Source organism: Frigoribacterium salinisoli, assembly GCF_054781095.1.
Genome location: NZ_BAAGVB010000003.1, coordinates 156358 through 271700, shown reverse-complemented (window position 1 = coordinate 271700; position 115343 = coordinate 156358). Strand labels below are relative to the sequence as shown.

101 protein-coding genes (2 of these 101 only partly in view) are annotated in these 115343 nt (G+C 73.6%); 73 read left to right on the top strand and 28 right to left on the bottom strand.

Annotated features, from left to right (window positions below):
- The 10 genes from rplE to map all read left to right on the top strand — a co-directional run.
- Positions 1-352: the 3' portion of a 50S ribosomal protein L5 gene (rplE, locus tag ACYVHQ_RS09260; RefSeq protein WP_460512314.1), read on the top strand. The gene continues 242 nt to the left of window position 1, outside the view; the window shows 352 of its 594 coding nt (coding positions 243-594); its start codon lies beyond the left edge, outside the window; its stop codon occupies positions 350-352.
- 151 nt (positions 353-503) lie between these two features.
- Positions 504-902: a 30S ribosomal protein S8 gene (rpsH, locus tag ACYVHQ_RS09255; RefSeq protein ID WP_460512312.1), complete on the top strand. Its 399-nt coding sequence runs from the start codon at positions 504-506 to the stop codon at positions 900-902.
- A gap of 6 nt (positions 903-908) precedes the next feature.
- The gene (rplF, locus tag ACYVHQ_RS09250) at positions 909-1445 is read left to right on the top strand and encodes a 50S ribosomal protein L6 (protein WP_460512310.1); all 537 of its coding nucleotides are present in this window, start codon (positions 909-911) and stop codon (positions 1443-1445) included.
- 2 nt (positions 1446-1447) lie between these two features.
- Positions 1448-1819, top strand: coding sequence for a 50S ribosomal protein L18 (gene rplR / locus ACYVHQ_RS09245; RefSeq protein ID WP_460512588.1), 372 nt, complete (start codon positions 1448-1450; stop codon positions 1817-1819).
- Complete coding sequence (gene rpsE / locus ACYVHQ_RS09240; RefSeq protein ID WP_460512308.1) at positions 1816-2568, top strand: 30S ribosomal protein S5; 753 nt, start codon at positions 1816-1818, stop codon at positions 2566-2568. Before rplR ends, rpsE begins: the two co-directional genes overlap by 4 nt.
- On the top strand, positions 2568-2753 hold the full coding sequence (gene rpmD / locus ACYVHQ_RS09235; protein ID WP_460512306.1) for a 50S ribosomal protein L30: 186 nt from the start codon (positions 2568-2570) through the stop codon (positions 2751-2753). Before rpsE ends, rpmD begins: the two co-directional genes overlap by 1 nt.
- Positions 2753-3304, top strand: coding sequence for a 50S ribosomal protein L15 (gene rplO, locus ACYVHQ_RS09230; RefSeq protein ID WP_460512304.1), 552 nt, complete (start codon positions 2753-2755; stop codon positions 3302-3304). The genes rpmD and rplO overlap by 1 nt, the downstream gene beginning before the upstream one ends.
- Positions 3305-3372: 68 nt before the next feature.
- Complete coding sequence (gene secY, locus ACYVHQ_RS09225; RefSeq protein WP_460512302.1) at positions 3373-4695, top strand: preprotein translocase subunit SecY; 1323 nt, start codon at positions 3373-3375, stop codon at positions 4693-4695.
- Positions 4692-5315, top strand: a complete 624-nt coding sequence (locus ACYVHQ_RS09220; protein ID WP_460512300.1) for an adenylate kinase — start codon at positions 4692-4694, stop codon at positions 5313-5315. Before secY ends, ACYVHQ_RS09220 begins: the two co-directional genes overlap by 4 nt.
- Positions 5316-5317: 2 nt before the next feature.
- The gene (gene map / locus ACYVHQ_RS09215) at positions 5318-6151 is read left to right on the top strand and encodes a type I methionyl aminopeptidase (RefSeq protein ID WP_460512298.1); all 834 of its coding nucleotides are present in this window, start codon (positions 5318-5320) and stop codon (positions 6149-6151) included.
- Between the two features lie 100 nt (positions 6152-6251).
- On the opposite strand, the gene ACYVHQ_RS09210 is transcribed toward map, so the two are convergent.
- Entirely contained in the window at positions 6252-7544 is a 1293-nt protein-coding gene (locus ACYVHQ_RS09210; protein WP_460512296.1) for an LCP family protein, read from the bottom strand.
- Positions 7545-7755: 211 nt separating this feature from the next.
- Here ACYVHQ_RS09210 and infA point away from each other — a divergent pair, with 211 nt between their 5' ends.
- The 11 genes from infA to glmM all read left to right on the top strand — a co-directional run bounded on the left by infA (position 7756) and on the right by glmM (position 17476).
- Entirely contained in the window at positions 7756-7977 is a 222-nt protein-coding gene (gene infA, locus ACYVHQ_RS09205) for a translation initiation factor IF-1 (protein ID WP_055857193.1), read from the top strand.
- Between the two features lie 66 nt (positions 7978-8043).
- Entirely contained in the window at positions 8044-8160 is a 117-nt protein-coding gene (gene rpmJ / locus ACYVHQ_RS09200) for a 50S ribosomal protein L36 (RefSeq protein WP_043593327.1), read from the top strand.
- A gap of 165 nt (positions 8161-8325) precedes the next feature.
- Positions 8326-8700 carry a 30S ribosomal protein S13 gene (gene rpsM / locus ACYVHQ_RS09195; protein ID WP_460512293.1) on the top strand — a complete coding sequence of 125 codons (375 nt, stop codon included), beginning with the start codon at positions 8326-8328 and terminating at the stop codon, positions 8698-8700.
- Positions 8701-8743: 43 nt separating this feature from the next.
- The gene (gene rpsK, locus ACYVHQ_RS09190) at positions 8744-9142 is read left to right on the top strand and encodes a 30S ribosomal protein S11 (RefSeq protein WP_055799944.1); all 399 of its coding nucleotides are present in this window, start codon (positions 8744-8746) and stop codon (positions 9140-9142) included.
- Positions 9143-9350: 208 nt separating this feature from the next.
- Positions 9351-10343, top strand: coding sequence for a DNA-directed RNA polymerase subunit alpha (locus tag ACYVHQ_RS09185; RefSeq protein WP_460512291.1), 993 nt, complete (start codon positions 9351-9353; stop codon positions 10341-10343).
- 48 nt (positions 10344-10391) lie between these two features.
- A complete protein-coding gene (gene rplQ, locus ACYVHQ_RS09180; RefSeq protein WP_460512289.1) occupies positions 10392-10946 on the top strand; it encodes a 50S ribosomal protein L17 in 555 nt (184 codons plus the stop codon).
- A gap of 218 nt (positions 10947-11164) precedes the next feature.
- Positions 11165-13972 carry an ExeM/NucH family extracellular endonuclease gene (locus tag ACYVHQ_RS09175; protein WP_460512287.1) on the top strand — a complete coding sequence of 936 codons (2808 nt, stop codon included), beginning with the start codon at positions 11165-11167 and terminating at the stop codon, positions 13970-13972.
- Positions 13973-14053: 81 nt separating this feature from the next.
- Entirely contained in the window at positions 14054-14959 is a 906-nt protein-coding gene (locus tag ACYVHQ_RS09170) for a tRNA pseudouridine synthase A (protein ID WP_460512285.1), read from the top strand.
- 162 nt (positions 14960-15121) lie between these two features.
- Positions 15122-15568: a 50S ribosomal protein L13 gene (gene rplM / locus ACYVHQ_RS09165; protein ID WP_460512283.1), complete on the top strand. Its 447-nt coding sequence runs from the start codon at positions 15122-15124 to the stop codon at positions 15566-15568.
- A 32-nt stretch (positions 15569-15600) separates the two neighbouring features.
- Positions 15601-16083, top strand: a complete 483-nt coding sequence (gene rpsI / locus ACYVHQ_RS09160; RefSeq protein WP_460512281.1) for a 30S ribosomal protein S9 — start codon at positions 15601-15603, stop codon at positions 16081-16083.
- A 22-nt stretch (positions 16084-16105) separates the two neighbouring features.
- The gene (gene glmM, locus ACYVHQ_RS09155) at positions 16106-17476 is read left to right on the top strand and encodes a phosphoglucosamine mutase (RefSeq protein ID WP_460512279.1); all 1371 of its coding nucleotides are present in this window, start codon (positions 16106-16108) and stop codon (positions 17474-17476) included.
- 100 nt (positions 17477-17576) lie between these two features.
- On the opposite strand, the gene coaA is transcribed toward glmM, so the two are convergent.
- The gene (gene coaA / locus ACYVHQ_RS09150) at positions 17577-18515 is read right to left on the bottom strand and encodes a type I pantothenate kinase (RefSeq protein ID WP_460512277.1); all 939 of its coding nucleotides are present in this window, start codon (positions 18513-18515) and stop codon (positions 17577-17579) included.
- Positions 18516-18591: 76 nt separating this feature from the next.
- On the opposite strand from coaA, the gene glmS reads away from it, so the two are divergent.
- The 9 genes from glmS to ACYVHQ_RS09105 all read left to right on the top strand — a co-directional run bounded on the left by glmS (position 18592) and on the right by ACYVHQ_RS09105 (position 28696).
- Positions 18592-20451, top strand: coding sequence for a glutamine--fructose-6-phosphate transaminase (isomerizing) (gene glmS, locus ACYVHQ_RS09145; protein WP_460512275.1), 1860 nt, complete (start codon positions 18592-18594; stop codon positions 20449-20451).
- A 9-nt stretch (positions 20452-20460) separates the two neighbouring features.
- Positions 20461-20847 (top strand): holo-ACP synthase, encoded by a 387-nt coding sequence (locus ACYVHQ_RS09140; protein ID WP_460512273.1) that lies wholly within the window; start codon positions 20461-20463, stop codon positions 20845-20847.
- Positions 20844-21932, top strand: coding sequence for an alanine racemase (gene alr / locus ACYVHQ_RS09135; RefSeq protein WP_460512271.1), 1089 nt, complete (start codon positions 20844-20846; stop codon positions 21930-21932). Before ACYVHQ_RS09140 ends, alr (ACYVHQ_RS09135) begins: the two co-directional genes overlap by 4 nt.
- The gene (gene alr / locus ACYVHQ_RS09130; protein WP_460512269.1) at positions 21929-23062 is read left to right on the top strand and encodes an alanine racemase; all 1134 of its coding nucleotides are present in this window, start codon (positions 21929-21931) and stop codon (positions 23060-23062) included. Before alr (ACYVHQ_RS09135) ends, alr (ACYVHQ_RS09130) begins: the two co-directional genes overlap by 4 nt.
- Before the next feature lie 47 nt (positions 23063-23109).
- Positions 23110-23616, top strand: a complete 507-nt coding sequence (gene tsaE, locus ACYVHQ_RS09125) for a tRNA (adenosine(37)-N6)-threonylcarbamoyltransferase complex ATPase subunit type 1 TsaE (RefSeq protein WP_460512586.1) — start codon at positions 23110-23112, stop codon at positions 23614-23616.
- A gap of 127 nt (positions 23617-23743) precedes the next feature.
- Positions 23744-25162 carry a hypothetical protein gene (locus ACYVHQ_RS09120; protein WP_460512267.1) on the top strand — a complete coding sequence of 473 codons (1419 nt, stop codon included), beginning with the start codon at positions 23744-23746 and terminating at the stop codon, positions 25160-25162.
- A complete protein-coding gene (locus ACYVHQ_RS09115; protein ID WP_460512265.1) occupies positions 25159-26274 on the top strand; it encodes a glycosyltransferase family 4 protein in 1116 nt (371 codons plus the stop codon). Before ACYVHQ_RS09120 ends, ACYVHQ_RS09115 begins: the two co-directional genes overlap by 4 nt.
- Before the next feature lie 95 nt (positions 26275-26369).
- Positions 26370-27683 (top strand): MATE family efflux transporter, encoded by a 1314-nt coding sequence (locus tag ACYVHQ_RS09110; RefSeq protein WP_460512263.1) that lies wholly within the window; start codon positions 26370-26372, stop codon positions 27681-27683.
- Positions 27680-28696: a glycosyltransferase family 4 protein gene (locus tag ACYVHQ_RS09105; RefSeq protein WP_460512261.1), complete on the top strand. Its 1017-nt coding sequence runs from the start codon at positions 27680-27682 to the stop codon at positions 28694-28696. Before ACYVHQ_RS09110 ends, ACYVHQ_RS09105 begins: the two co-directional genes overlap by 4 nt.
- Before the next feature lie 90 nt (positions 28697-28786).
- On the opposite strand, the gene ACYVHQ_RS09100 is transcribed toward ACYVHQ_RS09105, so the two are convergent.
- On the bottom strand, positions 28787-29749 hold the full coding sequence (locus tag ACYVHQ_RS09100) for a glycosyltransferase (RefSeq protein WP_460512259.1): 963 nt from the start codon (positions 29747-29749) through the stop codon (positions 28787-28789).
- A 44-nt stretch (positions 29750-29793) separates the two neighbouring features.
- Here ACYVHQ_RS09100 and ACYVHQ_RS09095 point away from each other — a divergent pair, with 44 nt between their 5' ends.
- The gene (locus ACYVHQ_RS09095; protein ID WP_460512257.1) at positions 29794-30798 is read left to right on the top strand and encodes a glycosyltransferase; all 1005 of its coding nucleotides are present in this window, start codon (positions 29794-29796) and stop codon (positions 30796-30798) included.
- A 91-nt stretch (positions 30799-30889) separates the two neighbouring features.
- On the opposite strand, the gene ACYVHQ_RS09090 is transcribed toward ACYVHQ_RS09095, so the two are convergent.
- The 4 genes from ACYVHQ_RS09090 to ACYVHQ_RS09075 form a co-directional block, all read right to left on the bottom strand.
- Positions 30890-31918 carry a glycosyltransferase gene (locus ACYVHQ_RS09090; protein WP_460512255.1) on the bottom strand — a complete coding sequence of 343 codons (1029 nt, stop codon included), beginning with the start codon at positions 31916-31918 and terminating at the stop codon, positions 30890-30892.
- 74 nt (positions 31919-31992) lie between these two features.
- Positions 31993-36456, bottom strand: coding sequence for a PKD domain-containing protein (locus ACYVHQ_RS09085; protein ID WP_460512253.1), 4464 nt, complete (start codon positions 36454-36456; stop codon positions 31993-31995).
- A gap of 165 nt (positions 36457-36621) precedes the next feature.
- A complete protein-coding gene (locus tag ACYVHQ_RS09080; protein WP_460512251.1) occupies positions 36622-37311 on the bottom strand; it encodes a hypothetical protein in 690 nt (229 codons plus the stop codon).
- Complete coding sequence (locus ACYVHQ_RS09075) at positions 37308-38630, bottom strand: hypothetical protein (RefSeq protein ID WP_460512249.1); 1323 nt, start codon at positions 38628-38630, stop codon at positions 37308-37310. The genes ACYVHQ_RS09080 and ACYVHQ_RS09075 overlap by 4 nt, the downstream gene beginning before the upstream one ends.
- Before the next feature lie 264 nt (positions 38631-38894).
- Here ACYVHQ_RS09075 and ACYVHQ_RS09070 point away from each other — a divergent pair, with 264 nt between their 5' ends.
- From ACYVHQ_RS09070 to ACYVHQ_RS09045, 6 genes are all read left to right on the top strand, one after another.
- Positions 38895-41360: a right-handed parallel beta-helix repeat-containing protein gene (locus ACYVHQ_RS09070; protein ID WP_460512247.1), complete on the top strand. Its 2466-nt coding sequence runs from the start codon at positions 38895-38897 to the stop codon at positions 41358-41360.
- A gap of 52 nt (positions 41361-41412) precedes the next feature.
- The gene (gene tsaB / locus ACYVHQ_RS09065) at positions 41413-42087 is read left to right on the top strand and encodes a tRNA (adenosine(37)-N6)-threonylcarbamoyltransferase complex dimerization subunit type 1 TsaB (RefSeq protein WP_460512245.1); all 675 of its coding nucleotides are present in this window, start codon (positions 41413-41415) and stop codon (positions 42085-42087) included.
- The gene (rimI, locus tag ACYVHQ_RS09060) at positions 42084-42629 is read left to right on the top strand and encodes a ribosomal protein S18-alanine N-acetyltransferase (protein WP_460512243.1); all 546 of its coding nucleotides are present in this window, start codon (positions 42084-42086) and stop codon (positions 42627-42629) included. Before tsaB ends, rimI begins: the two co-directional genes overlap by 4 nt.
- Positions 42626-43678 carry a tRNA (adenosine(37)-N6)-threonylcarbamoyltransferase complex transferase subunit TsaD gene (tsaD, locus tag ACYVHQ_RS09055; RefSeq protein WP_460512241.1) on the top strand — a complete coding sequence of 351 codons (1053 nt, stop codon included), beginning with the start codon at positions 42626-42628 and terminating at the stop codon, positions 43676-43678. Before rimI ends, tsaD begins: the two co-directional genes overlap by 4 nt.
- Before the next feature lie 76 nt (positions 43679-43754).
- The gene (locus ACYVHQ_RS09050; RefSeq protein ID WP_460512240.1) at positions 43755-44306 is read left to right on the top strand and encodes a DUF4190 domain-containing protein; all 552 of its coding nucleotides are present in this window, start codon (positions 43755-43757) and stop codon (positions 44304-44306) included.
- A gap of 161 nt (positions 44307-44467) precedes the next feature.
- Positions 44468-45085, top strand: a complete 618-nt coding sequence (locus ACYVHQ_RS09045) for a DUF4190 domain-containing protein (RefSeq protein ID WP_460512239.1) — start codon at positions 44468-44470, stop codon at positions 45083-45085.
- Between the two features lie 47 nt (positions 45086-45132).
- Here the strand turns inward: ACYVHQ_RS09045 and ACYVHQ_RS09040 are convergent, their stop codons facing one another.
- A complete protein-coding gene (locus tag ACYVHQ_RS09040; RefSeq protein WP_460512237.1) occupies positions 45133-46320 on the bottom strand; it encodes a THUMP-like domain-containing protein in 1188 nt (395 codons plus the stop codon).
- Between the two features lie 210 nt (positions 46321-46530).
- Between ACYVHQ_RS09040 and groES the strand changes: the two genes are divergently transcribed.
- The 3 genes from groES (at position 46531) to ACYVHQ_RS09025 (ending at position 49370) form a co-directional block, all read left to right on the top strand.
- A complete protein-coding gene (gene groES / locus ACYVHQ_RS09035) occupies positions 46531-46827 on the top strand; it encodes a co-chaperone GroES (protein ID WP_460512236.1) in 297 nt (98 codons plus the stop codon).
- A 202-nt stretch (positions 46828-47029) separates the two neighbouring features.
- Positions 47030-47926, top strand: a complete 897-nt coding sequence (rarD, locus tag ACYVHQ_RS09030; RefSeq protein ID WP_460512584.1) for an EamA family transporter RarD — start codon at positions 47030-47032, stop codon at positions 47924-47926.
- Positions 47927-48035: 109 nt separating this feature from the next.
- Positions 48036-49370, top strand: a complete 1335-nt coding sequence (locus ACYVHQ_RS09025; RefSeq protein ID WP_460512234.1) for an ABC transporter substrate-binding protein — start codon at positions 48036-48038, stop codon at positions 49368-49370.
- Between the two features lie 738 nt (positions 49371-50108).
- On the opposite strand, the gene ACYVHQ_RS09020 is transcribed toward ACYVHQ_RS09025, so the two are convergent.
- The 4 genes from ACYVHQ_RS09020 to ACYVHQ_RS09005 all read right to left on the bottom strand — a co-directional run bounded on the left by ACYVHQ_RS09020 (position 50109) and on the right by ACYVHQ_RS09005 (position 54412).
- Complete coding sequence (locus ACYVHQ_RS09020; protein WP_460512582.1) at positions 50109-50831, bottom strand: ABC transporter ATP-binding protein; 723 nt, start codon at positions 50829-50831, stop codon at positions 50109-50111.
- Between the two features lie 62 nt (positions 50832-50893).
- Positions 50894-51970 carry an ABC transporter ATP-binding protein gene (locus ACYVHQ_RS09015; RefSeq protein ID WP_460512580.1) on the bottom strand — a complete coding sequence of 359 codons (1077 nt, stop codon included), beginning with the start codon at positions 51968-51970 and terminating at the stop codon, positions 50894-50896.
- Positions 51971-52058: 88 nt separating this feature from the next.
- A complete protein-coding gene (locus tag ACYVHQ_RS09010) occupies positions 52059-53045 on the bottom strand; it encodes a branched-chain amino acid ABC transporter permease (RefSeq protein ID WP_460512232.1) in 987 nt (328 codons plus the stop codon).
- An 11-nt stretch (positions 53046-53056) separates the two neighbouring features.
- Entirely contained in the window at positions 53057-54412 is a 1356-nt protein-coding gene (locus ACYVHQ_RS09005; RefSeq protein WP_460512230.1) for a branched-chain amino acid ABC transporter permease, read from the bottom strand.
- A 341-nt stretch (positions 54413-54753) separates the two neighbouring features.
- Here ACYVHQ_RS09005 and guaB point away from each other — a divergent pair, with 341 nt between their 5' ends.
- The 9 genes from guaB to guaA all read left to right on the top strand — a co-directional run bounded on the left by guaB (position 54754) and on the right by guaA (position 65611).
- Positions 54754-56256: an IMP dehydrogenase gene (guaB, locus tag ACYVHQ_RS09000; RefSeq protein WP_460512228.1), complete on the top strand. Its 1503-nt coding sequence runs from the start codon at positions 54754-54756 to the stop codon at positions 56254-56256.
- A gap of 140 nt (positions 56257-56396) precedes the next feature.
- Positions 56397-57197, top strand: coding sequence for a hypothetical protein (locus ACYVHQ_RS08995; RefSeq protein ID WP_460512226.1), 801 nt, complete (start codon positions 56397-56399; stop codon positions 57195-57197).
- 63 nt (positions 57198-57260) lie between these two features.
- Positions 57261-58382 (top strand): GuaB3 family IMP dehydrogenase-related protein, encoded by a 1122-nt coding sequence (locus ACYVHQ_RS08990; RefSeq protein WP_460512224.1) that lies wholly within the window; start codon positions 57261-57263, stop codon positions 58380-58382.
- A gap of 80 nt (positions 58383-58462) precedes the next feature.
- Positions 58463-60307: a glycerol-3-phosphate dehydrogenase/oxidase gene (locus tag ACYVHQ_RS08985; RefSeq protein WP_460512222.1), complete on the top strand. Its 1845-nt coding sequence runs from the start codon at positions 58463-58465 to the stop codon at positions 60305-60307.
- A 204-nt stretch (positions 60308-60511) separates the two neighbouring features.
- A complete protein-coding gene (locus tag ACYVHQ_RS08980; protein WP_460512220.1) occupies positions 60512-61039 on the top strand; it encodes a cation:proton antiporter regulatory subunit in 528 nt (175 codons plus the stop codon).
- 3 nt (positions 61040-61042) lie between these two features.
- Entirely contained in the window at positions 61043-62428 is a 1386-nt protein-coding gene (locus ACYVHQ_RS08975) for a cation:proton antiporter (RefSeq protein ID WP_460512218.1), read from the top strand.
- A 147-nt stretch (positions 62429-62575) separates the two neighbouring features.
- A complete protein-coding gene (locus ACYVHQ_RS08970) occupies positions 62576-63478 on the top strand; it encodes an SURF1 family protein (protein ID WP_460512216.1) in 903 nt (300 codons plus the stop codon).
- A 43-nt stretch (positions 63479-63521) separates the two neighbouring features.
- On the top strand, positions 63522-63962 hold the full coding sequence (locus tag ACYVHQ_RS08965; RefSeq protein ID WP_460512214.1) for a DUF3817 domain-containing protein: 441 nt from the start codon (positions 63522-63524) through the stop codon (positions 63960-63962).
- Positions 63963-64057: 95 nt separating this feature from the next.
- Positions 64058-65611 carry a glutamine-hydrolyzing GMP synthase gene (guaA, locus tag ACYVHQ_RS08960; protein ID WP_460512578.1) on the top strand — a complete coding sequence of 518 codons (1554 nt, stop codon included), beginning with the start codon at positions 64058-64060 and terminating at the stop codon, positions 65609-65611.
- A gap of 462 nt (positions 65612-66073) precedes the next feature.
- Here the strand turns inward: guaA and ACYVHQ_RS08955 are convergent, their stop codons facing one another.
- Entirely contained in the window at positions 66074-66901 is an 828-nt protein-coding gene (locus ACYVHQ_RS08955) for a Bax inhibitor-1/YccA family protein (RefSeq protein WP_460512212.1), read from the bottom strand.
- A gap of 244 nt (positions 66902-67145) precedes the next feature.
- Between ACYVHQ_RS08955 and ACYVHQ_RS08950 the strand changes: the two genes are divergently transcribed.
- Entirely contained in the window at positions 67146-68132 is a 987-nt protein-coding gene (locus ACYVHQ_RS08950; protein ID WP_460512210.1) for a glycerophosphodiester phosphodiesterase family protein, read from the top strand.
- Between the two features lie 91 nt (positions 68133-68223).
- On the top strand, positions 68224-70644 hold the full coding sequence (locus ACYVHQ_RS08945) for an ATP-dependent helicase (RefSeq protein WP_460512207.1): 2421 nt from the start codon (positions 68224-68226) through the stop codon (positions 70642-70644).
- Between the two features lie 229 nt (positions 70645-70873).
- On the opposite strand, the gene ACYVHQ_RS08940 is transcribed toward ACYVHQ_RS08945, so the two are convergent.
- Positions 70874-71329 (bottom strand): FHA domain-containing protein, encoded by a 456-nt coding sequence (locus tag ACYVHQ_RS08940; RefSeq protein WP_460512205.1) that lies wholly within the window; start codon positions 71327-71329, stop codon positions 70874-70876.
- A 196-nt stretch (positions 71330-71525) separates the two neighbouring features.
- Between ACYVHQ_RS08940 and ACYVHQ_RS08935 the strand changes: the two genes are divergently transcribed.
- The 6 genes from ACYVHQ_RS08935 to ACYVHQ_RS08910 all read left to right on the top strand — a co-directional run bounded on the left by ACYVHQ_RS08935 (position 71526) and on the right by ACYVHQ_RS08910 (position 78900).
- Entirely contained in the window at positions 71526-71819 is a 294-nt protein-coding gene (locus ACYVHQ_RS08935; protein WP_460512203.1) for a WXG100 family type VII secretion target, read from the top strand.
- 95 nt (positions 71820-71914) lie between these two features.
- The gene (locus ACYVHQ_RS08930) at positions 71915-72208 is read left to right on the top strand and encodes a hypothetical protein (RefSeq protein ID WP_460512201.1); all 294 of its coding nucleotides are present in this window, start codon (positions 71915-71917) and stop codon (positions 72206-72208) included.
- On the top strand, positions 72205-73401 hold the full coding sequence (locus ACYVHQ_RS08925; RefSeq protein WP_460512199.1) for a hypothetical protein: 1197 nt from the start codon (positions 72205-72207) through the stop codon (positions 73399-73401). Before ACYVHQ_RS08930 ends, ACYVHQ_RS08925 begins: the two co-directional genes overlap by 4 nt.
- 56 nt (positions 73402-73457) lie before the next feature.
- Positions 73458-73895: a hypothetical protein gene (locus tag ACYVHQ_RS08920; protein WP_460512197.1), complete on the top strand. Its 438-nt coding sequence runs from the start codon at positions 73458-73460 to the stop codon at positions 73893-73895.
- A complete protein-coding gene (locus ACYVHQ_RS08915; protein WP_460512195.1) occupies positions 73892-74554 on the top strand; it encodes a hypothetical protein in 663 nt (220 codons plus the stop codon). Before ACYVHQ_RS08920 ends, ACYVHQ_RS08915 begins: the two co-directional genes overlap by 4 nt.
- The gene (locus ACYVHQ_RS08910) at positions 74551-78900 is read left to right on the top strand and encodes an FtsK/SpoIIIE domain-containing protein (RefSeq protein WP_460512193.1); all 4350 of its coding nucleotides are present in this window, start codon (positions 74551-74553) and stop codon (positions 78898-78900) included. The genes ACYVHQ_RS08915 and ACYVHQ_RS08910 overlap by 4 nt, the downstream gene beginning before the upstream one ends.
- 59 nt (positions 78901-78959) lie before the next feature.
- Here ACYVHQ_RS08910 and ACYVHQ_RS08905 read toward each other — a convergent pair whose 3' ends face one another.
- The gene (locus ACYVHQ_RS08905) at positions 78960-80897 is read right to left on the bottom strand and encodes a thioester domain-containing protein (RefSeq protein ID WP_460512192.1); all 1938 of its coding nucleotides are present in this window, start codon (positions 80895-80897) and stop codon (positions 78960-78962) included.
- 208 nt (positions 80898-81105) lie between these two features.
- Between ACYVHQ_RS08905 and ACYVHQ_RS08900 the strand changes: the two genes are divergently transcribed.
- Genes ACYVHQ_RS08900 through ACYVHQ_RS08890 form a run of 3 tightly spaced genes read left to right on the top strand, consistent with a single transcriptional unit; the run spans position 81106 to position 84114 of the window.
- Positions 81106-81543, top strand: coding sequence for a lactococcin 972 family bacteriocin (locus tag ACYVHQ_RS08900; RefSeq protein ID WP_460512190.1), 438 nt, complete (start codon positions 81106-81108; stop codon positions 81541-81543).
- The gene (locus tag ACYVHQ_RS08895) at positions 81540-83462 is read left to right on the top strand and encodes a hypothetical protein (RefSeq protein ID WP_460512188.1); all 1923 of its coding nucleotides are present in this window, start codon (positions 81540-81542) and stop codon (positions 83460-83462) included. The genes ACYVHQ_RS08900 and ACYVHQ_RS08895 overlap by 4 nt, the downstream gene beginning before the upstream one ends.
- Positions 83446-84114 carry an ABC transporter ATP-binding protein gene (locus ACYVHQ_RS08890; protein ID WP_460512186.1) on the top strand — a complete coding sequence of 223 codons (669 nt, stop codon included), beginning with the start codon at positions 83446-83448 and terminating at the stop codon, positions 84112-84114. The genes ACYVHQ_RS08895 and ACYVHQ_RS08890 overlap by 17 nt, the downstream gene beginning before the upstream one ends.
- A gap of 87 nt (positions 84115-84201) precedes the next feature.
- Here the strand turns inward: ACYVHQ_RS08890 and ACYVHQ_RS08885 are convergent, their stop codons facing one another.
- From ACYVHQ_RS08885 to ACYVHQ_RS08875, 3 genes are all read right to left on the bottom strand, one after another.
- On the bottom strand, positions 84202-84435 hold the full coding sequence (locus tag ACYVHQ_RS08885; RefSeq protein ID WP_460512184.1) for a hypothetical protein: 234 nt from the start codon (positions 84433-84435) through the stop codon (positions 84202-84204).
- Positions 84436-84518: 83 nt separating this feature from the next.
- A complete protein-coding gene (locus tag ACYVHQ_RS08880; RefSeq protein WP_460512182.1) occupies positions 84519-84965 on the bottom strand; it encodes an ester cyclase in 447 nt (148 codons plus the stop codon).
- Between the two features lie 109 nt (positions 84966-85074).
- Positions 85075-86757: a RecQ family ATP-dependent DNA helicase gene (locus ACYVHQ_RS08875; protein ID WP_460512180.1), complete on the bottom strand. Its 1683-nt coding sequence runs from the start codon at positions 86755-86757 to the stop codon at positions 85075-85077.
- A 278-nt stretch (positions 86758-87035) separates the two neighbouring features.
- Here ACYVHQ_RS08875 and sucC point away from each other — a divergent pair, with 278 nt between their 5' ends.
- The 7 genes from sucC (at position 87036) to ACYVHQ_RS08840 (ending at position 97786) form a co-directional block, all read left to right on the top strand.
- Positions 87036-88199 (top strand): ADP-forming succinate--CoA ligase subunit beta, encoded by a 1164-nt coding sequence (sucC, locus tag ACYVHQ_RS08870; protein ID WP_460512178.1) that lies wholly within the window; start codon positions 87036-87038, stop codon positions 88197-88199.
- Between the two features lie 14 nt (positions 88200-88213).
- Entirely contained in the window at positions 88214-89104 is an 891-nt protein-coding gene (sucD, locus tag ACYVHQ_RS08865; protein ID WP_460512176.1) for a succinate--CoA ligase subunit alpha, read from the top strand.
- A 168-nt stretch (positions 89105-89272) separates the two neighbouring features.
- A complete protein-coding gene (locus ACYVHQ_RS08860; protein WP_460512175.1) occupies positions 89273-91006 on the top strand; it encodes a cell division protein PerM in 1734 nt (577 codons plus the stop codon).
- 67 nt (positions 91007-91073) lie between these two features.
- Positions 91074-91667, top strand: coding sequence for a phosphoribosylglycinamide formyltransferase (purN, locus tag ACYVHQ_RS08855; RefSeq protein ID WP_460512173.1), 594 nt, complete (start codon positions 91074-91076; stop codon positions 91665-91667).
- The gene (gene purH / locus ACYVHQ_RS08850) at positions 91664-93304 is read left to right on the top strand and encodes a bifunctional phosphoribosylaminoimidazolecarboxamide formyltransferase/IMP cyclohydrolase (RefSeq protein WP_460512171.1); all 1641 of its coding nucleotides are present in this window, start codon (positions 91664-91666) and stop codon (positions 93302-93304) included. The genes purN and purH overlap by 4 nt, the downstream gene beginning before the upstream one ends.
- A gap of 733 nt (positions 93305-94037) precedes the next feature.
- A complete protein-coding gene (locus ACYVHQ_RS08845) occupies positions 94038-95873 on the top strand; it encodes an ABC transporter ATP-binding protein (RefSeq protein ID WP_460512169.1) in 1836 nt (611 codons plus the stop codon).
- Complete coding sequence (locus tag ACYVHQ_RS08840) at positions 95870-97786, top strand: ABC transporter ATP-binding protein (RefSeq protein ID WP_460512167.1); 1917 nt, start codon at positions 95870-95872, stop codon at positions 97784-97786. The genes ACYVHQ_RS08845 and ACYVHQ_RS08840 overlap by 4 nt, the downstream gene beginning before the upstream one ends.
- Positions 97787-97897: 111 nt before the next feature.
- Here ACYVHQ_RS08840 and ACYVHQ_RS08835 read toward each other — a convergent pair whose 3' ends face one another.
- Together ACYVHQ_RS08835 and ACYVHQ_RS08830 are read right to left on the bottom strand one after the other, a co-directional pair.
- Positions 97898-98245, bottom strand: coding sequence for an MGMT family protein (locus ACYVHQ_RS08835; protein WP_460512165.1), 348 nt, complete (start codon positions 98243-98245; stop codon positions 97898-97900).
- Positions 98238-98711 carry a GNAT family N-acetyltransferase gene (locus ACYVHQ_RS08830; RefSeq protein WP_460512163.1) on the bottom strand — a complete coding sequence of 158 codons (474 nt, stop codon included), beginning with the start codon at positions 98709-98711 and terminating at the stop codon, positions 98238-98240. The genes ACYVHQ_RS08835 and ACYVHQ_RS08830 overlap by 8 nt, the downstream gene beginning before the upstream one ends.
- Before the next feature lie 251 nt (positions 98712-98962).
- On the opposite strand from ACYVHQ_RS08830, the gene ACYVHQ_RS08825 reads away from it, so the two are divergent.
- On the top strand, positions 98963-104386 hold the full coding sequence (locus ACYVHQ_RS08825; RefSeq protein WP_460512161.1) for an Ig-like domain-containing protein: 5424 nt from the start codon (positions 98963-98965) through the stop codon (positions 104384-104386).
- A 154-nt stretch (positions 104387-104540) separates the two neighbouring features.
- On the opposite strand, the gene ACYVHQ_RS08820 is transcribed toward ACYVHQ_RS08825, so the two are convergent.
- Positions 104541-105473 carry an acetamidase/formamidase family protein gene (locus ACYVHQ_RS08820; protein WP_460512160.1) on the bottom strand — a complete coding sequence of 311 codons (933 nt, stop codon included), beginning with the start codon at positions 105471-105473 and terminating at the stop codon, positions 104541-104543.
- A 135-nt stretch (positions 105474-105608) separates the two neighbouring features.
- On the opposite strand from ACYVHQ_RS08820, the gene ACYVHQ_RS08815 reads away from it, so the two are divergent.
- The gene (locus ACYVHQ_RS08815; protein WP_460512158.1) at positions 105609-105965 is read left to right on the top strand and encodes a PRC-barrel domain-containing protein; all 357 of its coding nucleotides are present in this window, start codon (positions 105609-105611) and stop codon (positions 105963-105965) included.
- 252 nt (positions 105966-106217) lie between these two features.
- Here ACYVHQ_RS08815 and ACYVHQ_RS08810 read toward each other — a convergent pair whose 3' ends face one another.
- Positions 106218-107207, bottom strand: a complete 990-nt coding sequence (locus ACYVHQ_RS08810; protein ID WP_460512156.1) for an NAD-dependent epimerase/dehydratase family protein — start codon at positions 107205-107207, stop codon at positions 106218-106220.
- 162 nt (positions 107208-107369) lie between these two features.
- On the opposite strand from ACYVHQ_RS08810, the gene ACYVHQ_RS08805 reads away from it, so the two are divergent.
- Positions 107370-109124, top strand: a complete 1755-nt coding sequence (locus ACYVHQ_RS08805; protein WP_460512154.1) for an AMP-binding protein — start codon at positions 107370-107372, stop codon at positions 109122-109124.
- A 48-nt stretch (positions 109125-109172) separates the two neighbouring features.
- On the opposite strand, the gene nagB is transcribed toward ACYVHQ_RS08805, so the two are convergent.
- A complete protein-coding gene (gene nagB / locus ACYVHQ_RS08800; protein ID WP_460512151.1) occupies positions 109173-109958 on the bottom strand; it encodes a glucosamine-6-phosphate deaminase in 786 nt (261 codons plus the stop codon).
- Between the two features lie 8 nt (positions 109959-109966).
- On the bottom strand, positions 109967-111226 hold the full coding sequence (locus tag ACYVHQ_RS08795) for a PTS transporter subunit EIIC (protein ID WP_460512150.1): 1260 nt from the start codon (positions 111224-111226) through the stop codon (positions 109967-109969).
- Positions 111227-111398: 172 nt separating this feature from the next.
- Here ACYVHQ_RS08795 and ACYVHQ_RS08790 point away from each other — a divergent pair, with 172 nt between their 5' ends.
- Both ACYVHQ_RS08790 and ACYVHQ_RS08785 read left to right on the top strand, forming a co-directional pair.
- Positions 111399-111632, top strand: coding sequence for a glucose PTS transporter subunit EIIB (locus ACYVHQ_RS08790; RefSeq protein WP_460512148.1), 234 nt, complete (start codon positions 111399-111401; stop codon positions 111630-111632).
- A complete protein-coding gene (locus ACYVHQ_RS08785; RefSeq protein WP_460512146.1) occupies positions 111629-112090 on the top strand; it encodes a PTS sugar transporter subunit IIA in 462 nt (153 codons plus the stop codon). The genes ACYVHQ_RS08790 and ACYVHQ_RS08785 overlap by 4 nt, the downstream gene beginning before the upstream one ends.
- Before the next feature lie 97 nt (positions 112091-112187).
- On the opposite strand, the gene ACYVHQ_RS08780 is transcribed toward ACYVHQ_RS08785, so the two are convergent.
- From ACYVHQ_RS08780 to ACYVHQ_RS08770, 3 genes are all read right to left on the bottom strand, one after another.
- Positions 112188-112943 (bottom strand): GntR family transcriptional regulator, encoded by a 756-nt coding sequence (locus ACYVHQ_RS08780; protein ID WP_460512144.1) that lies wholly within the window; start codon positions 112941-112943, stop codon positions 112188-112190.
- A 112-nt stretch (positions 112944-113055) separates the two neighbouring features.
- A complete protein-coding gene (purU, locus tag ACYVHQ_RS08775) occupies positions 113056-113931 on the bottom strand; it encodes a formyltetrahydrofolate deformylase (protein ID WP_460512142.1) in 876 nt (291 codons plus the stop codon).
- 93 nt (positions 113932-114024) lie between these two features.
- The gene (locus tag ACYVHQ_RS08770; RefSeq protein WP_460512141.1) at positions 114025-114714 is read right to left on the bottom strand and encodes an NADPH-dependent F420 reductase; all 690 of its coding nucleotides are present in this window, start codon (positions 114712-114714) and stop codon (positions 114025-114027) included.
- A gap of 330 nt (positions 114715-115044) precedes the next feature.
- Between ACYVHQ_RS08770 and ACYVHQ_RS08765 the strand changes: the two genes are divergently transcribed.
- Positions 115045-115239, top strand: coding sequence for a hypothetical protein (locus tag ACYVHQ_RS08765; protein WP_460512139.1), 195 nt, complete (start codon positions 115045-115047; stop codon positions 115237-115239).
- A 65-nt stretch (positions 115240-115304) separates the two neighbouring features.
- Here the strand turns inward: ACYVHQ_RS08765 and ACYVHQ_RS08760 are convergent, their stop codons facing one another.
- Positions 115305-115343, bottom strand: the 3' portion of a protein-coding gene (locus tag ACYVHQ_RS08760) for a DUF3253 domain-containing protein (protein ID WP_460512137.1). Its footprint extends 372 nt past the window's final position; only the last 39 of its 411 coding nucleotides appear in the window; its start codon lies off the right edge, out of view; the stop codon is at positions 115305-115307.

Sequence of the window (115343 nt, the reverse complement as noted above, 5' to 3'; positions counted from 1 at the left end):
GGCGCGCAAGTCCATCGCACAGTTCAAGCTGCGCGAGGGTCAGCCCATCGGCGCCCACGTCACCCTGCGTGGCGACCGCGCCTGGGAGTTCCTGGACCGCCTCCTGTCGCTCGCCCTGCCGCGCATCCGCGACTTCCGCGGGCTGAGCCCCAAGCAGTTCGACGGCAACGGCAACTACACCTTCGGTCTCAGCGAGCAGAGCATGTTCCACGAGATCGACCAGGACCGCATCGACCGCGTGCGTGGCTTCGACATCACCGTCGTGACCACCGCCAAGAACGACGACGAGGGTCGTGCGCTGCTCAAGGCGCTCGGCTTCCCGTTCCGTACGGACGACTCGGCCGGGCAGTAGCACCCAGTAAGATCGGACGGTCGGCAACGCCACGCGGCGTTGCCGGCCGTTCCCCTGAGGCTCGGAGAACCGCTCCGAGCCCACCCCTGATCGCGAAGGTCGGCCCCTGGTGTACCAGGTGCCGAAACCGGGCGAGGAAGAGATCAATCGCATGACGATGACAGATCCGGTCGCAGACCTGCTGACCAGACTGCGCAACGCGAACTCGGCTCACCACGAGTCCGTGTCGATGCCGAGCAGCAAGCTCAAGACCCACATCGCCGAGATCCTCAAGAAGGAGGGTTTCATCAGCGGCTGGAAGGTCGAGGAGGCCCGCGTCGGACAGACGCTCTCCATCGAGCTCAAGTACGGCTCCGCCCGTGAGCGCTCGTTCGTGGGCATCAAGCGCGTGTCCAAGCCCGGCCTCCGGGTCTACGCCAAGTCGACCGAGATCCCCCAGGTCCTCGGTGGCCTCGGTGTCGCCATCCTGTCGACGTCCTCCGGTCTCCTGACCGACCGTGAGGCCCAGAAGAAGGGCGTAGGCGGAGAAGTCCTCGCCTACGTGTGGTAACTCGTCATGTCTCGTATCGGACGCCTCCCCATCTCGATCCCCGCGGGGGTCGACGTGAAGATCGACGGCCAGGCCGTCACCGTCAAGGGCCCGAAGGGTGAGCTGTCGCTCACCGTCGCCAGCCCCATCGAAGCCAAGGTCGAAGAGGGCACGGTCGTCGTGACCCGTCCCGACGACGAGCGCGAGTCGCGCTCGCTCCACGGCCTCACGCGCACCCTCATCGCCAACCAGATCACCGGCGTGACCCAGGGCTACACCAAGGGCCTCGAGGTCGTCGGCACCGGTTACCGCGTGCAGGCGAAGGGCTCGAACGTCGAGTTCGCGCTCGGTTACTCGCACCCCATCACCGTCGAGCCGCCCGCGGGCATCAGCTTCACGGTCGAGGGCAACAACAAGCTCACCGTCGTCGGCATCGACAAGCAGGCCGTCGGCGAGGTGGCTGCCAACATCCGCAAGCTGCGCAAGCCCGAGCCCTACAAGGGCAAGGGCGTCCGCTACGCGGGCGAGGTCGTCCGCCGCAAGGCCGGAAAGTCAGGTAAGTGATCATGGGTCTCGGTACACGAGGAAAGAGCAAGACGGCCGCCACGAAGCGTCGTCACACCCGCCTGCGCAAGAAGGTCGTGGGCACCGCAGAGCGCCCGCGTCTGGTCGTCACCCGTTCGGCACGTCACGTGTTCGTCCAGGTCGTCGACGACAGCAAGGGCTTCACCGTCGCCAGCGCGTCGACCCTCGAGGCCGACCTCCGCGCGTTCGACGGTGACAAGACCGCGAAGGCCCGCAAGGTCGGCGAGCTCGTCGCCGAGCGCGCCAAGACCGCGGGCATCGAGGCCGTCGTGTTCGATCGCGGCGGCAACAAGTACGCCGGACGCGTCGCGGCCATCGCCGAAGGCGCCCGAGAGGCTGGTTTGAACCTGTGAGCGACGCTACGAACACCACTCCCCCCGCGGAGGCCACGACCACGACCGAGGCGACCAAGGCTCCGGCCGAGGCCGTCGTCGAGCGTCCCGTCGAGACGGCCGCGGGCTCCGAGTCCAACAACCGCGAGGGTGGTCGCACCGACCGCCGCGGCGGACAGGGCCGGGGCGACCGCGCCCAGGGCGGCCGAGGCCGCGGCGACCGCGACGACAAGAGCCAGTTCCTGGAGCGCGTCGTCACGATCAACCGCGTGTCGAAGGTCGTCAAGGGCGGTCGTCGCTTCAGCTTCACGGCGCTCGTCGTCGTGGGTGACGGCAACGGCCTGGTCGGCGTCGGTTACGGCAAGGCCCGCGAGGTCCCCACGGCGATCAGCAAGGGCGTCGAAGAGGCCAAGAAGAACTTCTTCCGCGTTCCCCGCGTCGCCGCGACCATCCCGCACCCCGTGCAGGGCGAGGCCGCTGCCGGCGTCGTGATGCTGCGTCCGGCCTCCGCCGGTACCGGTGTCATCGCGGGTGGTCCGGTCCGCGCCGTGCTCGAGTGCGCCGGCATCCACGACGTCCTGAGCAAGTCGCTCGGTTCGTCGAACACGATCAACATCGTCCACGCGACCGTCGAGGCCCTCAAGCAGCTCGAGGAGCCCCGTGCCGTCGCGGCCCGCCGTGGCCTGGACATCGACCAGGTCGTGCCCGCGCGTCTGCTCCGTGCAGAGGCCGAGGCGCGCACCGCCGCGACCGAGAAGGCAGGTGCGTGATGGCCGCCCAGCTCAAGGTGACCCAGATCAAGTCCGTAATCAGCGAGAAGCAGTACCAGCGTGACACGCTGCGGAGCCTCGGTCTCAAGCGCATCGGCCAGTCGGTCGTCCGCCCTGACGACCGTCAGAACCGCGGGTACGTGGCCACGGTGGCTCACCTCGTGAAGGTCGAGGAGATTGACTAATGGCTGACGACAACACGAAGGCGACGGCCGCTGCGGCGACCGCTCCCAAGGCGAAGAAGCGCACCAGCGCCGCCGCGGCCCCGGCCGAGACGACCGACACGGTCGCGCGGGCGCAGGTCCTGAAGGTCCACCACCTCCGCCCGGCTGCCGGTGCGAAGAAGGCCAAGACCCGCGTCGGCCGCGGTGAGGGCTCCAAGGGCAAGACCGCCGGCCGTGGCACCAAGGGCACGAAGGCCCGCTACAACGTCAAGGTCGGCTTCGAGGGCGGGCAGATGCCCCTCCACATGCGCACTCCGAAGCTGCGCGGGTTCAAGAACCCGTTCCGCGTCGAGTACCAGGTGGTCAACCTCGACAAGCTCTCCGAGCTGTACCCCCAGGGCGGAGAGGTCACCATCGGCGACCTCGTCGCGAAGGGTGCCGTCCGCAAGAACGAGAAGGTCAAGGTCCTCGGCCAGGGCGACGTCACCGTCGCGCTGACGGTGGCCGTCGACAAGGTCTCCGGCTCGGCCGAGGAGAAGATCCTCGCGGCCGGCGGTTCCGTCACCAAGTAAGTCCCTGAGGGGGTGGCCCACCCGGGCCGCCCCCTTCAGTCGTCCACCCCTCACGCCGGGAGGCCCCAGTGTTCAGAGCTGTCGCGCGCATCGTGCGCACCCCCGACCTCCGACGGAAGATCGGGTTCACGCTCGGCATCATCGCGCTCTTCCGGCTCGGTTCGTTCATCCCGGCTCCGTTCGTCGACTACGGCAACGTGCAGCTGTGCCTCGCGGGCAACCAGGGCACGAGCGGCCTGTACGAGCTCGTCAACCTCTTCAGCGGCGGTGCGCTGCTGCAGCTCTCCGTCTTCGCGCTGGGCATCATGCCCTACATCACGTCGTCGATCATCGTGCAGCTGCTGCGCGTGGTGATCCCGCACTTCGAGACCCTCTACAAGGAGGGCCAGACCGGTCAGGCGAAGCTGACGCAGTACACGCGCTACCTCACCATCGCGCTCGGCGTCCTGCAGTCCACGACGCTGATCACCGTCGCCCGCTCGGGCGCCCTCTTCGGTTCCTCCGGCGTGGCGGAGTGCTCGCAGCTCATCGCGAACGACGCCTGGTACGCGATCCTGCTCATGGTCATCACCATGACCGCCGGCACCGGCCTCATCATGTGGATGGGCGAGCTCATCACCGAGCGCGGCATCGGCAACGGCATGTCCCTGCTGATCTTCACGTCGATCGCGGCCCAGTTCCCGACCGCGCTCTGGAGCATCGCGGTGGCCCGCAGCTTCGAGATCTTCCTCATGGTCATCGCCGTCGGGCTGCTGATCATGGCGCTCGTGGTCTTCGTCGAGCAGTCCCAGCGACGCGTCCCCGTGCAGTACGCCAAGCGCATGGTCGGCCGGCGCACGTACGGCGGCAACAACACCTACATCCCCATCAAGGTCAACATGGCCGGCGTCGTGCCCGTCATCTTCGCGTCGTCGCTGCTGTACCTGCCCGCGCTCGTGGCGCAGTTCAACCAGCCCGCCGACGGCACGGCCCCGCCCGCCTGGGTGAGCTGGGTGCAGGCGAACCTCACGTCGGGCGACAACGCGCTCTACATGGTCCTGTACTTCGCTCTCATCGTCGGCTTCACGTACTTCTACGTCGCGATCACCTTCAACCCCGAGGAGGTCGCCGACAACATGAAGAAGTACGGCGGCTTCATCCCCGGCATCCGTGCGGGTCGCCCGACGGCGGAGTACCTCGACTACGTCCTGACGCGCGTGACCCTGCCGGGTTCGCTCTACCTGGGCATCATCGCCCTCATCCCCCTGATCGCCCTCGCGACCGTGGGCGCCAACCAGAACTTCCCGTTCGGCGGCGCCAGCATCCTCATCATCGTGGGCGTCGGTCTCGAGACCGTGAAGCAGATCGACTCGCAGCTCCAGCAGCGCCACTACGAGGGGCTCCTCCGATGACCGACGCCACGACGGACGTCCTCAGCCCGCGCCTCCTGATCGTCGGCCCGCCCGGCGCCGGCAAGGGCACCCAGGCCACGGCCATCGCCGAGGCCTATGCGGTGCCGGCGATCTCGACCGGCGACATCTTCCGCGCGAACGTGGCCGACGAGACCCCCCTCGGCGTGGAGGTCAAGGCGATCCTCGACGCGGGGGACTACGTGCCCGACAGCCTGACGAACGAGCTCGTCGCCGATCGTCTGGCCCAGCCCGACGCGGTCGACGGGTTCCTCCTCGACGGGTACCCGCGCACCGTGCAGCAGGTCGAGTTCCTCGACCAGCTGCTGGCCGGGCAGGGGCACGCCCTCGCCGCCGTCGTGCAGCTCGTGGCCGACCGCGACGCGATCGTGGAGCGGCTCCGCCGCCGAGCGCTCGAGCAGGGTCGCACGGACGACACGGAAGACGCGATCCGTCACCGCCAGGACGTCTACCTGCGCGAGACGGCCCCGCTCATCGACCACTACCGCGATCGCGGTCTCGTGGTCGAGGTCGACGGGCTCGGCACGATCGACGAGGTCGCGCGACGCATCGACGCCGCACTGACCGCCCGCGGCTTCGTCCCCGCCACCCAGGCCTCCTGACCGTGCCGTTCCGCCGGGCGGGCATCTACAAGACGCCCGACGAGCTGCGCCGCATGGTCGAGCCGGGGCGGGTGACCGCGGCGTCGCTGGACGCCGTCGCCGAGCTCGTCCGGCCCGGGGTGACGACCGGGGAGCTCGACGCCGCCGCCGAACGGGTCATCCGTGCGCGGGGCGGAGAGCCCAACTTCATGCTGGTGCCGGGGTACCGGCACACCGTCTGCACGTCCGTCAACGACGACGTGGTCCACGGGATCCCGGGGGAGCGCGTCCTGCTCCCGGGCGACATCGTGTCCGTCGACAGCGGCGCGCAGGTCGCGGGGTGGAACGGCGACAGCGCTCGCACGTTCGTCCTCGACGATCCCGCGCGACCCGAGCTGGTCGCCGCCCGCCGCCGGCTCAGCGACCTCACGGAGCAGTCCCTCTGGCGCGGCATCGCGGCACTGGCGACGGCGCGGCACCTCTTCGAGGTCGGCGCGGCCATCTCGGACTTCCTCGACGACGAGGGCGACTTCGGGATCCTCGAGGACTACGTCGGTCACGGCATCGGTCGGTCGATGCACGAGGAGCCCTCCGTGCCGCACTACCGCGTGCGCGCGAAGGGGCCGGCCGTCCGCCCGGGCCTGGTGGTCGCCATCGAGCCCATGGTCACCCTGGGCGGCATCGAGACCGTCACGCAGGACGACGGCTGGACGGTCACGACGGCCGACGGCTCCGACTCGGCGCACTGGGAGCACTCCGTCGCCGTGCACGAGGGCGGCCTCTGGGTGCTCACCGCCCCCGACGGTGGCGCGGCGGGCCTGGCCCCGCTGGGCGTCACGCCCGTCCCCGTCGCCTGACCGGCGACGGGACCGACGACGGGCGACCGTCGACCCCGGCGGGGCCAGCCGCGCGGGGCCGGCCGAGCTGGGCCAGCCGAGCGGGGTCGGCCGAGCGGGGTCAGCCGAGAGAGTTGCCCTGGGAGCAGGTCGACTCGGCGGCCGTCTGACCGGTGACGGTCGACGGCAGGGTGGTCACGGGCGCAGGCTCGCTCGTCGGGGCCGTCGGCTCCGTGCCGTCCCCGGGCGCGGCCGGGTCGGCGGGGGCCTCGGGCGCCGTGGTCTCGCTGGGGGCCGTCGCCGCGGGCGGGGCGGACTCGTCGACGGTGGCGCCCCGTCCCTCCGCCGCGTCGCCGAGGGTGAAGTCCGCGTCGGTCTGCAGGAGGCCGTTGAGGGTCGCGGCGTCGGCCTCGCTGGCGACGACGCGGCCGGCCTGGTACGGGTCGTCGACGACGGGGTACTGGACGAAGACGATGCCCTCGGGTCGCAGGTCGCGCATGGCGAGGCCGAGCTGCACGATGGAGTCCGGCGAGCTCAGGGACGAGGACAGGGTCATGTTGCTCAGGGCGGCCGAGGCCAGCTTGTAGAGCGTCCCCACGTTGCCGAGGGTGCCGCCCGAGATGACCTTGCGCATCATCGACGACAGGAACACCTGCTGCGAGCTGATGCGCGCGAGGTCGCTGCCGTCGCCGACGCCGTGCCGGGTGCGCAGGAAGGCGAGGGCGTCGCGTCCCTGGAGCGTGTGGTCCCCGGCGCCGAGGTCGAGCCCGGAGTCCGTGTCCCGGATGGGCTGGCTCACGCACACCTCGACGCCGCCCAGGGCGTTCGACATCTCGATGACGCCGTCGAAGGTGATCTTGCCCGCGTAGGGGATCGAGAGCCCGGTCATCTGCTCGACGGCGGTCACGGTGCAGTTCATGCCGCCCTCGCCGTAGAGGGTGTTGAACTGCTGGTAGGTGCGGGCCTCGTGGGGCTGGCCGTCGTCGCCCGTGCAGGCCGGCACGTCGATCATGAGGTCGCGGGGGAAGCTCACGGCGGTGACCCGGGTCTGGTCCTGCGACAGGTGCACGAGGATGTTGACGTCGTTGCGGACGCCCTCGACCACCCCGGAGTCGATCTGGCTGTCGGCCTCGCGCTCGTCGCTGCCGACGAGGAGGATGTTCGCGCCGCCCTGGATGGCGCCGATGCTGAGGTCGCGCACGTCGGCCTCGTTGCCCAGGGTGACGGTCTGCACGCCCGACGTCGCCGACCGGACCGCGATCGCGGCGACGCTGACGGTGCTCACGAGCACGACGGCCAGTGCGCCGGCCGTGACGGCGAGCAGCGTGCGCACCGGGCCGCGGCGGGGGAGCCGACCGTGGCGCGCGACGCCTCGAGGGCCGCGACGGGAGGTCGGGGTGCTGATCGGGGCCATCGTCTCTCCTGTGCTCTCGGCGACGTGCACGACGCTCGGCGCAGAGCGCCGCTCTGGTCGTCCAGGGCGCGGCGTGTCGGGTCGACGTCGCCGGGGTTGCTGAACTATAGCGCCATCACCTAGGATCGACCCTTGGTGTTCCGTGCGCACACGTGTGCCCGCGACATCCATCCCCGCAAGACCAACACCCCACTCCGAGCGTTAGTGAGACATGGCCAAAAAAGACGGTGTCATCGAGATCGAAGGTGCGGTGATCGAAGCTCTGCCCAACGCGATGTTCCGCGTCGAGCTGACCAACGGTCACAAGGTGCTCGCCCACATCTCCGGCAAGATGCGACAGCACTACATCCGCATCCTGCCCGAGGACCGTGTGATCGTCGAGCTCAGCCCCTACGACCTGACCCGCGGCCGGATCGTCTACCGCTACAAGTAGGTCGTTGAGAAGGAACGGCCCGACGCACCCGTCGGGCACGAAGCCAGCGAGACACGAGGAAACACGATGAAGGTCAACCCCAGCGTCAAGCCCATCTGCGAGCACTGCAAGGTGATCCGCCGCAAGGGCAACGTCATGGTGATCTGCAAGTCGAACCCGCGCCACAAGCAGCGCCAGGGCTAGTCCCGGCACCGCGGCGCGGTCGCACCAGCGATCAGCACCACCACAACTGAACAGACCCAGCGACACCAGAACCCGCCACGGAGACGCGGCGGGGGACACCCCGGGGCGGAGGCCCGGGCACCGGTGCCGTGACAGACCTCCACCACTCTCCGAGGAGAAGCCACCATGGCACGTCTAGCAGGCGTTGACATCCCGCGCGACAAGCGCGTGGAGGTCGCACTGACCTACATCTACGGCGTCGGACGCACCCGCGCGCTGAAGACCCTTGCCGACACCGAGATCGACGGCAACATCCGCGTCAAGGACCTCACGGACGACCAGCTCGTCCTGCTCCGCGACCACATCGAGGGCAACTACAAGGTTGAGGGCGACCTCCGCCGCGAGGTCGCCGCCGACATCCGCCGCAAGATCGAGATCGGCAGCTACGAGGGCATCCGCCACCGCCGCGGCCTGCCCGTGCGCGGCCAGCGCACCAAGACGAACGCTCGTACCCGCAAGGGCCCGAAGCGCACCGTCGCCGGCAAGAAGAAGGCTCGCTAGGCCCGGCTACCGCCGTCCGCCATCTAGGTTGTAGGAGAACACATTGGCAGCACCCAAGTCGGCCGCGCGCAAGCCCCGCCGCAAGGAGAAGAAGAACGTCGCCGTGGGCCAGGCCCACATCAAGAGCACGTTCAACAACACGATCGTCTCGATCACGGACCCGTCCGGTGCCGTCCTGAGCTGGGCGTCCTCGGGCGCCGTCGGCTTCAAGGGCTCGCGCAAGTCGACCCCGTTCGCGGCGCAGCTCGCGGCCGAGTCGGCGGCGCGCCAGGCGCAGGAGCACGGCGTCAAGAAGGTCGACGTCTTCGTCAAGGGCCCGGGTTCCGGTCGTGAGACGGCGATCCGTTCGCTCCAGGCCGCGGGCCTGGAGGTCGGTTCGATCAACGACGTCACGCCGCAGGCGCACAACGGTTGCCGCCCGCCCAAGCGTCGCCGCGTCTGATCTGAGTTCCGCGCCCGCCGCGCCCCGCCCGTCAGGGAGGGGCGCGGCGGGCATCCCAGCGACAGCACCGCCTCTCGCGTCGTCGACGGTCGTCCACCAGACGGGTCGACCATCGACAGGGGCACCTCAACTCGTCAGACCGACGGGCCAGCCACCCGTCGTATCGCCAAGGGTCATATAGCGGACCCTTCGCCGAAAGGAATCCACAGTGCTCATTGCACAGCGTCCCACCCTCACCGAGGAGAACATCTCGGAGTTCCGCTCGCGGTTCGTCATCGAGCCGCTCGAGCCCGGCTTCGGGTACACCCTCGGCAACTCGCTGCGCCGCACCCTGCTGTCGTCCATCCCCGGTGCCGCCGTCACGAGCATCCGCATCGACGGCGTCCTGCACGAGTTCACGACCGTGCCCGGGGTCAAGGAAGACGTCACCGAGGTCATCCTCAACATCAAGCAGCTCGTCGTGTCGAGCGAGCACGACGAGCCCATCACGGCGTACCTGCGCAAGCAGGGCGCCGGCCAGGTCACGGCGGCCGACATCTCGGCCCCCGCCGGCGTGGAGATCCACAACCCCGAGCTGGTCATCGCGACGCTGAACGACACCGCCAAGTTCGAGCTCGAGCTCACCATCGAGCGTGGCCGCGGCTACGTCTCGGCGGTGCAGAACCGCAGCGAGTTCAGCGAGGCCGGCCAGATCCCGATCGACTCGATCTACTCGCCCGTGCTCAAGGTGACCTACCGCGTCGAGGCGACCCGTGCCGGTGAGCGCACCGACTTCGACCGTCTGGTCGTCGACGTCGAGACGAAGCCGGCGATCTCGCCGCGCGACGCCATCGCGTCGGCCGGTCGCACGCTGACCGAGCTCTTCGGCCTGGCCCGCGAGCTCAACACGGCGGCCGAGGGCATCGAGATCGGCCCCGCGCCGGTCGACGCCGTGCTGTCGAGCGAGCTGCAGACGCCCATCGAGGACCTCGACCTCTCGGTGCGCAGCTACAACTGCCTCAAGCGCGAGGGCATCAACACGGTGTCCGAGCTCGTCGCCCTGTCCGAGACGCAGCTCATGAACATCCGCAACTTCGGCCAGAAGTCGGTCGACGAGGTGAAGGACAAGCTCGTCGAGCTCGGTCTCTCGCTCAAGGACACGGTCCCCGGGTTCGACGGAGCCCACTTCTACAGCGGCTACGACGAGGAGGAGACCAACTAAGGTCTCCGTCTCCTCCACTCGCCCACACCACACACTGAGGAAACGACAATGCCCAAGCCCACCAAGGGACCCCGCCTCGGAGGCGGACCGGCTCACGAGCGCCTCATGCTCGCCAACCTCGCCGGTTCGCTCATCGAGCACAAGAGCATCAAGACGACCGAGACGAAGGCCAAGCGCCTCCGCCCCGTCGTCGAGCGCCTGGTGACCTTCGCCAAGCGTGGCGACCTGCACTCGCGCCGTCGCGCGATGCAGACCCTCCGCAGCAACAAGGAGGCCGCGCACATCCTCTTCACCGAGGTCGCACCGCTGGTCGCCGAGCGCGAGGGCGGCTACACCCGCATCACGAAGCTCGGGTTCCGCAAGGGCGACAACGCGTCGATGGTCTCCATCGAGCTCGTCCTGGAGCCCGTGACGCCGAAGGTCAAGTCGTCGCGCACCACCACGGCTGCTGCTCCGGCCCCCGCCGAGGAGGCCCCCGTCGAGGAGGCTCCCGTCGAGGAGACCGAGACCGTCGAGGCCAGCGAGCCCGTCGCGGACGAGACCGAGACGGCTGCCGCCGCCGAGGTCGAGGCCGACGCGGCCGAGAAGGCCGACGACAAGTAGGTCGCACCACCGTCCGGAGGGCCCGTCACCGCGAGGTGACGGGCCCTCCGTCGTGCCCGGGGCGTCGCGGGGCAGGAGGCGCGCACCGGTGGGCAGGACGGGGGACCGGGGCGTCCCCCGGACGGGGGTCGTTCACCGAGACGTCACCCGCCGGAAACCCGGCGGGACGCCGGGCCTCCTAGTGTCGTCGGGTCCCCCTCTCGACGTCGAAGGAACCCATGTCCTCTCGCCCCAGACCCTCGGCCTGGAAGCCGGTGGCCCTCGCCACCGGTCTCGCGCTCTGCTTCGCTCCTCTCGCCCCGACGGCGGCCCTGGCCGCCCCTGACGGTTCCGGCGTGGTCATCGCCGAGGCCTACCTCAAGGGCGGCAGCAGGAACGCGCCCTTCACGCACAAGTTCGTGGAGCTGTACAACCCGACCACGGCGTCGATCTCGCTGGCGGGCTGGTCGATCCAGTACCGGTCGGCGGGCTCGACCGGCGCTCCGTCCGGCGGCAACGTGGCCCCGTTGAGCGGCAGCATCGCCGCTGGCGGCTCGTACCTGGTCCAGATGGGCAGCAACGGCACGAACGGCGAGGCGCTGCCGGAGCCCGATCTCGTGACGGGCGTCAACCCGGGCGGGGGCCAGGGCACGCTCGTGCTGGCGTCGCAGCCCAGCGGGCTCGACCTGCCCGTGGGCAGCGTGGGGACGACCACGCCGGGCGTCGTCGACGTGCTCGGCTACGGGGCCACGAACCGCTTCGAGACCGCTCCGGCGGTCGCGGGCGGCGCCAACGCGACCCCGAACTCGTACGTCCGCGTCGACGGCGTCGACACCGACGACAACGCGGCCGACTTCGTGCTGCAGGACGCCGTCACGCCCCAGAACTCCGGTGGCGAGTCGCCGACGCCGCCCGACACGACCCCGGTGGGGACCTTCCCGATCCGCGAGGTGCAGGGCACCGGAGCGACGAGCCCCTACGACGGTCGCTACCTCACGACGAGCGGCGTCGTGACGGCGGCGTACCCGACCGGCGGGTACGCCGGTTACGTGATCCAGACCCCGGGCACGGGAGGCGCGCTCGACCTCTCGACGCACGTCGCCTCCGACGCGCTGTTCGTCTACAGCGCGGAGACGGTGTCGGAGGTCGCCGTCGGCGACGTCGTCGAGGTGACCGGACAGGTGTCGGAGTTCGACGGTCTCACCCAGATCCGCGTGACGACGTCGGACGACCTGGTGCAGGTCGACGGCGCGGGCGTCGAGGCGCCGGTCCCGGCCGAGGTCGCGTTCCCCGCCGACGACGCCCAGCGCGAGTCGCTCGAGAGCATGCTCGTGGCGCCGCAGGGCGCGCACACGGTCACCGACGTCTACGCGACCGGGCAGTACGGGACGGTGCGCCTGGCGGTCGGGGACGGCCCTCTCGTGCAACCGACGGAGATCGCCCGACCGGGCACCGACGACTACCGCGCCGCGCTCGCCGACGTCGCGGCACGGGGCGTCACCCTCGACGACGGACGCAGCACGAACTTCTTCGGGGCGGCAGGCTCCGACGTGCCGATCTCGTACCTCACGAACGCGGCGCCCGTCACGGTCGGTGCTCCCGTGACCTTCACGCAGCCCGTGATCCTCGACTACCGCAACCGCGCCTGGAGCTTCCAGCCGACGGCGCCGGTCTCGGGGGCGACGCCCGCGGCGGACCTGCCCGTCACCTTCGGGGACGTGCGACCGCAGGCTCCGAGCGAGGTGGGCGGCGACGTCGCCCTCGCCAGCTTCAACGTGCTCAACTACTTCACGACGACGGGCGAGCAGCTCGCGGGGTGCGAGTACTACACCTCGCGCAGCGGGGAGCCGCTCACGGTGCGCGGCGGCTGCGACGCCCGCGGCGCGGCGACCGCGGCGAGCCTCGAGCGCCAGCAGGCCAAGATCGTCGCGGCCATCGACGGACTGGGCGCGGACGTGGTCTCGCTCGAGGAGATCGAGAACTCCGCCCGCTTCACCGACCCCGCCACGGGCGAGCCCAAGGACCGTGACGAGGCCCTGGCGACGCTCGTGGGCGCGCTCAACGAGGCGGCCGGCACGGACGAGTGGGACTACGTGCGCTCCCCGGAGGCCGTCCCGGCCAACGAGGACGTCATCCGCCTCGCCTTCATCTACAAGCCCGCCGTCGTCGAGACGGTGGGCGGGTCGACGATCCTGCTCGGGGCCCCTGCCTTCAGCAACGCGCGTCAGCCGCTCGCGCAGGCCTTCCGGCCGGCGGGGGCGGACGGCGACGCGTCGACCTTCGTCGCCGTCGCGAACCACTTCAAGTCGAAGGGCAGCGGCAGCGGCGTCGACGCCGACCAGGGCGACGGGCAGGGTGCCTCGAACCAGTCGCGCAGGAACCAGGCGGCGGCCCTCGCGGCCTTCGCCGACGAGCGCTCCGCCGAGGCGGGCACCGACCTGACCTTCCTCCTGGGCGACTTCAACGCCTACTCGCAGGAGGACCCGATCCAGGACCTCCGTGACGCGGGCTACGCGACGCTCGACTCGACGCAGGGCGACGAGCACAGCTACGTGTTCGACGGCCTCGTCGGCTCCCTCGACCACGTGCTCGCGTCGCCGGCCGCGGTCGAGGTGGTCACGGGGGTGGACATCTGGAACGTCAACTCGGTCGAGGCCATCGCCCTCGAGTACAGCCGCTTCGACCAGAACGTCAGCGCCCTCTACGCTCCGGACGCGTTCCGTGCGAGCGACCACGACCCGGTCCTCGTGGGGCTCGACCTCCTGGCCGACGCCGAGGTCCCGGTGGACCCGACGCCGGGCGACCCGGCCCCCGTCGAGCCGGCGCCCCCGGTCGTCGACCCCGGTGAGGGCGGCGCGCTGCCCGGTGCCCCCGGTGCCCCCGGTGCCGAGCCGGTGCCGGGCGCGACTCCCGGGGCCACGGCGCCCACGGCCTCCGGCGCGCTCGCCTTCACGGGTGCGGACCTGGCCGGCTGGGTGACGCTCGCGCTCGTGCTGCTCGCCACGGGCGGCACCGTGCTGGTGGTCAGGAGGCGCGTCGCGGCCTGATCCCGCCGCTCGCGTCCGCACCGGGCCCGGTCCCCTCCCCTGGGGGCCGGGCCCCGGTCGTGCGGCTCGTAGGATCGGAGCGTGACCAGCGTGCCCCCGACCGACGGACCGACCACGCGACTCCGGCTCGACGTGGCCTACGACGGCACCGGGTTCGCCGGGTGGAGCACGCAGCCGGGCCTGCGCACCGTGCAGGGCGAGCTGGAGGCGGCCCTCGCCACGGTCTTCGGCCGCGTGGGACCGGCGCCGCGCCTCACGGTGGCGGGTCGCACCGACGCCGGCGTGCACGCCAGCGGGCAGGTCGCGCACGTCGACCTCACGCCCGCGCAGCTCGCCCTGCTCGAGCGGCGCCGTGGGGGAGCGGTGGCGACCGACCCGGTCGCGGCGCTCGCGGTCCGGCTCGACGGGCTGGCCTCACGGACGCACGAGATCGTCGTGCGTCGCACGAGCCTCGCGCCGCCCGGCTTCGACGCGCGCTTCGGGGCCGTCTGGCGGCGCTACGAGTACCGCGTCGCGGACCCCGGGTCGGTCCGGGACCCCCGCCGCCGCCAGCACACGCTGTGGCACGGGCGGCCGCTCGACGTCGACCTCATGGCCGCCGTCGCCGAGGGGCTGCTCGGGCTGCACGACTGGGCGGCGTACTGCAAGGCCCGCGAGGGCGCGTCGACGATCCGCGAGCTGCAGGCCTTCACCTGGCGCCGCGACGACGAGGGGGTGCTGGTCGGGTCCCTCCAGGCGGACGCGTTCTGCCACAACCTGGTGCGCAACCTGGTCGGGGCGTGCGTCGCCGCCGGGCAGGGGGTGCTGCCGGCCGGGCGTCCCGCCGAGCTGCGCGACGAGGCACGTCGGGGCAGCGAGTTCACGGTCGTGCCCCCGGTCGGGCTCACCCTGACCGAGGTCGGCTACCCGCCGGACGACGAGCTCGGGGCGCGGGCGGAGCGCACCAGGGCCCGCCGCGACCTCGAGGGCACGAGCGGCCGTTCTTGACCGTCCGGGGCCAGTGGGCTACTCTCGACCCTTGGTGTCTGCGCAACTGCGCGCGGCACCCGAAGTTGAGCCCTCCACCTGACTCGTTGACGCGCATCGCGCGGCAACGGCAACGGAGCGGGATTCACGGACACCTCACCTCGACCAGGAAGCAGCACCACTGTGACGCGCACCTTCTCCCCCAAGCCGGCTGATGTCCAGCCGAAGTGGCTCGTGATCGACGCTGAAGACGTCGTCCTCGGCCGTCTCGCCAGCCACGCGGCCGCGCTCCTCCGCGGCAAGCACAAGCCGACGTTCGCCCCCCACATGGACATGGGCGACTTCGTCATCATCATCAACGCCGAGAAGGTGGCCCTCACCGGCTCCAAGCTCGCCGAGAAGCTCTACTACCGCCACTCGGGCTACCCGGGCGGGCTCACGGCCACCACGTACTCCGAGATGGTCGAGAAGCACCCGACGCGCGCCGTCGAGAAGGCGATCCGCGGCATGCTGCCGAAGAACTCGCTGGGCCGCGCCCAGATCAAGAAGCTGAAGGTGTACGCGGGTGCCGAGCACCCCCACGCTGCCCAGCAGCCCACGCCCTTCACCCTCGACCAGGTCGCCCAGTAGCGTCCGCCTGCCAGACAAAGGACTCCCACACCGTGGCTCAGATCGCAGATTCCATCGACCAGGCCCCCCAGGCCTTCTCCACCGAGAGCACCCCGGCCGAGACGACGACGCCCCGCGCCGTCCTCAACGTCTCCGGCTCGGCCGTCGGCCGCCGCAAGGAGGCCATCGCCCGTGCGCGCCTCACCCCCGGCTCCGGCTCGTTCGTCGTGAACGGCCGCTCGCTCGAGGAGTACTTCCCCAACAAGCTGCACCAGCAGCTGATCAACGACCCCTTCAAGGTCCTCGACCTCATCGGCGCGTACGACGTGGCCGTCAAGGTCACGGGTGGCGGCCCCTCGGGCCAGGCCGGGGCGCTCCGCCTCGCCATCGCCCGTGCGCTGAACGAGATCGACCGCGAGAACAACCGCGCGACCCTCAAGAAGGCCGGCTTCCTCACCCGCGACGCCCGCGTCATCGAGCGCAAGAAGGCCGGTCTCAAGAAGGCCCGCAAGGCCTCGCAGTTCTCGAAGCGCTGATCCCGCCCCGGCAGGTCCCGACATGCCTCGTCTCTTCGGCACGGACGGTGTCCGCGGACTCGCCAACCGTGAGCTGACCGCCGCGCTCGCCCTGGGCCTCGCCCAGGCGAGCGCGGTGGTCCTCACCAAGGGCCACCACGCCGAGTCCCGGCGCGCCGAGGGGCGCCGCCCGGTCGCCGTGGTCGCCCGCGACCCCCGCATCTCCGGCGAGTTCCTCACGGCCGCCGTCGCGGCGGGCCTCGCCAGCTCGGGCGTCGACGTGCTCGACGCCGGGACGATCCCGACCCCGGCGGCCGCGTTCCTCGTGGACGACGTCGGGGCCGACTTCGGCGTGATGATCTCCGCCTCGCACAACCCCGCGCCCGACAACGGCATCAAGTTCTTCGCCCACGGCGGCACGAAGCTCCCCGACGAGGTCGAGGACCGCATCGAGGCCGCGATGAGCGCCCCGCAGCTCATGCCCGTCGGGGGCGACGTGGGCCGCATCCGTCGCTTCGCCGACGCCGAGGACCGCTACGTCCTCCACCTGCTCGGCGCCCTGCCGAACCGCCTCGAGGGCCTGCACGTCGTGCTCGACTGCGCGCACGGCGCCGCCTCGGCGGTCTCCCCGGAGGTCTTCACCGACGCGGGTGCCCGGGTGACCCTGATCGGTGCCGACCCGGACGGCGTCAACATCAACGACGGCGTCGGCTCCACGCACCTCGACAACCTGGCGCGGGCCGTCCTCGAGGCGGGCGCCGACGTCGGCATCGCCCACGACGGCGACGCCGACCGCTGCCTCGCGGTCGACGCGCAGGGCCGCGTCGTCGACGGCGACCAGATCATGGCGATCCTCGCGGTCGCGCAGAAGGAGCGCGGGCTGCTCGCCGACGACACGCTCGTCGCGACGGTCATGAGCAACCTGGGCCTCCTGCGCGCCATGGAGGAGCACGGCATCACGGTGCGGCAGACGAAGGTCGGCGACCGGTACGTGCTCGAGGACATGGCGGCGCACGGCTTCTCGCTCGGCGGGGAGCAGTCGGGCCACATCATCTTCGGCGACCACGCCACCACGGGCGACGGGGTCCTCACCGGGCTCCACCTCGTGGCGCGCATGGCCGCCACCGGCAAGACGCTGGCCGAGCTGGCCGCGGTCATGACCGTGTTCCCGCAGACGCTCGTCAACGTCCGGGGCGTCGACCGCGGTGCGCTCGACGGCGACGAGGGCGTGCAGGAGGCCGTGCGTGCGGCGAGCGAGCGGCTGGGCGGCTCCGGCCGGGTCCTGCTGCGGCCCTCCGGCACCGAGCCCGTGGTCCGGGTCATGGTCGAGGCCGCCGACCAGGCGACCGCCGACGCGGTCGCGGCGGAGCTCGTCGAGGTGGTCCGCGAGCGCCTGGCGCTGCCCGCGGCCTGAGCCGCACGACGAGGGGCCGCGGCGTGCACCGGGCGACCGTCCGCGCCTCCTGCCCCCTGCCTCGGGCCGGGCCCGGGGCCGGGGCCGGGGCCCGGGCCGGTCAGATCTTGCGGAGCAGCACCGACGACACCTGGTGATCGGCGCCCTTGCGCAGCACGAGCGTCGCGCGCGACCGCGTGGGCAGGACGTTCTCGACCAGGTTCGGCTCGTTGACGTCGCGCCAGACGCCCGCCGCGAAGGCGCGGGCCTCGGCCTCGTCCATGCCCGCGAAGCGGTGGAAGAACGAGCGCTCCTGCGTGAAGGCGCCCTTCTGCAGGGCGAGGAACCTCTCGACGAACCACGACTCGATGTCGTGCGTGCGCGCGTCGACGTAGACCGTGAAGTCGAAGAGGTCGCTGAGCGCGAGCCGGCCGGCGACCGCGGGCTGCAGCACGTTGAGCCCCTCGACGATGAGCACGTCGGGGCGGCGCACGACGACCTCGGCGTCGGGGACGATGTCGTAGCTCGCGTGCGAGTAGAACGGCGCCCGCACCTCTTCGGCGCCGCTCTTCACCTGCGAGACGAAGCGCAGCAGGTGCCGGCGGTCGTACGACTCCGGGAAGCCCTTGCGGTGCATGATGCCGCGCCGTTCGAGCTCGGCGTTGGGGTAGAGGAACCCGTCGGTGGTCACCAGCTCGACGCGGGGGGTGTCGTCCCAGCGCGAGAGCAGGGTGCGCAGGAGGCGCGCGACGGTCGACTTGCCCACCGCGACGGACCCGGCCACGCCGATGACGAACGGCGTGCGCTGCGCGCGCTCGCCCAGGAACGCGCTGGTGGCGCGGTGCAGGTCGCGGGCGCCCGCGGCGTAGAGGTTGAGCAACCGGCTGAGGGGCAGGTACACCTCGGCCACCTCGGCGAGGTCGAGGCGGTCGCCCAGGCCGCGCAGCTGGACGAGCTCGGTCTCGGTGAGCGGCAGGCGCGTGGTCGGGGCGAGCTCGGCCCACGCGTCGCGGTCGATCTCGACGAACGGCGTGACGTGGGCGGTGGTCGCGTCGGGCATGGGGGAGAGGCTACCCGGGCGCGCGGTGGCGGCGGCCTCCAGGAGCGCCCCTCGGCGACCATCTAGGATCGTCCGCATGTGTGGCATCGTCGGGTACGTGGGCAGCTCCGCCGCGGGGAGCAAGAGCATCGAGGTCCTCCTGGGAGGCCTCAAGCGACTGGAGTACCGCGGGTACGACTCCGCGGGCGTCGCCGTCATCGACGACGAGGGCCACCTGGGCGACCGCAAGAAGGCGGGCAAGCTGCAGGCCCTCGTCGACGACCTCGAGGCCTCTCCGCTGGCCGACGGCAGGACCGGCATCGGCCACACGCGCTGGGCGACGCACGGCGGCCCGACCGACGCCAACGCGCACCCGCACCTGGCCGACGACGGTCGGCTGGCCCTGATCCACAACGGCATCATCGAGAACTTCGCCGAGCTGCGGGCCGAGCTCGTCGCCGAGGGCGTCGAGTTCCTCAGCGAGACCGACAGCGAGGTCGCCGCGCACCTCGTCGGTCGCGCGCACCGCACGACGGGCGACCTCACCGAGGCGATGCGCGCGGTCGTGGGCACGCTCGAGGGCGCGTTCACGCTCCTCGCCGTCCACGCCGACCAGCCCGGCGTCGTCGTCGGTGCTCGGCGCAACTCGCCGCTCGTCGTCGGCCTCGGCGAGGGCGAGAACTTCCTCGGCAGCGACGTCGCCGCCTTCGTCGAGCACACGCGCCGCGCGCTCTCGATCGGCCAGGACCAGATCGTCACGATCCGCCCCGACGCCGTCGACGTGATCGGCTTCGACGGCGTGCCCGTCGGCGCCGAGCCCTTCGAGGTCAGCTGGGACGCCAGCGCCGCCGAGAAGGGCGGCTGGTCCAGCTTCATGGCGAAGGAGATCTCCGAGGAGCCCGAGGCCGTCGCCAGGACCCTGCTCGGCCGCGTCGTCGACGGCGCCGTCGTGCTCAGCGACCTCGACCCGATCCGGGAGCGCCTCGCGGCCGTCGACCGCGTCATCGTCATCGCCTGCGGCACGGCCGCCTACGCCGGCCTGCTCGGCAAGTACGCCATCGAGCAGTGGGCCCGCGTGCCCGTCGAGGTCGAGCTCGCGCACGAGTTCCGCTACCGCGACCCCGTGCTCGACGAGCGCACGCTCGTCGTGTCGATCAGCCAGTCGGGCGAGACGATGGACACCCTCATGGCCGTCAAGTACGCCCGCGAGCAGGGCGCGCAGGTGCTCTCGATCTGCAACACGCAGGGGGCCACGATCCCGCGCGAGTCCGATGCGGTGATCTACACGCACGCCGGCCCCGAGGTCGCCGTCGCCTCGACCAAGGCGTTCGTCGCGCAGGGCACCGCCCTGTTCCTCCTCGGCCTGCACCTCGCCACGGTCCGCGGCACCCTCTCGGCCGAGCAGATCGCCGAGCAGGTCGCCGACCTCCAGGCGATCCCGGAGAAGATCGAGCAGGTCCTCGAGTCGTCGGAGCGCATCCGCACGCTCGCGGGCTGGATGGCCGACACGCGCTCGGTGCTGTTCCTCGGCCGGCACGTCGGGTACCCCATCGCCCTCGAGGGCGCGCTCAAGCTCAAGGAGCTGGCCTACATCCACGCGGAGGGCTTCGCGGCCGGCGAGCTGAAGCACGGTCCGATCGCGCTCATCGAGCCGGGCCAGATCGTCTTCGTCATCGTGCCCAGCCCCCGCGACCCGCGGTCGCTGCACCCCAAGGTCGTCTCCAACATCCAAGAGATCCGGGCGCGCGGCGCCCGCGTCATCGCGATCGCCGAGCAGGGCGACGCCGCGGTGCTGCCCTACGCCGACGAGGTCCTGCCTATCCCGCTCGCCTCGCCGATCTTCGAGTCGCTGCTCGCGGTCGTGCCGTTGCACGTCTTCGGCATGGAGCTGGCCAGCGCCAAGGGCCTCGACGTCGACCAGCCGCGCAACCTGGCCAAGTCGGTCACGGTCGAGTAGCCGGTCCGCGTGATCGTGGGGATCGGCGTCGACGTCGTCGACGTGGCCCGGTTCGGGCGCAGCCTGGAGCGCACCCCCGCGCTCCGGGAGCGCCTCTTCGCCCCCGCCGAGCTCGTGCTCGCCTCCGGGGGGCCCCGTCCCGTGCGCTCCCTGGCGGCGCGGTTCGCCGCGAAGGAGGCTCTCGTGAAGGCCCTCGGTGGCTCCACCGGCGTCCGGTGGCACGACATGGTCGTGCGCAGCGACGACGACGGCGCTCCCTCGCTCGCCCTGTCGGGCGGCGCGTCGGCCCTCGCGGCCTCGCGGCGCGCCGACCGCCTCCACCTGTCCCTGTCCCACGACGCCGGCGTGGCCGTCGCGTACGTCGTGGCCGAGTCCCGAGAGGAGGCGCGCCCGTGACCCAGGACGCCCTCGTCACCGTCGACACGTCGGCCCTCGAGCACAACGCGCGCACGCTCCGCGCCGCCGTCGGCGGCGTCGAGGTCATGGTCGTCGTCAAGGCCGACGCCTACGGGCACGGAGCCGTGGCCTCCGCCCTCGCGTTCGAGCGCGCGGGCGTCGACCGCTTCGGCGTCGCCGACCTGGACGAGGCCGTCGCGCTGCGGCGGGGCGGCGTCACGCTGCCGGTCCTCGCCTGGCTGCACGCGCCCGGCGAGACCTTCGAGCGGGCGGCGCAGCACGGGATCACGCCCGCCGTCTCCGACCTCGCGCAGCTCGAGGCCGCCGCCCGGGCCGGGGTCCGCGCCGTCCACCTCTGCGTCGACACGGGGCTGAGCCGCAACGGCGCGGTCGAGTCCGAGTGGTCGGCGCTCTTCGCCCGGGCCGCCCAGCTGCAGGCCGAGCTGCCGGTCGAGGGGCTCATGAGCCACCTCGCCAACGCGTCGCCCGCCGAGGACGGCCACCAGGCGGCGGCGTTCGCGCGCGCCGCCGGGGCCGCGCGCGAGGCCGGGCTGCAGCCGCGCCTCCTGCACCTCGCCGCCTCGGCCGGCGCGCTCGCGCAGGAGGGCGCCCGGCTCGACATGGTGCGCTTCGGCCTCGCCGCGTACGGCCTCAGCCCGTTCGCCGACCGCACGGCCGCGCAGCTCGGCCTGCGCCCCGCCCTCACCCTCACGGCGCCCGTCACGACCGTCAAGCGGGTGCCCGCGGGCGAGGGGGTCTCGTACGGCTACGTGTTCCGCCCCGAGCGCGACACCACCATCGCGATCGTGCCCCTGGGCTACGCCGACGGCATCGACCGCGCCGCCAGCGACCGGGCCGAGGTGACGATCGGCGGGCGCCGCCACCGCGTCCGCGGCCGCATCGCCATGAACGCGCTCGTCGTCGACGTGGGCGACGACCCGGTCGCCGTGGGCGACGAGGTCGTGCTCTTCGGCGACCCCGCCCGCGGGCACGTCGGTGCCGAGGAGTGGGCCGCCGCCGCGGGCGGCATCACGTACGAGGTCGTCGCCTGTCTCTCTCCCCACCTGCCGAGGAGGCACGCATGACCCCGGCCCCGCTCCGCCTCGCCACCGTCGACCTCGCCGCCTACCGCGCGAACCTCTCGTCGCTCGTGGAGCGCATGGCTCCCGCCCAGGTGCTCGCCATCGTCAAGAGCGAGGCCTACTCGCACGGCCTCGAGGTGATGGTGCCGGAGGCGGTGGCGGCCGGGGTGCGCTGGTTCGGCACGGTCGAGCTCGAGCCGGCCCTGCGGCTCCGGCGTGCGGGCCTCGGCGACGAGGCGTCGATGCTGGCCTGGCAGCTCGGCCCGGACGAGGACTACGCGGGCGCCGTCGAGCACCGCGTCGACCTGGGGGTCTCGACCCTCGAGCAGCTGGAGGCCTTCGCCGGGGCCGCGCGCGCCTCCGGCGGGGTGGCCCTCCTGCAGCTCGACCTCGACACGGGGCTGCACCGCGAGGGCTGCCTCCCCGGGGACTGGCCCGCGCTCGTGCGGCGCGCGGTGGAGCTGCGCGACGAGGGCGTCGTGCGCCTGCGCGGGGTCTTCTCGCACGTGTCCGAGACCAGCCCCGACGACGACCGCGACGCCCTGGAGCGGTTCACGGCGGCCGTCGCCGAGGCGGAGGCGCTCGGCGCGACGTTCGAGCTGCGCCACCTGTCGTCGAGCTCGGCGGGCATGGAGCACGCCGAGCGCCGCTTCGACCTGGTCCGCATGGGGTCGAACGGCTACGGGATCCCGGTCACCGAGGGGGTCACGGCGGCCGACCGCGGGCTGCGGCCGATCCTGACCCTGAGCGCCTCCGTCGTGCGGACCAAGCGCGTGGCGCCCGGCACCGGCGTCTCGTACGACTACACCTGGCGGGCGGAGCGCGAGACGACCCTGGCCCTCGTGCCCGTGGGCTACGCCGACGGCGTGAGCCGCCGGGCCCAGCACGGGGTCGAGGTGACGATCCACGGTCGACGGCACCCCGTCGTCGGCCGGGTGGCCATGGACCAGTTCCTCGTCGACGTGGGCGACGCGCCCGTCGAGGTGGGCGACGAGGTGCTCCTCTTCGGCCCCGGCGACCACGGTGAGCTGACCATCGGCGAGTGGGCCGACCGCACGGGCACGATCCCCGAGGAGGTCGCCTGCCGGATCGGGCCGCGCGTGCCGCGCCGCTACGTCGGGGGCGTGGCGTGACCGACCCCCGGGTGCTGCTCGACGGTGTCGTCGCCGACGCCGAGGGCATGGAGCGCCTGGGGCGAGCCCTCGGCGAGCAGCTCGGGGCCGGCGACCTGGTCGTCCTGACCGGCCCGCTGGGCGCCGGCAAGACAACGCTCACGCGCGGCATCGGGGCGGGCATGGGCGTGCGCGGCCAGGTGGCGAGCCCGACGTTCGTGCTGGCCCGGACGCACCCCCGGGAGGGTGCCGCCCCCCTCGTGCACGTGGACGCCTACCGGCTCTCGGGGCCCGACGAGCTCGACGACCTCGACCTGGACTTCGACGGGTCGGTGGTCGTCGTCGAGTGGGGCGCCGGGCTGCTCGACGGGGTGGCCGAGCAGTGGCTCGACGTCGTCGTCGAGCGGCGGCTCGGCGGCGGTGATCCGGAGGCCCCCGTCGCTCCGACCGACCAGGACGCCCTCGACGACGACGTCGCGGTGGGCGGCGGCGACGAGCCCCGGCACGTGACCGTGACCGGGCACGGGCCGCGCTGGGCGGGGCTGCGGCTGCCGGGCGGGCCCTCCGTCGGGTGAACGGCGGGTGACCCCGGGGTGAGCGCCCCTCCCGGGGCAGCGCTCACCCCCGGTCCGGGGGTCGGGGCCGGGGCGCCGGCGACGTTATGCTCACGGGACCTCAGCACCACTGACCCGGGAGTGGAAGTTGGATCCTCGTTCGTACTGGCGCGCCCTCGTGGCCAGTTGGCCGCTCGTCGTCGCGGCCGCCCTGCTCGGCGCGCTCCTCGCGTACGGCTGGTCGCAGACCCAGCCCGACGTCCACCGCGCGACGAGCAGCGTCTTCGTGTCGACGACCCCCGGTGAGGACACCAGCCAGCTCGTCCAGGGCTCGACGTACGCGCAGAGCCAGCTCCAGTCGTACACGCGGCTCGCGGTCACCCCGTCGGTGCTCGGCCCCGTCATCAGCGAGCTCGACCTCGACACCACGCCCTCGAGGCTGGCGCGGGTCGTCGAGGCGGAGAACCCCCTCGGCACGGTCATCATCGACGTCACGGCCTCCGACGCCGACGCGACGCGGGCGGCGGAGATCGCGAACGCGGTCTCCCGTTCGTTGCAGGAGCAGGCGAGGGAGCTGTCGCCCGAGTCGGTGGACGGCTCGTCGGCGCTGTCCCTCCGCGTCGTCGCGGTCGCCTCGCCCCCGGCCCAGCCCGCGTCCCCGAACCGCCGCCTCATCACGCTCACGGGCGCCGCGGCGGGCGGAGCGCTGGGCGTCGCGGCGGCGCTGCTGCGGTCCGTGCTGGACACCCGCCTCCGGACCCGCCGTGACCTCGAGGAGCTCGACGTCGCACCGCTGCTCGGCACGGTCGGCCGGCACGACGAGCCCGTCGTGCTCGAGGGGGCCCCGCGGTCGCAGGCCGCCGACGACCACCGTCGGGTGCGCGCGCGCGTGCTCGCCGTCGGCGACGGCGGGCGGGCCGCTCCGACCGTGCTCACCGTGACGGCGCCCCAGGAGCCGTCCTCGAGCGTCGGGACGGCCCTCGACCTCGCGCTCGCAGCGGCGGAGCGCGACGTGCGCGTGCTCGTCGTCGACGCCGACCCCTCGGGCGAGGGCGTCACCGCCGCCGTCGACATGGCCCTGCGCACCGGCCTCGCGGACGTCGTGGGCGGCCACGTCGCGCTCGACCAGGCCGCCACGGGCTGGCGCCCGGGCGTCGACGTGCTGCCCGCGGGCACCGACGCCCGGGCCACGGCTCCCGGGGCCGGGGTCGACGCGGTGCTGCGCGAGGCGCGCGGCATCTGGGACCTCGTCGTCGTCTCGGCGCCCCCCGTGCTCGTGAGCCCGGTGCCGCTCGACCTCGCCGTCGCGACGGACGGGGTCGTCCTCGTGGCCACCGCGCGCCGCACGACCCGGCAGCAGCTCGAGCGCAGCGTCGGCGCCTTCGACGGCGTGCACGCGACCGTGCTCGGCGTCGTGCTCGACGGCGTCCGGCCCGAGCGCGGCACCAGGAGGCGCGCCACGCGCACCACGTCCGGCGACGACCGTGCCGGGGGCGGCGCGCACGACGGGGGCAGCGCCTCCGGGGGGACGGCCTCGCGGCGGCGCACGATCGACCAGGCCCGATGACCGGGGGCGTGCCGCGCCTGCCCGTCGTGCGGCTCTACGAGTCCGTGCGCACGGCCCACCTCGAGCGGGCCCGGCAGCTCGCGCCCGCGAGCATCGTGCACCGTGAGGTGCGCTACGACTTCGACCCGGCGCTCGCGGAGGGGCTCGACCTGGTCCAGGCCGGTCGCGTCGCCGGCGCGGTCGCCGTGGCCCGCTCCGACGTGCGCGTGCTGGAGGTCAACGAGCCGCTCATGACGTCGAGCGTGCCGGCCACGGTGCTCGCGCTCGCGGCGCTCGCCGTGCGCGGCGCCGTCCGGCGCGGCCGCGTCGAGGTCGTGAGCTACGCGATCGGCAACGCCGACCCCTTCGCGGCGGCGACCGCCCCGACCTGGCGCACGCGCCTCCGGCGCCGGGGCGAGCGCGTCCTGGCGCGCGCGATCTGGCGGAGGCTCGACCGCGTCGTCTTCGGCACCGACGCTGCCCGCCGCACCTACGCCGAGGTGCTCGGCGCGCCCGCGGCCCGCACGACCGCGTCGACCGTGCACGCCCTGCCCGCTCCGCACCCCGGCGCCGGCGGCGGCGCCCGCCCGCCCGTGGTCGCCTTCGTCGGCGCGCTCGCCGAGCGCAAGGGCGTGCGCGTGCTGCTCGCCGCCTGGCCGCTCGTCGTCGCCCGCCGCCCGGAGGCCCGCCTCGTCGTGCTCGGCAAGGGTTCCCTCGAGGACGAGGTGCGGTCGGCGCTCGCCGGCGAGCCCTCGGCCACGCTCGAGGTCGATCCGCCGCGCGACCGCATCCACGAGGTGCTCGACGGCGCCCGCGTGCTCACGCTGCCGTCGCAGCCGAGCCCGACCTGGCGCGAGCAGGTGGGCCTGCCGATCGTGGAGGGCCTCTCGCACGGCTGCACGGTGGTCGCCACGACCGAGACCGGCCTCGCCGACTGGCTGGGCGGGCACGGCCACGTCGTCGTGGCGGAGCCCCGCTCCGCCGAGGTGCTCGCCGACGGCCTCGTCGCCGCGCTCGACCTCGCACGCACCGCCGACGACGTGCTCGCCGACCTGCCCGCGCGGGACGGCCGGCTCGCCGCCGACGACGTCCTCGTGAGCGGCGGCGCCCTCGTGGCGGGCGGCACCCGGTGACGGGCGGCGCCGCGGCAGACGACGCCCCTTCCCCGAGGAGGCCCCGCGGTCCCCTGGCCGCCGTCGGGTCCACCGCCGCGGTCAAGGTCCTCGTCATGGGGCTGTCGGGCGTGCTCGGCATCATCACGAGCCGGCTCATCATCGAGCACTTCGGGACGGCCGCCTACGCGCAGTACGGTCTCCTCTCGACGTTCCCGACCCTCCTGCCGTTCGCCGACCTGGGCATCGCCGCCGTCGTCATCAACGCGGTGGCCGGTTCGTCCAGCGTGCGCACCGACGACTTCGTGAAGCGGTCGATCGTCACCGCCCTGCGGGTGCTGCTCGTCTCGGGCGGCATCATGGTCGCCGTCTCGGCCGTGATCACCCTCTTCGGCTGGTGGCCCGTGCTGCTCGGCGAGGGGCTGCTGCCCGAGGGTGGGTCGCTCGCCGCCGGGCTGTGCCTCGCCGTGTTCGGGCTCGTGCTGCCGCTGACGGTGGGGCAGCGGATCCTCGTCGGCCTGCGCCGCACGAGCACGCAGGTCGCCAGCCAGTCCGTCGTGGCGCCGTTCATGCTGCTCGCCATCGGCTCGGCGGTCATGCTCAGCGTGCCCGCCGGCAGCTACCTCGCCGTGATCTCGTACGTGGCGAACGCGCTCGTGTCGGTCATCTGCCTCGTCGTCGCGGCCCGCGCCCTGTCACCGCAGCTCGGCGCGGCCGTGCGGCTCGTGCCCCGCGTGCGCAGCTACCGCGGCGTGCCCGCGATCGGCCTCGCCTGGCCGATGCTCGTGCAGATGATCGCCCTGCCCGTCGCGATGCAGACCGGGCGCCTGCTGCTGAGCCACCTGGCGGGGCCCGACGAGCTCGCCCAGTACAACCTGGCCTCGCAGCTCTTCGGCATCGTGCTCCAGACCGTGGCCGCCGCGGGCATCGCGCTCTGGCCCGTCTACGCCGCGGCCCGGACCGCGGGACGGGTCGAGTCGCCCGCGGTGCCGACGCTGTGGTTCCTGCTCGGCGGCCTCCTGCTCGGCGGGGCGCTCGCCGCCCTGAGCCCGTTCCTCGCCGACTTCGTCTCGGGCGGCCAGATCGTGCTCGACGGCTGGATGCTCGCCGCCTTCGTGCTCTTCGTCGGCCTCCAGGCGGCGAAGTACCCGATCGGCATGTACATGACCGACAAGACGGGCCTGGTGTTCCAGGTGCTGCCGATCGTGCTCATGGTGCCCCTCACGCTCGCGCTCTCCTGGTACTTCATCGGCGAGATCGGCGCGGCGGGCCCCGTGCTCGGCTCGGCGATCGCCGTCGCCGTCTGCCAGCTCGCGCCGAACCTCGGGTACGTGCAGCGCGACCTGGCCCGCCGGCGGGCCGAGGCCGACCGGGCGGCCGCGCCCGAGGCTCCCGGCCCCGCCGCCCCGACCCCCGAGGAGCCCTCGTGACCGACCTGCTGGTGCCCGTCGAGCGCGACGTCGACGGCTGGGCCCGCGACCACCGGGCGGGGCTGCGGCCCGGCCTCTGGCCCTACGGCCTCGAGGCCCTGCGCGACGTCGACCCCGCCGCCCGCATCGTGCCCCTCGGCGAGCCCGGCCGGCTCGACGTGCTGCGCGACCGCCTCCGGCCCCGACGGGCCTCGCGCGCGCCGCTCGCGGACCTCGCCGGTGCCGACCTCGGGCTCGCGTGGGACGAGAACGCCGCCCGCCGCGCCCTGCTCACCACCCGCCACGAGCACCTCGCCGCGGGCGTCATCTGGGTCACCGACCGCGTCGCCCGCGGCCAGGACGTGGGCAGGATGCGCGACGTGCTCCGGCGCACGTCGGCGCTCTGGGTGCTCAGCAGCGGGCAGATCGAGCCCCTGCGGGCCTTCGTGGGCGACGACGGCCCCCGCGTCGGCCTCGTGCCGTTCGGCGTCGACGAGGTGTTCTTCGCCCCGCGGCCGTGGCCCGAGCGGCCCCTCGTGCTCAGCATCGGCGGCGACCGCGACCGCGATCCGGCCACCCTCTTCGCGGCGCTCGCCCGCGTGCACGCGGCCCGGCCCGACGTCGAGCTGCTCGTGCAGACCACGTCGGACGCGCCCGCGCCCGAGGGCGTGCGCACCGTCCCGCACGTGCCGCACCGCGAGCTCGCCGAGCTCTACGCACGTGCGACGGTCGTCGCGGTCGCCACGCGCGAGAACCTGCACGCGTCGGGCATGACCGTGAGCCTCGAGGCGATGGCCACCGGCCGGCCCGTCGTCATGACCGCGACCCCCGGCATCGAGGACTACGTCACCGACGCCGTCACGGGCCTGCTCGCCCCCGTCGGCGACGCCGACGCCGTGGCGGCGCACGTGCTCGCCCTGCTCGACGACGAGGCGACCGCCAGGAGGCTCGGCGCGGCCGGGCGAGCGGACGTCGAGGCCCGGCTCACCACGCGGCACCTGGCGGCGGGGCTGGCGGCGTTCCTCCGCGCCTGACGGGGCGGGACCCGCCGGTGGGCGGGCCGATGCGCCCAACGGCCCACCGGCCGTGCCTGCCGGCCCCGACCGTCGCCCAGCCCCGACCGTTCAGCCCCGTCGCCGCCGCAGCTCGTCCCGGACGATCCGCCATGCCTCGAGCACCGCGCGCGCGCCCACGGCGAGCGTCCCCGGCGAGGTGAGGAACTGCCTCCTGCCGCCCTGCAGGAGGACCTCCCACGCCACCCGGGGCGTCGCCCGGTGCCAGCGCCGCAGGTCCGCGTCGCCCAGGTGCCGGACCGCGTAGACGGCACGGTTGCGGATGTTGTAGCGGTAGTACGTGGCGGACTTGGCCTCGCCGGCGCTCGCCGCGCCCGCGCCCCCTGACGCCCCCGTGCCCTGCGTGCCGCCCTCGGCGTGCACGGCCACGACGTCGTCGAGCAGGCCCAGCCGGCCCCCGGCGGCGACGACGCGCTGGGACAGGTCGACGTCCTCCCAGTACAGGAAGTACGCGTCGTCGAAGCCGCCGGAGCGCTGCCAGAGGTCGTCCGACAGGGCCAGGCAGGCGCCGGTCAACCACGGGCGCACGCGCGCGGGGTCCGTGCCGTCGGGGCGGCGGCGGCGCGAGCGGACGCGGCCGTCGTCGAGGTACAGGTCGCTGCCGGCCGACCAGGTCGAGCCGTCGGGCCGCTCGATGCGGGGCGCCGCCAGCAGGTCCGGGTCGTCGCGGACGGCGGCCACGAGGCTGGCGAGGGCCGTCGCGGTCATGGTCGCGTCGGGGTTCAGCAGCACGTGGCGTCGGGCGCCCAGCGACCGGGCGCGCTCGACCCCGAGGTCGCAGCCCGTGCCGAAGCCCTCGTTGCCCGGCGGCGTGACCACCGACCAGCCCTCGCGCTCGCCGAGGGCGAGCACGCGGGAGCGCTCGGCGTCGGTCGACCGGTTGTCGACGACGACGACCGCGAGGCCGTCGACGGCGCGGGCGAGGGGGGCGAGGTTCTCCTCGAGCAGGGCGCTTGAGCCGTAGTTGACGACGACGAGCGAGGCTCCCGCGAGGTCGGGCCGCAGGGCGGTCACGCGGCGACCGCCCGTCGGGCGCGGGGTCTGCCAAGCTGGACCCGATGGCAGCTCCCGACGGTCCCTCGACCCCCGGCACCCCGACCCCCGACGCCCCCGTGCGGCTCACGGTCGCCGTGCTCACCTTCCGGCGCCCCGGAGACCTCGACGCGGTCCTGCCGCTGCTCGTCGAGCAGGCCCACGCGGCGACCGCCCTCGGCGTCGTCGCGCGCGTCGTGGTCGTGGACAACGACCCCGACGGCTCGGCCCGCGACCGGGTCGAGCGGGGCGCGGCGGAGGCGCTGGCCGCCACCGACGGCCGCGTGCGGGTCGAGTACGCGCACGAGGCGACGCCCGGCATCGCCGCGGCGCGCAACCGCGCCCTCGACGTCGGTGGCGACGACGACCTGCTCGTCTTCCTCGACGACGACGAGCGCCCCTCCGAACGCTGGCTCGTCGAGCTGCTCGGCCTGCAGCGCACCACGGGCGCCGCCGCCGTCGTCGGCCCGGTGCGGTCCGAGTTCGCCGTGCCGCCCGAGCCCTACATCGTCGCCGGCGGGTTCTTCGAGCGCCGTCGCCCGGCGACCGGCACGCGCCTCGACGTCGCGGCGACGAACAACCTGCTGCTCGACCTCGCGGCCGTCCGGCGCTGGGGCCTGCGCTTCGACCTGGCCCTCGGCCAGCTCGGCGGCGAGGACACCCTCTTCACGCGCTCGATCGTGGCCCGCGGCGGCACCATGCTCTGGTGCGCCGAGGCGATGGTCACCGACGTCGTGCCCGCCGCGCGCGTGACGCGACGCTGGGTGCTGCAGCGCGCCTACAGCAGCGGCAACGGCTGGGGCCTCACCAGCGTCATGCTGGCCGGGAGCGGCCCCGCACGCCTCATGGTGCGCCTGCGGCTCACCGGCCAGGGCCTCGTGCGGCTCGCAGGAGGCGCGGCCCGCTGGGCGACGGGCGTCGCGACGGCCTCGCTCGGCCGCCGCGCCCGGGGCCTGCGCACGGTGCTGCGCGGCGCGGGGATGGTCTCCGGCGCCTGGGGCGCCGGCTACCGGGAGTACGGCCGGAGCTGAGGCCGACGCGTCGACGGGACGCGACCGGTCGGGGACGGGGCGGTCGTCGCGGTCGCGGTCGCGGCCGAGGTCGGGCAGCGCGGGCGCCACGTCAGCGGCCCCGCAGCGCGGCGACGGCCCGGCGGTAGGCGGCGACGTGCTGCTCGCCCGCCGGCGCCCAGTCCCGACCCGTGAGGTCGGGCACCGCGCCCTCGGGGAGGGCGGCCACGCGCTCGAGGGCGCGGTCGACGTCGTCGGCCGTGAGGTCGCCCGCGTAGCGGTGCAGCCAGGAGTGGCCCACCTCGTCGGCGAGGCGGCGGTTCACCTCGTTGTCGGGCACGAGCACGGGGCGCGCCAGCGACAGCGCCGTGAGCACGCCGCCGGAGTTGTGCATCTCGCGGTAGGGCAGCACGACGAGCTCGCTGCGGCGCACGGCGTCGACCAGGTCGTCGTCGTCGAGGAACCTCAGGTCGAGCGACACCCGGTCGTCGGCCGCGGCGAGGTCCTCGAGGCGCGCGGCGAGCTCGGGCGTCGAGGGGGCCCCGGCCACGTGCAGGCGACGGTCGTCGCCCGGGACGTCGCGGAACGTGCGCAGGAGGCCCTCGACGCCCTTGTAGCGGCGCACGAAGCCGACGAACGCCGCCCTGCCGGCCTCGCGGTCGGGGCGCGGGCCGTCGGCGTACCAGTCGACGTAGTGGCCGTGCGGGATCGTCACGCTGGGCGCCCCCCGGCGTGCCGGGGTGTCGTCGTTGAGCCGGATCCACAGGGTCGTCCGTCGCTCGATCCAGCGGAGCAGGGCGCGCTCGCGGCGGGAGATGCCCTCGGGCAGGGCGAGGTTGTGCTCGGTGCGGACGATCGGGGTGCGCGTCGCGCCCAGCTTGGCGACGAGGAGCACGGTGAGCGCCTGGCGGACGAGCGCCTTGGCCGGGGAGTGCCCCGAGACGAGGATCTCGGGCCAGTGCACGTGGAAGACGTCGGCCCGCCGCGTGAGGGCCGCCCGCCAGCTGAAGGTGCGCACGGTCACGCCGGGGACGGCGTCGACCGCGTCGCGGAGCATGACGAGGTAGGGGTTCGTGGTGGGGCGGGGCGTCGGGAACGACTGCTGCACGACGAACGGGGAAGGGGCGGTGCGGTGGGGCACGAGGGACTCCGGTGGTGGGGGGAGGGGCGACGGAGGGCGCCCCGGTCGGTACGGACCGGGGCGCCCTCGTGGTGTCAGGGTGCGGTGACGAGCAGGTCGTCGAACGTCACGACCTGAGGCACGTTGGTCGCCGAGCCCGAGGCGTAGGCGCCGAGCGCGACGCTGCCGGGCGCCTGCAGCGCCGCCGTGGAGTCGGTCGCGGTGAGCGTCCAGCGCTCCGGCTCGGCCGTGCCGGCGATCCACGTCTTCACGCGGACCGTCGTGGTGCCCGTCCCGGTGACCTGCAGCCGGACGTCCACCTTCGTGCCCGCCGTCACGGCGCCGGGGACGAGGACGTCCGAGCCGATCGTGACCGCGGACGACGTGCCGCGCAGGGCGTTGAGCGAGACCGCCGCGCGACCGTCGGCGCGGAAGCGCACGCTCGCCCGGTACTCGGCGTTCTGCGCGACCTTGCGGCCGGTCACGTAGGCGTACGTGCCGCCCCCGGTCGCCACCTTGTCGAGCGACACCGAGGTGCGCAGGTCGACGTCGGTGCCCTTCGCGTCGGCGAGCAGCATGCCCGTGGTCCAGCCGGCACCGCCGAGGCGCTGCTGGCCGGCCCCGCCCGAGACGGCGTACTGGTCCGCCGCACCGGTGCGCGTCCAGGCGCCGCCCGTGTCGGCCCGGCCCCAGCCGCCCGTGACCACGCGGTCGAAGGCGTCCGCCAGGAGCGGCCGGGGCCCCGTGGGCGCGGGGGCCACGGCGACGACGTCGCGCGTCGTGGTGCCGGTGGCGCCCTCGTCGTCGGTGACCGTCAGCGTCACCGTGTAGCTGCCGGCCGTGGCGTAGGCGTGCGACGCCGTCGCCCCGGTCGCGGTGCCGCCGTCGCCGAAGGTCCAGGCCCACGACGCGACGTCCCCGTCGGGGTCGCTCGAGCCCGAGCCGTCCACCGTGACGCCGAGCTGGTCCACGGCCGTCGTGAAGGCGGCGGTGGGCGCGACGTTGACGCGCGGTGCCGTCACCGTGACCTCGTGCACGACGGTGCCGGTGGCGCCCCGGTCGTCGGTGACGGTGAGCGTGACGGCGTACGTGCCGGCCGCCTGGTAGGCGTGCTCGGTCGTGATGCCCTCGCCGGTCGTGCCGTCGCCGAAGTCCCAGGCGGACGCCGTGACCGCACCGTCGGCGTCGGCCGAGCCCGAGGCGTCGAAGGACGCCCTCAGGTCGGCGACGGTCGACGTGAAGGCCGCCGTGGGCGCCGCGTTCACCGGCGGCGCCGTGACGGTGACGTCCTGCGTGGTCGTGCCGGTCGCCCCACGGTCGTCCGTGACGGTCACCGTGACCCGGTAGGTGCCGGCCTCGCGGTACTCGTGCTGCACGATCGCGCCCTGCAGGGTCGCGCCGTCGCCGAGGTCCCAGGTGGTCGAGACCACGGCACCGTCGTCGTCCGTGGAGCCGGAGGCGTCGAGCGACGCGGTGAGGCCGTTCACGGCAGAGGTGAAGGCCGCCCGCGGGGCGACGTTCGCGGCGGGCTGCGCCGTGCCCAGGCGGTGGTGCTCGGCGACCCTCGCGGCACTGAGCTGCGTGGCGTACACGGCGGCCTCGTCGAGGTCGCCGGCCAGGTACCCGGAACCGGACCAGCCGCTGTCTCCGCCGATGCGCCAGTGACCGGTGTACGGGTCGGAGCGGTTCGCGGGGTTCGTGCCGACGACCTCGCCGTCGACGTAGAGCCGCATGCCGTCCTGGCCCTGCGTGCCCACCACGTGGTGCCAGGCGCCGTCGTTGTAGGCCGCCGAGCTCGTGGCGAGGTTCATCTGCCCGGACCAGGTGCCGAACTGCAGGCGGCCGTCCGGTTCCAGGTACACGTGGCGGTCGTAGTTGCCGGACCAGCCGGTCTGCGAGCCGCCGAAGCCGATGAGCTTGCCGCCCGCGGTCGTCGTCGTGCGGAACCAGGTCTCGACCGAGTACGTGTCGGGCGAGTTCGTCCTCGTGCCGGTGGCCACGCCTCCTGACTGCCCGTCGAAGGTCGCCGCCCTGCCCGTGCCGCCCGCGAGGGCGCCGGACGCACCGGCCGTGACGCCGCCGCTGGCCAGGCCGTCGACGGCCTCGGGGCTCGAGTCGGCCGCGAGGCGGTCGCCCTCGCCGTCGAGCCGGAACCAGGCGATCGGGTCGTCGGCGAAGACCGCCGCACCGTAGGCGTCCGCCGGGGCCGTCGGCACCGTGCTGGGCCGGCCGGATGCCACCCACTCGGCGTCGACCTGGGCGCGCGTCAGCGCCGTCGGGTAGACCGCGACGTCGTCGATGTCGCCGGCGAAGAAGGGCGCGCCCGACCAGGAAGTGTCCCCGCCGATGCGCCAGACGCCCCGGTAGTCCTGGCCGCGGGTGGTGCCGGTGGTCCCGACGCGCCTGCCGTCGACGAACATCTGCATGCCGTCGGCGCCCATGGACGCCACGACCTGGTGCCACTGGCCGTCGTTGAGGGCCGTGGGCGAGGTGATGGTCGAGGCCTGACCGGTCCACACGCCGAAGGTCACGCGCCCCTGCTCGTCCATGTAGACGTGGCGGTCGTAGTTGTTCGACCGGCCGGTGGTCCTGTCGCCGTAACCGACGATCTTGCCGCCCTTGGTGGTCGTGGTGCGGAACCAGGCGCCGACGCTGAACGTGTCGGGGGCCTTGCGGGCCACCTGGCCCGCGGCCAGCGACGAGGCGTCGTCGGCACCGGAGAAGGTGCTGGCGCCGTCCTCGGCCACGTGCCCGACGGCGCCGCGCACGACGCCCGGACGGGCGACCATGTCGTCGAGGCCGAAGGAGTCGCGGACCGTGCTGCCGCTCGCCTCGCCGAGGCGCCAGAACGACGTCGCGCCGTTCGCCGCCACCGCGTCGCGGTAGGGGAGGTCGGTCGCCGTGGTCACGGTCACCGGGGCGGAGTCGCCGAGGACCGTGTTGCCGAGCGGGTCGGTGGCGCGCACGCGGTACGAGTGGGTGCTGCCGGGCTCGAGACCCTCGTCGACGAAGCCGAGCGCGGGGCGCTCCCAGTAGGTCGAGGTCGCCGTCGTCCGGTGGACCGGCTTCGTGAGGTCGCCGTCACGGTAGACCTCGTAGGCGAGGTCGCCGTTGTCGCGGTCCCAGTTGGCGGGCCAGGCGACGCGGACCGAACCCGGGGCGAGCGAAGCCGCGTCGGGCACGAAGAGGGCGCCCGAGAGCTCGGGACCCGTCGTGTTCGGGGCGAGCGCGCGGATCGCGAAGCGGGCGAGGCCGGCCTGCGGCTTGCCGTTGACGGTGGGGAACTCGCCGCCGTACAGGACGTACTGGTCGTTCGCGGCGACGCTCCACGCGGCCTGGTTGAGGCCGGTGATCCCGCCCACGCCGAACTCGGGCACCCAGGTGAGGATGCTCGGAGCGGGCGTGCCCTCCCAGTTGTGGTAGCCGTGGGGATCCCGCCCGATGGTCTGCGTCGCGGACTGGCTGAAGGCCATGGCGTGCTGGAACGACCACGGGTCGGTCTGCGGCTGCCCGCCGATGTTGCCGCAGTAGTGCGGGTGGCCGGCGACGTAGACCGCGTCGGTGTTCGCCGCCACGGAGTAGGTGTCGCCGTGGCAGTCCTCCACCCAGACGAGGTCGCCGTCCCAGTCCGCCTTGAAGGCGCCCTCGAGGTTGCCGTCGCCGTAGAAGTCGTAGCCCGACCCGAACACGCCGGCCTCGGTGGCGGCGAGGCTGTAGATCGCTGCTCCCTGGCCGCCGTTGCGCACGGCGTCGTTGGCGCGGAACGGCAGGTTCACGCCGGTCACGGGGTCCAGCATCGCGAGGCCGCGGCCGGGCTGGCCCGAGCCGTTGACGGTCGTGAACCCGCCGCCGAGGGCGACCTTCGACCCGTCGGGGCTCGTGACCACGCTGAGCACGTCGCCGCCGGCCACCTGCGGGGCCCAGGGCAGCACGGCCCCGGTGCGGGCGGAGACCGCTGCGGCCCGGGGCCGGGTGTCCTTGCCGATGCTGGTGAAGATGCCGCCGACGTAGACGGTCTCGCCCACGGCCGCGATCGAGTTCACGGTCGCGTTGGTACCGGGGTTCCAGCTCGTGACGAGGGCGCCCGTCGTGCGGTCCACGGCCGCGAGCCGGTACTTGGCCGTGCCGTTCACGCTCGTGAACGAGCCCGCCAGGTAGATCCGCTTTCCGTCGGGCGACGCGGCCAGGCCCTTGACCTGGGCGTTCACCGACGGTGCGAAGGTGGACGAGAGCTTCCCCGTCGCCAGGTCGTAGGCGAGGACGGAGGTGCGCGTCACCTCGTCCTTGCCGCCCGCGGGCGAGCCCGCGGGTCGCGCCTTCGCGAAGCGGCCGGCGACGTAGACGGTGTCGCCGGAGATGATCTGGGAGTAGACGACGCCGTCGACCTGCGGGGTCGGCAGGGCGTCGGCGGTGACCGTGGCTGGCGTCCGGGGGGACGTCGGGTCGGTCGGGAGCGAGTCGGCCGTCGCGGGGGCGACGGCGACGAGGGACGACAGGGCGACGGCAGCCGCGACGACGATCGCGGGCAGGCCGAGGCGCCCGGGAAGTGTTCTCCCCATGGGGTGGGCCTCATTCGGGTAAGGGGCGTGCCCACGACGGATTCGGGTCCGTCACGGATTCGGGTCCGTCACGGTGGGCGCGTCGCGATTTCGGGTCTCGCGGCGTCCCCACAGCGTAGGTCCCCCCGTCGACGGGGCAGGGGCCCCCGTTCGGGGGTGGGCGCGTCAGCTCGCCGGGCCCTCGAAGACGATCGTCGGCAGGTCGACGGCGGCGTCGACCGTGACGCGCACGGCGTCGCGCTCCTCGGCGGGCACCGTGAAGACGTACGTGCCCGTGGCGGTGCTGCCGGCCTCGACCCGGTCGGGGAGCCGAGAAGTCCCGGTCGAGACCGTTTCCCCGGGCGTGAGGTCCTCCCCGGAGTAGGCGTTGACGACCGTCGTCGACAGGTCCAGGGCCTCGTCGCCGGCGTTGTCGACGACGATCGTCACCGACACGCCCGGCCCCGCGACCTCGCCGGGCAGGGCGGCATCCGCGTCGACCGCGGTGAGGCTTTCCACCCGCAGGGTGATGCCGTCGACCAGGACGGGCGAGGCGTCGAGGGCGACGGGTGGCTGCTCGCGGTCGACGGGGGCGTCCCCGGTCGTCGCGGGAGGTTCCGTGCCTGCGGCGGGGTCGCCCTCGGTGCCGGGTCGTGGGGTCGGGCCGGGCGTCGAGGTCGAGGCTCGCGTCGAGGCCGGGCCGGGCGTCGGTCCCTCACTGCCGTCACCGCCGCCACGGACGACGAGGGCGACGACGACGGCCGCGACGACGAGCGAGGCGGCGACGGCGAGCAGGAGCCGACGGCGTCGGGAGGTCGTCCCGGTCGCGTCGTCCTCGGGGTGGGTCGGGTCGGTGGGCTCGGTCGGGTCGGTCACGGTGCGGCTCGTCTCGGTCTGGTCGGGTGCGGGGTCGAGGGGCGGGAGATCGGCCCGGGACCGTCCGCCGGGAGCGCGGAGAGCAGCCCCAGCGTGAGGACGAGCGTCGGGATGCTCGTGAGCACGGGGCTGAAGAAGAGGTTCCAGACCGCGTTCGCCGCCACGAAGAGCAGGAGGCCGCTCGCCCGTCGGTCGGCCACGCGCGTCACGACGCCCCAGGCGATGACGACCAGCAGGACGGCCGACAGGAGCAGGCCGGCGAGGCCCGACTGGGCCCAGAGGTCGCCCACGACCGAGTGGAGCTCGAAGCCGTCCCCGAACATGAAGCGCTCCACGTAGCCGTTGTCGGGGTCGTAGCCCGTCTCGGCCATGCCCTGCTTGGCGACGGCGACGTCGGCGGCCGTGGGCAGGGTCCCGGCGCCGTAGCCCCACGGGTGGTCCTCGAAGAGCGCCCGACTGGCCCCGAGCTCCGGGCGGCCGCCGACGATGAGCGAGCCCGAGGTGCGCAGCTGCTCGAGGGACCGCTGCTGCGTGGCGAGGCCCAGGTAGCCGTCGAGGATGAGCGCCTGTCCGAGCTGGTAGACGCCGGCGGCGAGCGCGGCCCCGGTGACGAGCACGACGGCCGGGGAGCGCCTCCTGGCCGTGCCCCGCAGGTCGAGCTGCGCGATGCACAGGCCGGCGGCCACGAGCAGGAGGCCGAAGGCCGAGCGCGAGTCGTTGAGGGCGGAGGCGACGGCGAGGGCCGACAGCACAGCGATCTCCCACCGGCGGCCCAGGCGCATCGCGAGTGCGAGGGCGACCACCGTCACCGGCAGGGCGAAGCCGAACTTCCAGGGGTTCGTCTCGAACAGCGTGCTCCCGCGGAAGAGCGCGAGGGCGAGCCCCGTGCCGTACCAGACCAGCGCCCGCCAGGTGGTCAGCACGCTGCGGCACCAGAGGAGCAGGCCCGCGGAGGCGAGGCCGCCGACGAGCAGCACCGTGGCCTGCACGGCACCGGTGCGGTCGACGTCGTGGTCGCCCGCGTTGGCGGCGGCGAGCCAGACGCCCGCCACGGCGGCGAGCACCGTGCTGGCCGCGACCGTCGCTCCGGCACGGTGCGCGGTGGCCGTGCGCCACCAGACCGGCAGGAGCGCGACGGCGACGACGAAGCCGAGCTGGAGCCCCTGCGGCAGCGGCACGCGGGCGCCGAGGGCGACGAGCGCGAGGGCGGCGATCGCGCGGACCCAGTCGCGTCCGTCGCGCTGCTCGAGGGGCGTCGACGGAGCCGCGAGGGTCGGGTCGGCGCGCGGCGGGGTCGGGCGCCCCACGATGGCCTGCATGGGATCACCCTAGGCGCACGCGTCCCGCCGTCGGGCCGACGAGCGGGTGAGGGCGGGCGGTGGTCCTCGGTCGTGGCACCCGATCAGGTGGCACCCGCTCGGGCGGCACCGCGCCTGGGGGTCTCGGCGGGGATTGCGCAGCCGGTAGACATGAGCAAAGATCGTCCAGTCGCCCGCCGATCCCCCCGTCGACGAGATCCACAAGCCCCCCTTGGGGGGCCATGCCGACGCTCCGCACCTCGATTCCCCTCCTGGAGGAACCCCATGCTCGGAACGAAGACATCCCGCCTGCGCCACGGACGTGCGTCGCTCGTCCCCGCGGCTGCCGTCGCGGTCGCCGCGCTGTTCGCCGCGGGCCTCCCCGCGACCGCGGCCGTCGCCGCCCCGGCCACTGCCGCCTCCGACGACTTCGCCCGTTCCGCCTCAGGAGGCTGGGGCACGGCCACGAAGGGCGGCGCCTGGTCGACGTGGTCGAGCGGACCGGCCCGGTTCGGCGTGCAGGGCGGTCGGGGCGTCGTCTCGGGCCTGTCGGCCGGGGCGAGCGTCACCGCCGTGCTGCGCAGCACGTCGACGCGGGACGCCGAGCTCGCCGAGACGATCACGTTGCCCGCCGGGGCCACGGTCTACCATGCGTGGGACCTGCGCCTGCAGGGCAACGGCTCGGCCTATCGGGGCCGTCTCGAGCAGACCGCGAAGGGCGCCGTCGTGCTCGTGCTCTCCAAGGTCGTCGGCAAGGTCGAGAAGCCCCTCACCCGGGTCGCCCTGCCCGCCGGCGTGCGCCCCGGCTCGACCGTGCGCGTGGCGTTCCGTGCCGTGGGCACGGCGCCCGTCCAGGTCGCGGGCAAGGCCTGGGTGGCGGGCACCGCCGATCCGGGCTGGCAGGCGACCGCGAAGGACGCGGCCGCCGACCGGATCCAGGGCGCCGGACGGATCGGCAAGTGGCAGTACGCGTCGGGCGGCAACGCCGTCGTCGCGACCACGACGTACGACGACCTCGCCGTCGTGGCGGCCACCGGGTCGGTCACCGTGACGCCGGCGCCGGCGCCGGCGCCGGCTCCCGCTCCGGCTCCGGCTCCGGCTCCCGCTCCCGCTCCCGCGCCGGCGCCGCTCGACGGAGCCGGCTCCGCACCCGTCGGCACCGCCCGCTACGCCGTGCCGTCCGGGGCCGTCGTCGTCGCCACCTCCGGGCGCGACGGTGCCGCGGGCACGACCCAGGCGCCCCTGGCGACGGTCGCGGCCGCCATCGCCAAGGCCCCCCAGGGCGGCACCGTCGTGCTGCGCGGGGGCAGCTACAACCAGAGCGTCGTCGTGCCCTACGGCAAGCGGGTCACGATCCAGTCCTGGCCGGGCGAAGCGGTCTGGTTCGACGGCTCCGTGCCCGTGACCTCGTGGTCGCGGTCCGGGACGGCGTGGACCACCCCCTGGACCGCGTTCCCGTCCTCGAAGATCCTCGGGGTCGCCGACAACCCCCGTTTCGTGTCCCCGGCCCATCCCCTCGCGGGGCGTCCCGACCAGGTCTTCGTCGGCGGCGTGCCGCAGCGCCAGGTCGCCAGCGCCGCCGAGGTGACGACGGGCACGTTCTTCCCCGACCCGAAGGGTGCACGCGTCGTCCTCGGCACGGACCCGGCGGGCAAGGAGGTCCGCATCAGCAACAAGACGCAGGCCATCTGGGTCCAGGGCGCCGGTTCGACCCTGCAGGGCTTCGGCGTGCGACGCTACGCGACGCTGGACTCCGACCGCGGCACGGTCCGCCTCGGGCACGACGAGCTCACCGCTCGCGACCTCGTCGTCGAGGACAACGCCATGATCGGCGTCAACCTCGAGCGCAACGGCGGGAGCCTGGAGCACCTGACGGTGCGTCGGAACGGCATGCTCGGCATCAACGCCAGCACGGCCTACGACATGTCCCTCACGGATTCGGTGGTCACCGACAACAACGCCCAGCGCTTCAAGGAGGCACCGGTCTCGGGCGGCGTCAAGATCACCCGCTCGCGGGGGGTCACGGTGCAGGGCAACGACATCAGCCGCAACTTCAGCTCGGGTCTCTGGCTCGACGAGAGCGCCTACGACGTCGACGTCGTGGGCAACACGGTCGCCGACAACGAGTGGACGGGCGTCCAGTTCGAGCTGACCAGCAAGGGCGTCATCGCGGACAACGTCATCACGGGGGGCAAGGTCGGCGTCCAGATCATCGACTCGAACGGCGTCGACATCGTCAACAACAGCATCGGCGGCGTCAGCCAGATGGGCGTGAAGGTCCTGCAGGACGAACGTCGCCCCGCGACGGCCTCCACCGGTCACGACCCGCGGCGCCCGAAGCCCGACCCCACCGTCACCTGGCTCACGGGCGACCTCACGATCGCGAACAACGCGTTCGGCAGCGGTGGCTCGTTCCAGGTCTACGTGCTCGACAAGGCCACGCGTCGGTCCGCCGACTCGATGGGGATCGAGATCACGGGCAACGCCTTCAACCAGCGGGTGACCGCCACCCAGGCGACGCTCGTCGGTTGGGGCGGCGGCGACAACACGACCGTGCGCCGCTTCGACTCGGTGGCCGCGCTGTCGGCGGCGAAGCCCGCCTGGCGCAACGTGCAGACGAAGGGCGTCCTCGGCCTGGGCCAGATGCTCCCGCTGCTCGGTGCGTCGACGAACGTCGCGTGGGCCCTGCCGGCGAACGTCGCGGCGCTGGTCGGCCAGCCCACCGGCACCCAGCACATCGGCGCCTTCTAGGGAGGCGGGCGGTCCGGCGGCGCCCGCCGCCGGACCGCCTACGATCGAGGGCGTGATCCTCGCCATCGACACCTCCGCCGGCAGCTCGGTCGCGGTCGTCGACCGTGACCGGGGCGTGCTCGCCGAGGCGACCGTGACCGACACGCGGCGGCACGCCGAGGTCGTGGGCGACCTCCTGGTCCGCGTCCTCGCCGAGGCGGGCGTCGCCCCGACGGAGCTCAGCGCGGTCGTCGCGGGCGTCGGGCCGGGCCCGTTCACGGGGCTCCGGGTCGGCATCGCCGCGGCCAGGGCCTTCGCCTTCGGCGCGGGCGTGCCCTGCCTCGCGGTGGTCAGCCACGACGCGATCGCCGCCGCGCGCCTCCGGGCGCACGCGGGCCTCTCCCTCGACGAGCCGGGCCGCGCCGTCGACCTGCCCCTCGTGGTCGTCACGGACGCCAGGAGGCGCGAGGTCGCCTGGTCGACCTACTCCGGCCTCGACGCGGCCGGCCTGCCGGTCCGCCTCGCGGGCCCCGCCCTCGCGCGGCCCGTCGACCTCGACGACGCCCTCGGCGACGCCCGGGGCGCCGAGCGCACCGACCCCGCCGACTCCACGGTCTCGGCCGCAGCCCTCGGCATGCTCGCCGAGCGCCTGCACGAGCACGGCCGCGCCTTCGCCGACCCGGCTCCCCTCTACCTGCGCGAGCCCGACGTGACCCCCTCGGCCGGGTCGAAGCGGGTCACGCGGTGACCGCCCCGCTGCTGCGCGTCGCGGGCCCCGCCGACCTCGACGGCATCATGGCCATCGAGACGTCGACCTTCACGACCGACGCCTGGTCACGACGGAGCATGGCCGTCGAGCTCGAGGGCCGCGACTCGTACTACCTCGTCGCCGAGCCCGACGGCGAGCCCGGTCGCATCGTCGGCTACGCCGGGTTGCTCGCCGCACGCGGCAGCGGCGACGCCGACGTGCAGACGATCGCCGTGGCGCCGGAGGCTCGCGGCCACGGGCTCGGGCGCACGCTGCTCACGCAGCTGGTCGCCGAGGCCCGTCGGCGCGGGGCGCGCGAGGTGTTCCTCGAGGTGCGCGCCGACAACCCCGTCGCCCAGGGGCTCTACGACTCGCTGGGGTTCGAGCGGCTCGCCGTCCGGCCCCGCTACTACATGCCGGACGCCGTCGACGCGATCGTCATGCGGCTCACCGTTCCCGACCCGACGACGACCGTCGCCGGGTCGGCCCTTCCCGTGCCGACCGCCGTCGACCCGACCGCCCCCGAGGAGGGACGCCCGTGACCGGACCGCTCGTGCTGGGCATCGAGACCAGCTGCGACGAGACCGGGGTCGGCCTCGTGCGCGGCACCGAGCTGCTCGCCAACGTCATCTCGTCGAGCATGGACGAGCACGCCCGCTACGGCGGCGTCGTCCCCGAGGTCGCCGCCCGGGCGCACCTCGAAGCGCTCGAGCCGGCGCTCGGCGCGGCGCTCGCCGAGGCGGGCGTGACCCTCGACGAGGTCGACGCCATCGCCGTCACGAGCGGGCCAGGGCTCGCCGGCGCGCTCATGGTCGGCGTCGGTGCCGCGAAGGCCCTCGCCGTGGCGACGGGCACGCCCTTCTACGCCGTCAACCACCTCGTCGGGCACGTGGGCGCCGACGTGCTGCGGGAGGACGGCAGCGAGCTCGACCTGCCGACCGTCGCCCTGCTGGTCTCGGGCGGCCACACCTCGCTGCTGCTCGTGCGCGACCTCGTCGACGACGTCGAGCTGCTCGGCGAGACCATCGACGACGCCGCCGGCGAGGCCTTCGACAAGGTCGCCCGCCTGCTCGGCCTGCCCTACCCCGGAGGCCCGCACATCGACCGCGTCGCCGCCGAGGGCGACCCGACCGCCATCCGGTTCCCGCGCGGGCTCACCGCTCCGAAGGACCAGGCCCGGCACCGCTGGGACTTCTCCTTCTCGGGCCTCAAGACCGCCGTCGCGCGCTGGGTCGAGCGCTGCGTCGCCGAGGGGCGCGAGGTCCCCGTGGCCGACGTCGCCGCGTCGTTCCGCGAGGCCGTGGCCGACGTGCTGCTCACGAAGGCCCTGGCGGCCTGCGCCGAGCTGGGCGTTCCGCGCCTCCTGCTCGGGGGCGGCGTCGTCGCCAACGCCCGGGTGCGGGCGCTCGCCGAGGAGCGCTGCGCCGCCGCCGGGGTCGAGCTGCGCGTGCCACCGCTGAGCCTCTGCACCGACAACGGCGCGATGATCGCCGCCCTCGGCGCGCAGCTCGTGGCCCGCGGGCACGCTCCGTCCCCCCTCGACGTGGCCGCGGACTCGACCCTGCCCGTCACCGTGGTGCAGGCTGTCTGAGAGCGCGTCGCGTCCCCCGGCCGGAGGCCCGGGACCACGCCCACCCCGAGACCACCGAGCACGAGAGGCCACGCCGATGACCGACCAGCCCCCGCAGCACCCCCAGAGCAGCCCGCAGCCGCCGTCGTACGGTCAGCCGTACGACCAGGCGCCGGGCGGGTACGGCCAGCAGGCGCCGGGCGGCTACGGGCAGGGTGGCTACGGGCAGGGCGACGGGTCCGGCCAGGGCGGCTACGGCCAGTCCGGCGCCTACGGCCAGCCGCCCCAGGGCGGGTACGGCCAGGGCGACGGCTACGGCCAGCCCGGCGCCTACGGCCAGGGCCCGTCGCCGTACGGCCAGGCTCCGTCGTACGGACAGCCGGCGCCGCGCAACGTCCTCGCGATCATCACTCTGGTCCTCGGCATCGCGGGCTTCTTCACGGGCGTCACCGGGCTCGCCGCGATCGTCACCGGACACCTCGCGCTGAGCCAGATCAAGAAGACGGGGGAGGAGGGGCGCGGCCTCGCCCTCACCGGTCTCGTCCTCGGCTACGCGGTGGTCGTCCTCATGATCCTCGCCGTCGTCCTCGGGCTCGCCCTCTTCGGCGCCCTGTTCGCCGGCCTCGGTTCCGCCGGCTACTCGTACTGAGCCGCGTCGTCCCGTCCGCCCCCGCCCGGTCCCCCGGGCGGGGGCGTGCTGCGTCAGGAGGCGCGTCCCGACCCCGTCGGACCAGGCCGGCGGTGCCGTCCCTCGCTACGCTGACCGAGCCGCCCGCGGCACCGCACCCCGCCCCCGAGAGAGGCCAGCACGTGACCGACGAGCCCCGCCCCGACCAGCCCGACGCCGCGACGGGCCCCGTGCCGCCCGCCAGCGTCCCCGAGGGGGCGTCGTCGACGCCCGGCGTCCCGCCGCTCCCGCCGACGGCCTTCCCGCGGGCGGCCTCGCAGCAGCCCGGGGGTCCCCACCCGTGGCAGGGGGCCGCGTCGCAGCCGGCCGCGGCGTACGGAGCCGAGCCTCCTGCGCCCTCCGGGGTCCAGCCTCCTGCGCCGTACGGGACGCGACCGGTCGCGCCGTACGGCGTCCAGCCTCCTGCGCCCGCCGCGGGCGCGGCCCCGGGCGGGCCCCGACCGCCGTGGGGTGCGCCGGTCGCGTCGCCGCCGCGCACGCTCAGCGTCCTCTCGCTCGTGGCCGGTGCGGTCGGCCTCAGCACGACCCTCGTGACGCTCGGGCTGACGGTCGTCGTGGCGGTCGCGGGCATCGTGCTCGGGCACCTGGCGAGCCGTCGCGAGCCGGCCTCGCGCGGGCTCTGGCTGGCCGGGCTCATCACGGGCTACGTCGGCGTGCTCGCCACGATCTGCCTGTGGGTCGGCCTCCTGGCCTTCTGGCTGGCCCTCGTGGCGTCGACCGCGGGGGCGTCCGTCCGCTGACGCCCCGCCCGCGGACGCCGGGCTGCGGCAGGGGTGCCGCTCGGGCGTCAGGCTCGCTGGCAGAGCAGCGCGGCGTGCCGCCCGGCGACCCGCGTGAGCACGAGCGTCGCCTGCTCCGAGCCGCGCAGCTGCAGGCGGGTGCGGAACGCCGCCGGGTCGACGTCGACGCCGCGCTTCTTGACCTCCAGGCGACCGATGCCGCGCGTGCGGAGCTCCTTGCGCAGGGTGCGCTCGTCGAGGGGGAAGGTCTCGACCACGCGGAAGGCCTGGGCGAACGGCGTCTCGACCCGTTCGTCGGCGGTGAGGTACGCGATGTCGGCGCTGAGCATGCGGGCGTCGAGCCGGCGTGCGAGGTCGCCGATGAGGCGGGCCCGGATGACGGCGCCGTCCGGCTCGTACAGCCAGCTGCCGAGCTCGCCCACGGGGGCGTCCTCCGCGTCGGCGGGGCCCGTGAGCTCCGCCGCCGCGCCGGAGGCGCCGACCACGAGAGCGGACCGGCCGATGCCCGGCCGCGCGAGCGGGCCCGACCAGACGCCGGCCTCGACGACCTCGCGGTCGACCGAGATCCACTGCCACTCCCACCCCGCCGGCAGCAGCTCGCGGTCGATGCCGGGGCCGAGCTTGACGCCGGTCGGCAGCCGCTCACCGAGCCCGAAGGCGAGGTCGAGGGAGGGCGACCAGTCGGCCGGGTCCGCCAGGCGGCGCGTGCGCGAGTGGCCGGAGGTGCGCCGTGCCGGGTCGAGGAACGCGCCCCCGGCGTCGCCCGGGTCGGTCGTCGCGGCGTCGCCCTGCACGACGGTGGCGTCGGGGAAGGGTGCGAGGTTGAACGACGCGACCGCGGCGGTGACCTCGTCGCGCTCCACGCCCGTGACGCGGAGCTCGACGGCCGCGAACGCCAGGGCGTCGCCGCCGATGCCGCAGCCCAGGTCGAGGACGTGCTCGACGCCGGCGTCCCGGAACCTCCGCGCGTGGTGCGCGGCCACCCCCAGGCGCGTCGCCTGCTCCAGGCCGGCCTCGGTGAAGAGCATGCGGTCCGCGAACCCGCCGAACTTCGGGCGTGCCCGGGCGCGCAGTCGCGACTGGCCCAGCACGGCCGAGACGAGCTCGGGGGAGTGCCCCGCCGCGCGGAGGTCGGACACGGTCGAGACCACCGCTCCCGCGTCGTAGGGGGGCAGCCGGTCGAGCAGGTCGAGCCCTGCGGGGGAGAGCAGGGCGAGCAGCTCGGCGGAGTCCATCGCGCCAGTCTCGCACCCCGTCCGGAGCCGACGGGTCGTCGGCCTCCCCGGGCGTCGGCACTCGGAGCGGCCGGGCGCCTCGCGCTCGCCGAGCGGCGTTGGCACTCGGATTGACCGAGTGCCAAGAGCGGGCCTACAGTGGTCCTTGGCACTCGCACGGGTGAGTGCCAACCCATGTTCTCCGAAGTCCCGAGAAAGAAGAGGTCAACCGTGTCGGTCTCCATCAAGCCGCTCGAAGATCGCATCGTCATCCGTCAGGTCGACGCCGAGCAGACCACTGCCTCCGGCCTCGTGATCCCCGACACCGCGAAGGAGAAGCCCCAGGAGGGCGAGGTCGTCGCCGTCGGACCGGGTCGCATCGACGACAACGGCAACCGCGTTCCCCTCGACGTCGCCGTGGGCGACAAGGTCATCTACAGCAAGTACGGCGGCACCGAGGTGAAGTACTCGGGCGAGGACCTCCTCGTGCTCTCGGCCCGCGACGTCCTCGCGGTCGTCGTCCGCTGACACCCGACTTCTCCGGAGGCCCCCGCCGTCAGGCGGGGGCCTCCGTCGTCCGTGCAGGGCGTGCACCGATCGGGTCGGCGTGCCCTACCGTGGGCGGGTGAGCCAGAGCCCCGACCCCGCCACCCTGCCGCCCGTCACCGGTCCCGCGGGGGCGCCCGCCGCCTCCGGTGCCGGCCTGGGCTTCGCCGTCGCGGCCTACGGCATGTGGGGCGTGCTGCCGGCGTACTTCCTCCTGATGGCACCGTCCGGGCCGTTCGAGATCGTCGCCTGGCGGATCCTCTTCTCGCTCGCCTTCTGCGCCGTGCTGCTCACGGCCACGCGGGCGTGGCGGTCGTTCGCGGGCCTCCTGCGCGACCGCCGCACGGTGCTCCGGCTCGGCGCCGCGGGGGCCTTCATCGTCGTGAACTGGACGACGTTCATCGCCGCGACCCTCGCGGGGCACGTCGTCGAGGCGGCGCTGGGCTACTTCATCAACCCGATCGTCACGGTGCTGCTCGGCGTGCTCGTGCTGCGCGAGCGCCTGCGGCCCCTGCAGTGGGGAGCGGTGGGCCTCAGCGTCGTCGCCGTGCTCGTCATCGCGATCGGCTACGGCCGGCCACCGTGGGTGTCGCTCGTGCTCGCGTTCAGCTTCGGTGCCTACGGCCTCGTCAAGAAGCAGGTCGGCGGGCGCGTCGACGCGGTCGGCGGCCTCACCCTCGAGACGCTCTGGCTCGCCCCCGTCGCGGCGGCGACGCTCGTCGTGCTGGGCGTCACGGGCGTCGACGGCGGCGTGACCTTCGGCCGGGAGGGCTGGGCGCACGCCCTCGCGCTCGTCGGCGCCGGGGTCATCACGGCGGTGCCCCTGCTGAGCTTCGCCGCCGCCGCGCGACGGCTGCCGTTGAGCACGCTGGGGCTCACCCAGTACCTCGCCCCGGTGCTCCAGCTGGCGTTCGCCGTCGTGCTGCTGCACGAGCCCATGGGCGCGGCGCGCTGGGCGGGCTTCGGCATCGTCTGGGTCGCGCTCGTCGTGCTCACGGTCGACATGCTCCGGGCCGGGCGGGGCGAGCGGAAGCGACGACGGCTCGCTTTGTCACGAAATCACAACGAAACGGTTCGGTGACGGTCGGGACACACGCCCGAAACGATCCGGCCCTAGGTTCATCTGCAACGCGGTCGGCCTGTCGCCACCGGCACGCCCCCGACACCGCCGTCCAGAAAGGGTTCCACGGATGATCCGATCCAGCACCGCCCTCCGGGCACTCGCCCTCGCGGGTGCCACCACCGTCCTGCTCGCCGCCTGTTCGACGACGTCGTCGGACGGCGGTGGTGGCGGCGGCGGGACCGAGGGCTCCGCCACGCCCAAGGCCGACCCGGCGGCGAACTGCTCCGTCGAGCAGAGCACCGATCCCTTCGCGATCGGCACGATGCTGCCCCTCACCGGCACGCTCGCCTACCTCGGCCCGCCCGCCATCGCCGGTGTCAACCAGGCGATCCTCGACATCAACGAGGCCGGAGGCGTGCTCGACCAGCCCGCCGAGATCTCGACCCCCACCGACTCCGGCGACAGCAACGACATGAGCGTCTCGTCGAACGCCGCGACCGAGCTCATCGACGCGGGCGTGCCCGTCGTCGTCGGTGCCGAGTCGTCGAGCGTCACGCTCAACGTCGTCGACCAGCTCACGAGCAACTGCGTCGTCGAGATCTCGCCCGCCAACACGGCGGCCGACCTCAGCGGCTACTCGTCGTACTACTTCCGCACCGCGCCGCCGGACTCGGTGCAGGGCTCGGCGCTCGGTCAGCAGATCGTCGCGGACGGCAACGCGAACGTCGCGTTCATCGTCTTCAACGACACTTACGGCACGGGCCTGCGCGACGCCGTGCAGGAGTCCGTCGAGGCGTCCGGCGGCCAGGTCGTCTACGGCGGCACCGGTCAGGGCCAGGAGTTCCCGCCCGGGCAGACCACCTTCTCGTCCGAGGTCTCGGCGGCCACCGCGGCCGACCCCGACGCGATCGTGATCCTCGCCTTCGACGAGACCGCGTCGATCGTGCCCGAGCTGCTCGCGTCGGGCTGGGACATGAGCAAGGTCTACATGTCCGACGGCAACACGGCCGACTACAGCGGCGACTTCGAGCCCGGCACCCTCGAGGGCGCCAAGGGCACGATCCCCGGTGCCGACGCCGGGGACGAGTTCCAGGCGAAGCTCGTCGCCTCGTACCAGGAGTCGGAGGGCGCCGAGCTCACGGACTTCTCCTACGCGGCCGAGTCGTACGACGCCGTGATCCTCACCGCCCTCGCCGCCGAGGCGGGCGGCGGCACCGACGCCGGCACGATCCAGGCCAACATGGCCGCGGTCTCCGGTGCGGACGGCGGCACCGAGTGCTCGACCTTCGCCGAGTGCAAGACCGCCCTCGACGCCGGTGACGCGATCGACTACCGCGGTGTCTCGGGCATCGGTCCGTTCAACGAGAACAACGACCCGTCCAGCGCCCAGATCGGCGTCTACACCTTCGACGCCGACAACAAGCCCGTCTACACCTCGGGCATCGAGGGCGCCGTCCAGTAGCCCCCCGGCAGCACACCCCCGAGGGCCCGGCAGGAGCGATCCTGCCGGGCCCTCCGTCGTGCCCGCCGGGTCCACCCGCCCCACCTGCCCGCCTGCCTGCCTGCCCGCCCGCCTGCCCGCCCGCCCGCCTGCCCGCCCGCCCGTGCAGCTGGCGTAAAAGGCGACAGGAGGCGCGTCCTCCGTCGCGGCCGGAGCCCGCGCGTCGGCGTGTCGGGCCCGGGTGGTCGCGTCCGGCGCCGAACGCGACAGACCGGCCCTCGCGCGGGCCCGCTCGTCCGCGCGCCCGCTGGGTCCAGCCGCCTGCCCGCTTGCCCCGTGCCCGCAGGCGCTCTCGGCGGAAAAGGCGACAGGAGGCGCGTCCTCCGTCGCGGCCGGAGCCCGCGCGTCGGCGTGTCGGGCTCTGGTGGTCGCGTCCGGCGCCGAACGCGACCAGACCGCCCTCGCCCGGGCCCGCCCGCCTGCCGGGCCCGCCCGCCTGCCGGGCCCGCCCGCCTGCCGGGCGCCCGCCCGCCTGCCGGGCCCGCGCGCCCGCCGGCCGCCCGCTCGCCGGGCCCGCCCGCCTGCCGGGCGCGCGCCTCCTGCCGGGCGGGCCCCAGGCCTCCTGAGCGCTCCCGCAGCCCGCGCCGCTCCCCACGGCCGTCGCGCCTGTCGCGACGCCCCACGCCCCCTGCCCCCCCCACGACGGAGCCCCGCCGGCGCAGGAGGCGCGGGCGGGGCTCCGAGGACGGGCGGCGGCGGTCAGTGCCCGTCGACGTCCTTCGCGAGGGTGCCGAGGTAGAGCTCGATGACCTTGGGGTCGTCGGCGAGCTCGCGGCCGGTGCCCGAGTAGGCGTTGCGGCCCTGGTCGAGGACGTAGCCGCGGTCGCAGATCTGCAGGCAGCGGCGCGCGTTCTGCTCGACCATGATGACGGAGACGCCGGCCTTGTTGATGCGGCGCGTGCGGATGAACGTCTCGTCCTGGCGCACCGGCGACAGGCCCGCGGAGGGCTCGTCGAGCAGCAGCACCTTGGGGTCCATCATGAGCGCGCGGGCCATGGCGACCGACTGGCGCTCGCCGCCCGAGAGCGATCCCGCCCGCTGGCCGCGACGCTCGCCGAGCACCGGGAAGATGTCGTAGATGACCTCGAGCCGTTCGGAGAACGCCTTGGGGCGCAGGAACATCCCCATCTGCAGGTTCTCCTCGATGGTGAGCGAGGGGAACACGTTGTTCGTCTGCGGCACGAACCCGACGCCCGCCTGGACGAGCTTGTTCGCCTTGAGGTTCGTGATGTCCGTGCCGCCGAGCGTGACGGAGCCCGAGTGGATCCGGACGAGCCCGAAGAGCGCCTTGAGCAGCGTCGACTTGCCGGCGCCGTTAGGCCCGATGATGCCGATGAGCTCGCCGGGGTAGCAGACGAGGTCGCAGCCGTTGAGGATGTTCACGCCGGGCAGGTAGCCGGCCACCAGGTCGGAGGCCCGCATGATCGGCTCGGTGCCGGCGAACCGCTCGGTGCCGGGGTGCGCGCTGGTCGTGGTGTCGGCGCTCATGCCTTGTCTCCGCTCTGCTGGGCGTCGGCCGCGTTCGTCGCGGTCGGGGAGGAGGGGTCGGGCCGGCCGGGCAGGTCGCGCCCGGCGACGCCGCCCCGGTCGGTGCCGTGCTCCCGGTCGGTGCCGTGCTCGCGGTCGGTGCCGTGCTCGCCGGCGCGGGCCGCGTCCTCCTGGGCGACCTCCTGCTCGAGCTCGTCGATCGCGTCGTCGGTGAGCAGCGAGTCGTCGCCGAGGTCGGTGTCGTGGTGGGCGCCGAGGTAGGCGTCGATGACGGCCGGGTCGTCCATGACGGTGTCCGCCGGGCCCTCCGCGACGACGCGGCCCTCGGCCATGACGATGACCCAGTCGGAGATGTGCCGGACCATGTGCATGTCGTGCTCGACGAAGAGCACGGTCGTGCCCTCGTCGCGCAGGCTCTGGATGTGCCCCAGCAGCGACTGCGTGAGCGCGGGGTTCACGCCGGCCATGGGCTCGTCGAGCATGATCATCGCCGGGTCGCTCATGAGGGCGCGGGCCATCTCGAGCAGCTTGCGCTGGCCGCCGGAGAGGCTGCCGGCGAAGTCGTCCTTCTTCTCGAGCAGCTTGAAGCGCGCGAGCAGCTCCTCGGCCTTCGCCTCGATCTCTCGCTCGCGCTTCTTCCACAGCGGCGGCACGATCGCGACGAAGAAGTTCTCGCCCGGCTGGTCCGTGGCCCCGAGCAGCATGTTCTGCATGACCGTGAGGCGCGAGAGGGCCTTGGTGAGCTGGAAGGTGCGCACCATGCCCGACCGGGCGACCCTCGCGGCCCCGACGTTGCCCATGGCGCGGCCGTCGAACGTCCAGGTCGCGACGCCGGGACCGCTGCGCTTGAACGCGGTGGGGGCGCTCGAGGCCTTGTCGAACCCGGTCAGGAGGTTGAAGAACGTGGTCTTGCCGGCTCCGTTGGGCCCGATGAGGGCCGTGATGGCACCGCGCTGCACCTCGACGTGATCGACGTCGACGGCGGTCATGCCGCCGAACCGTCGGGTGACGGAGTCGACCGTGAGGATCGGGTCGGGCTTCGCGGAGCCGGCCTCGCGGGCCACGCCGGCCAGCTCGGCGCGGAGGGCCGCGCGGTCGTAGTGGTAGCCGTCGCGGCGGGCGCGGCCCCCGACGGGGCTGCTGCCGGTGGTGCTCGTGGTCTCAGACACTGAACGCCAGCTCCTTCTTCTTTCCGAGGATGCCCTGGGGCCTGAAGATGATCAGCAGCATGAGGGCGACGCCGACGAGCACGTAGGAGAACTGCTCCGCCTGCTGGCCGTTCATGATGCTCGAGGGGATGAAGTCGCCGGCGAGCGTGCGCACGAGCAGGCGGACGACGAAGAACAGGATCGCGCCGAGCACCGGGCCGAAGACCGTGGCGGCGCCGCCGAGCAGCAGGGCCGTCCAGATGAAGAAGGTCATCGACCTGCCCATGCTGTCGGGCTGCACCGACGAGGGCAGGACGTACACGATCCCTGCCAGCGCTCCCATCAGCGCGCCGAGCACGAGGGCCTGCATCTTGTACGAGTAGACGTTCTTGCCGAGGCTGCGCACGGCGTCCTCGTCCTCGCGGATGCCCTTGAGCACGCGGCCCCAGGGGCTGCGGTTGAGGAGGTACACGAGCACGCAGAGCAGTGCGACGATGCTCCAGCCGACGATCCTGATCCACCAGCCGCTGACGCCGTTGTTGTCGTAGGTGAACCACAGGAGGGTCGTGCGGCCGTCGGGCAGCGGGGACAGGGCCGTGAAGGGGTCGCGGTAGCTCGACCCCGTGATGCCGTTCGAGCCTCCGGTGACGTCCGTCAGGATGCTCGACCTGCCCACGAAGCGGATGATCTCGGCCGAGCAGATGGTGACGATGGCGAGGTAGTCGCCCCGCAGCTTGAGCGTGGGGACGCCCAGCACGAGCGCGAAGACGAGCGCGCAGAGCAGCGACACGAGGATCGCGAGGCCGAAGGGCAGCCCGCTCTCGATCGAGATCGCGAAGCCGTAGGCGCCGAGCAGCAGGAACGCGGCCTGGCCCATGTTGATGAGCCCGGTGAAGCCGAAGTGGATGTTGAGGCCGATGGCCGCGATCGCGAAGGCCGCGGTCGTGGGGGCGAGGGCCTCGGCGGAGAGGGCTCGCAGCAGTTCGATGACGTAGTCCATGTCGGAGCTCCTCAGCCCACTCGTTCTTTGCGTCCGAAGATGCCCTGTGGCCTGAACACGAGGATCAGGATCAGGATCAGCAGGGCCGTGGCGTACTTGAAGTCGCCGGGGAGCCAGATGTTCGTGAGCTCGACGACGATGCCGATGATCATCGAGCCGGCGAGGGCGCCGAAGGCGGTGCCGAGACCGCCGAGCGTGACGGCCGCGAAGATGAGCAGCAGGATCTGCAGGCCGGTCATCCAGTTGACGCCGTTGAGCACGAGGCCGAGCATGACGCCGGCGAGCCCGGCGAGGCCGGCGGCGAGGGTCCAGACCAGGCGGATGATGCGGTCCACGTCGATGCCGGAGGCGGCGGCGAGGGCCGGGTTGTCGCTCACCGCGCGCGTCGCGCGGCCCGTGCGGGTCTTGAGCAGGAACAGCCCGGTCGCGACGAGCACGACGATCGAGATGCCCATGGCCACGTAGGACTGCACCGTGAGCGTGATGCCGAGGAACGTCACCGTCTCGGGGTTGTCGCGGCTGATGCGCACGGTGCCCGCGCCGTAGAAGTACTGGAACGCGTACTGCAGGGCGATCGAGAGGCCGATGGTGACGATCATGAGCTGCGTGAGGCTCAGCCGCCGCTTGCGCAGGGGCTTCCAGATCGCGAGGTCCTGCAGGAACCCGGTGGCCGCGCAGATCACGGTGCTGAGCACGGCGGCGAGGACCAGGGGCACGCCGACGGAGGTGAACGAGTAGGCGAGGAGCCCGCCGAGGGTCACCTGCTCACCGTGCGAGAAGCTGCTGAGCCCGGTGGTGCCGTAGATCAGCGAGAGGCCGATGGCGGCGAGGGCGAGCAGCAGGCCGAGCCGGATGCCGCTGGCGAACTGCTGCGCGAACTGTCCCCAGTTGAACCCGGAGGCCTGCTCGCCGGTCGTCGCCCCCTGTTCTGCGGTGACCGCGAAGAGCGCGGCCGCCGAGGCGCCGAGGTTCACGTTCACGGTGCGCTCGGGCTGGTCGGCGTTGACGAGGAAGAGGTCCTCGGGCAGCCCGTCGGGGTCGACCGTGACGGTGTAGCTGCCGGCCTCGGTGACGGCGATGCTCCACCGGCCGTCGTCGCCCGTCGTGGCGGTCTCCGCGACGCCGCCGGGACCGGTCGCCGTGATCTCGACGCCGCTGGCGGGTCCGTCGTCGCCGTTCACGGTGCCCTGGAGGCAGCCGGTGGTCGCGTCGGGCACGCAGGCCTCGGCCGGCGCCGCGACGGCGGCCTGTGGCGCGAACGTCGTGGCGGCGGTCGTGGCCCCGAGCGCGAGCAGGAGGCCCGCGGCGACGGTGAGCAGTGGACGGCGCGACCGTGGTCGGTACCGGGGTGGCGTCGAGAGTCTCATGGAACCTCCTGGAGGGGCGCGACCCAGTCGAGGATCGGCCCTCGGCTGCCACTGGGGCGTCGTCGTCGTTGACAGTAACTCGACTCTGTGTCGCGCATGTTTCGGGGCGGGCACGCGGTCGGGTTGGTCGATCGTGCACCATGAGGCGCTCCCCGCGCGACACCGGCGCCGAGGCGGGGGTCGTGTCGTGACCCCTTCGTGACCGTCGGCGGCCCGCCGGGGCCGGGTGGGCCTCCTGCGCCCGGAATGCCGCGGGGCCGCCGCCTGTTAAGATCGAGCACCGGCAGTCGACGGCGATCCGGTGCTCACCCACCCACACCTCGCGCACTCGAAGGGGACCCATGGACCAGCCGGATCCGTTCGGATTCATCGGACTCACCTACGACGACGTCATGCTCCTGCCGGGCCGGACGGACGTCATCCCGAGCGAGACCGACACCTCGTCGCGGCTCACGAAGCGCATCAGGGTCGCCACGCCGCTGCTCAGCGCCGCGATGGACACCGTCACCGAGTCGCGCATGGCCATCGCCATGGCCCGCCAGGGCGGCATCGGCATCATCCACCGCAACCTGTCGATCGACGACCAGGCGGCCCACGTCGACAAGGTCAAGCGCAGCGAGTCGGGCATGATCACCAACCCCGTGACGACCTCGCCCGACGCGACCGTCGCGCAGGTCGACGCGCTCTGCCGCGAGTTCCGCGTCTCGGGCCTGCCCGTGGTCGAGGCCGACGGCACCCTCGTCGGCATCATCACCAACCGCGACATGCGCTTCGTCTCGACCTTCGAGATGCCGACCACGCTGGTGCGCGACGTCATGACCAAGGCGCCGCTGATCACCGCCGCCGAGGGCGTCGACCCCGACACGGCGGTCGCGATCTTCGCGCAGCACAAGGTCGAGAAGCTGCCCCTCGTCGACGCCGACGGCAAGCTCCGCGGGCTCATCACCGTCAAGGACTTCGACAAGAGCGAGAAGTACCCGAACGCCACGAAGGACGACGAGGGCCGCCTCCGCGTGGGTGCCGCGATCGGCTTCTTCGGCGACGCGTGGGACCGCGCCTGCGCGCTGCGCGACGCCGGGGTCGACGTGCTGGTCGTCGACACGGCCAACGGCGAGAGCGCCGGCGAGCTCGACATGATCCGTCGCATCAAGGCCGACCCGACCTTCGGGCACATCGACGTCATCGGCGGCAACGTCGCGACCCGCGCCGGTGCCCAGGCGCTCGCCGAGGCGGGCGCCGACGCGATCAAGGTCGGCGTCGGCCCGGGCTCGATCTGCACGACCCGCGTGGTCGCGGGCGTCGGCGTGCCCCAGGTCACCGCGGTCTACGAGGCGTCGCTCGCGGCGCGCGAGGCCGGCGTGCCGGTCATCGCCGACGGCGGCCTGCAGTACTCGGGCGACATCGCGAAGGCGCTCGTCGCGGGCGCCGACACGGTCATGCTCGGCTCGCTGCTCGCCGGCTGCGACGAGAGCCCCGGCGACCTCGTCTTCGTCAACGGCAAGCAGTTCAAGAACTACCGCGGCATGGGCTCGCTCGGCGCCATGCAGACGCGCGGCAAGAACACGTCGTACTCGAAGGACCGCTACTTCCAGGCCGACGTGCCCAGCGACGACAAGCTGATCCCCGAGGGCATCGAGGGCCAGGTGCCCTACCGCGGCTCGCTCGCCAACGTCGTGCACCAGCTCGGTGGCGGCCTGCGCCAGTCGATGTTCTACGTCGGTGGGCGCACGATCGACGAGCTCAAGGCCAAGGGGCGCTTCGTGCGCATCACGGCCGCGGGCCTCAAGGAGAGCCACCCGCACGACGTGCAGATGGTGGTCGAGGCGCCGAACTACCGCCGCTGACGCGCGCGCCCCGAGCGGGCGAGTTCGCCGTACCCGGGCCGTCGCTGAGGACCGGAGACGACGGACTCGCCCGCTCTCTCGTTCCTCCTGCCGTCCTCCCCAGGCGGCAGTGGGACGTCCTCGGCGTCGAGGCGCGGCACGTGCTGACGGCCGTGGCGGCCGTCCGGGCCTGTCGGTCCCGCGTCGTCCTCAGCCACGTCTCCGCAGCGCTGCTGCACGGGTGCCCCCTGCTCGGCGCGCCACCGCGCGACGTCCGCGTCTCGGTGCCGGAGGCGGGGGGCAGCCGGCGCGAGCACGGTTTCGTCGAGCACGCGCGGGCACTCGACGACGACGACGTCGTGCACCTGCACGGCGTGCCGACGGTGGGTCTGCCGACGGCGCTCGTCGACGTCGCCCTGACCGAGTCGTTCGCCCGCGCCGTGGCGATGCTCGACCACGCGCTCTGCGGCGGGCTCGTCGCGAAGGAGGCACTGTTCGAGGACTTCGACCGACGCGGCACCGACCGTGGACGTCGCCGCGTCGAGGCGGTCGTCGACTTCGCCAGCCCTCTCGCACAGAGCCCGCTCGAGTCGTCCAGCCGGGTCGGCGTGCGCCGCCTGGGCTTCCCCGATCCGGAACTCCAGCACGAGTTCTGCCGCGACGGTCGACTCGTCGCCCGGGTCGACTCCTGGTGGCCGGACGAGGGGGTCGTCGGTGAGGCGGACGGCGCGGCGAAGGACGACGATCCCGAGCTGCGGGCCGGTCGGACGGGCCGAGAGGTGGTGCGCGACGAGAAGCGACGGGAGGACGACGTCCGCGAGTTCGACGAGGTGCGGGGCTTCGCCCGCTGGGGGTGGTCGCACACGCGCGACCTCGAGACGCTCCGGCAGAAGCTCGTGCGGGCGGGCCTCCAGCCCTTCCGGGCCAGTTCGTCGCGGGCGGGCGTGCGCGAGCGACCGTGAACGACGAACTCGCCCGCCGAGCCGGCCCGAGGGCGCGGGGCGCGCCTCCGCTAAGGTGACGGGGTGACTGAGGTAGAGATCGGCGTGTCCAAGCGCGCCCGCCGCGCCCACGCGTTCGACGACATCGCGATCGTGCCGAGCCGCCGCACCCGCGACCCGCGCGACGTCAGCCTCGGCTGGGGCATCGACGCGTTCCAGTTCGAGACGCCGATCCTCGCGGCGCCGATGGACTCGGTCGTCAGCCCGGCGACGGCCATCCGCATGGGTCAGCTCGGTGGTGTCGGCGTGCTCGACCTCGAGGGCGTCTGGACCCGCTACGACGACCCGTCGTCGGTGCTCGCCGAGATCCGCGAGCTGCCCGAGTCCGACGTCGTCGCCCGCATGCAGCAGATCTACTCCGAGCCCATCAAGCCCGAGCTGGTCACAGCGCGCATCGCCGAGATCCGTGCCGCCGGCGTGACCGTCGCCGGCTCGCTCAGCCCGCAGCGCACGCAAGACCTGTACCAGACGGTCGTCGACGCGGGCGTCGACCTCTTCGTCATCCGCGGGACCACGGTCTCGGCCGAGCACGTGTCGAAGAGCACGGAGCCGCTGAACCTCAAGAAGTTCATCTACGAGCTCGACGTCCCCGTCATCGTGGGCGGCGCCTCGACCTACACCGCCGCCCTGCACCTCATGCGCACGGGAGCGGCCGGCGTGCTCGTCGGCTTCGGTGGCGGTGCCGCCTCGACCACGCGGGCGAGCCTCGGCATCCACGCGCCGATGGCGACGGCCGTCGCCGACGTCGCCGGTGCGCGCCGCGACTACCTCGACGAGTCGGGCGGCCGTTACGTGCACGTCATCGCCGACGGCGGTCTGGGCACGTCGGGCGACATCGTCAAGGCGATCGCCTGCGGCGCCGACGCCGTCATGCTCGGTGCCGCGCTGGCCCGGGCCGACGACGTCCCCGGCGGCGGGTTCCACTGGGGCGCCGAGGCGCACCACCCCGAGCTCCCCCGCGGCCGCCGGGTCGAGGTCGGCACGGTCGGCTCGCTCGAGACGATCCTCTACGGACCGGCCTCGACGGTCGACGGCCGGGCGAACCTCATGGGTGCACTGCGCCGCGCGATGGCGACCACGGGCTACAGCGACCTGAAGGAGTTCCAGCGGGTCGAGGTCGTCGTGGCCCCTTACCAGCCCCAGTAGCGTTGAGTGGGGGGCGAGCGGGCGCTGGTGCCCGCTCGCGGCGGGCACCGCTCGCCGGATGACGACCCACGGAGGCCCCCATGGTCACGACCGCACCCGCATCCGCGTCCACCAGCTCGAAGCTCGGTCCCGACGAGCGAGCCGCAGCCCTCGAGGCGATGAGGACCACCGAGCTCGACGTCCTCGTCGTCGGTGGCGGCATCGTCGGCGCCGGTTCGGCGCTCGACGCCGTGACACGTGGTCTCAGCGTCGGCATCGTCGAGGCCCGCGACTGGGGCTCGGGCACGTCGAGCCGGTCGTCGAAGCTCGTGCACGGCGGCATCCGCTACCTCGAGCAGCTCAACTTCCGCCTCGTGCGCGAGGCCCTCATCGAGCGCGGCCTGCTGCTGCAGCGCCTCGCGCCGCACCTGGTCAAGCCGGTGCGGTTCCTCTACCCGCTGAGCAAGCCGGTCTACGAGCGCTTCTACATCGGCGCGGGGATGGCGCTCTACGACGTCTTCAGCTGGACCGGCGGTCGCCCGCCCGGGGTCCCGCACCACCGCCACCTCACCAAGACGCAGGTGATGCGCGCGATCCCGAGCCTCTCGAAGGACGCCGTCGTCGGCGGCCTCACCTACTACGACGCCCAGGTCGACGACGCCCGCTACGTGTCGTCCCTGGTGCGCACGGCCTCGGCCTACGGTGCGCACGCCGCGAGCCGCGTGCGGGTCGAGGGCTTCGTCAAGGTCGGCGAGCGGGTCGTGGGCGTGAAGGCGCACGACTACCAGACGGGCGAGCACTTCGAGATCCGGGCGAAGCAGGTCGTCAACGCGACGGGCGTCTGGACGGACGACACCCAGGCGATGGTGGGGGAGCGCGGCCAGTTCAAGGTGCGCGCCTCGAAGGGCGTGCACCTCGTGGTGCCGCGCGACCGCATCCACTCCGCGATGGGCATGATCTTCCGCACGGAGAAGAGCGTCCTCTTCGTGATCCCGTGGGGCCGCCACTGGCTGATCGGCACGACCGACACCGACTGGGACCTCGACAAGGGCCACCCGGCGGCCACGGCGGCCGACATCGACTACCTGCTGGAGCACGTCAACAAGGTGCTGGCGCAGCCGCTCACGAGGGCCGACGTCGAGGGCGTGTACGCGGGCCTCCGGCCCCTGCTCGCGGGCGAGTCCGACCAGACCTCGAAGCTGTCGCGCGAGCACGTGGTGACCCATGCGGCGCCCGGCCTGGTCGTCGTGGCGGGCGGCAAGTGGACGACGTACCGCGTCATGGCCGAGGACGCCATCGACGAGGCCGCGGCGGCGCTCGACGGCCGCGTGCCCGAGAGCACGACGATGGAGGTGCCGCTCGTCGGCGCCGAGGGGTACCACGCGGCCTGGAACCGCCGCGGCAGGACGGCCAAGCGGTTCGGCGTGCACAAGGTGCGCATCGAGCACCTGCTCAACCGTTACGGCACGCTGGCCGACGAGGTGCTCGACCTCGTGCTCGAGCGCCCGGAGCTGGCCGAGGCGCTGCCCGGTGCCGACGACTACATCGGTGCCGAGGTGGTCTACGCGGCGAGCCACGAGGGTGCCCTGCACCTGGAGGACGTCCTCGCGCGCCGCACGCGCATCTCGATCGAGGCGTGGGACCGCGGCGAGTCGGCCGCTCCCGTGGCGGCGAGGCTCATGGCCGAGGTGCACGGCTGGTCGCAGGACGAGACCGAGGCCGAGGTCGCGAACTACCTGCAGCGCGTGGCGGCCGAGCGGGCGAGCCAGCTGCAGCCCGACGACGAGTCGGCCGACCGCGTGCGGCTCGAGGCGCCCGACATCACGTTCGGCTTCGAGGAGGACGACATGAAGGTCGCCGGCGCCGACCAGGGCGGTGCCCCGAAGTCCGGCGAGCAGGTCGTCGAGCCGGCGGGCACGCCGGGCGACGAGCCGAAGGGGCAGTAGCAGCGAGGCGCGCAGGAGGCGCGGTGCCGGGTCGCCCCGCACCGCGCCTCCTGCGCGTCCCGGCCCGCCCGCCGGCCCCGACCGCTCGGGAACAACCGCGCGCCCCGCGGCGTTGTGCACCTCGTCGGACCCGCCGGACCGGCGGGCGACGCCCGTCTGCCAGGCTGGGCCGATCGTCCCTCGAACCTGTTGGAGCTGCTGACCATGGCCGACGTCCGCCGCGTGAAACTCCCCGGCGTGGGGGTCCTGCACACGTTCATCACCGCCGACGGCGGCAAGTGCGGCGTGATCACGCACCGCTCCGGCCACAGCGACCTGATCACGTTCAGCGACGAGTCCGACGGCGACGATGCCACCAAGGTGTCGCTCCGCCTCAGCGAGGACGAGGCGCACACGCTCGCCGAGCTGCTCGGGGGCACGCGCATCACCGAGTCGCTGTCCGCGCTCGACCAGGTCCCCGGCCTCAGCATCGACTGGTTCACGGTCGACTACGACGACCACATCGCCGGTCAGCCCCTGGGCGACCTCGCGTCGAAGGGCGTCGTCGGGCTCACCGTCGTCGCGGTCGTCCGCGGCGAGGCCGCCAACCCGGCGCCGTCGGCCGACTTCAAGGTGTTCCCGGGCGACACGCTCGTCGTCGCCGGCTCGCCCGAGAAGGTCGCGAAGGCGTTCCAGTGGTACCGCACGGGCACGAAGGTCACCGCGGTCGTCGACGCGCCGCCGGGCGCCTGACGCATGCACCTCGGCGAAGACCTGATCGTCCTCGGCGCCCTGCTGCTCCTGGCCTACGCGCTGGGCCGGGCGGGCAAGCTGATCGGCCTGCCCTCGATCCCGATCTACATGGTCGTGGGGCTGCTCGCGTCGCCGAACGTCGGCTGGTTCCCGCTCGACTTCGACAGCCACGACATCGAGCTCATCGCGGTGTTCGGGCTGATCCTGCTGCTGTTCAACCTGGGGCTCGAGTTCGACCAGGACGAGTTCTTCTCGAACGCGGGCAAGCTCGTGGTCTCCGGCGGCACCTACATCGCCGTGAACATGGGCGTGGGGCTGCTCTTCGGGTTCCTGGTGGGCTGGGGCACGCGCGAGGCGCTCATCATCGCGGGCATGACGGCGACGTCGTCGAGCGCCATCGTGACGAAGCTGCTCATCGAGCTCAACCGGCTCGCGAACCGCGAGACCCCGATGATCCTGGGCGTCACCGTCGTCGAGGACATCTTCATCGCGATCTACCTGGCCATCGTGTCCGTCGTGCTCAGCGGCGAGACCGACCCGTTGCCCGTGGTGCTCGAGCTGGTGGTCGCGTTCACCTTCCTCATCGTCATGTTCGCGGTGGCGCGGTACGGCGGGCGCGTCGTGTCGCGGCTCATGCGCACGAAGGACGACGAGCTCTTCACGGTCCTCTTCTTCGGGCTCGCGGTCCTCTTCGGTGGGCTCGGCGAGGTGCTCGGCGTCACCGACGCCATCGGGGCGTTCCTCATCGGCCTCATCGTCGGCGCCAGCCGCTACCGGGCCAGGGTCGAGCAGTTCGCGCTGCCGATGCGCAACGTGTTCGGCGCGATCTTCTTCCTCAACTTCGGGCTGGGGCTCGACCCGGGGCTCTTCCCCGACGTGCTCGGCGTCGTGGCGATCGCGGTCGGGATGACGGTGCTGCTCAACGTGCTCGCGGGGCAGTTCGTCGCGTGGCTCAACGGCTTCGGTCCGCAGGCGGGCATCAACACCGCCGTGATCCTCGTCAACCGCGGCGAGTTCGCCCTGATCCTGGCGACCCTCTCGGCCGGGGCCGGGCTCGACCCCCGGTTGCAACCGTTTGCGGGGCTCTACGTGCTGGTCATGGCCGTGCTCGGTCCGTTGCTCGCGGCGAACTCGGAGCGCATCGGCGACGTCGTCCTCCGTCGCCGCAAGCGCGCCGAGCGGGCCGAGCGCGAGGCGCGCCGCCTGGAGCGCGAGGCCCGGCACGCGGAGGAGATCGCGCTCGTCGAGGCCGCCCTCGCGGCCGGCGACGCGGGCGACGTCGAGGTCGACGGCGTCGGGGACGACGAGGCCGAGCTCCGGCGCGACGCCGACCTCGAGCGCTCTGCCGAGCGCGAGCGCGCGGCGCGGCAGCGCGACCCCGAGTACTGACGACGCGGCGCGTCCAGCGCGCGCCCGCGCACAGCCCGCGCGCCTGCGCACTGCCCGCGCCTGCGCACTGCCCGCGCGCCCGCGCACTGCCAGCGCACAGCTCGCGCCCACGGTCGGCGCGACCCCGGCCGGTACGATGCTCGGGACATGAGCAGCCCCGAGGAGTCCGCGACCGCCCCGACGGGCACGGCCCTCGACGGTCCGGGCCGCGTCCGGCGGCACCCTGACGGGCACCCGCTGCCGACCACCGTGTGGCAGGTGGCCCGTCGCCCGCGCTGGATCGGCCTCCTCGCCTTCGCCCTCCTCGTCTCGGCGATCTTCGGCCTGCTCGCGCAGTGGCAGATCGAGCGGAGCGTCGAGGGCTCGCAGCCGGTCAACGTCGAGACCGAGACGGTCAAGCCCCTGGCCGACGAGCTCGCGCCGCAGACCGCGTTCCCCGAGCGCCTCGCCGGCCAGCGGGTCACGGCGACCGGCACGATGGTCCCGGCCGACACCATGGTGATCGGCGACCGCGTCGACGACGGGCGGATCGGCTGGTGGCTCGTGGGTCGCCTGGTCGACGGCGCGACCGGCGCCTCGCTGCCCGTGGCCCTCGGCTGGAGCGCCACCGAGCAGGAGGCCCGCGAGGCCGCGTCCGCCGTGCCGGGCCCGACCGACGAGGTCACGGTGACCGGGCGCCTCCTGCCCACCGAGTCGCCGAGCACGAGCGACTACGAGGCCGACCGGGTCACCGTCGTCTCGTCGGCGATGCTCGTCAACGAGTGGACCGACCTCGAGGCCGGCGTCTTCAACGGCTACGTCGTCACCGACGCCGCGGTCGGCGGGCTGCAGGCCGTCACGGCGCCGGCGCCCGAGTCGCAGGTGCAGCTCAACTGGCTGAACATCTTCTACGCCATCGAGTGGGTCGTGTTCGCGGGCTTCGCGGTGTTCCTGTGGTTCCGCCTCGTGAAGGACCGCTTCGAGCGCGAGCACGAAGAGGCCGCCGAGGCGGAGGAGGAGGCCAGGCAGGCCGCCGACCTGCCCCGGGCGACCGCTCCCTCGGCGCCCTGACCGCGCCTCCTGACCCGTCACCGCCCCGAGATAGGATCGACGCATGCCCTTGAAGCCCCGGCCCCGCGACGTCCCGAAGATCCCGGGTGCCGTGCGGTTCTACCGCATCGCGGCCTACATCACCGGGTTCATGCTGCTGTTGCTCGCGGTCGAGATGGTGCTCAAGTACACGCCGCTGCAGATGGAGATGCAGCTCGGCGGCGAGGGCGGCTTCTTCGTGCCGGTCGACTCGATCACGTCCGGGTTCAACCTGTCGACGGCGATCCTCATCGCGCACGGTTGGCTCTACGTCGTCTACCTCTTCGCCACGTTCCGCCTGTGGAGCATCATGCGCTGGGACCTCCTGCGCTTCGTGCTCATCGCGCTCGGCGGGGTCGTGCCGTTCCTGTCCTTCATCGTCGAGCACCGCATGACCCGCGTCGCGCTCGCCCAGTACGACCAGCTCGTCGCCACCACCGCCCAGACCGAGGGAGCCCCCGCGTGACCGACTCCACCGAGACCGAGGTGCACGCCTCGAGCGAGCCCGAGAAGCTCGCCGCCCCGACGGCCGACGCCGGTCAGCAGACCGAGCAGTCGCCCGTGCTCGTCGTCGACTTCGGCGCCCAGTACGCGCAGCTCATCGCGCGCCGCGTCCGCGAGGCGAACGTCTACAGCGAGATCGTGCCCCACACGATCTCCGCCGACGAGATCCGCGCCAAGAACCCGGTGGGCATCGTCCTCTCAGGAGGCCCGTCCAGCGTCTACGAGGAGGGCGCGCCCGCCCTCGACCCGGCGATCCTCGAGCTCGGGGTGCCCGTCATGGGCATCTGCTACGGCTTCCAGGCCATGGCGAAGGCCCTCGGCGGCGAGGTCGCCCACACGGGCGAGCGCGAGTACGGCGCGACCGACGTGACCGTGACGGGCGGCGAGAGCACGCTCCTCGGCGGTCAGCCCTCGGCGCAGACCACGTGGATGAGCCACGGAGACTCCGTCTCGAAGGCGCCCGAGGGCTTCGAGGTGCTCGCCTCGAGCGCCTCCACCCCGGTCGCCGCGTTCGCGAGCGACGAGCGCAAGCTCTACGGCGTGCAGTGGCACCCCGAGGTGAAGCACTCGGAGCACGGCCAGGCCGTCCTCGAGAACTTCCTGCACCGTGCCGCGGGCATCCCCGCGGACTGGAACAGCGGCAACGTCATCGCCGAGCAGGTCGAGCGCATCCGCGCCCAGGTCGGCGACGCCCGGGTCATCTGCGGCCTGTCGGGCGGCGTCGACTCGGCGGTCGCCGCGGCCATCGTGCACCGGGCGGTCGGCGACCAGCTCACCTGCGTGTTCGTCGACCACGGCCTCCTGCGGCAAGACGAACGTCAGCAGGTCGAGACCGACTACGTCGCCTCGACGGGCGTGCGCCTGGTGACGATCGACGCCGAGCAGCAGTTCCTCGACGCCCTCGCCGGCGTGACCGACCCCGAGCAGAAGCGCAAGATCATCGGGCGCGAGTTCATCCGCAGCTTCGAGTCCGCGGCCGAGGCGCTCGTGCTCGAGGCCCGCGCCGAGGGCGCGGCCGACGTGGAGTTCCTCGTGCAGGGCACGCTCTACCCCGACGTCGTCGAGAGCGGCGGCGGCACGGGCACGGCGAACATCAAGAGCCACCACAACGTGGGCGGCCTCCCGGAGGACCTGCAGTTCGAGCTGGTCGAGCCGCTGCGCACCCTCTTCAAGGACGAGGTGCGCGCCATCGGCCGCGAGCTCGGCCTGCCCGAGGTCATCGTGGGGCGCCAGCCGTTCCCCGGGCCCGGTCTCGGCATCCGCATCATCGGCGAGGTCACGCACGAGCGGCTGGAGCTGCTGCGCAAGGCCGACGCGATCGCCCGCGAAGAGCTCAGCGCGGCCGGCCTCGACGGCGAGATCTGGCAGTGCCCCGTGGTGCTGCTCGCCGACGTCCGTTCGGTGGGCGTGCAGGGCGACGGCCGCACCTACGGTCACCCGATCGTGCTGCGCCCGGTGTCGTCGGAGGACGCCATGACGGCGGACTGGACGCGCCTGCCGTACGACGTGCTGGCCCGCATCTCGAACCGCATCACGAACCAGGTCCCGGGCGTCAACCGGGTCGTGCTCGACGTGACGAGCAAGCCCCCGGGCACCATCGAGTGGGAATGATCAGGCCGTTCAGGTCGCGGAGCGGCCTGGCCTGATCATTCCGGGCGCGCCCCTGCGCCCGGTGCCCACAGACCAGCGTCCGGCTCTGCACCGACGACACCGTGCCGCGGACGGAGCTGCCCGTTCAGGTCGCGGAGCGACCTGGCCTGATCGTTCCGGGCGCGTCCCCGCGCCCGGTGCCCACGTTGCACGGAAAAAGGGACATGGCACGACCGGCCCCGGTCGCGCAATGTCCCTTTTTCCGCGCCACCCGGGGAAGAGGCGGGGGCGGGGCGGGCGTGTGCGTCGCGGCCGGGCGTCCGCGACGGCCCGGGTCCGACGAACTGGCCCGGACGAGCGCTGCCGCACCCCGCCCAGCCGCCGCCCGCACCCCGCCCGGGCCACGCCCCCGCCCTGTCCCGCGCACGCGAGAGCGCCCGCCCCCACGACGGGAGCGGGCGCTCGGGGCGGTGCCGTGCGGGGCTAGTCGTTGCCCCGCAGGATCGCGATCATGCGCAGGATCTCGACGTAGAGCCAGACCACGGTCATGACGATGCCGAACGCGGCCGACCAGCCGTAGATGCGCGGGGCACCGCGACGGACGCCGGTCTGCACCTGCGTGAAGTCGAGCACCAGCGAGTACGCCGCCATGATGACGACGAGGATCCCGAGGAAGAACCCGATCGGGATGCCGGCGATCTCGTAACCGCGCAGGCCCCAGGGCGTGCTCACCACACCGGTGAGCGACAGGACGAGGTTGAGCACCGAGAACAGGAGGTAGCCGACCATCGCGATCATGAAGACCTTGGTGGCCTTGGCCGACTCGCGCACCTTGCCGCTGCGGAACAGCAGCAGCGTGACGACGAAGACCGACCCGGTGCCGAGGAGCGCCTGGGTCGTGATGCCCGCGTACTGGGCCTCGAAGATCGACGAGATGCCACCCACGAACAGGCCCTGCGCCGCCGAGTAGGCGAGCACGAGGCCGGGCGACGGCTTCTTCTTGAAGATGTTGACGAGCGCGAGCACGAAGCCCGCGATGGCGCCGACGATCGCGAGGGCCGGGACGAACCAGCCGATCGCGGCACCGATCACGACGACGGCGAAGGCGATCGCGGTCTTGGTGATCGTGTCTTCGTAGGTCATGCGGTCGGTCTGGTCGGGACCGGCCGAGGGCTGCGTGTAGAGCTGCTGGAGCTGCTCGGCCGTCATGCCGTCGTACCCGACGGGCGAGCCCTGCTGCTGGCTGAACTGACGTCCGCCGTTCTGCGAGAAAGCCGGCGACTGCGAGAAGCCGGGGTTCGAGAAAGCCATCGTGTCCTTCTTGGTGAGGTGGCGCGACGCGGTGCTGCGTCGCTGGGGGAGACCGAACGGGCCGGTTCTCCTGCTCGTCAAGGGTATCGGTCGCCGGTCGTGGCCATGCTGAAGATCTGCCTGATCGGAGCGGGTTCCGCGACGGGCGAACGTGCAGTTCGTGCACCCTTCGCCCGCCCCGACCCAGGGGTGCAGGAGGCGTGGGCCAGGCCCGGCACGGAGCCCCGGTCGCTAGCGTGGCCGCGTGCCCCCTCGCCCCCTCGTCATCGCCCACCGCGGCGCCAGCGGCCACCGTCCCGAGCACGGCGAGGCCGCGTACCGCCTGGCGATCGAGCTGGGCGCCGAGGCGATCGAGCCGGACCTCGTGCCCACGAAGGACGGCGTGCTCGCCCTCCGGCACGAGAACGAGGTGTCGGGCACGACGGACGTCGCCGAGCGCCCCGACCTCGCGCACCTGCGCACGACGAAGGTGGTCGAGGGGCAGGAGGTCACGGGCTGGTTCACCGAGGACCTCACCTGGGCCGAGCTGTCGACGCTGCGGGTCCGCGAGCGGCTGCCGCGGCTGCGCCCGGCCAGCGCGGCGCACGACGGTGAGGGGCGGGTCCAGCGGTTGGAGGACCTCCTGCGCCTGCTCGACGACGCCGACCGGCCGGTCGGGCTCGTCGCCGAGCTCAAGCACGCGACGTACTTCGCGCAGCTCGGGCTGCCCCTCGACGAGCTCGTCGCCGACGCCCTGGCCGCGGCGGGCTGGACGGGCGACGACCGGCTGGCCATCGAGTCGTTCGAGGAGGGCGTGCTGCACCAGGTGCAGCAGCGCGGGGTCGGGGGTCGGCTGGTCTGGCTGGTCGAGGCCTCCGGCGCCCCGGCCGACCTCGTCGCCCGCCTCGGCGAGGCCGCGCCCTCGTACGCCTCGCTGCTCGACGAGGCTCACCTCGCCCAGCTCGCCGCCTCGGGCGTCGCGGGCATCAGCGTCGCGAAGCGCACGCTCGTCGACGACGCGGGCCGGCAGGAGGCGCGGGTCGTCGAGCGCGCGCACGCGGCGGGCCTCGAGGTGTGGACCTGGACCCTCCGGGCCGAGAACGCGTTCCTCGCGAAGGCGCACCGGCTCAGCGGCGGGAAGGCCGCGCAGGGGGACTGGCGGGCCGAGTTCGGGCTGCTGATGGACCTCGGCGTCGACGCGGTGTTCGCGGACCAGCCGGAGCTGGCGCTCGCGGTGCGCGACGGGCGCTGACGGGGCAGGTCGTGCCTCCTGACGGCGGTCGGGCAGGTCGGTCGAGGGCGCCCCTGTCGCTGTCGGCGGCCCCGCCTAGACTCGTCGGGTCATGACGATCGTGCTCGAGCCCTCAGACCACGCCGGCGGTGCCGGCGACCCGTTGACCGCGGGCCTCAACCCGCAGCAGAAGGAGGCGGTGGAGCACCGCGGTCCCTCGCTGCTGATCGTCGCGGGGGCCGGGTCGGGCAAGACGAGCGTGCTGACGCGGCGCATCGCGGGGCTCATCGCGAGCCGCGAGGCGTGGCCGAGCCAGATCCTGGCGATCACGTTCACGAACAAGGCCGCGGCCGAGATGCGCGAGCGCGTGCAGCAGCTGGTCGGCCAGGCGGCCGAGGGCATGTGGATCAGCACGTTCCACTCGGCGTGCGTGCGGATCCTGCGCCGCGAGGCCGAGCAGTTCGGCTTCACCAAGACGTTCACCATCTACGACTCGGCCGACTCGCGCGCGCTGCTCAAGCGGCTGCTGAAGGAGCTCGAGGCCGACCAGCTGGGCGTCACGGTCAGCCAGGCGTCGTCGAAGATCTCGAAGCTCAAGAACGAGCTGACCGACGCCGAGACGTACTCGCGCCAGGTCAACGTGAACGACCCGCAAGAGGTGATGTTCCTCGAGATCTTCCGGCAGTACACCCGCGAGCTGCAGCGGGCGAACGCGTTCGACTTCGACGACCTCATCGCGCAGACGGTGTACCTGTTCCGCGCGTTCCCGCACGTGGCGGCAGAGTACCAGCGGCGGTTCCGCCACGTGCTCGTCGACGAGTACCAAGACACGAACCACGCGCAGTACGCGCTGATCCGCGAGCTGACGCGGCCGGTCGACCCCGAGCACGTCGACGAGCTCGAGCGCGGCGGGCAGTTCGTGCACACGATGCGCGACGGCAGCGGGCGCATCCCCGGCGCCTCGCTCACGGTGGTCGGCGACAGCGACCAGTCGATCTACGCGTTCCGCGGGGCCGACATCCGCAACATCGTCGAGTTCGAGCGCGACTTCCCGAACAGCAAGGTGATCCTGCTCGAGCAGAACTACCGCTCGACGCAGACGATCCTCGACGCCGCCAACGCGGTCATCGCGAACAACTTCGACCGTCAGGCCAAGAACCTCTTCACGACGGTCGGTGCCGGCGAGAAGATCACCGGGTTCACCGGGTACACCGGGCACGACGAGGCGCAGTTCGTCGCCGACGAGGTCGCGAAGCTGCACGACGAGGGCATGCAGTACCGCGACATGGCGGTCTTCTACCGCACCAACTCGCAGACCCGTGCGCTGGAGGAGATCTTCATCCGCTCGGCGATCCCGTACCGGGTGCTGGGCGGCACGAAGTTCTACGAGCGCGCCGAGATCAAGGATGCGATGGCGTACCTCATCACGGTGGCGAACCCGGCCGACCCGATGGCGCTGCGCCGCATCATGAACGTGCCGAAGCGCGGCATCGGCCCGGCGACCGAGACGGCCATGCAGCGGTGGGCCGACCAGCACGAGGCGCCGCTGCGCGACGCCCTCCGCCACGCCGACCAGCTGGGCCTCGGCCCCAAGGTCACGGGCGCGATCACGGGCCTGGCCACGCTCCTCGACGAGGTGCAGGCGACGGCCGCCACGGCGCCGGTGCACGAGATCCTGCAGAGGCTCGTCGACGGCAGCGGCCTCGTCGAGGTGCTGCGTGCCTCGAAGGACCCTCAGGACGAGGCGCGGGCCGAGAACATCGAGGAGCTCGTGGCGGTGACGAAGGAGTTCCAGCGGAACAACCCCGACGGCACCCTGCTCGACTTCCTCACCGAGGTGACGCTCGTCGCCGCGGCGGACGACCTCGACGACTCGAGCGGCACCGTGTCGCTCATGACGCTGCACACGGCGAAGGGCCTCGAGTACGAGGCGGTGTTCCTCACGGGCGTCGAAGAAGACCTGCTGCCGCACCGCATGTCGGCGGGGGAGCCCGGTGGTCCCTCGGAGGAGCGCCGGCTGTTCTACGTCGGCATCACGCGGGCGCGCAAGCGGCTGTTCCTCTCGCTAGCCATGACGCGCGCGCAGTTCGGTGAGGTGAACGTGGCGATGCCGTCGCGGTACCTGCAAGAGATCCCGGGCGAGCTGATCGACTGGAAGCAGTCGCCCGGCGACGCGACGAGCCGCGGCGGCACCGAGCCGCGGGCGCTCAACGCGCGGCGCGGCTTCGGCGGCGGCAGTGGCGGCGGCGGGATGCGCGGCGCCGGTGGGTACGGCGGCGGCAGCTACGACCGGTCGACCGCGGCGGCGAAGACGAAGCCGAAGACCGAGTGGGCGAACCGGGTCACGGGTCAGGTGCGCGACAATGGCGACATGGAGCTCGAGGCGGGCGACCGCATCAGCCACGTCGACTTCGGCGAGGGACGCGTCATGGCCGTCACAGGAGCCGGTGCCAAGCGCATCGCGGAGGTCGCGTTCGACACGGCGGGCCGCAAGAAGCTGCTCATCAAGGTCGCGCCGATCGAGAAGCTGTAAGGGGCGGGTCCTCAAGGGGCTCGTGGCCTGCGGCCCGGGCGTCCGTCCGAGGCTGCTGGCTGGTCCCGGTCCTGGGTGCTGCCCGCCGCGCGGCGCTCGCACCGTGTGCGCCGACGGCGTGGTCGACGGCTCGCGAGGTCCGGCCCGCGCCGGAGGACCACGGCGGTGACCGTGCCCACCACGGCGAACCAGACGGCGCTCGCGACGACGGCCCAGGGACTGGCACCGATCAGCACGTCCGCGACCCTTCTGCCGGGTGCCCCACGGTGACCACGAGGTCGCCGAGCGCGATCACGGAGCCGGGCGGCGCCTCCTGAGCCAGGCCCGGGACGAGCTGCGCGACCACGTCGTCGGGCGTCGTCACGGTGGTGCCGTTGCCGGAGCCCAGGTCGGTCACCGTGACCCCGCCGTCCGTCGGCTCCAGGAGGGCGTGGTCCCGCGACACGGAACGGGTCGGGTCGGCGAGCACGAGGGTGGCGACGCCGTGCCGGGGTCGCGGTGCCCTGCCGACGGAGGTCGCACGGCGGAGGGCGAGGGGCGTGCCGTCCGGGAGGAGCAGGGTCGCTCCCGCGGGCATCGCCGCCACGGGGGACGGGACGTGCCCGCGTCGCGTGAGCTCGAGCGCGGGAGGCAACCCCGTGACCACCTGCTGGGAGTCCGATCGTCGGGGTGGCAGCGTCGCCACGTCGCACTCGGTGCCGTCCCGCCGCGCTCGCCGGAGCTCGTCGAGGGGCGTGGGAGGGCAGCCCTCCCTCCCTGGGGCCGTCTTCTCCCGCCTCGTCCACAGGCTCCGTACCGACATTTGACAGACGATACACGGAACGCCACTGTGGGCGGACTGGTCGGGACAGCCCCGACCGGTCCGACCAGAAGGGCACCCCATGGCGAACGTCTCCGTCACCTACGACGACCTCCGCACCCAGGCCACGCAGCTGCGCAACGGCCAGCGCTCCATCGAGGACCAGCTCTCGCAGCTCAAGGGCCAGATCGACGGCCTCCTGTCGTCCGGCTACGTCACCGATCGGTCGTCGAAGGCGTTCGACACGACGTACCAGGACTTCACGAGCGGGGCGACGCAGACGATCGGGGCCATCGACGGGCTCGCCGCGTTCCTCGAGGGCGCGGCGAACGCCCTCCAGAGCACCGACGAGCAGCTGGCCAGCAGCCTGCGCTGATCCCGGGGCCGGACCCTCGCGCGGGTCGAGCGCTCCGGCCCCCACCCGCCGGGCACCGCCACGGGCGGTGCCCGGCCCGATCTCGAGGAGGGTCCGTGTCCGGACGCCTGAACTACGACGGCGCCGTCCTGTCGGCGCTGTGGGCCGATCTCGTCGCCGTGAAGGCGGCGCTCTCGTCGGCCACCGACGACGCCTCAGCCCTGGCCGACGCGGTCGGGCACGCGGCCCTCGCGGCCCGCGTGCGGTCGTTCTCGACGACGTGGGACGACCTGCGGGCCGACCTCGTCGAGTCGATCGGCGGCCTCGCCGAGGCGGCGCGGCAGATCGACGACGCGTTCGGCGCGACCGACGCCGACCTGCGTGCTGCGCTGCTCGGGAGCCACCGATGAGCGCGTCGCTGGCCGTGCCCGGCGACCCGGACGTCGTCGCCTCGCTCGCACGGCAGTACGCGAGCGTCGCCCGGGTCATGCTCGACGCCTCGTCGCGCCTGCGGGCGCTCGACGGCGACGGGTCGCGCAGCGACGCCGTCGAGGCCTTCCTGGCGAAGGCCGACGACCTCGCCGAGCGCCTGGGGCGCGTGCGGGGTCGCTACGACGAAGCGGGCGCCGCCCTGCTCGAGTACTCGGGCGCCCTGCGCCTCGCCGTCGACGACGCCGTCGCCGCGAGCCGCGCTCGGGTGTCCGCCGAGGACGACCTCGCGCTGGCGGAGAAGCTCCGCCGCTACCACCAGGACGCCGCCGACGCCACGGAGGAAGGCGCCCTCAAGGACCACGACCAACGGCAGGCCGACCGGCAGCGCTACCTCGCCGACGAGGCGGCGTGGAGGGTGACCGCTGCCCACAGGAGGCTCGACACGGCCCGCGAGGACCGCGACCGGGCCGCCGAGCGCGCCGTCGCCCGCCTCGACGTCGCCACGGACGACGGCATCCGGGACGCCGTCTTCGACGACTTCGCGGGATGGATGGAGGAGAACGATGCGTGGATCTCCGACGTGCTGGACGTCATGGGCAACGTGTGCATCGTGCTCACGGTGCTGTCCTTCTTCTTCCCCCTGGCCTGGATCGGGCTGGCCCTCGTCGCCCTCACCGTCGCCATCGCGGTCGGAGCGACCGCGCGGGCCGCGGCAGGGACGGGCTCCTGGGCCGAGGCCGTCCTCGCCCTGGCGTCCTGCGCGACGATGGGCGTCGGCGGTGCGCTGAGTGGCACGGTGAGAGCGGAGCTCTCATCGCTTCGGGCCACCAGGACCGCCGCCCTCGAGGCCGCCGGTGCGCCTCCGAGTTTTGCGACGGCGTGGATGCGCAAGACGTTCACTCGCTACGAGGGGAGGTCGAGGACCAGCGAGCTGTTCCTCGCGCTGGGCGACTCCGATGTAGCGCACGCTCTCTGGCTGACGAAGAGGCCCCGACCAGGAGAGGTCGCCGGGGACGCGGAGGCGCTCCTCGGTGCGGTTCGCCGGGCCAGGAGCTTCAGCGCTGCCTCCACCGCATGGGACGTCGCATCCGAGGCCATCGGTTGGTTCGGCTGGTCCACGTGGATCGAACAGCAGACCACGCGACGCATCCCCTTGGGGACACGCTGGTGATCGACGCCACTCGTCGAGACGTCCGAGACCTCATGCGTTGGTCGAGGGGCGAGGGGGTGGTCCGCGCCCTGGCCCTCTACCCCACGATCTGCGTGGTACTCACCATCACCGCCTATCGCGCCCACGGTGAGTTCCTCGCCCCGCTCGACGGCAGGTCGATCTACGGGGACCACCTCCTCGCTTCCAGCCAGGATTGGCCTCGTTTCGTCGTGCCGCAGGGGGTCTACTGGTTCGGCATCCTGCCCGTTCTCGTCGTGACCGTGCTCTGGGTGCTCGATCGTCCGGCTCGGCACCTTCCCGAGGCCGCGGTGCTCGTCCCGTTCCTGCTGCTCGACGCGGTCCTGACAGCCATGCTCAGCACGGCCTTCCTCGACCTCGAGGAGTGGCCGCACGACCTGTGGATCGCGTCCGTGGTCATGGCGGCCTGTGCCGTCGTCGTCCTGGTCGTGGCGGCACGTCGACGTCGTCGGCGACGACGGGAGGCCCGGTCGTGACCGGTCGTCGCTCGGGGGTGCCCGCCGCCCCCGTCTCGTACGCCCTGTCGATCCCCCTCGGGTGGATCCGCCTACCGGGCCGCCTGGACCGCGAGGCCACGATCCAGGCCGTGCTCGACCAGGTGGACGACGTCGAGGCCGGAGTGCCGGGCTGGCGCGACGAGCTCGGCTCGGTGCTGGACGACGCCTTCCGGGTCGACACGGGGCGTCGCGTGCTCGACGCCTACGTCCCCCAGGGCGCGCTGCCGGGCACTCGGGTCAGCTGCAGCGTCGTCGTGTCCGTGGTCGACCTCGCCCCTCCGGGCGGCGACCCCGACCGGTTGCTCCTGCACCGTGCGGCCGTCCACGGCGGGGAGCTGCTCGACCTCGACGGGAGCCCGGCCGTGCGCTGGGCCGAGCCGCCGGGGCGGGGGCGGGGCGCGACTCCTGCGCGGGGGAACGAGCTCGCGCGCGACCACGTGCTGGCCAGGATCCCCGGTCGCTCGGACCTCCTGTTGGGCATCACCGCCTCCGTGGTGAGCGACGACGCCCACGACGCCACCACGGCGTCGCCCGCGACCGGCCAGCTCGTCGAGGCCCTGCGGCTGGTCTTCGCGGCGATGACGAGCTCCTTCTCGTGGGTGGCCGAGCCCCTCGGCTCCTCGAACCCGCGGTCGTGAGGATCACGCTCACCGGCACGGACCGTGCCTCGGGGCGTTCGGGCGACGTCGTCGTGCACGTCCGCCCCGGCGCCACCGTGGGCGAGCTCGTCCAGGAGGTCGCCTCCACGCTCGGCCTGCCACCGAGCGCCGTCGCGGGGTCGACCGTCGACGGGCGCGCCGTCGACCCGGCCCGGCCGGTCGCCGACGGCGAGGTCCTCGACGGCGCGCACGTGGAGCTCGGCGACGGGCCGACGAGGGTGCCGCTGCCCGCCGACCTGGTGACGCTGCAGGTGATCGGCGGGTCCGGGGCCGGGACCGTGCACGTGCTCGCCCCCGGTGCAGCCTTCGTCGGCAGCTCGCCGGAGGCGACCGTCCGCCTGGACGACGAGGACGTCCCGGAGCTGGCGGCCGTGCTCGAGGTCGACGCCGGCGGGCGCGTCGAGCTCCGTCCCGTGCCGGGTGTGGAGGCGAGCCTGGAGGGTGAGCCCGTCGACGGCGCCCGCCCGTTCCCCGAGGGCAGCGTCCTCCGTCTCGGCGGCACGCTCCTGTCGGTCGCCGTGCCGACCCCGCTCGCCGCGTTGAGCGTGACCGAGGGCGGGGGCACCCTCGACCTGACCCGTCCGCCGCGCCTCCTGCCGGTCCCGTCCGACACGGTCTTCCGGTTGCCGGCCGAGCCGGAGACGCCCCCGCGGCGCCCCGTCCCGATCATCGCCGCGATCGCCCCCGTCGTCATGGCGGTCGTCATGGTGACGGTCTTCGGCAACGTCGCGTTCCTGGCCTTCGGCCTCATGTCGCCGCTCGTGCTGCTCGGCAACTTCCTCTACGACCGCCGGAACGGGCGGGCCGCGCACCGGCGGCGCCTGGAGCAGCACGCGGAGAAGACCGCGGTCGTCGAGGCGGACGCCGCCGCCGCGGTGCGCACCGTCCAGCACCAGCGCCGGGCGAGCGCCCCCGATCCTGCGGCGGTCCTCGACCTCGCCGTGCGTCGGCGCGCCCGTCTGTGGGAGCGCCGTCCCAGCGACCCCGACCACCTGACGGTGCGGGTCGGGACGGTCGACGCCCCGTCGGGCGTGGTGGTGGAGGACCCGGCCGAGCCGGAGCACCGCAGGCGCGTCGAGAGGATCGCGAGGCACGTGCCCGCGACCGTGTCCCTCCGTGAGGCGGGCGTGACCGGGATCGCCGGCCTCCGCGCCGACGTGCGGGACCTGGCCGTGTCCTGCGTGGGACAGCTCGCGGCCCTGCACAGCCCTCGCGACCTCGAGATCGTGGTGCTCACGGACGGCGAGGCCGAGGGCACGTGGTCGTTCGTGCGCTGGCTGCCGCACGCCCGCACGCTCGACGACGAGCTCCCGCCCGTGCGGATCGGCAACGACGCCGAGACGTCGGCGCACCGGGTCGCCGAGCTCGTCCGACGCCTCGACGAACGACGCCGCGCGGTCGAGGGCGACCGCGACGCGGCGCCCGGTCCGGCCGTCGTCGTGGTGGTCGACGGCGCTCGTCGGCTCCGCGCGCTGCCCGGCCTCGTGCGCGTGCTGAAGGAGGGACCGCGTCTGGGCGTCCACGCCCTCTGCCTCGAGACCGAGGGCAGGTCGCTGCCGGAGGAGTGCTCGACGGTGGTGGCCGCGGGGCGCCACCGGCACGTCGTCACGTCGCAGCGCGCGCCGGTGCTGCCGGACGTGCTCGCCGACGAGCTGCCCGAGGGATGGGCCGACCTGGTGGCGCGGTCCCTCGCGCCGCTCGTCGACGTCGAGGACGACGACGCCGGTGCCGGGCTGCCGTCGTCGTCGCGCCTCCTGGACGTGCTCGACCTGGAGCCGCCCACGCCCGCCGGCGTGCTGGCCCGCTGGGCGCCGGGCGGGAGCACCGAGGCCGTCGTGGGCGAGAGCCTCGACGGCGCCTTCGCGCTCGACCTGCGTCGGGACGGGCCGCACGCCCTCGTGGCCGGCACGACGGGCTCCGGCAAGTCGGAGCTGCTGCAGACGCTCGTCGCGTCCCTCGCCGTCGTCAACGCCCCCGAGACCATGACGTTCGTGCTCGTCGACTACAAGGGCGGGGCGGCGTTCCGCGACGTCGAGGGTCTCCCGCACACCGTGGGCATGGTCACCGACCTCGACGCGCACCTCGTCGGCCGGGCGCTCGCGTCGCTCGGTGCCGAGCTGCGTCGGCGTGAGCACGTCCTCGCGGCGGTCGGCTGCAAGGACCTCGAGGACCACGCCGACCTGCGCCGGAGGGAGCCGTCCTCGACGCCGCCGTTGCCGCGCCTCCTGATCGTCATCGACGAGTTCGCGAGCCTGGTGCGCGAACTGCCGGACTTCGTGCCCGGGCTCGTCGACGTCGCCCGGCGCGGCCGGTCCCTGGGCATCCACCTCGTGCTGGCGACGCAGCGACCGGCAGGGGTCATCTCGTCCGAGATGCGGGCGAACACGAACCTGCGCATCGCCCTGCGCGTCACGGACGCGGCCGAGAGCGTGGACGTGCTCGACGCCCCCGACGCCGGCGGGATCGCGAAGGCGACGCCCGGCCGCGCCTACGTGCGACTGGGGGCGGGTGCCCTGCTGCCGTTCCAGGCGGGCAGGGTCGGCGGGCGCCGACCGGGTGCGGTGGCGACGGCAGGAGGCCCGCCCACCTGGGCGACGCGCCTCACCTGGGCGACGCTCGGGCGCCCCCTGCCCGGGCCTCCTGTCGCCCCCGTGGCCGAGGAGGACCCGCGCACGGACCTGCAGGAGCTGGTCGCCGCGATCCGGGGCGCCGTCGAGCACCGAGGTGACCCTCCGCCGCACCGGCCGTGGCTCGACCCGCTGCCCGAGCGGGTGGTGCTCGCCGACCTCGACCAGCCGGTCGCCCGACGTGCCGACGCTCTGCCGCCCGCCCCGTTCGCGCTGCAGGACGTCCCCGACCAGCAGGCCCGCCGCGTGCTCGCCCTCGACCTCGAGACCGCCACCCACCTCTCGGTGGTCGGCTCGGCGCGCAGCGGCCGGTCGCAGTTCCTGCGGACCCTGGCGGGCAGCCTCGCGGCACGCCTCGGCGTCGGGGACCTGCACCTGTACGGCATCGACTGCGGCGGCGGCGCCCTGCTGCCGCTGGTCCGGTTGCCGCACACGGGCGCCGTCGTGCAACGGACCGAGACCGAACGCCTGCAGCGCCTCCTGACCCGGCTGACGACGCTCGTCGAGGACCGCCAGCACCTGCTCGCCGCGGGCGGCTGGGCCGATGTCGGCGAGCAGCGGGCGAGCGTCGCCGAGCCGGAGCGCCTGCCGCACGTGGTCGTGCTGCTCGACCGGTGGGACGGGTTCGTGACCAGCATCGGCGAGCTCGACAACGGGGCCGCCGTCGACCAGGTGCACGCCCTCCTGCGGGACGGCGCCGGGGTCGGCGTGCACCTCGTCCTCACGGGCGACCGCACGCTCGTCGGCAGCCGCATGGGCTCGCTGGTCGACGACGTGCTGGTGCTGCGTCAGGCCGACCGCGGCGACTACGCGATCGCCGGCCTGGACCCGCGTTCCCTGCCCGACGTCGTGCCCGGCGGCCGCTGCTTCTCGGTGCCCTCGGGCGTCGAGGCCCAGGTCGCGCTGCTCGTCGAGGATCCTTCCGGTCGTGCCCAGGCGGCTGCCCTCGAGGAGATCGCGGAGCGCACCGCCGATCGGGACCGACCGGTCCCGGGGAGCCGTCGCCCCTTCCGGCTGGACCGCCTCGGCGGGCCGGTCACGTTCGCCGACGCTTGGGAGCGTCGCCCCGTCGAGGGCTCCGGCGCCTTCGCCCTGGTCGGGGTCGGTGGGGACGAGCTCACGGCGGTGGGGCCCGACCTGTCGTGCGGCCCGGGGACCTTCCTCGTGGCGGGCCCCGCGCGGAGCGGGCGCAGCACCCTGCTCGCCGCGATGGTGCGGTCCCTGCTGGAGCAACGACGCGAGGTCGTCGTGGTCGCCCCTCGGCCTTCGCCCCTCCGCGCGCTCGAGGGCTCCGACGGGGTGCTCGCGGTGGTGCCGGGCGAGCCGACGGAGGACGACCTCGCCCGGTGGTTCGCCGAGGGGGCGCCGCCCCGCGTGCTCGTGGTCGACGACGCCGAGCTGATCCGGGCCCCGGCCGTGTCCGGCTGGCTCGCCCGGCAGGTGAAGACCTGCGCCGACCAGGGGCACGCGGTGGTGGCCGCGGCGACGACCTCGGACCTGGGCGGCTTCGGCGGGTGGACCCTGGAGCTCCGCAAGAACCGCGCCGGTGCCCTGCTCAGCCCGCAGCTCCCCACCGAGGGCGACCTGATCGGCGTCCGCCTGCCGCGCAGCGCGGCGAGCGAGAAGCTGCGGCCCGGCTCGGCGCTCGTGCACCTCGGCGACGGGGAGCTGGTGCCGGTGCAGGTCCCCCTGGGGTGAGCTGGGCACCGGCACCGGCACCGGCACCGGCACCGGCACCGGCACCGGTCCGGGACCCGTCACCGCGACCGACGCCGGACGAGGTGGGCGACGCGGAGGCCGACGAGCAGGAGCGCCCCGGCCAGGACCACGCCCAGGGCCAGCTGGCCCGTCGCCCCCGCGTCGCCGCCCGTGAAGGCCAGCACGGGCGGCGTCGCGCTCGGCGACGGCTGCTCGGGCTCCGGCTCGTCGGCGGGCTCCGGCGACTCCGGCGCCGGCTCCGGCTCGGGCACCAGGAACGACTCCGCCGCGTGGGCACGGTGGTCAGCGAAGGCCGGGACGACCCTGCTGCCGTCGTCGAGCTCGGCCGATCCCTCGCTCGAGAGCACGAAGACGTAGTGGCCGGGCCGGTCGACGCGCACGCAGGGCGTCTCGACCTCCCCGTCGGCGTGCACGGTGGTGACGACCTCGCCCGCCACGAGGTCGGGGACCTCCAGCAGGTCGGTGAGGTCCGCGCCCTCCGCGGGACGCTCGGCGAGCGGGCCGACGAGCGTGCTCGTCACCTCGACGCCGTCCTCGCCCACGAGGGCGTTGAGGCGGGCGACGGTGAGGGCGTCGGCGACGCAGGTCCCGGGACCGACCTCGGTCGCGCCTCCTGCCGCCACCGTCGAGACGATCGGGGTGAACGGCGCCAACGTCGTCTCGGGGGCGGTGCCGAAGCGCGAGGTCCAGGGGCGGAGGCGGTCGCCGCCCTCGGCCGGGCTGGTGTCGGCGGGGTCGATCGACTCGACCCAGGTGAACCACCCCGTCGACGGCAGCTCGCAGCCGGGCGTCGTGACGGTGCCCGGGCCGTCGGCGACCACGGTCTCGACCTCGCAGACCACGGGCGCGTCGGCCGGTGCCGCGTCGGCCTCGACGAGCGGCTCGAAGAAGGGCCCCAGCAGTCGGCTGCGGACCGTGACGGGCACCGGTCGGAGCTCGCCGTCGGCGCGGTACCGCCCCCACTCGTCGAGGAGCCCGTCGCCGCGCGCGACGTCGAGGGTGAGGCGGTCGGTGACCACCGTGCCGGCCTCGGCGACCGTGTCGCTCGCCTGCGTGACGACGCGCGGGGCGAACGGCAGGGGCGACACGGCCGTGGCGCTCGCCGAGCCGGCGGCTGCGGCGCTGACGCCGCCCGTGAAGAGGATCATCTGGCTGCCTGCAGCGCTCGACCCGACGGTGGCGACGCGGCCGTAGGGCAGGCCGTCGAACCGCACGCGGGCGCGGACGGACAGCTCCGCGCCGGGACCCGTGGCCCGCACGCGTACTTCCTCGCCGTTCTTCACGCGCCGCGAGCCGCCCGAGCCGTCGGTGAACTCGGCACCCTGCAGGGTCACCGTGCCCGCGTGACGGCCGGGGAGCGTGGTGGGGCCGCCGGTGACGAGGTCGGCGACGAGGTCGGCGCGGACCGAGCCCGTGCCGTCGTCGGCGAGGGAGACCGTGAGGGTCGCGTCCACCGATCGCGAGGCGCGGGCGGTGGCCTCGGCGAGCATGTCGTTCGCCCGCTGGAGCACGATCGGCCAGTGGTCGTTGGCGCGACCGGCGTAGTACCGCTGGCTGTGGCCGCCCAGGCCGGTGATGGTCCAGACGGCGAGCTGCCCGGCCGCTGCCGTGTCGGGGTCCTTCGTGCCGCCCCAGGTGCGCGCGATGTAGGCGAGGCGCGCGTGGTCCTCGCTCGAGACGCCGACGACGGCGTCACCGGTGGCCGTGTCGTACCGGTTGCCGACGGGGCTCCTCTTGCCCACCTCCAGGCAGAAGGCCTGGCGGCCGTCGTCGAGGCGATAGGTGCCGAGCCACGAGACGCCGTCGCCCCGCCAGAGGTGACCGGTGCCCGTGCTGGCCCCGGCGAGGGCGCGGGCAGGAGGTGCGGGGGCGACGAGCAGGACGGCGAGCGCCAGGAGGGCCGCCACGGCGGCGAGGGTGATCAAGGGCTGGGGGAGGGGGCCGCGTCGAGCGGCCGCAGTGCGTGGTGAGGACATGCCCACGACGGTGCCGCCCGTCGGCGGGGCGCTGCGGGCCTCCTGCGGGTGGCGGAGGATCAAGGGCGGTGTCGGCTACCTGTGCAGGATCGGTGGTCGTTGGCGCCGACCGACCTGGGCCGTGAGCGGACGGTGCCTGTGATGCCCATCGACGGACACTCGATGGCTGTCCAAAAGATGTCAGATCCTTGCGCTCGAGGCATTGTGCATGACGGATTCATATACGAAACTGTCTGCGACCTCGGCAGGTGCCCGAGGGAGAGGAGAGATCATGAGGAACGGAGAGGGGCGCGGGGTGCGTCGTCTGATGGGTGTCGCGAGTGCCACGGCCTTGGTGTTGTGCGGGATCGCGCTGCCGTCGACGTCGGCTGGTGCTGTCGGGACGGCGACCTCCGCGTCGGGCAGGGCTTCGGTTCGAGCCAGTGCCGGGCTTGGTGTCCACCGTGTCGGGGGCGGCACCTGGGAGTACGGCGTCTCCGGCGGCAAGGTCTGGTCGAAGTACCAGCACCCGAGATGGGTGCACAGGTCGACCGCGTGCTCGAGGACGAGCTGCGGCTACAGCAAATGGAAGTCACCGACCGTCCTCGCTGTGGCGTCGCACCCGAAGAGTCTCTACGGCAACACCGCGTACTGGGACGTCAGGTGACTCAGCGCATCGCCGCCACGACAGTACTCGCGGTCGTGGCGGCGATCGCCACGTCGGCCTGGCTCACCGTGCTCGTCGTCGCGAGCTACGAGTCCGGCTTGTCGGCCGCCGCGGGAGGACAGCTGTCCATCAGTGGAACCCCGGACGGGACGCGTGCCGAGATCGAGCGCGCGCTCGAGGGTGCAGCACGCGAGACCGGAGCCAGCCTGCTGCTCGCGCTCACCACCGAGACGCCCGAGGGGATCGACATCGTCTTCGTGCCCCTCGCCGGGGACGTCGAAGAGCCCGTGAGCCCGCGCGTCCACTACAGCTACGCGGCAGCGCAGGCCGCGGCCTCCGCCGACTTCCGGGGGTTCTACGCCACGGACGCCACGGGTCCACGGCTCGATGCGTTGGTGGAGGCCCTGAGCGAGAGGGGCTTCTCCGCGCAGGGTGTGACGGAGACCCTCGCGGGGCACCTCGTGTTCCACCTCACGGAGCCGGCGAACGCGCTCCTCGTCCTGAGCGTGGGCGTCCTCGTCCTCCAGGCCTTCGGCGCCGAAGCGGCCAGCCGCCGCCACGCGTCGTTCGTCCGTGCCACGGTCGGGTGGTCGCAGCTCCGTGATGCCGGGGTCGAGCTGCGAGGCCTCGCCGTCCTGATGGTCGTGGTGGTGGCGGTGGCCACGATCGGCGGCCTCGTCGTCTGGGGCATCGTCGGCGATCTGCGCCGACCCGGCCTGGTCCTTCCGCCCGCCGTCGCCCTCGTCGGCGCCACGTCGCTGGCACTCCTGGTGACGAGGGCGGCGTTCGCCCTCCGTCCGCCGCTGTCGAGCGGCACGCGAGGCGAACTCGTCCGACCCTGCGGTCAGCGGCAGGGCGCGCTGCGCCCTGGCGTCCACGTCGTCCTCACGGCCCTCGTCATCGTCGGGGTGCTGGCGACCGCCGGAGCGCTGCACGCGACACGTCGTGCCGTCGAGGCCGCCGTCCTGCTCGAGCCCTACGCCGACGCGAAGGTCCTGCGCGTCGGCATCGCCGGCGCCCTCGACGACGACTTCACCGTGGCGCTCGCCGACGTGACGCGGGAGCAGCTCGGCGCCGGGACGGCCGTGCTCCGGGACACGGGCGGCACGCCCGGCACGCTGGTCGTGACCCCGGACGGCGAAGGGGCGCAGGAGGGGGCAGCGGTTCTCTGGGCACGCGCCGCCCCGAGCGCCGCCGAGCTGGCCGACCTGTCGTTCGAGCTCACCGCCGACGTCTTCGCCGACGGTGCTCCGCTCGGACCGCCAGCGGACCCCGTCGTGGCGTTCGACGTGCACGAGGTGGACGATCCGGCCCGCGCGGCGGGCGTCCGTGAGGCGGAGCTCCTGCCCGACGTCGTGCCCTTCGACGTCGTCGTGCAGGTGCCCCTCGACCAGCTCGCCGACGACGTGCTCGGGACGGCCGCCGGCAACGGACGGGTCCTCTTCGAGTCCTCCGACTCGGTCGACGCCGCACTGGCGCAGCGCGGTGCCGCCGGGTTCGTCCAGGCGTGGAACACGGTCGGCGACGAGGTCGCCCTCGTGCTCGCACGGTGCCGTCGAGCGACCCTCGTGGCGACCGCTGCCGCGCTCCTCACGCTCGCGCTCCTGCTCGTGTCGACGGTGAGAGCCGCCCTCGAGCACGTCCGCAGCGGGCGTCAGGAGCGACGCGTCCTGCGGACCGTGGGGCGGACCTCCTGGACCTCCGACCGCGGGCCGGTGACGCGACGGGCCGCCCTCACCGGAGGTGCCGCCGCTGCCGTGGTCCCTCTCGTCGTCCTCCTCGCGCGGGTCCCGCCGGTCGGCGCCGTGGCGACGGGCGCGACCGTCACGATCGCCGAGCTCGTCGTGTTCGCGACGACCGTCGCACTCGCCCGGCTCCGGGCCCGGACGGAGGAGGTGCGACATGGTCACGTCCTCTGACGGCCTCGTCGTCGACCAGCTCGTGGCCGCGATCGGGACCCGCCACCTCTGGGGACCCCTCGACGTGCGGGTGCCCCCTGGCGGGTCGCTCGCGGTCGTGGGCCCCAACGGCAGCGGCAAGTCGTCGTTGCTCGCCTGCCTCGGCGGCCTGCGCCCTCCGCAGAGCGGCTCGGTCCGCTGGCGCGGGACGACCCTCACCGGCGCGCGGAGGCGGACGCACCAGCGGTTCCTCCGCGACGACTGCGGGATCGTCCTGCAAGAAGGATCCCTCGTGCCCGACTGGACCGTGCGACGGAACGTCGACGTCGTCCGACCGCGCGGCGTGTCCCGTCGCGAACGGGCACGCCGGGTCGAGGGAGCCCTGACGCGGCTCGGGCTCGCCGACCGCGGTCCTGACGTGCTGACGCAGCTGAGCGGTGGTGAACGGCAGAGGGCCACGGCCGCACGGCTGCTGGTCCAGCAGCCCTCCCTCGTGGTGGCCGACGAGATGACCTCGGCCCTCGACCCCGAGGGGCGGCGGTCCGTCCTCGACGCCCTGGCCTCCCTGCGCGACCGAGGCGCCGTCGTGGTCCTCGCCACCCACGACGACGCCGTCACCCGCTGGTGCGGTCAGTTCCTCGAGCTCCCCGGGGGCGACCTCCACCAGGTCTGAACGCACGGAGGGGACCTGCGCTCAGCGCAGGTCCCCTCTCGTCGTCATCGCAGGAACAGGCGTGCCGCCCGGGCCCACGAGCGGCCGCTACTCCGTCTCGTCGAGGTCGACGTCCTCGCCGGCGAGCTCGTTGTCGGCGAGGTCGGGGCTGCCCTCCTTGGGCGCGCCGCCCGTGGGGCCGTCGTTGTGCTCGCCGATGCCGGGGAGCACCGTCTCGCCGGCGACCGCGTCGTTCGTCGCGATCTGCTGGCTCTCGGCGAAGTCCTTCTCCTCGTCGTACGGCTGGTCGCCGCTGGCGGCGGGGACGTGGGTGTCGCTCATGATGGGTCCTCTCGTCGTGGTGCCCCGGGGCCGGGGCGGGTGCCCCGGGCTCGGGGCCGGTGGTGCAGGTCGGGCGGGGCGGCTCAGCCCTGGTCGGCGTCGTCCGAGGTCTCGGGGTCGTCGGCGAGGCCGAGCTGCTGCATCAGGCCGGCCTGGTCGGTCGAGCCCCAGCGCTCGACGATGAGGCCGTCCTCGTCGAACCGCGCGACCTGGATGCCGCGCACGGTGAACGCGTTGCCGGTGCCCGGGTGGCCCTGGAACGGCCCGGTGTGCGTGCCCGAGATGGTGAAGACCGCGGTGACGTGCTCGTCGTCGGCGACGATCGGGTCGGCCTCGAGCGTCACGTCGGGGAAGGCCGTGAAGAACTCGGTCCAGAACTGCTGGATGCCCTCGACGCCGGGCGCCTGGTCGGGTGCGGGGTCGTGGTCGACGACGTCGCGGTGGAAGCCCTCGGTGAGGCGCGAGACGTCCTTCGCGGCGAGGATGCCGCCCAGCGTCTCCTGGGTGGCGAGGTTGGTGTCCTTCGACATGGTGCTCCTTCGGTCGTGCTGGTCGTGCTGCGGTCGGGTCCCTCTCGTCTACTCCGCGCCTCCTGCGCCGTCGTGCGCGACCTCCCAGCGCACGTCCGGCGGGGGAGGACTAGACCGCCTCGAGCAGGTCGTGGTCGCGGACGCTGCTCACCGAGAGCACCTTGTACCCGGCCGACTCGAAGAAGACGGTCAGGTGGTCGCCGTCCTGGCTCATGACGGTGCCCTCGCCCCAGGTGCCGTGCTGCACGCGGGTCTGCGGCGCGTAGAGGAGGTCCTCGTCCTGCTCGGTGGGGAGCTCCGTCGGCGCCCCGGTCGCCTCGCGCTCCTCGGCGGCCGCGCAGCCGTCGCAGTTGCCGCAGCGCTCGGGCGCCTCCTCGCCGAAGTAGCCGAGCAGGAACCGGCGACGGCAGCCGGGCGACTCGGCGTAGGTGCGCATCATGGCGATGCGCGACTCCTCGACCTTCTCGCGCATCGCGGCGAGGTCGCGCGCGCTCTCGGCGGCCTCGTCGGCCGTGATGCCGTCGACGACGGTGAAGCCCTTCCTCGACTCCTGGATCGCGCCGGCCTCGAGCAGCAGGTCGACGAACCGGCCGACCGAGCGCGGCGACTTGGCGGCTTCCTTGGCGATGGCGGTCCGCTTCACCGGGCCGCCCGCCGCGCCGATCACGGTGAACACGCCCTTGAGGTCGGCCCGGCCGGGCAGGCCCGAGGCGAAGAACCTCCGCAGCGCGAGGTCCTCGGGGCGGTAGAAGAGGGTGGTCCGGGCGTCGTCGCCGTCACGCCCGGCCCGTCCGATCTCCTGGTAGAACTCGTCGAGCGAGGCGGGCACGTCGGCGTGCACGACGAAGCGGATGTCGGGCTTGTCGATGCCCATGCCGAACGCGCTCGTGGCGCACACGACGTCGATCTCGGCGTCGTGGAACCGCGCGTGCAGGTCGCCGCGCTCCGCCGAGCGGAGGCCGCCGTGGTACGCGACGACGGTGCGGTCGGGCATGCGCTCGGCGAGCTCGGCCGCGTACGCCTCCGTCTCCTTGCGGGTGGCGACGTAGACGATGCCGGGCGTGGTGCTCTCGGCGACGAGGTCGACGATCGCGCGGTGCTTCTCGGCGTCGTCCTCGTGGCGCACGACCTCGAGCGACAGGTTGGGCCGGTCGAAGCCCTGACTGAGCAGCAGCGGGTCGTGCAGGCGCAACCGCTCGACGATTTCGTCGCGCACCGGGCCCGAGCCGGTGGCCGTGAGGGCGAGGACGGGCGGTCGGCCCAGCCGCTCGACGATCTCGCCGAGGTGCAGGTAGTCGGGCCGGAAGTCGTGCCCCCACGACGACACGCAGTGCGCCTCGTCGACGACGAAGAGCGACACGTGCGCCGCCGCGAGCCGGTCGACGGTCTCGTCGCGCGCCAGCTGCTCGGGCGCGAGGAAGAGGTAGGTCACCTCGCCCGCGGCGACGGCCTCCCAGGTCGCGTCGTTCTCGGCCTCGGTGTGCCCCGAGTTGACGTCGCGGGCAGGAGGCGCGTCCCGCTTGCCGACGAGGCCCGCCACCTGGTCGGCCTGCAGCGCGATGAGCGGTGAGACGACGACGGTGAGGCCGTCGAGGATCGCTCCGGCGACCTGGTAGATGGCGCTCTTGCCGAAGCCGGTGGGCATGACGCCCACGCAGTCGCGCCCGCCGACGACGGCCTCCATGGCCTCCAGCTGGGCGGGGTGCAGCTCGTCCCAGCCGAAGAGGTCCGCCGCGGTGCGGACGAGGTCGTCGGTCGTGGGGTGGTCGGGGGTGGTGCGGGTTCTGCTCACCGGACAATCGAGCGCCCGGCCGGGGCGACACGCGCAGCCTTGCCAGGCATCCGCCAGCGCTCCCGTACCCCGTGCCGGGCGAGTCGCGCATCCTGCCCGCCCCCGCCTGGGGAGCACCTGCACGCAGCCGTCCGTGGCGCGCAGGAGGCCCGCGACAGACAGGCGCTCCGGTCGCGCCGCTAGGCTGGTGGGCGGCCCGTCGTCCCGCTGCTGAGAGACATCCTCGCCGCGCGACGCACCATGGTTGACGACGCAGCGATGCGGATTGGAAGAACAGCGTGGATCTTTTCGAGTACCAGGCCAGGGACCTCTTCGAGCGGCACGGCGTCCCCGTGCTGCCCGGCGTCGTCGCCGACACCCCGGAGGAGGCCCGCGCGGCTGCGGAGCAGCTGGGCGGCGTCACGGTCGTCAAGGCCCAGGTCAAGGTCGGCGGCCGCGGCAAGGCCGGTGGCGTGAAGGTCGCGAAGAGCCCCGACGAGGCGCGGGCCGCGGCCGAGGCGATCCTGGGGCTCGACATCAAGGGCCACGAGGTGCGCCGCGTCATGGTCGCCGGCGGTGCCCGCATCGCGCGCGAGTTCTACTTCTCGGTGCTGCTCGACCGTGCCGAGCGCTCGTACCTCTCGCTGTGCAGCGTCGAGGGCGGCGTCGAGATCGAGCAGCTCGCCGTCGAGAAGCCCGAGGCCCTGGCCCGCGTCCAGGTCGACCCGAGCGAGGGCATCGACCTCGCGAAGGCCGAGCAGATCGCCCGGGCCGGCGGCTTCGACGACGAGCTCGTCGCGAAGGTCGCCCCCGTGCTCGTGAAGCTCTACGAGGTCTTCGAGCAGGAGGACGCCACGCTCGTCGAGGTCAACCCGCTCGTGCTCACCGAGGAGGGCGACGTCATCGCCCTCGACGGCAAGGTCACGCTCGACGAGAACGCCGGGTTCCGCCACCCCGAGCACGCCGAGCTGGAGGACGCCGCGGCGGCCGACCCGCTCGAGGCGAAGGCCAAGGCCGCCGACCTCAACTACGTGAAGCTCGACGGTCAGGTCGGCATCATCGGCAACGGCGCCGGGCTCGTCATGTCGACGCTCGACGTCGTCGCCTACGCCGGCGAGCGCCACGGCGGGGTCACCCCCGCGAACTTCCTCGACATCGGCGGCGGGGCCTCGGCCGAGGTGATGGCCGCCGGCCTCGACGTGATCCTCGGCGACGAGCAGGTCAAGAGCGTCTTCGTCAACGTCTTCGGCGGCATCACCGCGTGCGACGCCGTCGCCAACGGCATCGTCGCGGCGCTGGGCATCCTGGGCGACTCCGCCACCAAGCCGCTCGTCGTGCGCCTCGACGGCAACCGCGTCGACGAGGGCCGGCGCATCCTGGCGGAGGCGGCCCACCCGCTCGTCACCGTCGTCGCGACCATGGACGAGGCCGCCGACAAGGCCGCCGAGCTGGCATCGAAGTAAGGACCGAGAGAACAATGTCGATCTTCCTCAACAAGGACAGCAAGGTCATCGTCCAGGGCATCACCGGCGGCGAGGGCACCAAGCACACCGCGCTCATGCTCGCGGCCGGCACCCAGGTCGTCGGCGGCGTCAACGCGCGCAAGGCCGGCACGACCGTCACCCACGGCGACGTCGAGCTGCCGGTCTACGGCACGGTCGCCGAGGCCGTCGCCGAGACCGGCGCCGACGTCTCGATCGTCTTCGTGCCGCCGGCCTTCGCGAAGGACGCCGTCGTCGAGGCCGTCGAGGCCGAGGTGCCGCTCGTCGTCGTCATCACCGAGGGCATCCCGGTGCAGGACGCCGCCGAGTTCTGGGCGCTCGCGAAGGCGAAGGGCACGACCCGCATCATCGGCCCGAACTGCCCGGGGATCATCACGCCCGGCGAGTCGCTCGTGGGCATCACCCCGGCCAGCATCACCGGCAAGGGCCCCATCGGCCTCGTCTCGAAGTCGGGCACCCTGACCTACCAGATGATGTTCGAGCTCCGCGACCTCGGCTTCTCGACGGCCATCGGCATCGGCGGCGACCCCGTCATCGGCACGACGCACATCGACGCGCTCGCCGCGTTCGAGGCCGACCCCGAGACGAAGGCCATCGTCATGATCGGCGAGATCGGCGGCGACGCCGAGGAGCGCGCCGCCGACTTCATCGCGGCGAACGTCACCAAGCCGGTCGTCGGCTACGTGGCCGGCTTCACGGCGCCCGAGGGCAAGACCATGGGCCACGCGGGCGCCATCGTCTCGGGCTCGGCGGGCACCGCGCAGGCGAAGAAGGAGGCCCTCGAGGCCGCCGGCGTCAAGGTCGGCAAGACGCCGAGCGAGACCGCCGCCCTGCTGCGCGAGGCCTACGCCGCGCTCGGCGAGTAGCCCCTCGGGGCGCGCCGACGCGTGCCCTCCCTCGACGGGCGTGCCCGTCGTCCCCGGTCCGCCTCGGTGGACCGTCGACGACGGACACGCCCGTCGTCGCGTGCGGCGACCCGCGCCGGCGGCGGGGCACGGGCTGGTCGGTGCCGGCCGCAGGTACAGTCGAGCCCGATGAACCGCCCCTCCACCGCCGTCCTCGCCGTGCTCGAGGCCCTCCTCGTGGTGGGCATCGGCGTCGGCCTGCCCGTGGCCGTCCTCAGCCTCCTCTGGGGGTTCCAGTACGGCCTGCAGATCGACTGGATCGTCTTCTGGCGCGCCGCCGTCGACGTCTGGCTCGTCGGCCACGGCGTCGACCTCACGCTGACGCTCGCGCCCGAGGCGGCGGCGGCCACCGGCCTGCCGGGGGCCGAGGCGCCCGTGCAGGTGACGATCGCCGCGCTCGGCTTCGCCGTGCTCACCGCCGTGCTGGGCGCGCGGGCCGGTCGGGCCGTCGCCGAGACCCCGCACCGCGTCCTCGGCGGCGCCACCGCCGTCGCGACGCTCGCCGTCCTCACGACCCTGCTGACCCTCTCGGCCCGGCACGAGTCGGCCCTGCCCTCGCTGCCGCAGGGCATCGTGCTGCCCACGCTCGTCTACGCCGTGCCCCTGCTCGTCGCGGCCGAGGTGACGCGCCGTCGCCGCGGTGCCCCCGCCGATCCCGTGACCGCCGCCGTCGGGCGCCTCCTCGACCGGGTCCCCGCCGTCGTGCTGGGCTCCGCCTCCGCGGCCCTGCGCCTCGGCACCGCGGCGACGGCCGTCGTGCTGGCCGTCTCGGGCGTCGTCGTCGCCGTGCTCCTCGTCACGAGCTACGCCGAGCTCATCACCCTCTACGAAGGGGCGCACGCGGGGCTCCTCGGCGGCATCGCCCTCACGCTCGGCCAGCTCGCGCTGCTGCCGACGATCGTCGTCTGGGCCGCGTCGTGGTTCGTCGGGCCCGGCTTCGCCGTCGGCACCGGGTCGAGCGTCTCCCCGCTCGGCACCACCGTCGGCCCGATGCCGGCGGTGCCGTTCCTCGGCGCGCTGCCGACGGGGGACTCCTCGTTCGGATTCGTCGGGCTGCTCGTGCCCGTGGTCGGCGCCTTCGTCGCGGCCACCCTGCTGCGCCCCCGGGTCGTCGCCGCGCTCGGCCGCCACGACGACGCCCTGCGCCGAGCGCTCGTCGGCGTCGCCGCCGGCGTGGTCGGCGGCGTCCTGCTCGGGCTCCTCTCCTGGGCCGCGTCCGGCGCCGCCGGTCCCGGCCGCCTCGTCGACGTCGGCCCCGACCCCCTGCTCGTCGGCGCCCTCGCCGCCCTCGAGATCGCGCTCCCGGCCGCCCTCGCCCTGGCGGTCGACCCGCGCGCCTTCTTCGGCGGCGGTGACGACGACATGGTCGGGGCGGGCGCGGCGGGCGACGACCGCTCGACGTGGGTCCGCGACGCCGGGGCCGACCACGACACGGCAGGAGGCGCGGCCCGCCGCGACCCCGAGGGTGCGGCCCGGCGGCGGCGCGGGCTGCGCTGGCCGGGGCGCGGGACTCCTGCGGGTGACGACGTCGTCGACGGGGACCCGGACGGCGTCGTCGACGGGGACCAGGACGGCGAGCGCGACCGGGCCGGTGACCGCGCCCGCGGCACGGCCGAGGCTGCGAGCCGGGCGGGCGACCGCCGGACGACCCGCGACGTCGACGAGACCGACCGGCCGCGCGTGCGCCTGCACCGGGCCTCCGAGCGGGCCGCGCTCGCCGACGCCGCGACCGACGAGATCACGATCGTCGACCCCGCCGTCGCCGAGCGGGCCGCGCGTGCCACGGGAGCCCACCCCGCTACCCCGCGCCGAGGCGGCACCGACGCCCAGGAGACCGACCGGATCGAGGGCCTCGACCGCTGACGCTCGGGCCGCACGGCAGCCTCCTGACGGACCCGGTCGAGCCGCGACCTGCCACTAGGCTGGCCGCGTGCTGAACCTCGTCGTGCTCATCTCCGGCGGCGGCTCGAACCTGCGTGCCCTGCTCGAGGCCGCCTCCGACGTCGAGTACCCGGCCCGCGTCGTCGCGGTCGGCGCCGACCGCGAGGCCGACGGCTTCGAGCACGCGGAGCACTTCGGCGTGCCGACGTTCTCGGTGCCGTTCCGGGGCTCCACCGACCGGGCCGCCTGGGGCGACGAGCTGCTCGCGCAGATCCGTACCTGGCAGCCCGACCTCGTCGTGCTCAGCGGGTTCATGCGGCTGCTGCCGCCCGGCGTGGTCTCCGCGCTGGCCCCGCACCTCATCAACACGCACCCCGCGCACCTGCCGGAGTTCCCGGGGGCGCACGGCGTCCGCGACGCGCTCGCGGCGGGCGTCGCGCAGACCGGCGCGAGCGTCATCGTCGTCGACGAGGGCGTCGACAGCGGTCCGATCCTCGCCCAGCAGCGCGTGCCCGTGCTGCCCGACGACACCGAGTCCACCCTGCACGACCGCATCAAGGTGGTCGAGCGCGAGCTGCTGGTGCAGACCGTGCTCGACATCGCGAACGGAACGATCGACCTCGAGAAGGAGGCCCGCGCATGAGCGGCCACGCCATCGACCCCAGCCTGTACCGCTCCCGCGACGCCGTGCCGGTGCGCCGGGCGCTGCTCAGCGTCAGCGACAAGACCGGACTGCTCGAGCTCGCCTCGGCCCTGGCCGGCGCCGGCGTCGAGATCGTCTCGACCGGGTCGACCGCGCAGGCGGTGCGCGACGCCGGCCACCCGGTCACCGAGGTGAGCGAGGTGACCGGGTTCCCCGAGTCGCTCGACGGCCGCGTCAAGACGCTGCACCCCGCCGTGCACGCGGGCGTCCTCGCCGACCTGCGGCTCGAGTCGCACGAGCAGCAGCTGGCCGAGCTCGGCATCGCGCCCTTCGAGCTCGTCGTCGTCAACCTCTACCCGTTCGTCGAGACCGTCGCCTCGGGCGCCGACGACGCGACGGTCGTCGAGAACGTCGACATCGGCGGGCCCGCGATGGTGCGCGCCGCGGCGAAGAACCACGCCAACGTCGCGATCGTCGTCTCGCCGGCGAACTACCCCACGATCGTCGAGGCGCTGGGCACGGGCGGCACGACGCTCGCGCTGCGGCAGCGGCTCGCGGGCGAGGCCTTCGCGCACACCGCGCGCTACGACACCGCGGTCGCCGGTTGGTTCGCGCAGCACGTCGGCACGCCCGTCGTCACGGCGGCCGCCGACGCGGCGGGTGCGCAGGAGGCCCCGGTCGCCCCCGCCGCGCACGTCGCCCTCACCGGCGACCTCCAGCACGTGCTGCGCTACGGCGAGAACGCGCACCAGGCCGCCGCGATCTACACGGCGCCCGGCGGCCGGGGCATCGCCCAGGCGGAGCAGCTGCACGGCAAGGAGATGTCGTACAACAACTACGTCGACGCCGATGCCGCCCTGCGCGCCGCCTACGACTTCGCCGAGCCGGCCGTGGCGATCATCAAGCACGCCAACCCGTGCGGCATCGCCGTGGCGTCGGCGGAGGCCGCCGACCCGATCGCCGACGCGCACCAGCGGGCCCACGCCTGCGACCCGCTGTCCGCCTTCGGCGGCGTCATCGCCGCGAACCGCGTCGTGACCCGGGCCATGGCCGAGACGGTCGCCGACATCTTCACCGAGGTCGTCGTCGCCCCGGGCTTCGAGCCCGAGGCCCTCGAGGTGCTGCAGGCCAAGAAGAACGTGCGACTGCTGCAGCTGCCCGCCGACTTCGCCCGGGAGGACCGCGAGGTCAAGCAGATCTCGGGCGGCCTGCTCGTGCAGGACGCCGACCGCTTCGAGGGCTTCTCCTCAGCCGGGTGGCGGCTCGTCGCCGGCGACGAGGCGGACGCCGCCACGCGCGCCGACCTCGAGTTCGCCTGGAAGGCCTCGCGCGCGGTGAAGTCGAACGCGATCCTGCTCGCCGACGCGGGCGCCTCGGTCGGCGTCGGCATGGGCCAGGTGAACCGCGTCGACTCGTGCCACCTCGCCGTGTCGCGCGCGGGCGACCGCGCCCGTGGCTCGGTCGCGGCGTCGGACGCCTTCTTCCCCTTTGCCGACGGCCTTCAGGTGCTGCTCGACGCCGGCGTCCGCGCCGTCGTCCAGCCCGGCGGCTCGATCCGCGACGACGAGGTCGTGGCGGCCGCGCAGGCGGCCGGCGTGACGATGTACCTCACGGGGGAGCGGCACTTCTTCCACTGAGCGGGCCGCCGGTCGACGGCTCCCGTCCTGACGCCCCCGGGTGCCCCGCCGTCGTGCGGTGCTCCCCGGGGGCGTCGTCGTTCCCAGCCCGGGGAAGACGCCGGCGGTGTCCGCGACACGCGGAGCCCGGGCTCGCACGTCCGCGACTCGTGGACACCCTCTTGGTGACGGTGTCCACGATCGGCGGGTCCCGCGCGACGGGTCCCGCGTGTCGTGGACACCCTCGTGCGGGGGAGCGCCGGCTGCGGTCCCGTCCCGCGGGGAGGGAAGGAGCGCGGCTGGTCGTCGACATCGACCCTTGCGCCCCTGGTGCTCACGGGCATATCCTGCAAGGCTGCTGACAACGGATCGTCCCTGATCGGTGTCGCAGCCGATCGCTCGCGATCGTTCGGACGCGGATCACGACACTCGGGAGGACACGATGCACACGACGAAGCTGACCACGGGGGCGACGCCCTCCGCGGGTGCGTCCGTGCTCCTCGCCTCGCGCGTCGCCGGGCGCAGGAGGCTCGCGACCGCCTGACCGCGTCGCCTGCCGCCCGCCACGCACCACCGCGGGCACCGCACCCGAGACCGGCGTGACGCGGGCGCCCGTCCGCACCACGGCCTCCTGCCGGACCGGCGTCGCCCCCGACGCCTCCCCGCCTCCCCCGCGGAGCGCAGGGCACCTCCTTCCACCGACGACAGCGCCCGCACGCGCGCCGTCGGCCCCGATCACGACACTGGATCGACCATGTCCCCTCGCACCACCAGCACCCCGTCCACCGCGCAGCCGCGGCGTCCGTCGACGTTCCGCACCCTGCTGCGCCTCTACCCGTACGCGAGGCCCGCCGTGCCGGCGATCACGCTCGGCATGGTCGCGGCGCTGCTCGCCGCCCTCATGGCGCTCGCGATCCCGCTCGTGCTGCAGCTGCTCGTCGACGGTCCGCTCTCCGAGGGCGACCCGTCGCAGGTGTGGCCGGCGTTCGCCGTCGTGCTCGGCCTCGGCGTCGTCGAGGCGCTCATGATCGCCGCGCGCCGCCAGCTCGTCATGCGCCCGAGCACGCGCGTCGAGGCGACCCTGCGCAACACCCTCTACGCCAAGCTGCAAGACCTGCCGGTGTCGTTCCACGACCGCTGGCAGAGCGGGCAGCTGCTCAGCCGCTCGGTCAGCGACCTCAGCCTGATCCGCCGCTGGCTGGCCTTCGGCATCGTGCTGCTCGTCGTCAACGTCGTCACGATCGTCGTCGGCTTCGCCGTGCTCTTCTTCTACAGCTGGGTGCTCGGCCTGGTGTTCGTCCTCGCGTCGATCCCGGTGTGGGTCGTGGGGCTGAAGTTCGAGAACCGCTACTCGACGATCGCGCGCCGCAGCCAGGACCAGGTCGGCGACCTCGCGACGAGCGTCGAGCAGAGCGTGCACGGCATCCGCGTGCTCAAGGCCTTCGGGCGCGGCAAGCACTCCCTCGACGCGTTCACCCGTCGCGCCGAGAGCCTGCGCGGCACCGAGATCGAGAAGGCCAGGGCCATCGCCGGGCTGTGGCTCTGGCTGCTGCTCGTGCCCGACGTGGCCTTCGGCCTCTGCCTGCTCGCGGGCATCGCGCTCGCCGCCGACGGCCAGCTCACGGTCGGCCAGCTCTTCGCCTTCTTCGCCACGGCGACGGTGCTGCGCTGGCCCGTCGAGTCGATCGGGTTCCTGCTCTCGATGACCCTCGACACGCGCACCGCCGTCGACCGTTTCTTCGAGGTCGTCGACAGCGAGAACGACATCACCGACCCCGAGCAGCCGAAGGCGCTCGCGCGGGCCGAGGGGCGGCTCGAGTTCCGCGACGTGCACTTCCGGTACCAGGACAGCCAGGCGCAGTACGACGACCTCGTCAACGGCGTCGACCTCGTGCTCGAGCCGGGCGAGACCATGGCCCTCGTGGGGCTCACCGGGTCGGGCAAGACGACGCTGATCTCGCTCGTGCCCCGCCTCTACGACGTCACGGGTGGTGAGGTGCTGCTCGACGGCGTCGACGTGCGCGACCTCACCCGCGAGGAGCTCCGTCGGCACATCGGCATGGCCTTCGAGGACGCCACGCTGTTCAGCGCGTCGGTCCGCGACAACGTCCTGCTCGGGCGCCCCGACCTCGACGACGACCCCGACGAGGCCGAGCGGGTGCTGCGCGAGGCCCTCGACATCGCGCAGGCCGACTTCGTCGACCGCCTGCCCGAGGGGGCCGAGACCCGCGTCGGCGAGGAGGGCATGAGCCTCTCCGGTGGTCAGCGGCAGCGCCTCGCCCTGGCCCGGGCCATCGCCGCGCGCCCCGCGGTGCTCGTGCTCGACGACCCCCTGTCGGCGCTCGACGTCGACACCGAGGCGCGGGTCGAGGCGGGACTGCGCCGCGTGCTCGCGTCGACCACCTCGCTGCTCGTCGCGCACCGCCCCTCGACGGTGGCGCTGGCCGACCGCGTCGCCCTGCTCGAGAACGGGCGCGTCACCGCGGTCGGGCGGCACTCCGACCTCCTGGCCAGCAACGACCACTACCGCTACGTCATCTCGTCGCTCGACGACGACGACAGCACTGCACGAGAGGAGGTGCTCGCGTGAGCGACCAGACCAGCACCGCAGGCCGGTCCCGTCCCGGCGAGGCCGACGAGTCCGCCGAGCAGACGCTCCCCGTCGACGCGGCGGCGACGCCCGAGTCGGCCGAGCAGACGGTCCTCGGCGTCCGCGGCGAGGAGCGCGAGAACTTCACCAAGGCCGAGAGCAGGAGGCTGCGGCGGCGTTCGCTGCGCCTGCTCGGCTCGCTCGTGCACCCGCTGCGCTGGCGGCTCGCCCTCATGCTGCTCGTCGTGGTCATCAGCACGGCGGCGCAGGTCGCGGGGCCCGCGCTCATCGCGTTCGGCATCGACCACGCCCTGCCGGCCCTCCGGGACGACCAGGACTGGCTGCCGGCGATCGGCATCGTCGCGACCTACCTCGTCGCGGGCGTGGTCGGCGCACTGCTCATGGCGCAGTACACGATCCTCTCGGCGCGGATCAGCCAGGCGATCCTCTTCGACCTGCGCAAGCGGCTGTTCCTGCACACCCAGCGGCTCAGCCTCGAGTTCCACGAGCACTACACGTCGGGTCGCATCATCGCGCGGCAGACCAGCGACCTGGACTCGATCCGCGAGCTGCTCGACTCGGGCGTCAACCAGCTCATCTCGGGGTTCCTCTACATGGTCTTCACGGCGATCGCGCTCGTGAGCCTGGACGCCCCCAGTGGGCTCGTCCTGGCCGTGGCGCTCGTGCCGCTCGTCGCGCTCACGCGGTGGTTCCAGGTGCGGTCGCAGAAGCTGTTCCGTGCCACGCGCGTCACGAGCGCGCGGGTCATCGTGCACTTCGTCGAGACCATGACGGGCATGCGCGCGGTGCAGGCGTTCCGCAAGGAGCGCCGCAACGAGCAGGAGTACGGCGGGCACGTCGAGGAGTACCGGGCGGCCAACGCGCGGGTCTTCAACCTCTTCGGCATCTTCGACCCGGGCCTCGTGCTCATCGGCAACGCGACGCTCGCGGCCGTGGTGCTCTTCGGCGGCTTCCGGGTGATCGACGGCAGCCTCGAGATCGGTGCACTGCTCGCCGTGGCCCTCTACGCCAAGCGCTTCTTCGACCCCGCGGAGGAGATGGCGATGTTCTACAACGGGTACCAGTCGGCCTCGGCCGCGCTCGAGAAGATCTCGGGCGTGCTCGAGGAGCAGCCGAGCGTGCCCGACCCCGCACGACCCGTCGACCTGTGGCGGGCGCAGGGCGCCGTCGACTTCGAGGGCGTGCGCTTCGCCTACGACGAGGGCACGGTCGTGCTGCCGGACTTCGACCTGCACGTGCCCGCGGGGCAGACCATCGCGCTCGTCGGCTCGACGGGGGCGGGCAAGTCGACCCTGGCGAAGCTGATCTCGCGCTTCTACGACCCGACGGCGGGGCGCGTGACGCTCGACGGGCTGGACCTGCGCGACCTGCACCCGAAGGACCTCCGCCGGGCCATCGTCATGGTCACGCAAGAGGCGTACCTGTTCTCGGGGTCGGTCGCCGACAACATCGCGCTGGGCAAGCCCGACGCGACGCGGGCCGAGATCGAGCGGGCGGCGCGGGCCGTCGGTGCGCACGAGTTCATCGAGGCGCTGCCCGACGGGTACGACACCGACGTCGCCAAGCGCGGCGGCCGGGTCTCGGCCGGGCAGCGACAGCTGTTGTCGTTCGCGCGGGCGTTCATCGCCGACCCTGCGGTGCTCATCCTCGACGAGGCGACGGCCTCGCTCGACATCCCGTCCGAGCGCATGGTGCAGGACGCCCTGCAGACGCTGCTGGCCGACCGGACGGCGCTCATCATCGCGCACCGCCTGTCGACGGTCGCGATCGCCGACCGCGTGCTCGTCATGGAGCACGGTCGCATCGTCGAGGACGGCACGCCCGCCGACCTCATCTCGGGCACCGGACGGTTCGCGCAGCTGCACGCCGCCTGGCGCGACTCGCTCGTCTGAGCCCGGCCCGGCCCGGCCTGGCCGGCCCCGGCAGCACCCCAGGAACCCCGCCCGCGCCCCAGCACGGCGGCTGGGGTGCAGGCGGGTCCCTGGGGTGGCGTCGGCCGGCGTTCAGTCGTCGGCAGGGGGATCCCAGGTGGCGCGGCGCAGGTCGACGCGCCAGGCACTCGTCCGCCCGCGGACGAGCGGCGTGCCCTCGACGCGGTACCGCTCGAGCGCGCGCTGCTCGTGCCCGAGCGGCGGGTGGCCCGACGCCCGGACGACACGCCACCACGGCGACCCGGACCCGGCGTACGCCATGACCTGCCCGACGCCGCGCGCCGAGCGCGACCCGAGGGCGGCCGCGACGGACCCGTAGGTCATGACCCGTGCCTCCGGGATCCCGTCGACGACGGCGAGCACGCGCGAGGCGAAGTCGTCGCCGGCAGGAGGTGCGGGGGAGCGGGCCTCGTCAGTCACCGTGCGGCGCGGGCACGATCGTGAGCTCGGCGAAGTGCTCGCCGTAGGCGGTCTCGCCGACGACCCGGAACCCGATGTGCGCGAAGAACGCCTCGGGGCCGTCCTCGCCGGGCTCGTAGACGACGGTGAGGCGGTCGAAGCCGCGGCTGCGGGCCTCTTCGGCGAGGGCGTGCACGGCGAAGCGGCCGACGCCCTGGCCCTGCGCGTCGGCGGCGACGTTGATGCGCCAGATGCAGCTGCGAAGCTTCTCGTCGTCGGCCTCGGGGTCGAAGTTGCCCATGATGAACCCCACGACCTCGTCGTCGTCGACGACGACGCGCGGCCACGCGGTGGTCGGGTTCACGTAGGCCTCGGCGATGGAGTGCGAGACGGGGGCGACGAACTGTTCCTGCCCCGGCTTCAGCGTGAGGGTGTTGGCGGCGACGATCGTCGCGGCGCTGAGGGCTTCGAGGCGGAGGTCGACCATGGCGTCAGGGTATCGGCCCGGACGGGGGGCGTCGAGCACCGTCGCGACGCCGACGGGTCGGTCCTCCTTGTTGGGGACCGTGCTGCCCCCCGACCTGGGGATGTGGCTCTATTGTCGAGCAGCTCTACGATCGAGTCATCCACCCCCGTGGAGGTGGCCCCGGTGCCTGGACCGTCCGGGCGCCGCCCGCACCGCTGTGCCCGCCGGACCTGAACCCCGTCGGGTCCTTGGCCACCCGGAGAACCCCACCGATGTCGTTCGTCAGCGCCCCGGCGCGCCCTCGAGGTCGTGCCCGCACGATCGCCGCCTTCGCCACCGCCGCCGTCCTCGCGGCCGTCGCCGTCTCCGCAGCGACGCCCGCGCAACGCGTCGACGCCGCGGGCACCCTGTCCTGCGACCAGGACACCCTCTACGCCACGGGCGCGGCGGGCCAGTTCGTCGCCATCGACCTCACGACGCGCGCCGTCACCGACGTCGTGCCCGGGACGGCGAGCCCGTTCGCGCCGGCCAACAACGGCCTCGGCGTGGCCCGGAACGGCGTCGAGGCGTTCGCCTTCACGAACGGTGCCGCGAACGGGTCGAGCAACGTGCTCGCGCGCTACGCCGCGTCGACCTCGACGGTGTCCACCGTCCGGGCCGCGAACCCCGCAGGGGCCCCGGCGAGCACGCTGCGCGGTGCGGTGGACCCGGTGACGGGCCTCTACTACTACGCCACGGGCGGCGACCCCGCGACCATCGCCGCGTACGACCCGCGCACGGGGACGCGCGTCGGCGACGTCGGCCGCGTCCCCGGGCTGCAGGCCGGCAACGGCGACTTCGCCTTCAGCACCCAGGGACTGCTCTTCATCGTCGCGAGCAACGCGGTCTACCGCCTCGACGCCGAGAAGGTCCCGACCACGCCCGGCACGGACCTCCTGCCCGCCAGCAAGCTCACCGACCTGCCCTCGGGCACGAACAGCCCCGGCATCGCGTTCTCGTCCGACGGCTACCTCTACGTGTCGACGGGCCTGACGATCATCAAGCTCGACCCGAGCTCGGGCCTCGAGGTGAGCCGCTTCACGACGACCGCCCCCGGCGGCCTCGCGTCGTACACCGACCTGGCCAGCTGCAACTACGCGAACACCCTCACCGGCAAGTCCGACGTGCAGGGACGCTGGAAGGCCGGCGACCAGTTCGCCCTCGCTGTCACCGGCGGTGGGCTGGCAGCGCCCTCCACCGCGACGACCTCCGGCTCGGCCACGGGCGTGCAGGCGCAGAAGGCGGGAGCCGCGCTGGCGATCCCCGCCCGCACCTACACGGTCTCGCAGACCGCGGGCAACGCCACGACGCGCCTCGCCGACTACTCGACGACGTGGTCCTGCGTCGACGTCAACAGCGGGCGTCGCCTCGCCGACGGCACCGGCGGCACCGCGTCGCTCGTGTTCCCGGCCGCGACCACGGCCGACGGCACCGACGTGGACTGCACCTTCGTCAACACGGTCGCCGCCGTCACGGCGAGCGCCTCCGACGACTCCGGCAGCACGGCCACCGGCACGGCCCTCAGCGTGCCCGCGCCCGGGGTCCTGGCGAACGACGCCGGCACCGACCTCACCGTGACGTCGAGCACGCAGCCGGCCCACGGCACGGCGACCGTCGCCCCGGACGGAGCCTGGACCTACGAGCCCGCGAAGGGCTCCTCCGGCAGCGACTCGTTCACCTACACGACCACCGACGGCGCGGGCGGGACCTCCACGTCGACCGTCCTCGTGACCGTGACGCCGACGAGCGGCGACGACGCGGCGACCGCCCGTGCGGGCGAGGCACTCGTCGTGGGGGCCGAGCAGGGCGTCCTGGCGAACGACGCGGGCTCCGGCCTGGTCGCGTCGGTCGCCTCCGGCCCCGAGCACGGCTCGCTCGTCCTGGGCGCCGACGGTTCGTACCGCTACGTGCCCGCGAAGGGCTTCTCGGGCAGCGACTCGTTCCGCTACACGGCAACCGACGCGTCGGGCGCCACCTCGACGAGCAGCGTCGCGATCACGGTCGTGCCGGTCGCCGCCGACGACGCCGTGCAGGCCGTCTCGGGCCGCCCCGCCACGCTCACCGGTGCCCAGCTCACCGCCAACGACGCCGGCCGCGACCTCACCGTCACGGGCGCCTCGGCCCCGACGCACGGCACGACGCGCGTCACCCCCGAGGGCGACGTGGTCTACGCGCCCCGGGCCGACTTCTCGGGCACGGACACCTTCGAGGTCACGGTGACCGACGCCTCCGGTCGCAGCTCGACCAGCACGGTCACCGTGACCGTCGCGCCCCGTGCCGTCGACGACGTGGCGACCGCCGTGGCGGGCACGCCCCTCGACGTGCCGGCCGGTCGCGGACTGCTCGCGAACGACGACGGCAGTCGCGAGCTCACCGCGGCCCTCGGCACCGCGCCCGCGCACGGCACCGTCGTGGTGTCGCCCGACGGTGCGTTCAGCTACGTGCCGGCGGACTCCTGGTCGGGCACGGACACGTTCGGCTACGTCCTCACCGACGCCTCGGGCGGCACGAGCACCGGCACCGTGACCGTCACCGTCGTGCCCACCGCGGGCGACGACGAGGTGACGACCGACGCCGGTGGCGCCGCGCACCTCGACGCCCCCGGCGTCCTGGCGGACGACCGCGGCACGGGCCTGACCGCCGCGATCACGACCGCCCCGCAGCACGGGACCGCCACCCTCTCGCCCGACGGCACCCTCGACTACGTGCCCGCCGCGGGCTGGTCGGGCGGCGACACGATCGGGTACCGCGTCACCGATGCCTCAGGAGGCACGGCCACCGCGACCGTGACCTTGACGGTCCGCCCCGTGGCCGTCGACGACAAGGTCCTCACCGACGCCGACCGGGCCGTCACGACCGAGGCCCCGGGCCTCCTGGCGAACGACCTGGGCGCCGACCTGCGGGTCACCGACCACGGCGAGCCCCGGCACGGGGCCGTCACGGTCGACGCCGACGGCCGATGGACGTACGTGCCCGACGCGGGCACCTCGGGGACCGACTCGTTCCCGTACCGGGTGACCGACGCCTCCGGCCGGACCGCCGACGCCGTCGCCTGGATCATCGTGGGCGACCTCGCGGTCGCCGACCGCGGCACCGCGACCGCGGGCCGCCGGCTCGAGGTGGGCGCCGCCGAGGGGCTGCTGTCCAACGACCGCGGCACGGGCCTCTGGGCGGCGCTCGACGCCCCCGGTCGTCACGGCACGGCCGAGGTGCAGCGCGACGGTTCCTGGAGCTACGTCCCCGCGGAGGGCTTCTCGGGCACCGACGAGTTCACCTACCGGACCACCGACGCCGAGGGCCAGGTCCGCACGGGCGTCGTCACGGTCGTCGTCCTGCCCGACGCCGTCGACGACACCACCGCGACCCGGGCCGGAGAGACGGTCGTCGTCGACGCGCCCGGCGTCCTGGGCAACGACCACGGCACCGACCTCACGGCCGAGCTCGTCGACGCCCCGGCCCACGGCACGGCCGTCATCGGCGCCGGCGGCCGGACCAGCTACACGCCCGACGCGGGCACCACGGGCACCGACGTGCTCACCTACCGGGTGACCGACCGCGAGGGGCGCACCGACGTCGCGACCGTCACGGTGCACGTGGGCCCGATCGTCGTCGACGACGCTCCGGAGGGCGGCACCGTCGAGGGCGAGCCCCTCGTCGTGCCCGCCGACCGCGGCGTGCTCGCCAACGACCGCGGGACCGACCTCACGCCCGTCGTCACCCGGGAGCCGCAGCACGGCACGATGACGATGGACCCGGACGGCTCGTACACGTACACGCCCCGTCCCGGCTCCTCGGGCCGCGACGAGATCGGCTACGAGGTCACCGACGGCACCGGCCAGAAGGGCACGGGCACGATCACGATCGTCGTGGCGCCCCGCGCCGTCGACGACGTCGCGAGCACCGTCGCCGGTCGCGCCGCCTCCGTGGCCGCCCCGGGCGTGCTCGGCAACGACCGCGGCACCGGCCTCGCGGTGACCGGCGTCACGCCGGCCGCGCACGGCACGGTCGCGATCGCCCCCGACGGCGCCTTCGACTACCTGCCCGCCCCGGGTTGGTCCGGCGACGACGTGGTCACCTACACGGTGACGGACCGTGACGGAGGCACCGCGACGGCGACGGTGACCGTGACGGTGGCGCCCGTGGCCGTCCCCGACCTGTTCGCCACCGAGGCGGGCACCGCCCTCGAGGTGCCGTCCGGCGGCCTGACCGGCAACGACCTCGGCAGCGACCTCCGGGTGACGCGGGTGGGCGACGCGTCGACCGGCACCGTCACGGTGCGGGCCGACGGCGGACTCCGCTACGAGCCCGCGACGGGCGCCTCGGGGACCGACGCGTTCCCGTACGAGGTGACCGACGCCTCCGGCCGCACCGCCACGTCGACCGTGACGGTCGTCGTCGGCGCCCGCGCCACGGACGACGCCGGCAGCACCCGCGCCGGCGAGGTGCTCGAGGTGGGGGCCGCGGACGGCCTGCTCGCGAACGACGCGGGCACCGGGCTCACGGCCGCGCTCGACGCGGGCCCGCAGCACGGCACCGTCGAGGTGGCGGGGGACGGCTCCTGGAGCTACCGCCCCGAGGCGGGCACCTCCGGCCGCGACGTCTTCACCTACACGGCGACCGACCGTGAGGGGCAGGTCCGCACGGGCGTCGTCACCGTCACGGTGCTGCCGCGGGCGGTCGACGACGCGGCGACCACGCCGGCCGGTCGAGCCGTCACGCTCGCCTCACCGGGAGCGACCGACAACGACCTCGGCACGGAGCTGCGGGTCACCGCGACGGGCGAGGCCGAGCACGGCGCCGTCACGGTCGAGGGCGGAGCGGTCCGCTACGTCCCGGCCGACGGGTGGTCGGGCATCGACCGCTTCGACTACACCGTCACCGACCGCGCAGGAGGCACGGCCACCGCGACCGTGACCGTCACCGTGGGCGTCGTCGCCACCGACGACGCGGCGACGACGCTGACCGGGCGCTCCATGTGGCTCGACCCGGTCTCGGGCGTGCTCGGCGACGACCTCGGCGACCGGCTCAGCGCGAGGCTCGGCGAGGGCCCGCGGCACGGCAGCGTCGAGCTGGCGGCCGACGGCTCGTACTCCTACCTGCCCGTCGACGGCTTCACCGGGACCGACCCCTTCACCTACGTCGCCACGGACGCGGCCGGCCAGCAGGCCACCGCGACCGTGACGATCACGGTGCTGGGCGCGGCCACGGCGACCGACGACACGGTCCGCGGCGAGACGGGCCGCCCGGTCACGGTCGACGTCACCGCGAACGACGAGCCCACCGAGGGCGCCAGCTTCGACCGCGGCACCGTCGTGCTCGTCGACCCGGCGACCCGCGACGGCGTCACGACGCTCGACGTGCCCGGCCGGGGCACCTGGACCGTCGTCGACGGCGAGGTGACCTTCACGCCCGCCGACGGCTCCACCGCCGACGCGTCGGTGCGCTACCGCGTGACGGACTCGACCGGTGCGACGGTCGAGGCCTCCGTGACGGTCGACTACCCGGTGGTCCTCAGCACCGCCCAGCTCGCCTTCACCGGCGGGGCCTCGGTGCTCGGGATCGCGGCGCTCGCGATGCTGGGCGTGGCGGCGGGCCTCCTGCTCGCGCGTCGCGGTCAGGGCCCGGTCGGCGTGCGTCGCCGGAGCGGTCAGCAGTAGACGGTCGACGCCCCGACGGGGCCGTGCCCGCCGCCTCCGGGTCGGCGCGCGCGGCCCCGTCGTGCGTGGTGGCGGCGCCGGGCTGGCCCGCTGGGTGGCGACGCGTGGTCGTGGAGGTGCGGCGCGGGGGCCGCGGGCCGTCGACGGCACCGGCTCACGCCGGCAGCGTGAGCGCCCCGGTCGGCAGGAGCGCGTGCACGCCCCAGGTCTGGTTGGCGATCTGGGTGACGCGCAGGTCGACGACCGCGCTCGACCAGGCGAGGGCCGTGGCGCGGTCCGAGCCGAGCAGCAGCGCGAGCCAGTCGACCATGGTGTCGAGCGCGTCGCCCGTGGCCTCGTCGAGGTCGGTCGAGAAGCCGAAGGTGATCCGCCCCGCCGGGGTCTCGGCGTGGACGCCGGCCACCGGGCGGTCGCGCACGACCTCGATCCGCACGCGGGTGGTCATCGCGCACTCGATCGCCGTGCCGCCGGACTCGCCGTCGCCCTGCGCCGCGTGCCCGTCGCCGAGGTACAGCAGGGCCTCCGGCACCTGGACGGGCACGTAGAGGGTCGACCCGGCGACGAGCTCCTTGCAGTCGACGTTGCCGGCGCTGCCCGGGCGCGGAGGGGTCGTCGAATGCGGTCCCGCCTCGGCAGGAGCCACGCCCACGACCCCGAGGAACGGCGCAGTGGGCACCGACCCGCCCCGCGACTCGGTCGCCGTGCCGGCCGCGGCGTCGATGTCCCAGAGGAGCCACGCGGGGTCGACGTCGACCAGTCCGAGACGTCGGGCGACCGGGGTGTCGCGCCCACCGGCGACGGTCCAGCCCCAGTCGCCCGGGGTCAACGCCTCGAAGGTGACGGCGAGCACGTCGCCGGGACCGGCCCCCCGCACCGCGATCGGACCGGTGAGGCAGTGGCCGCGGCCTCCGGGCAGCAGCTTCGGCTGCACCTCCCCGGGCGTCCGCTGGCGTTCGAGGTGCCCGCTGGCGTCCAGCGAGCCGACGACGACCCTGTCGCCGGAGCGGACCGAGAGCACGGGTGCGTGCTCGGCGTCGTAGTGGTCGACGGCGGTGCCGGCCGAGGCCTCGAGATGGTGCGTGGTCATGGTCGAAGGCTACGCGGCTCCTGCGCCCCGGACGCCGGGCCCGTGGCCGCGGTGGAGGCCGGTGCACGCGGCGCACGCCGCACCCGTGACGGGACTACCGTCGAAGGCCCGTCGTCCGACCCCGAGGAGCCCCGCATGTTCGAAGCCGCCAACGTCCGCGACTGGATCGGCCTGCCCATCGTCGACCCCGCGGGGGAGAAGATCGGCACGATGGAGAGCATCTACTACGACACGGCGAGCGACCTGCCGGCCTTCGCCACCGTCACGGCCGGCCTGCTCGGCCGCTCGAAGCTGCTGTTCGTGCCGCTCGACGGCGCCACCGTCGCCCCGAAGCACCTGACCGTGCAGTACGACAAGAAGCTCGCGAAGGACGCCCCGTCGATCGAGACCGACGGCGAGCTGCAGTCCTCCGACGAGGCCGCGATCTACCAGCACTACAACCTGATCTACACGCAGGGCGCGGGCGGAGAGCGCAAGCTCGGTCGCCGCTGACCAGTGCCACTGGGGAGCCCCCGACGACCTGGGTCGTCGGGGGCTCCGTCGTCCGTGCGGGGTCTGGCCGGGAGCGCTCGCTGTCGCGTCCGGTGCCGAACGCGACCACGGGGCGTCCCAGAGCCTCCTGGCACCCCGTCCGTGCGGCGCGCCGCGGTCGTGTTGTCGCCTTTTCCGCCCAAAGCGAGGCGAGGCGAGGCGAGGCGAGGCGGGGCGAGGCGAGGAGAGGAGGGGGAGTGAGGTGAGGTGGGCCTAGCGGCGGGTCAGCAGCCGCTCGTAGCGGGCGTCGACCTCGGGGTCGACGACGCGGCGCGAGGGGTCCTCGTCGTACCAGGCGACGATCCTGCGGGCGCCCTCGGCGAACGGCACCTGCGGCTCCCACCAGGGCGCGAGCGTGCGGATCTTCGTCGTGTCGAACACGGCCGGGTGGCTGCGGTCGCCGCGCAGGTCGGCGTCCCACTCGGGCACGGTCGCGACCAGGTCGCTCGTGGTGCGGTGCACGACCTCGAGCCTCTCGACGGCGCCGGCGGCGTCGGCGAGGCAGTGCGCGACGTGGTTCCAGGTGAGCGGCTCGGACGACATGATGTGGAACGCCTCGCCGATCGCCCCGGGGTGGCCGAGCAGCTCGACGAAGGCGCGGGCGAAGTCGTCCGACCAGGTCAGGGCCCACATCGAGGTGCCGTCGCCGTGCAGCACGACGGGGGCGCCGCGGCGCATGCGGTCGACGACGGTCCACCCGCCGAGCAGCGGCACGTGCGTGCGGTCGTACGTGTGCGAGGGGCGCACGACGGTGGCGCGGACCCGGCCGGCGACGTGCGCCTCGCGCAGGAGGCGCTCGCACGCGATCTTGTCCCGCGCGTACGGCGACCACGGGTTGTGCAGCGGCGTCGCCTCGGTGATCGGCAGCGCCGACGGCGGCTTCTGGTAGCTGGAGGCCGAGCCGACGAACACGTACTGGTCGCACGCGTCGCCGACGACCCGCAGCGTCGTCGCGAGCTGGTCCGGCGTGTAGGTGAGCACGTCGACGACGACGTCGAAGCGCCGCCCCGCGACGGCGGCCGCGAACGAGGCCTCGTCGCGCACGTCGGCGACGAGGTGCTCGACCTCGTCGGGGAGCGGTCGGATGCTCGTGGTGCCCCGGTTGAGGACCGTCACGCGGGTGCCGCGCCGCACCGCCTCGCGCACCACGGAGGCGCTGATCTGGCCTGTGCCACCGAGCACGAGGAGGGACTGCGTCGTCATCGCACCACTGTGCACCCTCCCGTCCGTGCACGGTCCCTCCGTCACGCAGTGTTCACACGACGCACGGCGGGTCCTGGCCGGGGCACGGCGGCGGCGCCCCGCTCGTCGGACCTCGCGTCCCCCATGCCGCCGCCGGAATGCCGACGGGAGGATGATCGACGGATGCACCCGAGCAGCCCGTCCTCGTCGTCCGCGCCCGCCGCCTCCGGCACCGAGGCGTTCCGTGCCGCCCGCGACCTCCTCGTCGCGCACTCGCACGACCTCGACGGCGCCCGCGCCGCGTTCACCTGGCCCGACGTCGGCCCGGCCTTCAACTGGGCCACGGACTGGTTCGACGTGATCGCGGAGGGCAACGAGCGCCTCGCGCTGTGGATCGTGCACGACGACGGCAGCGAGGACCGCGTCACGTTCGACGAGATGCGCCGCCGCAGCGATCAGGTCGCGGCCTGGCTGCACGGCCTCGGCGTCGCCCGGGGCGACCACGTGATGCTCGTCCTGGGGAACCAGGTCGAGCTGTGGGAGGCGATGCTCGCCGTCATGAAGCTCGGCGCCGTGATCCTGCCCACGTCGACGGCGCTCGGCACCGCCGACCTCGCCGACCGGATCGACCGCGGCCGCGTCCGGCACGTCGTCGCGGGCGTCGACGAGGCGCCGCTCTTCGACGCCGTGCCCGGCATCGAGGGCGTCACGCGCATCGCGGTCGGCCCGGCAGGAGGCGCGACCCCCACCGGGTGGGCCGACTGGGCGGACTCGCACCGCGCCTCCGGACCCGGCCCCGACGTCGCCGTGGCGACGGACGACCCGTGCCTGGTCTACTTCACCTCGGGCACCACGAACAAGCCGAAGATGGTCGTGCACACGCACGCCTCGTACCCGGTCGGGCACCTCACCACGTCGTACTGGCTGGGCGTGCGCCCGGGCGACGTCCACATGACGATCTCGTCGCCGGGCTGGGGCAAGCACGCGTGGAGCTGCTTCTTCGCACCGTGGACCGCCGAGGCCACCGTCTTCGTGCACGCCTACCGGCGCTTCAGCCCCGTGGTGCTGCGCGAGCAGCTGGAGCGGGCCGAGGTGACCTCGTTCTGCGCGCCGCCGACGGTGTGGCGCATGCTGATCCAGTCGTCGCTCGGCGAGCGCCCGTCGGCGCTGCGCGAGGCGCTCTCGGCGGGCGAGCCGCTCAACCCCGAGGTCATCGACCGGGTGCAGGAGGGGTGGGGCCTCGGCATCCGCGACGGCTACGGCCAGACCGAGACGACCGCGATCGTCGCGAACGCCCCCGGCGGGACCGTGCGCGCGGGCTCGATGGGGCGGCCGCTGCCCGGCGTCGAGGTGGTGCTCGTCGACCCGGTCACGGGCGAGCGCGGCGACGAGGGCGAGCTCTGCCTCGACCTCGCGGTGCGCCCCGTGAACCTCATGCAGGGCTACCTCGCCGACGACGAGCGCACTGCCACCGCCCAGCGCGACGGGCTCTTCCACACCGGCGACGTCGCGGTGCGCGGCGAGGACGGCATGATCACCTTCGTCGGGCGCACCGACGACGTGTTCAAGTCGAGCGACTTCAAGGTGTCGCCGTTCGAGGTCGAGAGCGTGCTGATCCAGCACCCCGCGGTCGCCGAGTCGGCCGTCGTGCCGGCGCCCGACCCGGTGCGCCTCGCGGTCGTCAAGGCGTACGTGGCGCTCGCCGAGGGCTGGGAGCCCACCGCCGAGACGGCCCGGGCGGTCCTCGCCCACGCCCGTGCCAACCTGCCCGGCTACGACCGGGTGCGACGCGTCGAGTTCGCCGAGCTGCCGAAGACCATCTCGGGCAAGATCCGTCGCGTGGAGCTGCGGCAGCGCGAGGAGGCCGCGGTGGAGCCCGGCGCCGAGCCGCTGACGGGGGAGTGGCGCGAGGAGGACTTCCCCGACCTCAAGGGCTGAGCGCGGCCTGCCGTCCGCTGCCCACGAGGCGCTCGCGCGCCGCGGCCGTCACTCGACCCGCTGCCACTCCGGCTTGTTCTCATAGGTGTACCGGTAGTAGTCGACCAGCGTGAGCCGTGACGCGGCCGCCTCGTCGACGACGACGGTCGCGCGGCGGTGCAGCTGCAGCGCGCTGCCCGGGCACATCGCCGAGAGCGGACCCTCGACCGCACCGGCGACGGCCGCGGCCTTGCCCTCGCCCTGCGCGACGAGCACGACGGCGCGGGCGTCGAGGATCGTGTCGAGGCCCTGCGTCAGGCAGTGGGTCGGCACCTGCTGGGGGTCGTCGAAGAACCGCGCGTTGTCGGTGCGGGTCCGCGGCGCGAGCGTCTTGATGCGCGTGCGCGACGCGAACGACGAGGTCGGCTCGTTGAAGCCGATGTGCCCGTTCGTGCCGATGCCGAGGATCTGCAGGTCGACGCCGCCCGCGGCGACGATCGCCGCCTCGTACGCGGCGGCCGCGGCCTCGAGGTCGTCGGCCCGCCCGTCGGGCACGTGCACCCGCGACGGGTCCATCCCGAGCGGCTCGACGACGTCGCGCCGGAGCACCGACGCGTACGACTCCGGGTGCTCGAGGGGGATCCCCACGTACTCGTCGAGGGCGAAGCCGGAGGCGCGGCCCAGGTCGAGCTCGCCCGCCGCCACGCGCTCGGCGAGCGCGGCGTACGTGCCCGTGGGCGACGACCCGGTCGCCAGGCCGAGCACGGCCTCCGGGTCGCGGGAGACGAGCCGTGCGACGAGCGCGGCGGAGACGCGGCCCACCTCGGCGGCGTCACGGACGACGACGACCTCCACGCCGTGCCTCAGGCCTTCGTCGCCGCGTCGGCCGACTCCGCGTCGGCGTCGTCGTCCTCGCGGCCCGGCGTCTTCAGGTTCCACTTCTTGATCACGAAGCTGAAGACGACGTAGTAGATCACGGCGTAGCCGAGGCCGATCGGGATCAACCAGATCGAGTTCTGGGAGAGGCCGAAGTTGAGCACGTAGTCGATGAGCCCGGCCGAGAACGAAAAGCCGGTGTGGATGTCGAGCGCGTTGACCAGCATCATCGACGTGCCGGTGAGCACCGCGTGCACGAGGTAGAGCGGCCAGGCGACGAACATGAACGAGAACTCGAGCGGCTCGGTGATGCCGGTGAGGAACGCCGTGAGCGCGGTCGACAGCATGATGCCGCCGATGAGCTTCTTCTTCTCGGGGCGGGCGTGGCGCCAGATCGCGAGGGCCGCGGCGGGCAGCGCGAACATGAAGATCGGGAAGAACCCGGTCATGAAGACCCCGGCCGTCGGGTCGCCCTGGAAGAAGCGCGTGAGGTCACCTCGGTAGATCTCGCCGTCGGCTCCGGTGAAGTCGCCGACGAGGAACCACACGACGGAGTTGAGGATGTGGTGCAGGCCCGTGGGGATGAGCAGCCGGTTGACGGTGCCGTAGATGCCGCCGCCGACCACGTCGTTCGCCGCGACGGAGGTGCCGATCCAGGTCAGGGCGGCGTTGAACAGCGGGTAGACGAAGGCCATGACGACGCCGACGACGAGACCGGTGGCCGCGGTGATGATCGGCACGAGGCGACGGCCCGAGAAGAACCCGAGGAAGTCGGGCAGCTTCGTCCGGTAGAAGCGCTGCCAGAGGACGGCGCTCAGGATGCCCATGACGATGCCGGCGAGGACGCCGTAGTCGATGAGCGCCTGGTCGCCCGAGGCGGTCTCCTCGCCGGCGAGGACGAGGGGCGACATGGCGTCGAAGACCCCGTCGACCACCATGAAGCCGACCACGGCCGCGAGGGCGGTCGAGCCGTCGGACTTCTTGGCCCAGCCGATGGCGATGCCGACCGCGAAGATCAGCGGGAGCCAGGTGAACACGGCCTGGCCGGCGGCGCTGATGACGGCGCCGCCGGTCTCGAAGCCCGGGATCGCGCCGAGCAGGTCGGGCTGGCCGAGGCGCAGCAGGAGGCCCGCGGCGGGCAGCACCGCGATCGGCAGCATGAGGCTGCGCCCCAGGCGCTGCAGCACCCCGAAGGCTGCCGAGCCCCGCTTCGGGGTCGTCGCCCCGGTCGTCGTCGTCGTCGCCATGGCGCGGTCCTCTCGTCGATGAGTACGTGGCGACCGGTCCCGTCCGGTCATGACCAGTGAGTGGTAGTTTCCTCAGACCGGTGGGCGGTGTCAATCTTGACGTGGCGCTCACCGTGAGCGACGACGCTCGACGCCGGCCGGCCTCGAGCCCCACGACGAAGGGAACGCCCCCATGTCCAGAGCGCAGGCGATGATCGACGGTCTCGGCGGTGCCGACAACATCGAGGAGATCGAGGGGTGCATCACGCGCCTCCGCACCGACGTCCACGACGTCTCCCTCGTCGACGACGCCGCCCTCAAGGCCGCGGGCGCGACCGCCGTCGTGCACGCCGGCGGCAGCGTGCAGGTGATCGTGGGCACGATCGCCGACTCCCTGGCGGAAGACATCAACGACCTCCTGCCGTGACGGCCGTCCTCGCCCCGGTCGCGGGCCGCGTCGTCGCGCTGGCCGAGGTGCCCGACGCGGTGTTCGCCGGCCAGCTCGTCGGCGCGGGCGTCGCGATCGAGCCGGGCGCGCCTCCTGCCGGCGACCGGCTCGTCGACGTGGCCTCGCCCGTCGACGGCACCGTCGTCAAGCTGCACCCGCACGCCTTCGCGGTCGTGCTCGCCTCGGGCACGGGGCTGCTCGTGCACGTCGGCATCGACACCGTCGGCCTCGGCGGCCGGGGCTTCGAGCTGGCCGTCGCCGAGGGGGCCACGGTCGCCGCGGGCGAGGTCGTCGTGCGCTTCGACCCGGCCGTCGTGGCCGAGGCCGGGCTCTCGGCCGTGTGCCCCGTCGTCGTGCTCGACAGCGCGCCCGACAGCGTGGGGCAGGAGGCCGTGGGCACGGTCGTCGAGCGGGGCGCGGCGCTGTTCGACGCCTGACCCGGAGCGGCCGGTCGGCGGACGAGCGTCCGGCCGATCGGCGGTGGACGAGCAGGGCGCGGCCGGACACGGCCGAGCACCGTGCGGCCGCGCCGGCTCAGGCCGAGGAGCCCGCGCTCCCCGGGCGGGCGTCCTCCGAGGACACGTGCATGGTCACGCGGTAGCGGTCGGAGCGGTACCAGCTGGTGGCGTGCTCGACGGGCAGCTCGCGGGACCGCGACACCCGGTCGAAGACGAGCACCGGTGCTCCGTCGCGCGTGCCCAGCATCGTGGCCACGTCGGCCGGCGCCGGCTCGGCGCTCACCGTCTGCGTCGCGTCCGACAGGGGCAGGTCGTAGTCGTCGGCGAGCATGCGGTAGAGCGAGGAGCTGAGGTCGCGGTCGAGCAGTCCCGGCAGCGGCCCGGCCGGGAACCACGCGTCGTCGACGCTCACCGGCTCCCCGTCGGCGAGGCGCAGGCGCTTGACGTGCAGCGCCTCCTCCCCGGCGTCGAGCCGCAGGGCCGCGGCGGTGTCGGCGGGCGGCACGGCGAGCTCGCGCACGAGCACGACGGTGCTCGGCACGTGGCCGAGCGCCGTCATCTCGCTGGTGAACGACGCCAGGTGCAGCGTGGAGCGGAGGGGGCGGTGCGCGACGAAGGTGCCCTTGCCGCGCACGCGCGAGAGCCAGCCGTCGGAGACGAGCTGGCCGACGGCCTCGCGCACCGTGATGCGGCTCACGCCGTAGTCGAGCATCAGCTGTCGCTCGCTGGGGATCGCGGCGCCCGCGGGCAGTTCGTCGGCGGCGAGGCGCTGCAGGATCCCGCGCAGCTGCTCGTGCTTCGGCACGGCGCCGTCGGTGAGGTGCTCGGGCATCGTCGTCCTCCGTCGCGCTCGGTCGGGCGGAGGTGGTCCCGTCCGGTCATGACCTGTCGTCGTCACCGACTGTACGAGATGACGACCCCTGGTCGGGCGGAGCCCAGGAGGTTCAGCGGAAGACGATGGTGCGCGCCCCGTCGAGCAGCACCCGGTCCTCCGCGAACCAGCGCACGGCCTGCGTGAGCGTGCGGCTCTCCTCGTCCTGCCCGATGGCGACGAGCTCGGCGGGCGTGCGCGTGTGGTCGACCCGCACGACGTTCTGCTCGATGATCGGCCCCTCGTCGAGGTCGCTCGTGACGAAGTGCGCCGTCGCGCCGATGAGCTTGACCCCGCGGGCGTGCGCCTGGCGGTACGGGTTGGCGCCCTTGAACCCGGGCAGGAACGAGTGGTGGATGTTGATCGCCCGCCCCTCGAGGGCGGCGCAGAGCTCGGGGCTGAGGATCTGCATGTAGCGCGCGAGCACCACCAGCTCGACGTCGTACCGGTCGACGACCTGCAGCACGCGCGCCTCGAAGCGAGCCTTGTCGTCCGGGCCCGCGACGGCGTGGTGCTCGAACGGCACCCCGTAGAACTCGGCCAGCCCGCCGAGGTCGGGGTGGTTCGCCAGGACCAGGGGGATCTCGACCGGCAGCTGCCCCGCCCGCTGCCGGAACAGCAGGTCGTTGAGGCAGTGCCCCGCCTTGCTCGCCAGCACGAGGGTGCGCAGCGGGCGTCCGACGACGTCGAGCTTCCAGTGCATGCCGTAGCGCTCGACCACGGGGGCGAGCACCGTCTCGAACGCGGTGCGGTCGGCGGCGGCCTCGACCTGCAGGCGCATGAAGAAGGTGCCCGTGTCGTGGCTGGAGAACTGCGCCGACTCGGTGATGTTGCCGCCGGCCTCGACGACCGCGCCGCTCACCGCGTGCACGATGCCGGGGGCGTCCGCACAGACGAGCGTGAGGGTCCAGTGGGTCGTGTCGGGGGTGGGGTCGGTCGCGTCGCTCACCCGCCCAGGGTAGTGCGGGCCGCCACGATGACGCAGGAGGCGCGGGTCCCGTCGGACGGGACCCGCGCCTCCTGCGCGTGGAGCGGTGAGGAGCTACTCGCTCGCGCCGGGCTGCTCGTCCGTGTCGGTCGCCGTGATGCGCTCGGCCTTGGCCAGGTTCGCGACGAGCTCGCTGCGCGTCTGCGACACGACGTAGGCGGGCTGGTCGCGCTCGACGCGCCAGCTCTCGCTCAGCGGGCCGACGTTGACGGTGTCGAAGCCCATCTGGTCGTAGAGCCCCTGCACGAACTCGGCGGCCTCCTCGAAGTCGCTCGAGGTGGCCAGGGCGCGACGGCCCTCGGTGCCGGCGGGGGTGCCGTCGGTCGTGATGTCCTTCGCCATGATGTGGTTGAAGCCCTTGGCGACCTTGCTCGTCGGCAGGTGGCGCTGCAGCATCTGCGAGACGGTGTCGACGCCCGCGTCGAGCGGGGCGATGCGGCCGTCGCGCTCGAAGTAGTAGTTGTTGGTGTCGATGACGATCTTGCCGGCGAGCGGCTCGACCGGCACCTGGTCGTAGGCCTTCAGCGGCACCGTCACGACGACGACCTCGCCGGCCTCCGCAGCCTCCTGCGCCGTCGCGGCACGGGCCTTCGGGCCGAGCTCCTCGACGAGGTCGGCGAGCGTCTCGGGCCCGCGCGAGTTGCTGATGACGATGTCGTGGCCGACCTCGATCGCCGCGCGTGCGACCTGGCTGCCGATGTTGCCTGCTCCGATGATTCCGATGGTGGTCATGCGTCGACTCAACGCCCGGAGGGCGACGACGCTCCCAGCATGCTCGGAGCGGGCGTGCAGGCGCTGGTGGTCAGGCGAGCACCGAGACGACGTGGAGCCGCTGCTGGAGGTAGTGGACGAGGGCCTCGCGCGGCATGCTGCGGACGGTCTCGTGATCGGTGTGGCGGGGGCGGTGGTCGGCTGCGTGCGGCGTGGGATCTCTCCTCGGGGAGGGGACGAGGCCCTCGTGGGCCCGTCCCCCGACCGTAGGTCCGGCGCCTCGCGGGCACCAGGCGCGTGCGCGTCGTGGACAGCACCGTGCGTGCAGGAGGGGGGCGCCGCCGCCCGGCGTATCGTCGGGCCATGAGCACCGACGACATGACGCCCGACGAGAAGCGCCACGACCAGCTGACCCGGGCGCCGAAGTCGGACGAGTCCGACGCCGCCCCGCGCATCACGTCCGAGGACCGCGGCGACGGCGTCACCCGCATCGACGTGGCCGACACCGCCAAGGTGCGCCCCGGGCGCAGCGACGAGGGCGTCCACGAGGAGTCCTGACCAGCAGGTCGTGACCCTGCGCCGACGGCGAGCCCGGGCCGGGCGGGCCGGACGACGCAGCGGCGTCAGCCCCGGCGGCGCCGGCGGATGCGGATCGGGCCCTT

What these genes read in the sequence shown, in the direction of transcription:
- rpsH (WP_460512312.1), top strand. Translation starts at nt 504, where the DNA reads ATGACGATGACAGATCCGGTCGCAGACCTGCTGACCAGACTGCGCAAC.
- rplF (WP_460512310.1), top strand. Translation starts at nt 909, where the DNA reads ATGTCTCGTATCGGACGCCTCCCCATCTCGATCCCCGCGGGGGTCGAC.
- rplR (WP_460512588.1), top strand. Translation starts at nt 1,448, where the DNA reads ATGGGTCTCGGTACACGAGGAAAGAGCAAGACGGCCGCCACGAAGCGT.
- rpmD (WP_460512306.1), top strand. Translation starts at nt 2,568, where the DNA reads ATGGCCGCCCAGCTCAAGGTGACCCAGATCAAGTCCGTAATCAGCGAG.
- rplO (WP_460512304.1), top strand. Translation starts at nt 2,753, where the DNA reads ATGGCTGACGACAACACGAAGGCGACGGCCGCTGCGGCGACCGCTCCC.
- ACYVHQ_RS09220 (WP_460512300.1), top strand. Translation starts at nt 4,692, where the DNA reads ATGACCGACGCCACGACGGACGTCCTCAGCCCGCGCCTCCTGATCGTC.
- ACYVHQ_RS09210 (WP_460512296.1), bottom strand. Translation starts at nt 7,544, where the DNA reads ATGGCCCCGATCAGCACCCCGACCTCCCGTCGCGGCCCTCGAGGCGTC.
- infA (WP_055857193.1), top strand. Translation starts at nt 7,756, where the DNA reads ATGGCCAAAAAAGACGGTGTCATCGAGATCGAAGGTGCGGTGATCGAA.
- rpmJ (WP_043593327.1), top strand. Translation starts at nt 8,044, where the DNA reads ATGAAGGTCAACCCCAGCGTCAAGCCCATCTGCGAGCACTGCAAGGTG.
- rpsM (WP_460512293.1), top strand. Translation starts at nt 8,326, where the DNA reads ATGGCACGTCTAGCAGGCGTTGACATCCCGCGCGACAAGCGCGTGGAG.
- rplQ (WP_460512289.1), top strand. Translation starts at nt 10,392, where the DNA reads ATGCCCAAGCCCACCAAGGGACCCCGCCTCGGAGGCGGACCGGCTCAC.
- ACYVHQ_RS09175 (WP_460512287.1), top strand. Translation starts at nt 11,165, where the DNA reads ATGTCCTCTCGCCCCAGACCCTCGGCCTGGAAGCCGGTGGCCCTCGCC.
- glmM (WP_460512279.1), top strand. Translation starts at nt 16,106, where the DNA reads ATGCCTCGTCTCTTCGGCACGGACGGTGTCCGCGGACTCGCCAACCGT.
- coaA (WP_460512277.1), bottom strand. Translation starts at nt 18,515, where the DNA reads ATGCCCGACGCGACCACCGCCCACGTCACGCCGTTCGTCGAGATCGAC.
- glmS (WP_460512275.1), top strand. Translation starts at nt 18,592, where the DNA reads ATGTGTGGCATCGTCGGGTACGTGGGCAGCTCCGCCGCGGGGAGCAAG.
- alr (WP_460512269.1), top strand. Translation starts at nt 21,929, where the DNA reads ATGACCCCGGCCCCGCTCCGCCTCGCCACCGTCGACCTCGCCGCCTAC.
- tsaE (WP_460512586.1), top strand. Translation starts at nt 23,110, where the DNA reads ATGGAGCGCCTGGGGCGAGCCCTCGGCGAGCAGCTCGGGGCCGGCGAC.
- ACYVHQ_RS09115 (WP_460512265.1), top strand. Translation starts at nt 25,159, where the DNA reads ATGACCGGGGGCGTGCCGCGCCTGCCCGTCGTGCGGCTCTACGAGTCC.
- ACYVHQ_RS09110 (WP_460512263.1), top strand. Translation starts at nt 26,370, where the DNA reads ATGGGGCTGTCGGGCGTGCTCGGCATCATCACGAGCCGGCTCATCATC.
- ACYVHQ_RS09095 (WP_460512257.1), top strand. Translation starts at nt 29,794, where the DNA reads ATGGCAGCTCCCGACGGTCCCTCGACCCCCGGCACCCCGACCCCCGAC.
- ACYVHQ_RS09085 (WP_460512253.1), bottom strand. Translation starts at nt 36,456, where the DNA reads ATGGGGAGAACACTTCCCGGGCGCCTCGGCCTGCCCGCGATCGTCGTC.
- ACYVHQ_RS09075 (WP_460512249.1), bottom strand. Translation starts at nt 38,630, where the DNA reads ATGCAGGCCATCGTGGGGCGCCCGACCCCGCCGCGCGCCGACCCGACC.
- ACYVHQ_RS09070 (WP_460512247.1), top strand. Translation starts at nt 38,895, where the DNA reads ATGCTCGGAACGAAGACATCCCGCCTGCGCCACGGACGTGCGTCGCTC.
- ACYVHQ_RS09050 (WP_460512240.1), top strand. Translation starts at nt 43,755, where the DNA reads ATGACCGACCAGCCCCCGCAGCACCCCCAGAGCAGCCCGCAGCCGCCG.
- ACYVHQ_RS09040 (WP_460512237.1), bottom strand. Translation starts at nt 46,320, where the DNA reads ATGGACTCCGCCGAGCTGCTCGCCCTGCTCTCCCCCGCAGGGCTCGAC.
- rarD (WP_460512584.1), top strand. Translation starts at nt 47,030, where the DNA reads ATGTGGGGCGTGCTGCCGGCGTACTTCCTCCTGATGGCACCGTCCGGG.
- ACYVHQ_RS09025 (WP_460512234.1), top strand. Translation starts at nt 48,036, where the DNA reads ATGATCCGATCCAGCACCGCCCTCCGGGCACTCGCCCTCGCGGGTGCC.
- ACYVHQ_RS09020 (WP_460512582.1), bottom strand. Translation starts at nt 50,831, where the DNA reads ATGCGGGCCTCCGACCTGGTGGCCGGCTACCTGCCCGGCGTGAACATC.
- ACYVHQ_RS09010 (WP_460512232.1), bottom strand. Translation starts at nt 53,045, where the DNA reads ATGGACTACGTCATCGAACTGCTGCGAGCCCTCTCCGCCGAGGCCCTC.
- ACYVHQ_RS09005 (WP_460512230.1), bottom strand. Translation starts at nt 54,412, where the DNA reads ATGAGACTCTCGACGCCACCCCGGTACCGACCACGGTCGCGCCGTCCA.
- guaB (WP_460512228.1), top strand. Translation starts at nt 54,754, where the DNA reads ATGGACCAGCCGGATCCGTTCGGATTCATCGGACTCACCTACGACGAC.
- ACYVHQ_RS08985 (WP_460512222.1), top strand. Translation starts at nt 58,463, where the DNA reads ATGGTCACGACCGCACCCGCATCCGCGTCCACCAGCTCGAAGCTCGGT.
- ACYVHQ_RS08980 (WP_460512220.1), top strand. Translation starts at nt 60,512, where the DNA reads ATGGCCGACGTCCGCCGCGTGAAACTCCCCGGCGTGGGGGTCCTGCAC.
- ACYVHQ_RS08975 (WP_460512218.1), top strand. Translation starts at nt 61,043, where the DNA reads ATGCACCTCGGCGAAGACCTGATCGTCCTCGGCGCCCTGCTGCTCCTG.
- ACYVHQ_RS08970 (WP_460512216.1), top strand. Translation starts at nt 62,576, where the DNA reads ATGAGCAGCCCCGAGGAGTCCGCGACCGCCCCGACGGGCACGGCCCTC.
- ACYVHQ_RS08965 (WP_460512214.1), top strand. Translation starts at nt 63,522, where the DNA reads ATGCCCTTGAAGCCCCGGCCCCGCGACGTCCCGAAGATCCCGGGTGCC.
- ACYVHQ_RS08955 (WP_460512212.1), bottom strand. Translation starts at nt 66,901, where the DNA reads ATGGCTTTCTCGAACCCCGGCTTCTCGCAGTCGCCGGCTTTCTCGCAG.
- ACYVHQ_RS08945 (WP_460512207.1), top strand. Translation starts at nt 68,224, where the DNA reads ATGACGATCGTGCTCGAGCCCTCAGACCACGCCGGCGGTGCCGGCGAC.
- ACYVHQ_RS08935 (WP_460512203.1), top strand. Translation starts at nt 71,526, where the DNA reads ATGGCGAACGTCTCCGTCACCTACGACGACCTCCGCACCCAGGCCACG.
- ACYVHQ_RS08925 (WP_460512199.1), top strand. Translation starts at nt 72,205, where the DNA reads ATGAGCGCGTCGCTGGCCGTGCCCGGCGACCCGGACGTCGTCGCCTCG.
- ACYVHQ_RS08905 (WP_460512192.1), bottom strand. Translation starts at nt 80,897, where the DNA reads ATGTCCTCACCACGCACTGCGGCCGCTCGACGCGGCCCCCTCCCCCAG.
- ACYVHQ_RS08900 (WP_460512190.1), top strand. Translation starts at nt 81,106, where the DNA reads ATGACGGATTCATATACGAAACTGTCTGCGACCTCGGCAGGTGCCCGA.
- ACYVHQ_RS08890 (WP_460512186.1), top strand. Translation starts at nt 83,446, where the DNA reads ATGGTCACGTCCTCTGACGGCCTCGTCGTCGACCAGCTCGTGGCCGCG.
- ACYVHQ_RS08885 (WP_460512184.1), bottom strand. Translation starts at nt 84,435, where the DNA reads ATGAGCGACACCCACGTCCCCGCCGCCAGCGGCGACCAGCCGTACGAC.
- ACYVHQ_RS08880 (WP_460512182.1), bottom strand. Translation starts at nt 84,965, where the DNA reads ATGTCGAAGGACACCAACCTCGCCACCCAGGAGACGCTGGGCGGCATC.
- sucD (WP_460512176.1), top strand. Translation starts at nt 88,214, where the DNA reads ATGTCGATCTTCCTCAACAAGGACAGCAAGGTCATCGTCCAGGGCATC.
- ACYVHQ_RS08860 (WP_460512175.1), top strand. Translation starts at nt 89,273, where the DNA reads ATGAACCGCCCCTCCACCGCCGTCCTCGCCGTGCTCGAGGCCCTCCTC.
- purH (WP_460512171.1), top strand. Translation starts at nt 91,664, where the DNA reads ATGAGCGGCCACGCCATCGACCCCAGCCTGTACCGCTCCCGCGACGCC.
- ACYVHQ_RS08845 (WP_460512169.1), top strand. Translation starts at nt 94,038, where the DNA reads ATGTCCCCTCGCACCACCAGCACCCCGTCCACCGCGCAGCCGCGGCGT.
- ACYVHQ_RS08830 (WP_460512163.1), bottom strand. Translation starts at nt 98,711, where the DNA reads ATGGTCGACCTCCGCCTCGAAGCCCTCAGCGCCGCGACGATCGTCGCC.
- ACYVHQ_RS08825 (WP_460512161.1), top strand. Translation starts at nt 98,963, where the DNA reads ATGTCGTTCGTCAGCGCCCCGGCGCGCCCTCGAGGTCGTGCCCGCACG.
- ACYVHQ_RS08820 (WP_460512160.1), bottom strand. Translation starts at nt 105,473, where the DNA reads ATGACCACGCACCATCTCGAGGCCTCGGCCGGCACCGCCGTCGACCAC.
- ACYVHQ_RS08815 (WP_460512158.1), top strand. Translation starts at nt 105,609, where the DNA reads ATGTTCGAAGCCGCCAACGTCCGCGACTGGATCGGCCTGCCCATCGTC.
- ACYVHQ_RS08810 (WP_460512156.1), bottom strand. Translation starts at nt 107,207, where the DNA reads ATGACGACGCAGTCCCTCCTCGTGCTCGGTGGCACAGGCCAGATCAGC.
- ACYVHQ_RS08805 (WP_460512154.1), top strand. Translation starts at nt 107,370, where the DNA reads ATGCACCCGAGCAGCCCGTCCTCGTCGTCCGCGCCCGCCGCCTCCGGC.
- ACYVHQ_RS08795 (WP_460512150.1), bottom strand. Translation starts at nt 111,226, where the DNA reads ATGGCGACGACGACGACGACCGGGGCGACGACCCCGAAGCGGGGCTCG.
- ACYVHQ_RS08790 (WP_460512148.1), top strand. Translation starts at nt 111,399, where the DNA reads ATGTCCAGAGCGCAGGCGATGATCGACGGTCTCGGCGGTGCCGACAAC.
- ACYVHQ_RS08780 (WP_460512144.1), bottom strand. Translation starts at nt 112,943, where the DNA reads ATGCCCGAGCACCTCACCGACGGCGCCGTGCCGAAGCACGAGCAGCTG.
- ACYVHQ_RS08765 (WP_460512139.1), top strand. Translation starts at nt 115,045, where the DNA reads ATGAGCACCGACGACATGACGCCCGACGAGAAGCGCCACGACCAGCTG.